The 115343-nt window shown below is 41.1% G+C and carries 116 protein-coding genes and 1 riboswitch (2 of these 117 only partly in view); of the genes, 101 read left to right on the forward strand and 15 right to left on the reverse strand.

Translation table 11 applies throughout. The features are described from left to right. From WMO43_RS00790 to WMO43_RS00815, 6 genes are all read right to left on the reverse strand, one after another. On the reverse strand, positions 1-393 hold the start of the coding sequence (locus tag WMO43_RS00790) for a hypothetical protein (RefSeq protein ID WP_008397014.1). 408 nt of this gene lie to the left of the window's left edge; 393 of the gene's 801 nt are visible here — the first part of the coding sequence; the start codon lies at positions 391-393; the stop codon falls past the left edge of the window. After that, positions 380-1210, reverse strand: a complete 831-nt coding sequence (locus WMO43_RS00795; protein ID WP_008397012.1) for an ABC transporter permease subunit — start codon at positions 1208-1210, stop codon at positions 380-382. Before WMO43_RS00795 ends, WMO43_RS00790 begins: the two co-directional genes overlap by 14 nt. Before the next feature lie 54 nt (positions 1211-1264). Continuing rightward, positions 1265-1684: a hypothetical protein gene (locus tag WMO43_RS00800; RefSeq protein ID WP_349152462.1), complete on the reverse strand. Its 420-nt coding sequence runs from the start codon at positions 1682-1684 to the stop codon at positions 1265-1267. A gap of 18 nt (positions 1685-1702) precedes the next feature. After that, a complete protein-coding gene (locus WMO43_RS00805; protein WP_015568874.1) occupies positions 1703-1849 on the reverse strand; it encodes a cyclic lactone autoinducer peptide in 147 nt (48 codons plus the stop codon). Between the two features lie 228 nt (positions 1850-2077). Then, a complete protein-coding gene (locus WMO43_RS00810) occupies positions 2078-2749 on the reverse strand; it encodes a hypothetical protein (protein WP_008397007.1) in 672 nt (223 codons plus the stop codon). 15 nt (positions 2750-2764) lie between these two features. Further along, positions 2765-3229 carry a matrixin family metalloprotease gene (locus WMO43_RS00815; RefSeq protein ID WP_055280565.1) on the reverse strand — a complete coding sequence of 155 codons (465 nt, stop codon included), beginning with the start codon at positions 3227-3229 and terminating at the stop codon, positions 2765-2767. Positions 3230-3663: 434 nt separating this feature from the next. On the opposite strand from WMO43_RS00815, the gene WMO43_RS00820 reads away from it, so the two are divergent. The 4 genes from WMO43_RS00820 (at position 3664) to WMO43_RS00835 (ending at position 7935) form a co-directional block, all read left to right on the forward strand. After that, positions 3664-5109 (forward strand): ISLre2 family transposase, encoded by a 1446-nt coding sequence (locus WMO43_RS00820; protein WP_118547655.1) that lies wholly within the window; start codon positions 3664-3666, stop codon positions 5107-5109. 179 nt (positions 5110-5288) lie between these two features. Beyond that, a complete protein-coding gene (locus WMO43_RS00825; RefSeq protein WP_148446358.1) occupies positions 5289-6641 on the forward strand; it encodes an ATP-binding protein in 1353 nt (450 codons plus the stop codon). Then, on the forward strand, positions 6638-7372 hold the full coding sequence (locus tag WMO43_RS00830; protein WP_015559482.1) for a LytR/AlgR family response regulator transcription factor: 735 nt from the start codon (positions 6638-6640) through the stop codon (positions 7370-7372). Before WMO43_RS00825 ends, WMO43_RS00830 begins: the two co-directional genes overlap by 4 nt. Continuing rightward, a complete protein-coding gene (locus tag WMO43_RS00835; protein WP_008397001.1) occupies positions 7369-7935 on the forward strand; it encodes an accessory gene regulator B family protein in 567 nt (188 codons plus the stop codon). The genes WMO43_RS00830 and WMO43_RS00835 overlap by 4 nt, the downstream gene beginning before the upstream one ends. A 74-nt stretch (positions 7936-8009) precedes the next feature. Here the strand turns inward: WMO43_RS00835 and WMO43_RS00840 are convergent, their stop codons facing one another. Next, positions 8010-9575: a MobA/MobL family protein gene (locus tag WMO43_RS00840; RefSeq protein ID WP_015559481.1), complete on the reverse strand. Its 1566-nt coding sequence runs from the start codon at positions 9573-9575 to the stop codon at positions 8010-8012. Between the two features lie 1054 nt (positions 9576-10629). Next, positions 10630-10863: a helix-turn-helix domain-containing protein gene (locus tag WMO43_RS00845; protein WP_008396997.1), complete on the reverse strand. Its 234-nt coding sequence runs from the start codon at positions 10861-10863 to the stop codon at positions 10630-10632. A 237-nt stretch (positions 10864-11100) separates the two neighbouring features. Between WMO43_RS00845 and WMO43_RS00850 the strand changes: the two genes are divergently transcribed. The 6 genes from WMO43_RS00850 to WMO43_RS14180 all read left to right on the forward strand — a co-directional run bounded on the left by WMO43_RS00850 (position 11101) and on the right by WMO43_RS14180 (position 16356). After that, a complete protein-coding gene (locus tag WMO43_RS00850) occupies positions 11101-11724 on the forward strand; it encodes a helix-turn-helix domain-containing protein (protein WP_008396996.1) in 624 nt (207 codons plus the stop codon). An 83-nt stretch (positions 11725-11807) separates the two neighbouring features. Continuing rightward, entirely contained in the window at positions 11808-13106 is a 1299-nt protein-coding gene (locus tag WMO43_RS00855) for a tyrosine-type recombinase/integrase (protein ID WP_008396995.1), read from the forward strand. A gap of 335 nt (positions 13107-13441) precedes the next feature. Further along, positions 13442-14698: an ATP-binding protein gene (locus WMO43_RS00860; protein ID WP_353529391.1), complete on the forward strand. Its 1257-nt coding sequence runs from the start codon at positions 13442-13444 to the stop codon at positions 14696-14698. A gap of 390 nt (positions 14699-15088) precedes the next feature. Then, complete coding sequence (locus tag WMO43_RS00865; RefSeq protein ID WP_353529392.1) at positions 15089-15457, forward strand: nuclear transport factor 2 family protein; 369 nt, start codon at positions 15089-15091, stop codon at positions 15455-15457. A gap of 46 nt (positions 15458-15503) precedes the next feature. Next, positions 15504-16148 (forward strand): Type 1 glutamine amidotransferase-like domain-containing protein, encoded by a 645-nt coding sequence (locus WMO43_RS00870; RefSeq protein ID WP_353529393.1) that lies wholly within the window; start codon positions 15504-15506, stop codon positions 16146-16148. 55 nt (positions 16149-16203) lie between these two features. Beyond that, positions 16204-16356 carry a hypothetical protein gene (locus WMO43_RS14180; RefSeq protein ID WP_434784155.1) on the forward strand — a complete coding sequence of 51 codons (153 nt, stop codon included), beginning with the start codon at positions 16204-16206 and terminating at the stop codon, positions 16354-16356. A gap of 549 nt (positions 16357-16905) precedes the next feature. Here WMO43_RS14180 and rpsT read toward each other — a convergent pair. Further along, a complete protein-coding gene (gene rpsT, locus WMO43_RS00880; RefSeq protein WP_434784156.1) occupies positions 16906-17169 on the reverse strand; it encodes a 30S ribosomal protein S20 in 264 nt (87 codons plus the stop codon). Positions 17170-17342: 173 nt separating this feature from the next. On the opposite strand from rpsT, the gene gpr reads away from it, so the two are divergent. From gpr to lepA, 4 genes are all read left to right on the forward strand, one after another. Beyond that, positions 17343-18218 (forward strand): GPR endopeptidase, encoded by an 876-nt coding sequence (gene gpr / locus WMO43_RS00885; protein ID WP_353529395.1) that lies wholly within the window; start codon positions 17343-17345, stop codon positions 18216-18218. A gap of 36 nt (positions 18219-18254) precedes the next feature. Further along, positions 18255-19436, forward strand: a complete 1182-nt coding sequence (gene spoIIP, locus WMO43_RS00890; protein ID WP_353529396.1) for a stage II sporulation protein P — start codon at positions 18255-18257, stop codon at positions 19434-19436. A 138-nt stretch (positions 19437-19574) separates the two neighbouring features. After that, the gene (locus tag WMO43_RS00895) at positions 19575-19736 is read left to right on the forward strand and encodes a hypothetical protein (protein WP_177963524.1); all 162 of its coding nucleotides are present in this window, start codon (positions 19575-19577) and stop codon (positions 19734-19736) included. Positions 19737-19745: 9 nt separating this feature from the next. Next, complete coding sequence (lepA, locus tag WMO43_RS00900) at positions 19746-21563, forward strand: translation elongation factor 4 (protein WP_177963525.1); 1818 nt, start codon at positions 19746-19748, stop codon at positions 21561-21563. A 111-nt stretch (positions 21564-21674) separates the two neighbouring features. Here lepA and WMO43_RS00905 read toward each other — a convergent pair whose 3' ends face one another. Then, on the reverse strand, positions 21675-22748 hold the full coding sequence (locus WMO43_RS00905; RefSeq protein WP_177963526.1) for a PTS sugar transporter subunit IIC: 1074 nt from the start codon (positions 22746-22748) through the stop codon (positions 21675-21677). Positions 22749-22927: 179 nt separating this feature from the next. Between WMO43_RS00905 and hemW the strand changes: the two genes are divergently transcribed. Beyond that, the gene (gene hemW / locus WMO43_RS00910) at positions 22928-24079 is read left to right on the forward strand and encodes a radical SAM family heme chaperone HemW (protein ID WP_353529399.1); all 1152 of its coding nucleotides are present in this window, start codon (positions 22928-22930) and stop codon (positions 24077-24079) included. Positions 24080-24159: 80 nt separating this feature from the next. Here hemW and WMO43_RS00915 read toward each other — a convergent pair whose 3' ends face one another. Continuing rightward, positions 24160-25467 (reverse strand): MATE family efflux transporter, encoded by a 1308-nt coding sequence (locus WMO43_RS00915; RefSeq protein ID WP_353529400.1) that lies wholly within the window; start codon positions 25465-25467, stop codon positions 24160-24162. Between the two features lie 256 nt (positions 25468-25723). Here WMO43_RS00915 and WMO43_RS00920 point away from each other — a divergent pair, with 256 nt between their 5' ends. The 13 genes from WMO43_RS00920 to srtB all read left to right on the forward strand — a co-directional run bounded on the left by WMO43_RS00920 (position 25724) and on the right by srtB (position 43761). Beyond that, positions 25724-26476 carry a M48 family metallopeptidase gene (locus tag WMO43_RS00920; RefSeq protein ID WP_353529402.1) on the forward strand — a complete coding sequence of 251 codons (753 nt, stop codon included), beginning with the start codon at positions 25724-25726 and terminating at the stop codon, positions 26474-26476. 82 nt (positions 26477-26558) lie between these two features. Then, the gene (locus tag WMO43_RS00925; RefSeq protein WP_178051205.1) at positions 26559-26762 is read left to right on the forward strand and encodes a cold-shock protein; all 204 of its coding nucleotides are present in this window, start codon (positions 26559-26561) and stop codon (positions 26760-26762) included. A 132-nt stretch (positions 26763-26894) separates the two neighbouring features. Next, positions 26895-29813, forward strand: coding sequence for an insulinase family protein (locus WMO43_RS00930; protein ID WP_353529404.1), 2919 nt, complete (start codon positions 26895-26897; stop codon positions 29811-29813). 33 nt (positions 29814-29846) lie between these two features. Continuing rightward, the gene (gene era / locus WMO43_RS00935) at positions 29847-30758 is read left to right on the forward strand and encodes a GTPase Era (RefSeq protein ID WP_353529405.1); all 912 of its coding nucleotides are present in this window, start codon (positions 29847-29849) and stop codon (positions 30756-30758) included. 96 nt (positions 30759-30854) lie between these two features. Then, positions 30855-31037: a hypothetical protein gene (locus WMO43_RS00940; protein WP_353529406.1), complete on the forward strand. Its 183-nt coding sequence runs from the start codon at positions 30855-30857 to the stop codon at positions 31035-31037. Next, positions 30973-31716, forward strand: a complete 744-nt coding sequence (recO, locus tag WMO43_RS00945; RefSeq protein ID WP_353529408.1) for a DNA repair protein RecO — start codon at positions 30973-30975, stop codon at positions 31714-31716. The genes WMO43_RS00940 and recO overlap by 65 nt, the downstream gene beginning before the upstream one ends. Positions 31717-31780: 64 nt before the next feature. Further along, the gene (locus WMO43_RS00950; RefSeq protein ID WP_353529409.1) at positions 31781-32383 is read left to right on the forward strand and encodes a hypothetical protein; all 603 of its coding nucleotides are present in this window, start codon (positions 31781-31783) and stop codon (positions 32381-32383) included. A 20-nt stretch (positions 32384-32403) separates the two neighbouring features. Next, positions 32404-33801 (forward strand): glycine--tRNA ligase, encoded by a 1398-nt coding sequence (locus WMO43_RS00955; RefSeq protein ID WP_353529410.1) that lies wholly within the window; start codon positions 32404-32406, stop codon positions 33799-33801. 279 nt (positions 33802-34080) lie between these two features. Further along, positions 34081-36903 (forward strand): leucine-rich repeat protein, encoded by a 2823-nt coding sequence (locus tag WMO43_RS00960; protein ID WP_353529411.1) that lies wholly within the window; start codon positions 34081-34083, stop codon positions 36901-36903. 136 nt (positions 36904-37039) lie between these two features. Next, positions 37040-39763 (forward strand): leucine-rich repeat protein, encoded by a 2724-nt coding sequence (locus WMO43_RS00965; RefSeq protein ID WP_353529413.1) that lies wholly within the window; start codon positions 37040-37042, stop codon positions 39761-39763. A 248-nt stretch (positions 39764-40011) separates the two neighbouring features. Then, positions 40012-42645 carry a pyruvate, phosphate dikinase gene (gene ppdK, locus WMO43_RS00970; RefSeq protein WP_353529415.1) on the forward strand — a complete coding sequence of 878 codons (2634 nt, stop codon included), beginning with the start codon at positions 40012-40014 and terminating at the stop codon, positions 42643-42645. A 154-nt stretch (positions 42646-42799) separates the two neighbouring features. Next, positions 42800-42964 (forward strand): hypothetical protein, encoded by a 165-nt coding sequence (locus WMO43_RS00975; RefSeq protein WP_353529416.1) that lies wholly within the window; start codon positions 42800-42802, stop codon positions 42962-42964. Further along, a complete protein-coding gene (gene srtB / locus WMO43_RS00980; protein ID WP_353529417.1) occupies positions 42961-43761 on the forward strand; it encodes a class B sortase in 801 nt (266 codons plus the stop codon). Before WMO43_RS00975 ends, srtB begins: the two co-directional genes overlap by 4 nt. Before the next feature lie 118 nt (positions 43762-43879). Here srtB and WMO43_RS00985 read toward each other — a convergent pair whose 3' ends face one another. Next, positions 43880-45199, reverse strand: coding sequence for an oligosaccharide flippase family protein (locus tag WMO43_RS00985; protein WP_353529419.1), 1320 nt, complete (start codon positions 45197-45199; stop codon positions 43880-43882). A gap of 115 nt (positions 45200-45314) precedes the next feature. Here WMO43_RS00985 and nifS point away from each other — a divergent pair, with 115 nt between their 5' ends. From nifS to mnmA, 3 genes are read left to right on the forward strand one after another with little or no spacing between them, the layout of a single operon-like run. Beyond that, a complete protein-coding gene (gene nifS, locus WMO43_RS00990) occupies positions 45315-46496 on the forward strand; it encodes a cysteine desulfurase NifS (RefSeq protein ID WP_291541495.1) in 1182 nt (393 codons plus the stop codon). A 14-nt stretch (positions 46497-46510) separates the two neighbouring features. Next, positions 46511-46948, forward strand: coding sequence for a Fe-S cluster assembly scaffold protein NifU (nifU, locus tag WMO43_RS00995; RefSeq protein ID WP_353529420.1), 438 nt, complete (start codon positions 46511-46513; stop codon positions 46946-46948). A 13-nt stretch (positions 46949-46961) separates the two neighbouring features. Continuing rightward, positions 46962-48047, forward strand: a complete 1086-nt coding sequence (gene mnmA / locus WMO43_RS01000; protein WP_353529421.1) for a tRNA 2-thiouridine(34) synthase MnmA — start codon at positions 46962-46964, stop codon at positions 48045-48047. On the opposite strand, the gene WMO43_RS01005 is transcribed toward mnmA, so the two are convergent. Further along, the gene (locus WMO43_RS01005; RefSeq protein WP_353529422.1) at positions 48048-49328 is read right to left on the reverse strand and encodes a nucleotidyltransferase; all 1281 of its coding nucleotides are present in this window, start codon (positions 49326-49328) and stop codon (positions 48048-48050) included. Positions 49329-49504: 176 nt separating this feature from the next. Between WMO43_RS01005 and WMO43_RS01010 the strand changes: the two genes are divergently transcribed. The 50 genes from WMO43_RS01010 to thiI all read left to right on the forward strand — a co-directional run bounded on the left by WMO43_RS01010 (position 49505) and on the right by thiI (position 95053). After that, positions 49505-50698: an acetate kinase gene (locus WMO43_RS01010; protein WP_353529423.1), complete on the forward strand. Its 1194-nt coding sequence runs from the start codon at positions 49505-49507 to the stop codon at positions 50696-50698. Positions 50699-50786: 88 nt separating this feature from the next. Then, a complete protein-coding gene (locus WMO43_RS01015; RefSeq protein WP_177963275.1) occupies positions 50787-51314 on the forward strand; it encodes a YceD family protein in 528 nt (175 codons plus the stop codon). Positions 51315-51318: 4 nt separating this feature from the next. Continuing rightward, positions 51319-51498, forward strand: coding sequence for a 50S ribosomal protein L32 (gene rpmF, locus WMO43_RS01020; RefSeq protein WP_177963276.1), 180 nt, complete (start codon positions 51319-51321; stop codon positions 51496-51498). Positions 51499-51563: 65 nt separating this feature from the next. Next, positions 51564-52199: a YesL family protein gene (locus tag WMO43_RS01025; RefSeq protein ID WP_353529424.1), complete on the forward strand. Its 636-nt coding sequence runs from the start codon at positions 51564-51566 to the stop codon at positions 52197-52199. Positions 52200-52294: 95 nt separating this feature from the next. After that, entirely contained in the window at positions 52295-53317 is a 1023-nt protein-coding gene (gene plsX / locus WMO43_RS01030) for a phosphate acyltransferase PlsX (RefSeq protein WP_177963278.1), read from the forward strand. Positions 53318-53330: 13 nt separating this feature from the next. Further along, positions 53331-53561 carry an acyl carrier protein gene (acpP, locus tag WMO43_RS01035; protein WP_177963279.1) on the forward strand — a complete coding sequence of 77 codons (231 nt, stop codon included), beginning with the start codon at positions 53331-53333 and terminating at the stop codon, positions 53559-53561. Positions 53562-53662: 101 nt separating this feature from the next. Continuing rightward, positions 53663-54343, forward strand: a complete 681-nt coding sequence (gene rnc / locus WMO43_RS01040) for a ribonuclease III (protein WP_434784158.1) — start codon at positions 53663-53665, stop codon at positions 54341-54343. Positions 54344-54359: 16 nt separating this feature from the next. Beyond that, a complete protein-coding gene (gene smc, locus WMO43_RS01045) occupies positions 54360-57917 on the forward strand; it encodes a chromosome segregation protein SMC (protein ID WP_353529426.1) in 3558 nt (1185 codons plus the stop codon). Positions 57918-58194: 277 nt separating this feature from the next. Continuing rightward, the gene (gene ftsY, locus WMO43_RS01050) at positions 58195-59097 is read left to right on the forward strand and encodes a signal recognition particle-docking protein FtsY (RefSeq protein ID WP_353529583.1); all 903 of its coding nucleotides are present in this window, start codon (positions 58195-58197) and stop codon (positions 59095-59097) included. 3 nt (positions 59098-59100) lie between these two features. Continuing rightward, positions 59101-60312, forward strand: a complete 1212-nt coding sequence (gene ilvA / locus WMO43_RS01055; protein ID WP_353529428.1) for a threonine ammonia-lyase — start codon at positions 59101-59103, stop codon at positions 60310-60312. A gap of 196 nt (positions 60313-60508) precedes the next feature. Then, positions 60509-62179, forward strand: coding sequence for a protein kinase domain-containing protein (locus tag WMO43_RS01060; RefSeq protein ID WP_353529430.1), 1671 nt, complete (start codon positions 60509-60511; stop codon positions 62177-62179). A gap of 22 nt (positions 62180-62201) precedes the next feature. Beyond that, positions 62202-64073, forward strand: coding sequence for a leucine-rich repeat domain-containing protein (locus tag WMO43_RS01065; RefSeq protein WP_353529431.1), 1872 nt, complete (start codon positions 62202-62204; stop codon positions 64071-64073). A gap of 16 nt (positions 64074-64089) precedes the next feature. Further along, positions 64090-65718 (forward strand): Ig-like domain-containing protein, encoded by a 1629-nt coding sequence (locus tag WMO43_RS01070; protein WP_353529432.1) that lies wholly within the window; start codon positions 64090-64092, stop codon positions 65716-65718. Between the two features lie 22 nt (positions 65719-65740). Further along, positions 65741-70375 carry a type VII secretion protein EssC gene (essC, locus tag WMO43_RS01075; protein WP_353529434.1) on the forward strand — a complete coding sequence of 1545 codons (4635 nt, stop codon included), beginning with the start codon at positions 65741-65743 and terminating at the stop codon, positions 70373-70375. A gap of 1 nt (position 70376) precedes the next feature. Then, on the forward strand, positions 70377-70622 hold the full coding sequence (locus WMO43_RS01080; protein ID WP_177963287.1) for a hypothetical protein: 246 nt from the start codon (positions 70377-70379) through the stop codon (positions 70620-70622). A gap of 10 nt (positions 70623-70632) precedes the next feature. Further along, positions 70633-70938 (forward strand): WXG100 family type VII secretion target, encoded by a 306-nt coding sequence (locus WMO43_RS01085; protein WP_353529435.1) that lies wholly within the window; start codon positions 70633-70635, stop codon positions 70936-70938. A gap of 4 nt (positions 70939-70942) precedes the next feature. Next, complete coding sequence (locus WMO43_RS01090) at positions 70943-71257, forward strand: hypothetical protein (RefSeq protein ID WP_177963289.1); 315 nt, start codon at positions 70943-70945, stop codon at positions 71255-71257. A 25-nt stretch (positions 71258-71282) separates the two neighbouring features. Next, positions 71283-72233: a hypothetical protein gene (locus WMO43_RS01095; RefSeq protein WP_353529437.1), complete on the forward strand. Its 951-nt coding sequence runs from the start codon at positions 71283-71285 to the stop codon at positions 72231-72233. Continuing rightward, positions 72221-72835, forward strand: coding sequence for a hypothetical protein (locus tag WMO43_RS01100; protein ID WP_177963292.1), 615 nt, complete (start codon positions 72221-72223; stop codon positions 72833-72835). Before WMO43_RS01095 ends, WMO43_RS01100 begins: the two co-directional genes overlap by 13 nt. 57 nt (positions 72836-72892) lie before the next feature. Then, positions 72893-73174: a hypothetical protein gene (locus WMO43_RS01105; protein ID WP_177963293.1), complete on the forward strand. Its 282-nt coding sequence runs from the start codon at positions 72893-72895 to the stop codon at positions 73172-73174. A gap of 138 nt (positions 73175-73312) precedes the next feature. After that, entirely contained in the window at positions 73313-73612 is a 300-nt protein-coding gene (locus WMO43_RS01110; protein WP_353529439.1) for a WXG100 family type VII secretion target, read from the forward strand. 15 nt (positions 73613-73627) lie between these two features. Then, the gene (locus WMO43_RS01115) at positions 73628-73942 is read left to right on the forward strand and encodes a WXG100 family type VII secretion target (RefSeq protein WP_177963717.1); all 315 of its coding nucleotides are present in this window, start codon (positions 73628-73630) and stop codon (positions 73940-73942) included. 69 nt (positions 73943-74011) lie between these two features. Further along, the gene (locus WMO43_RS01120) at positions 74012-74314 is read left to right on the forward strand and encodes a DUF4176 domain-containing protein (RefSeq protein ID WP_177963718.1); all 303 of its coding nucleotides are present in this window, start codon (positions 74012-74014) and stop codon (positions 74312-74314) included. A 66-nt stretch (positions 74315-74380) separates the two neighbouring features. Continuing rightward, positions 74381-75001: a hypothetical protein gene (locus WMO43_RS01125; protein ID WP_353529441.1), complete on the forward strand. Its 621-nt coding sequence runs from the start codon at positions 74381-74383 to the stop codon at positions 74999-75001. A gap of 95 nt (positions 75002-75096) precedes the next feature. Next, complete coding sequence (locus WMO43_RS01130; RefSeq protein ID WP_353529443.1) at positions 75097-75234, forward strand: hypothetical protein; 138 nt, start codon at positions 75097-75099, stop codon at positions 75232-75234. A gap of 10 nt (positions 75235-75244) precedes the next feature. Then, on the forward strand, positions 75245-75805 hold the full coding sequence (locus WMO43_RS01135; protein WP_177963720.1) for a hypothetical protein: 561 nt from the start codon (positions 75245-75247) through the stop codon (positions 75803-75805). Then, positions 75802-76887: a hypothetical protein gene (locus WMO43_RS01140; RefSeq protein ID WP_177963721.1), complete on the forward strand. Its 1086-nt coding sequence runs from the start codon at positions 75802-75804 to the stop codon at positions 76885-76887. Before WMO43_RS01135 ends, WMO43_RS01140 begins: the two co-directional genes overlap by 4 nt. A gap of 11 nt (positions 76888-76898) precedes the next feature. Then, the gene (locus tag WMO43_RS01145; protein WP_177963722.1) at positions 76899-77198 is read left to right on the forward strand and encodes a hypothetical protein; all 300 of its coding nucleotides are present in this window, start codon (positions 76899-76901) and stop codon (positions 77196-77198) included. Further along, the gene (locus tag WMO43_RS01150) at positions 77164-77541 is read left to right on the forward strand and encodes a hypothetical protein (protein ID WP_353529445.1); all 378 of its coding nucleotides are present in this window, start codon (positions 77164-77166) and stop codon (positions 77539-77541) included. Before WMO43_RS01145 ends, WMO43_RS01150 begins: the two co-directional genes overlap by 35 nt. A gap of 45 nt (positions 77542-77586) precedes the next feature. Then, positions 77587-78504, forward strand: a complete 918-nt coding sequence (locus tag WMO43_RS01155) for a hypothetical protein (RefSeq protein WP_177963724.1) — start codon at positions 77587-77589, stop codon at positions 78502-78504. A 16-nt stretch (positions 78505-78520) separates the two neighbouring features. Next, entirely contained in the window at positions 78521-79150 is a 630-nt protein-coding gene (locus WMO43_RS01160) for a hypothetical protein (RefSeq protein ID WP_177963725.1), read from the forward strand. A gap of 5 nt (positions 79151-79155) precedes the next feature. Further along, entirely contained in the window at positions 79156-79797 is a 642-nt protein-coding gene (locus WMO43_RS01165; RefSeq protein ID WP_353529446.1) for a hypothetical protein, read from the forward strand. An 81-nt stretch (positions 79798-79878) separates the two neighbouring features. Next, positions 79879-80511, forward strand: coding sequence for a hypothetical protein (locus WMO43_RS01170; RefSeq protein ID WP_353529448.1), 633 nt, complete (start codon positions 79879-79881; stop codon positions 80509-80511). A 50-nt stretch (positions 80512-80561) separates the two neighbouring features. Next, on the forward strand, positions 80562-80834 hold the full coding sequence (locus WMO43_RS01175; protein WP_177963728.1) for a DUF4176 domain-containing protein: 273 nt from the start codon (positions 80562-80564) through the stop codon (positions 80832-80834). A 39-nt stretch (positions 80835-80873) separates the two neighbouring features. Continuing rightward, positions 80874-81473, forward strand: coding sequence for a hypothetical protein (locus tag WMO43_RS01180; RefSeq protein ID WP_177963729.1), 600 nt, complete (start codon positions 80874-80876; stop codon positions 81471-81473). A 69-nt stretch (positions 81474-81542) separates the two neighbouring features. Further along, positions 81543-81899, forward strand: coding sequence for a YlxM family DNA-binding protein (gene ylxM, locus WMO43_RS01185; RefSeq protein WP_177963730.1), 357 nt, complete (start codon positions 81543-81545; stop codon positions 81897-81899). 1 nt (position 81900) lies between these two features. Beyond that, positions 81901-83250, forward strand: coding sequence for a signal recognition particle protein (ffh, locus tag WMO43_RS01190; RefSeq protein ID WP_177963731.1), 1350 nt, complete (start codon positions 81901-81903; stop codon positions 83248-83250). Positions 83251-83288: 38 nt separating this feature from the next. After that, positions 83289-83534 carry a 30S ribosomal protein S16 gene (rpsP, locus tag WMO43_RS01195; protein ID WP_177963732.1) on the forward strand — a complete coding sequence of 82 codons (246 nt, stop codon included), beginning with the start codon at positions 83289-83291 and terminating at the stop codon, positions 83532-83534. A gap of 17 nt (positions 83535-83551) precedes the next feature. After that, the gene (locus WMO43_RS01200; protein WP_177963733.1) at positions 83552-83782 is read left to right on the forward strand and encodes a KH domain-containing protein; all 231 of its coding nucleotides are present in this window, start codon (positions 83552-83554) and stop codon (positions 83780-83782) included. 79 nt (positions 83783-83861) lie between these two features. Beyond that, the gene (gene rimM, locus WMO43_RS01205; protein WP_177963734.1) at positions 83862-84404 is read left to right on the forward strand and encodes a ribosome maturation factor RimM; all 543 of its coding nucleotides are present in this window, start codon (positions 83862-83864) and stop codon (positions 84402-84404) included. Positions 84405-84415: 11 nt separating this feature from the next. Further along, positions 84416-85138: a tRNA (guanosine(37)-N1)-methyltransferase TrmD gene (gene trmD, locus WMO43_RS01210; protein ID WP_177963735.1), complete on the forward strand. Its 723-nt coding sequence runs from the start codon at positions 84416-84418 to the stop codon at positions 85136-85138. A gap of 156 nt (positions 85139-85294) precedes the next feature. After that, positions 85295-86332 carry a heat-inducible transcriptional repressor HrcA gene (hrcA, locus tag WMO43_RS01215; protein WP_177963736.1) on the forward strand — a complete coding sequence of 346 codons (1038 nt, stop codon included), beginning with the start codon at positions 85295-85297 and terminating at the stop codon, positions 86330-86332. A 21-nt stretch (positions 86333-86353) separates the two neighbouring features. After that, positions 86354-86980, forward strand: coding sequence for a nucleotide exchange factor GrpE (gene grpE / locus WMO43_RS01220; protein ID WP_177963737.1), 627 nt, complete (start codon positions 86354-86356; stop codon positions 86978-86980). 42 nt (positions 86981-87022) lie between these two features. Then, positions 87023-88903 carry a molecular chaperone DnaK gene (gene dnaK / locus WMO43_RS01225; RefSeq protein WP_177963738.1) on the forward strand — a complete coding sequence of 627 codons (1881 nt, stop codon included), beginning with the start codon at positions 87023-87025 and terminating at the stop codon, positions 88901-88903. 104 nt (positions 88904-89007) lie between these two features. Further along, positions 89008-90198, forward strand: a complete 1191-nt coding sequence (gene dnaJ, locus WMO43_RS01230; protein WP_353529450.1) for a molecular chaperone DnaJ — start codon at positions 89008-89010, stop codon at positions 90196-90198. Between the two features lie 186 nt (positions 90199-90384). Continuing rightward, positions 90385-90834: a hypothetical protein gene (locus WMO43_RS01235; RefSeq protein WP_177963740.1), complete on the forward strand. Its 450-nt coding sequence runs from the start codon at positions 90385-90387 to the stop codon at positions 90832-90834. Positions 90835-90946: 112 nt separating this feature from the next. After that, positions 90947-91900: a 50S ribosomal protein L11 methyltransferase gene (prmA, locus tag WMO43_RS01240; RefSeq protein ID WP_353529451.1), complete on the forward strand. Its 954-nt coding sequence runs from the start codon at positions 90947-90949 to the stop codon at positions 91898-91900. Positions 91901-91937: 37 nt separating this feature from the next. Continuing rightward, positions 91938-92684, forward strand: a complete 747-nt coding sequence (locus tag WMO43_RS01245) for a 16S rRNA (uracil(1498)-N(3))-methyltransferase (RefSeq protein WP_353529452.1) — start codon at positions 91938-91940, stop codon at positions 92682-92684. A 1-nt stretch (position 92685) separates the two neighbouring features. After that, on the forward strand, positions 92686-93843 hold the full coding sequence (locus WMO43_RS01250; protein WP_353529453.1) for a cysteine desulfurase family protein: 1158 nt from the start codon (positions 92686-92688) through the stop codon (positions 93841-93843). A 31-nt stretch (positions 93844-93874) separates the two neighbouring features. Further along, positions 93875-95053 carry a tRNA uracil 4-sulfurtransferase ThiI gene (gene thiI / locus WMO43_RS01255; RefSeq protein WP_353529454.1) on the forward strand — a complete coding sequence of 393 codons (1179 nt, stop codon included), beginning with the start codon at positions 93875-93877 and terminating at the stop codon, positions 95051-95053. Between the two features lie 48 nt (positions 95054-95101). Here thiI and WMO43_RS01260 read toward each other — a convergent pair whose 3' ends face one another. After that, positions 95102-95335 carry an HPr family phosphocarrier protein gene (locus WMO43_RS01260; RefSeq protein ID WP_177963745.1) on the reverse strand — a complete coding sequence of 78 codons (234 nt, stop codon included), beginning with the start codon at positions 95333-95335 and terminating at the stop codon, positions 95102-95104. Between the two features lie 98 nt (positions 95336-95433). On the opposite strand from WMO43_RS01260, the gene mtaB reads away from it, so the two are divergent. From mtaB to WMO43_RS01305, 9 genes are all read left to right on the forward strand, one after another. After that, positions 95434-96744 carry a tRNA (N(6)-L-threonylcarbamoyladenosine(37)-C(2))-methylthiotransferase MtaB gene (mtaB, locus tag WMO43_RS01265; RefSeq protein ID WP_353529456.1) on the forward strand — a complete coding sequence of 437 codons (1311 nt, stop codon included), beginning with the start codon at positions 95434-95436 and terminating at the stop codon, positions 96742-96744. Between the two features lie 72 nt (positions 96745-96816). Beyond that, positions 96817-97080 (forward strand): IreB family regulatory phosphoprotein, encoded by a 264-nt coding sequence (locus tag WMO43_RS01270; protein ID WP_177963747.1) that lies wholly within the window; start codon positions 96817-96819, stop codon positions 97078-97080. 12 nt (positions 97081-97092) lie between these two features. After that, positions 97093-97515, forward strand: coding sequence for a Holliday junction resolvase RuvX (gene ruvX, locus WMO43_RS01275; RefSeq protein WP_177963748.1), 423 nt, complete (start codon positions 97093-97095; stop codon positions 97513-97515). 49 nt (positions 97516-97564) lie between these two features. Then, entirely contained in the window at positions 97565-97831 is a 267-nt protein-coding gene (locus WMO43_RS01280; RefSeq protein ID WP_177963749.1) for a DUF1292 domain-containing protein, read from the forward strand. A 157-nt stretch (positions 97832-97988) separates the two neighbouring features. Continuing rightward, entirely contained in the window at positions 97989-99653 is a 1665-nt protein-coding gene (locus WMO43_RS01285; RefSeq protein ID WP_434784159.1) for a ribonuclease J, read from the forward strand. A 1-nt stretch (position 99654) separates the two neighbouring features. Further along, positions 99655-100014 carry a YlbF/YmcA family competence regulator gene (locus WMO43_RS01290; RefSeq protein ID WP_177963751.1) on the forward strand — a complete coding sequence of 120 codons (360 nt, stop codon included), beginning with the start codon at positions 99655-99657 and terminating at the stop codon, positions 100012-100014. Between the two features lie 6 nt (positions 100015-100020). Beyond that, on the forward strand, positions 100021-100674 hold the full coding sequence (locus WMO43_RS01295; RefSeq protein WP_353529458.1) for an O-methyltransferase: 654 nt from the start codon (positions 100021-100023) through the stop codon (positions 100672-100674). Beyond that, positions 100671-101900 carry a peptidase U32 family protein gene (locus WMO43_RS01300; protein ID WP_353529459.1) on the forward strand — a complete coding sequence of 410 codons (1230 nt, stop codon included), beginning with the start codon at positions 100671-100673 and terminating at the stop codon, positions 101898-101900. The genes WMO43_RS01295 and WMO43_RS01300 overlap by 4 nt, the downstream gene beginning before the upstream one ends. Before the next feature lie 5 nt (positions 101901-101905). Further along, on the forward strand, positions 101906-102958 hold the full coding sequence (locus tag WMO43_RS01305) for a lactonase family protein (RefSeq protein ID WP_353529460.1): 1053 nt from the start codon (positions 101906-101908) through the stop codon (positions 102956-102958). Positions 102959-103846: 888 nt separating this feature from the next. On the opposite strand, the gene typA is transcribed toward WMO43_RS01305, so the two are convergent. Further along, complete coding sequence (typA, locus tag WMO43_RS01310) at positions 103847-105679, reverse strand: translational GTPase TypA (RefSeq protein ID WP_177962280.1); 1833 nt, start codon at positions 105677-105679, stop codon at positions 103847-103849. A gap of 200 nt (positions 105680-105879) precedes the next feature. On the opposite strand from typA, the gene WMO43_RS01315 reads away from it, so the two are divergent. The 11 genes from WMO43_RS01315 to WMO43_RS01365 form a co-directional block, all read left to right on the forward strand. Continuing rightward, a complete protein-coding gene (locus WMO43_RS01315) occupies positions 105880-106506 on the forward strand; it encodes a single-stranded DNA-binding protein (RefSeq protein WP_177962279.1) in 627 nt (208 codons plus the stop codon). A gap of 88 nt (positions 106507-106594) precedes the next feature. Further along, entirely contained in the window at positions 106595-107080 is a 486-nt protein-coding gene (locus tag WMO43_RS01320) for a cob(I)yrinic acid a,c-diamide adenosyltransferase (RefSeq protein WP_353529462.1), read from the forward strand. A 62-nt stretch (positions 107081-107142) separates the two neighbouring features. Further along, positions 107143-107321, forward strand: a riboswitch (Lysine riboswitch). 125 nt (positions 107322-107446) lie between these two features. Continuing rightward, the gene (dapA, locus tag WMO43_RS01325) at positions 107447-108334 is read left to right on the forward strand and encodes a 4-hydroxy-tetrahydrodipicolinate synthase (protein WP_353529463.1); all 888 of its coding nucleotides are present in this window, start codon (positions 107447-107449) and stop codon (positions 108332-108334) included. A 46-nt stretch (positions 108335-108380) separates the two neighbouring features. Then, entirely contained in the window at positions 108381-109148 is a 768-nt protein-coding gene (gene dapB / locus WMO43_RS01330) for a 4-hydroxy-tetrahydrodipicolinate reductase (protein ID WP_177962276.1), read from the forward strand. Positions 109149-109165: 17 nt separating this feature from the next. Then, entirely contained in the window at positions 109166-111121 is a 1956-nt protein-coding gene (locus WMO43_RS01335; RefSeq protein ID WP_353529465.1) for a fructose-1,6-bisphosphatase, read from the forward strand. A 123-nt stretch (positions 111122-111244) separates the two neighbouring features. After that, positions 111245-111598: a 50S ribosomal protein L19 gene (rplS, locus tag WMO43_RS01340; protein ID WP_177962274.1), complete on the forward strand. Its 354-nt coding sequence runs from the start codon at positions 111245-111247 to the stop codon at positions 111596-111598. 304 nt (positions 111599-111902) lie between these two features. Further along, positions 111903-112493, forward strand: coding sequence for a signal peptidase I (gene lepB / locus WMO43_RS01345; RefSeq protein WP_353529468.1), 591 nt, complete (start codon positions 111903-111905; stop codon positions 112491-112493). Between the two features lie 10 nt (positions 112494-112503). Beyond that, positions 112504-113355, forward strand: coding sequence for a ribosome biogenesis GTPase YlqF (gene ylqF, locus WMO43_RS01350; RefSeq protein ID WP_353529471.1), 852 nt, complete (start codon positions 112504-112506; stop codon positions 113353-113355). Positions 113356-113401: 46 nt separating this feature from the next. Next, complete coding sequence (lepB, locus tag WMO43_RS01355; protein ID WP_353529473.1) at positions 113402-113986, forward strand: signal peptidase I; 585 nt, start codon at positions 113402-113404, stop codon at positions 113984-113986. A 66-nt stretch (positions 113987-114052) separates the two neighbouring features. After that, positions 114053-114757: a ribonuclease HII gene (gene rnhB / locus WMO43_RS01360; protein ID WP_434784160.1), complete on the forward strand. Its 705-nt coding sequence runs from the start codon at positions 114053-114055 to the stop codon at positions 114755-114757. 11 nt (positions 114758-114768) lie between these two features. After that, on the forward strand, positions 114769-115343 hold the 5' end (the start) of the coding sequence (locus WMO43_RS01365; RefSeq protein ID WP_353529475.1) for a flagellar hook-length control protein FliK. 1186 nt of this gene lie beyond the right edge of the window; only the first 575 of its 1761 coding nucleotides appear in the window; the start codon lies at positions 114769-114771; the stop codon falls past the right edge of the window.

Consider the following 115343-nt stretch of genomic DNA (forward strand, 5'->3'; position numbering starts at 1 on the left):
AAGAAAAAACAAATAATCGGAAACAACTACAATACAGTCACGTAATATCATTTTTATTAATATATCCTTATAAATTATGTGTTTTTTCCCATAACGAGGAAGTAGAATTACCATGTTATCATTTGCATCATTAAATAAGTCCATTGTAAGATAACAAATCTCAAGGATAAACAAAATCGCAAAAAATGATAAAGATATAAGGTCAAACGAATGATCTATTAGTATTCCCCCAAAATATATTTGTGAACGTACTCCTTCTGTTATTGTAACCAGACTATTATGAAACCCCAAGTACACATTAGCATAAAAATATCTAATTACAAATGTTATAAGTGATACTAGTAAGCATTTTCCAACATTAACATTCAAAATTTTTTTCTTATATAACTTCATAATTTTTTATTTTTCTCTGTATAATGCCAATACTTAATCCAAAAATAAGCAATATCAGAACAATTTCTCCTATTATATTTCCATGAACATTAGGCATAATATAACCTTGTATAGAGAATTCATTTAGCCCAAAGACAGAAACAATCAAATTAAAAACAATATAGAATATAAACAAAGCACCAGGTATCTTTGCGAAATATAGAACTTTCATTTTGTTATAATATGAAAGAGCATAAGCTAAGATAGCTAATCCCGAGCCAAAAATTCCGTAATTAAAAATGTATATTAGATTATATAAAGTTGGATGTTGCAATCTCACCATATCAAGAAAATTGTCAGCGTTATATGATACCAAACCTATAGCGTAATCAGGTTCTCCCCAAGCACTGTCATATCCATGTATTGGATATGTCAAGTGGCATAATAATAAATTTATGAGCATTGGTATTGTTATTGTCAAAAAGGTTACAATCAGAATGCCAAATAATTTTCCTGCTAAATATTTCTTTTTCCCGATTCTTTGAATAAGTAGGATTGAACTATTGCTTTTTTCTTCTCTTATTAAGGAAAGTGATGCAATAATTGTTGCATAAACAGGCAATAACAGATACATTATATATGGAATATATGCCGCTTCAGTGCCCTGTAATACGAAATTTTCATTTGCTGAACGAATAAATTGATAACTTTTTCCTATATCATTTTTTACACATAAAATATACGAAGCAATATTTAAAATCATTAGAGCAATAAAAACAACTTTATATTCTGCACGATCAATACAATGTTTGATTTCTATAAGAACCATTTTTTTCATAATCTTTACCAAAAGGGCATAAACCCACGAAGAGGTTTATGCCCATCCCTTCTGTTATCTAAAATCTACATTTCCACTTACAAATGCAGTTGATAATTGAGATTGATAATTTTCCATTCCCATACCGACCTGTGTGTTAGTAGAATTATAACCGCTCTTGGTAAAGATTAAATTACAAGATCCTGTTCCAACACCCTGCTTATACTTATTAGATATTTTACTCTTGCTGTTATTGACAGCCCAGAAATTTGCGTAAGAGGTATTGGTAATTGCTGTTACCTCATTTGTGATGTAATCATCGGATGTTGTTTTTGCATGCATAGAGGTAAAGTTATTAGTCTTATTCAGTTTAAGTGCATAAGCGGTGTAAGATGCCGCCTGAGAACATGCTGCTGAAGAAAGAAATACACATCCTGCACAAAACAAACCAATACCTACTTTTGCAATCTTCTGTTTTAAACTTTTTAACATCATAGTCAATTCCTCCCAATCTTATTTTTTTAACTGCGTTGGTACTTTTGGTTCATACAACAAACCACGGCACAATGAATTTGCATTACTTCGAGCAATAGCAGTCACTGCCTGAAGTACGAGACGGGCACTTTTCTGGGGTGCCTTGTTTACTTGCTTATTGTCCATCGTTTTCACCCCCCCCTCCTTAATTGTCTGACAATTACAGACAACTTTATTTGTTTACCATGGTATGTGCTTAATATAATAGAGTATTTAATTTTTTCAATCCCTCTATGCACGAATGGTAGCCCAACATGCACGAACTGTTCTACATATAGGTATAAAACCGAAAAGATGGCAGATAGGTTAAGCACCTACCTGCCATCTTTAATCTATATATTTCAGAAATAATGATTAATTATTGTCAGTCTCATATATAGATTTATAACGCTCTCGATCAACTGGAATAATCTCATTATCATTAGCATCTTTATATGTAATAAACTCATCGTATTCTGTAACTGATTTTTCCTCTGAGACAGAATTAATAGAATACATATTCGAATCGTTACACATTACATTTGAATTTGGACCAGAAATTAGTAACGAACCATCCTCTTGTGCATATGCCAAAAAGATATAAATGGAATTTTCGGAAGGCAGTGAATCATTCTCAAACAGATAAATAGCATCTTGTTTTTCTGAAATTCCGCCTTGTTTAACAATAGGAATAGGTTTATCTGTAATAAGTTCACCTTTTATATTTTCGAGAACCTGAATAGTATAATTAGTGTAAGGCGAACCGACCTCCTTAGGATTTCCTTTTTCATCTTCAGTCGTTATAACATTTCGATACTCGGTTCCATCGCAACTGACAACCTTTGCTACAAATACGTAATCACAGATACCAACAGCTTCGCGAATGTTATCAGTATCATATACAAAAGATGCGTGCATCTGGTGGATTGGCAAGTTAGATACATTTGTATTCAGTTGACTTGCATTATTTTTGGATGCACATCCTGTAAAAAACATTCCTACGATAAGAACAATAGACAAAATACCATAGATACTTGATTTTTTCATAGCGTTCTCCCTCCCCTAATAATTATTATATGCGGCATCATATGAATCTTTATCATTTTGAGATAATGCCTGCGTACTAGTATGTCCCGTAATTGCTGCATCCATAACATCTGTTGAAGTACTGTGATCCAACCCTAATGCATGTCCCAATTCATGTGTCGCTACATTCTGTTTTTTACTATTACTATAACCGCTCATATAATAGGTATTGAGTTCAATTTTACCACTAGAATATGTCATGCCTGCCCATCCATTCGAAGCATTGACATCGCTTACGTATACATCTTCTACAACAAAAGCACTGTCTTTTCTGATTACTCCAGATTTATATGCATTCCATGTGGCAGCCCCAGTGTTAATATAACTCATGTAAGTGCTGTTTCCGTCATAGTCTAGATGTTTGCCAGAATCAACAAGATCCCATGTTTGTACATAAGCTTGTGCAAATGCCGTAATAGGAAATAGCATTGCTATAGCCATTAAAGTTATAATGCTATACAATAAATGATTTTTAAAACAGATTTTTTAAAATGCATACTCCTTCACTCCTTTTCAATCATGTAACAACGGTTATCTTCAATTATTCTTAAAGGTTATCTTTATGAAAATTGAAACGCAACACATACTAGTACACATTATATATCCTGTTAATATTCCTAAAGTACGACATCTTATCATCTCCACTCCATATTATAGATTCTCAGAATACTTAAGATGTAGTAGTATACCTTGAATATAACAAAATCTTTATACTTTTCAATACCTCTATGCATGAATGGTAGCTCACTATGCACAAACGGTAGCATATAGAGTAAAGTTTTTGTCAGTTGAATAAAAGAAAAAAAGAGAGTACCAACATCTCTGTTATAATGGATTTGACGAGAATCTAAAATACAGACGATGGAGGCACTCTCATGAAAAACATTATAGCATATTCAATGGAAAAGCTGTACAAAGATTTGGAAGAAGCAGATGAACTTTTTCTCTCATCCGGGATGAAGGACATGGAATTGTACGAGAAGCAGCTTGCGGAGGCTGCAAGAAAGGCTGCAGCAGAGCACATGGCAGCCCTTTACAGCGACATGGATCGTATGCTGTGTGAGGATATTTCCAGAGCTGAAAAATATACCATCCAGAGGCATGATGAACGCCAGCTGCTGACTACAGTGGGACCGGTTTGCTTTACCCACACGCTGTTCCGAAGCTGTAAGGATGGAACCTGCCATTATCTTCTGGATGAATGGATGGAACTGGATGCCCATGAAAGACTGAGCAGCCGTGCGGAAGCTGAGGTGCTGGCCGAAGCGGTAAAGACCAGCTATGCCAGTGCTGCCAGGGTACTGGGAGAAGATTCGTTGATCAGCAAGACTGCCGTCATGGATAAGGTACACGGAATCCAGACAGAACTGCCCTTCCCGAAGCCGGAGAAGAAAAAGTGTGTGGAATACCTTTATGTTGAGGCAGACGAGGATCACATTCACAAGCAGGAGAAAAACGGAACAGAGAAGAAGGGCAGCATGATCGGGAAGCTGTTGTATCTGTATGAAGGACAGGAAAAGAAAGACGGGCGGAAGGAACTGAAGAATGTCTTCTACCTGGGAGGTCTTTGCAGCGGAGGAGAAGCAAACAGACATCTGTTTGAACGGATGCAGGAATACATCGACACGAACTACGAGAGCCGGTATCTGAATGCGGTGTATATCAGTGGAGATGGAGGAGCATGGATCAAAGCAGGGGCGGAATATATTGAAAAGGGAGTTCCGGTACTGGATAAGTTCCACATGATGAAATATATCAACAAGGCGGCCAACCAGATGCTGGATGAGGCAGGGGAAGCCAAAGGACGGCTGTGGAAGGCCCTGTATAAGGGCAAGAAGAAAAAGTTTGTAAAGACTATAAAAGCTATCCGGAAATGTGCGCCGAACGAAAAAGCAGTGAATGACTGTGAGGAATACCTGCTGAACAACTGGGATAGCGCAGTGAGAAGAATGCAGGATAAGAATGTCTATGGATGCAGTGCAGAAGGTCATGTGAGTCATATGTATTCCGACCGGATGAGTTCCCGTCCGATGGGTTGGAGCGAAGCCGGAGCGGATGCGATGTGTCAGCTGAGATGCTATGTGAAGGATTACGGAGAAGAAAAGATCCTGGAACTGGTAAAGTACCGGCGGAGCCATAAGCAGGAAGAAGCAACGGGAACCGAGGAGATATCAGTGCGTCCAAACAGGGGATACATGAGGAGTCTGTTACTCCACAGTCATGACAATGACAGGGTATACATCGAAAAGCTGCAGGCAACCATCCCGAGTATAGACATCCGGAAAAAGCTTGCAATCCGGGAGCGTCTGGGAGGTATTTGACAAAACACTGTGGGAGAAGTAGACTATGAGAAAACGATCTGGGCAAGTTCATAGCAGGGAATCTTCTGCGACTCTCCAACTGACAGTAAGTTTACTCTATCAACGGTAGCATATTATGTTGTGTACCTACTTTATTGATGATAAAATATGACGGAGAATGATTAAAGGAAGTGGTAGCTATGCTATATATTGACTCAATATGGGAATATATTGTTAATTTCTTAGAACTGGCATTGTTTATAATATTTATCCATAAAAAATTGCGTATTCGAGCAAATTATAAACATCAAGCAGTTTTGATGTTTCTTTTCGTATCATTTCAGTTTGCTGTGTTATGCACGCTGAATAAAATGGGAATATCATCCTACAGCACTTTGATGTCATCTTGTGTTTTGGACATTGGATATGCAGTATTGTTCTATCGTGATAGTATAATTCGCCGTATCTTTTGGGGCTTTTCGTATTCCATCATTTGCTTAGTTGCAGAACAGATTTCGTTCTTTATTCCCGTTACTCTTTTTAAAGGAGCGTCTCTGGAGCTATTATTAGGTGGAACATTACGGAAGCCATATACCATGTTATATTTGGCAATGATAGCTGTTTTTGTCTTGTTATTTCATTCTATTGGAAACAAAGACATATCTCTTTCACCGTTCCAAAAAGTTGCATATATTTTCATCGCAATTTCTGGACTTGCAATCGGGCACTACATATTAAGGCTGACTTTGGAATCTGTTGATAAATTTGGTGATTCATCCTTTTCAGCTAGGCTATCATTGGTTGACTTGTTTTTTATTATTTTATTTTTAGTATTGATGCTATACATATACCAGCTAGGTTATTCAAAAGAAGAAAACATACGATTACTGGAAGAACAAAAGATTTATGAGCTGGAAAGGACTGAGTTCAATAGCTTATCTGAGACAACTGAACGATTACGAAAAATGAAACATGATATGCAGATTTATGTGGATGCAATCAACGTATTAGCAAAAGACAAGAAATGGGATGAACTTATAGCATATACAGAGCAATACCATAACACTCTTGCAACTACGCAAAGTGCCATAGCAACGGGAAATATTGCTATTGACTGCATACTTACCGCAAAACTTGATTATGCTGAAAAACACGGAATTAAGACAGAATATTCTATTATGGCTCCTGAAAATTTTCCGCTTGATTCTGTTGAGCTTTCATCCATACTTGGAAATATATGGAATAATTCCATTGAAGCAGGAGAAAGACTTATAATCTCTGATCCAACCGAGCATCCATACATTTATTTTTATATTAAACCTTACCAGAATATGATACTGATTCACATTGAAAATAATTATGATGGTGTGATAAAAGGTAGCATTGATGGAGACATTTTGAGTGTTAAACAAGGAAAAGAACATGGACTTGGGATAAGACGAGTAAAAGAGCTTGTAGAAAAGGCAGATGGCGTATTGCAGATTACATCTGATAACAAAATTTTTTCCGTACATATTATGATACCGGATAAGGAGAATAACAAACTACTATGAAAATGAAAATAACCATACTTGAAGATTCTGTGATCGAATCAGAACGGCTGAAAAATGGAATAAGAAAATACGGGCAGCAATATGATTGGGATATTGAAATTGACGAATACGAATCGGGCGAAGAATATTTTTCAAAAAATTCTGAAGGCACAACTATACAGGCTTCAGCATTTTTCCTTGACATACAAATGGGGCAAATGAATGGAATTGAGGTTGCTAAACGCCTTCGTGAATCTGGTTATCAAGGTATTATTGTATTTTTAACAGCTTTTAGAGAATATGTATTCCGAGGATATGAAGTCAGAGCTTTAAACTACTTGCTAAAACCCGTCAAGGAAAATACTCTTTTTCTGTGTTTGGATGAAATCGCGAAGGAGTTATCTAATAATACCTACATATACCGAAACAAGCAGGAAATTGTAAGTATTCCCTATGCAGATATATTGACATTTTCGAGCAGATTACATTATGTGGATATATTGACCGTAGACGGCAAATGCTATGAACAAATGTCTACCCTAAATAAGATTATTGTCCATTTGCCAAGTGAATTTATCCGAACCCATCGTTCTTATATTGTAAATATGGCACATATCTATCGTATTACATCAGGAACGATTGAATTGTCAAATCATCTAACTACACAAATCGCACGTTCTTATTCCAAAGACGTGATAAGTGCTTTTGCCAAATATACAACAAGATTTGATACAAGCGGGGATTTTGAATGATTACGAAGTGGGCTACATCTATTGCTAATAAGTTAGCAGAACTATCCGGGGAGGATGTTTCTGCGGATCAATTAGAAATATACATATATGGCTTAGAATGTTTTTTGAATACTTTTATAACCATAGTGTTATTGTTCGTATGGGGAGTTTTATCACATACACTCGGCTATACCCTAATTTGGGTAATTACCTTTTCATTGTTACGACATTATACCGGAGGTGCCCATGCTCCAACGCAGTTAACATGTATCTTAGGCAGCTTTTTTCTCGGTTGTCTTGATAAGTGGGCTATAATCTATTTAAAGCCAACTGTACTAGGATATTTGATACTTGTCCTTATGTGTATATTATTTGCACCTATAAGTAACCATAAAATATGTTTAACCACCAAACAAAAATGGATACATAAACTTATTTCTGTGATAATTGTTAGCATTGGATTTCTGCTGTTTTATAAAATTGGAAACACGAAGATGAATACCACATTGTTTTATTCCTTTTTCTGCGTAATCATTCTTATGATAGTCGAAACAATTAAAAATCTAATGAGACACTTTAAATAGCAGGATGACTTTTCATAAATATTCAAAAAAGATAAAGAATTTGATGGTCTTTATCTTTTTTGAATTTAATTAGATTATCTAGCTCCTCTGTCTGATGGCGAACGATAGTTAAAATCTCTGTCCTGTTCCCGTTTCTGAACTTCTGCCTGTTTTTCTGCCAGCTTTCGATGGATTGAGTTTTCTCCATACTTGGAGTTCCATTCCTTGTTTGCTTTGACATAGGATTCATACTCGGACTTGCCTTGTTTATAGACTTGCAGGAACGCATCTACCGTTGGATATTTGTAATCCTGCACGATATGGGATAATCCCTGCTTCATAATCTTAATCGTTTCTGCGTATTTGTTAGACTGTGCCTGCAATTCCTTTCGTTTCTTTCCTTGGAATAATCCTGTACAGTTCTTCAAATCCTCGTCAATAAGGTCTTTTTTCACTTCCTGCGTATGAATGGCTCTGTTTTGTCGTTTAAGTTTCTCCATAATCTCTTCAAGTCGCATCTCATAATCGTGTGCCAGCTCAGACATTCTTGGTCTTGGCGGAATAACGGTCTTTTCTGCGGTAGTAGTAGCAGGTGCTTTGAATGGTTGGGTCACAGCAGGAATTGTCTGATTGTCTGTCTGTGTAACGGATGGAGCTGGTTGTTTCTCTTGTTTTTCATTTCTTCGCTCCATAAGGTCGGAGATTCTGGCTTTCTGTTGTTCCTGTTTCTGTATCAGCAACTTTATGAGTTCTTTTAACAGCTCGATTGCCCGAAAGATAATCATAAACAAAAGCTCCGGATGATTGCCATACTTGTGAATGGATTCCTTAATCGGAGTTGAAATCTGTTCCTGCTTTACCTTTAAGATTTCCTTTCGCTCCATCCCCGATACCAAAGCGTGATCCACAGTACGATTCCAGTCCTGTATGACCTTATTATTGAGTGTAATCTTATCTGCCTTTGGATTGTTCTTACCGATTTTCTTAGTGGCAAGATAGACATCCCCACGCTTGAATGCAGACAGCTTTTCTTTCTCATCTTTGACAAGTCCGTTGATGACATCGGTATAAAATACCTTGACCTCATCTAAGAAATGTTCCTGCTTAAAGCGAGCGTCCTTGATGGTAAACATCTGTCTTTCGTAGACCTCACCTTTCTTGATCACCTTACACCTTTTACGGATAGTTCCATTCTCGTCTAGGATTTCTTTCTTGGTACGAACATGATTACCTTTCTCATCATAGAACATATTTCTGGTGGCAATCTTTTCTATCGGTTCGTCAAGATAATTTCGTTCTGCAAAGATAAGATGGATATGATAATTCGTCTTTCGTTTGTTATGATGGAGTGCTGCAATACAATCAACACCATACCGACTTTTGAATTTATCCGTCATATATTTTAATAGTCCGTCTGGCGGATAATCCACAAAGGATTCCGGCAGGGCAATGATAAATTCTCTTGCTTCGATACATTTTCCCTCTGTACCGCTTTTCTTAAATTCTGCCTGATTGCACTTGGCAAGTTCTGTCCAAAATTTTCGGTCTGTGGTTTCATATACCGCATAGAGATTTTCCTGTTTTTTGTCACTGGAGATATAATAGATTCTTCCACGAACATTATGGAGCTTTGACATCTGCACAAATGAATTTCTTGGCATAGCGATTTCCTCCTTTCCCAGTTTTGATTTTGGAAAAGAGGACAGATAAGATAGATGAGATGTGAGTAGTAAACTTTCCCTGTGAGCGAGTGCATAGGCACTCGTCTTGCGAACACATCCGCCTTGTGGCGGCTAAGCCTCGCAGAGCGAAATACACAGAGTACAAAACGAAGTTTTGTGCGATGGGTGTATTTCGCTCTCAAACGCCGAGGGCTTGCTTATGAAGTTCACTTTTAGCTGTAACTGTTCCCTCAGCACCTAATTTTGTGCCTTTAATGGCACACTTTTTATGTGCCGTATCCGGCACTCCCTTTTCTTAACAGAAATGCTAGAAGATTGCTATGAAAATCAGCGAAACAATAGACGAATCCGTTAGCACTTTTGCCTTAACAATAGCATTGTTCTATTATTCAGACTTTTTAGCAAAAACCGTAGAAACAGTAGAAGTCTGCTATTAAAATCGAAAAAACAATAGCACGATTCGTTAGCATTTTTGCCCTGACAATAGCATTGTGTTACTTCGCTTACTTTTAAACTGTGTCTGGCAAGGAAGTGGTAGTAAAAGTTCCTATTAAATTTCATTTTTAATAGTGCATTGTTTTATTACATTTTGATTTTAATAGAGCTTTTTACTATTAACTCTTTGAAAATGTACCCCATAGATTGGACACTCAAAATCATAGTAGCGTACACTTTTTGTCATAGGTCGGACAGCTTTTTTCATAGCTACACTTGGTATGACTTCTCACAGCACTTTTTGTAAGTTGGGTGGACTTGTCCTACCAGTCGGCTTCACTTGGGTGGATGGTTGCACCCACTTCATTTTCTGGCTTGGGTGGACTATTCATAACACCTTTTGCATCTTGGGTGGACTTGTCCTACCAACAAGCTATAACTGGGTGGACGATTGCACCCATTCACATCCATCTTGTCCTCATTTTCCAAAAGTTCTGGTTGTATCTGAGGACTTGTCCGTGATATAATCTATTTGCGTGTAGGTATATCATGGCTTTTAGTCAGATACATACCAGAGGGATGGTCTTAGGACTGTCCCTTATTCATTTTTCATTGTTCCCTTGACCGCTTTTACTGCGTGTCTGTCTCGTAAATCCTTCCCCTCATTGAGAATCAGAAACTCGTCTAATCGTTCCCTGCGGATTAAGATTTTTCTTCCCACTCTAAGGATAGGCAGCTTTTCCCATTCCACAAGATTTCTAAGAGTGTTTCTTCCGATACCTGTATAGTCGGCAGCTTCTTCAATGGAGAGAGCAAACTTTAATTCTGTCATTCGATCACCTCATTCCTGCGTAGGATTACAAGTCTTGTATATCAGAGGATGTTCCTTTTTGAAGAAAGGATTAGCCTTTTTTAAAACTTGCGTTACGCAATTCTGATTAAAGTATATATCTTTTATAACGCTATGTCAAGCCTTACGAAATTCTATCATCTTTTATAGAATTGCGTATTGCAATATATCGTGTTATGTGGTATAGTAATGACATACCGAAAAAGGAGGTTCGCAAGTATGTTAAAAGATAAAGAATTGCGAAAGACAATCGGTAGCAGAGCAAAAAGCCGTAGACAGGAGTTAGGATTGAACCAGCCTTATGTCGCTGAAAAAATGGGCGTGACAGCCTCAACCATTCAGAGATACGAAGCAGGAACGATTGATAACACCAAGAAAATGACCTTAGAAGGTCTGGCAGATGCACTTCATGTATCTGTGGAATGGCTGAAAGGTGAGACGGACGAATACGAAACAGACATTACGGATAAAAGAGAATTACAGATTCGTGATGTGATGACTTCCATTCTGAATAAGCTCCCTTATGATATGGAACAGTCCGAAAGTGATTTTTCCAAAGACCTGCTACTACTGATGTTACGGGAATACGAGCTGTTCGTGGATTCGTTCCAGTTCGCTTGTAAGAATTTCAAAGGAAATACAGATAACAAAATGCTCGCCCAGACAATGGGGTTTGAATCCAATAAGGAATACAATGAGATTATGTTCCTTAGAGAAATCACCCACACCGTCAACGCATTGAACGATATGGGCGATATTGTAAGACTGTATTCTAAGAATCCTGAGACAGCGAAAAATCGACTAGCCAATCTTTTATCAGAAAAAGATCCCGATTCGGTATAGATAGGCAGACGGAGCTATGATATACTTACACGCAAGAAGCATTTCACCAGTTCCGATTGCCGATATCGAAAGGAGAAACGATTATGGCAAAAGGTTCTGTAAGGAAGAAAGGCAAGAAATGGTACTACCGCTTTTATGTGGAGGATGCAAGTGGTAACTTGGTTCAGAAAGAATTTGCAGGTACGGAGAGCAAATCAGAGACAGAGAAAATGTTACGCAAGGCTATGGAGGATTATGACGCAAAGAAATTTCTAGCCAAAGCGGACAACCTCACACTCGGACAGATGCTAGATGTATGGGCAGAGGAAGATTTGAAAACGGGTTCACTTAGCAACGGTACAGTCGGTAACTATTTACAGGCAGTAAACAGGATTAAACAACACCCAATCGGAAACAGAAAACTAAAGACAGTCACTTCGGAGCATTTGCAGAAGTTTATGGATTTACTTGCATTTGGCGGTGAGGAAGGAAATTTTAAGTCAAAGGGTTACACCATCGACTATATCCGTTCTTTCCACGCAGTCCTGCAACAGTCCTTCCGATTTGCAGTCTTTCCAAAGCAGTACATCACATTCAATCCAATGCAGTATGTGGTAATGCGTAGGAAAGCCGAGGAAGATGTGGATTTGTTTTCTGATAATGATGAGGATGCAGAGGTTATCAACCCGATTACACCAGAGCAGTATCAAACGCTTATGGAGTATCTGGAAGAAAGAAACAAGCCTGCTGTCCTGCCGGTACAGATAGCGTACTACACAGGTCTTAGACTTGGAGAGGTATGCGGACTGTCTTGGAGTGACATTAACTTTGAGGAACAGTATCTGACAGTACGAAGAAGTGTCCGTTACAACGGAGCAAGGCACAAGACCGAGATTGGTCCGACAAAGCGAAAGAAAGTCCGTATCGTGGATTTCTGTGATACGCTCGCTGACATCTTAAAGAAAGCGAAAAAGGAACAGAGAAAGCAGGTATTCAGTTACGGAGAACTCTATCAGAGGAACTACTACAGGGAAGTTAAGGAAAAGAATCGTATCTACTATGAGCTTTATCATTTGGATGGCACAGAGGACATTCCGCTTGATTACAACGAGATTGACCTTGTATGTATCAGACCGGACGGAGCATACGAAGCCCCTGCAACGGTTGAGACAGCTTTAAGGACAGCAAGGAAACGATTGTCGGAGCTTGATGATAATTTCCACTTCCACACCCTGCGACACACTTATACCACAAACCTGCTCTCAAATGGAGCAGCACCAAAGGATGTACAGGAATTACTTGGACACTCGGATGTAAGTACCACTATGAATGTCTATGCACACGCTAACCGAGAAGGTAAGCGAAACTCAGCCCGACTACTTGATAAGGTGGTTGGAGAATAAAATCGAATAAGAAAAACTTTCCCTTGTAGATACCTCATAAGGGCAAAAACAAGGGAAAAGGATACATATAGAGTGGCAAGGCATACCGCCAAGTCGCATAAAATAAGGAAAGTTGAGATTTTAGTTATACAAATCCCAATTTGTAGAGCTGATAATATATGAAAAGTGTAACGGGGTGCAAAAAACATACCGGAAAAAAATTATTAAGGCATCAATTCTTTACGAATTTTGTTGTAATGCAACTTTTTTCGGAATATATACATTGCATAATATAACAAATTCGTAGTATACTAATTCCGAAAAAAGTTGCAAAACATTTTTTTCGGAGGTGTATCATGGAAATTGTAAGAGATAGATATTTAAATAAACTACTGGAACGAAAAGAAAATGGTCTTGTAAAAGTAGTAACCGGAATCAGAAGATGCGGAAAATCATATTTATTGTTTCATTTGTATAGAAATAAGCTACTATCTATGGGTGTTGCAAAAGACCATATTATTGCTTTAGCGCTGGATGATATTGCAAATATTGAATATAGAGATGCTATTAAACTGTACAATTATGTAAAAGACAATATTAAAGATGATGAAATGCACTATGTCTTTTTGGATGAAATCCAGATGATGAACAGTAACTTCACGGATCTTATCAATGGGCTTCTTCATATTGAAAATCTGGACATATATGTAACCGGAAGTAATTCGAAGTTTCTTTCTAGTGATATTCTGACAGAATTTAGAGGACGCGGAGATGAAATTCGTGTATATCCATTATCTTTTGCAGAATTTTGTACTGCCTATGATAATAAGAACGAGGCTTGGAAGGATTATTATACTTATGGGGGACTGCCATTGATTCTTTCTCGAAAGACTGATGAACTAAAAGCAGAATATTTGATTTCACTCTTTAATAATATCTATCTAAAAGATATTAAAGAACGTAACAGCATAAAGACAGATGATGAATTAGATATACTGGTAGATATCGTTGCTTCAGCAACAGGTTCATTGACAAATCCGACTAAGATTTCTAACTCTTTTAAAAGCATGAGTCAAAAATCGTTATCAGATAAGACCATCAAATTATATTTAGATCATCTATCTGATGCTTTTCTCATTGAGAAATCAGTACGATTCGATGTGAAAGGGAAAAAATATATTAATACTCCTGCAAAGTACTATTTTGAGGATGTTGGCTTAAGAAATGCCCGCTTAAATTTCAGACAACAAGAAGAGAATCATATTATGGAAAATATCATCTATATAGAGCTTAGAAGCCGTGGTTATCGTGTTGATGTAGGTGTTGTAGAAGTTTATGAGACATCAAATTCAGGAAAAAGAGAAAAAAAGTTTCTGGAAATAGATTTTATTGCTAATAAAGGGGATAAGAAATACTATATCCAATCTGCATTTGAAATGACATCTCCTGAAAAAATAGTACAGGAAAAAAAGTCATTGACCAAATTAAATGACTTTTTCAAAAAAATTATAGTCGTGAAAGATGATATCAAACCGAATACTGATGAACAAGGTATCATAACAGTCGGAATCTTTGATTTCTTGCTGAATGACAATATACTGGAGCAAATCTAAATATTTCAATTTTAAGGAATTTCCTGTATAATTCAAGTATAAGGCATTCCAAGAAAGAAGGTTGAGAAAAAACTTTAGTTGTAGGTATTGATGTAGGCAGTGAAACCCATTATGCAAGGACTTTTGACTAGAGAGGTTCGGAGATTTGATGCGAGGACAGTGTAGTACAGAGAAGAGAATTGTAGAGTCATTTACAGTTCCTACTCTTAATGCAGCAGGAGCTTTTAGTCTTGTATTGCCAAAGAGATATAGATTAGATAAACTGTGACAAATTCGGTATTTTCAATGGTTTGCGGAGAATTTGATAACAAAATATAACAGTTATTAAATCTCTTAAAACAGGTGAAATCTCAATCGGAAATTTGGAGTAGTAATGAGAGGGAATGAAAAATGAATGTAAAGGAATTTTGGAAAGTCATTCTTGCGCAAGATGAGAACGCAATTAGAAAATATTTTCATAAAGATGCTTATATAAACTGGCATTGTACAAATGAACATTTTAATGTTGATGAGTTTATTATTGCCAATTGTGAGTATCCGGGAGACTGGGATGGCGTTGTCGAAAGAATAGAACGAATGAATGATTTAACCATTACAGTCACATCTGTTTATCCCAAAGATAGGAGTACTTTTTTTCATGTGACATCATTTATTAAGACAGCAAATAACAAGATTATTTCAATGGATGAATATTGGGCTGATGATGGAGATGCTCCGCAATGGAGAAAAGATAAACACATTGGAAGTTCAATTTACTAAATTCCGGCTTGTAGAGTTGGAAAAATCGGAAGTTTGGGAGGAGAATATGAGCACATATGTTTTAACAAGTATGTTTCCTGATGGGATACACGGAAAGAATCGTGAGCTGTTTCAAACCCTGGTGACCCAACGGAAAAGTTTTGCGTTTGTCGCATCCGAATTTGAAAAGGATCATGGTACGACAGATTGCTATTTTCATCTTTTTCTGAATATGCTTGAAGAAAGCGGAATTCATTTTGAAAATTCGTATGTTGTTGACGGACGCATGGATGCAGCTGAAGCAAGGAAGGCAGTCTCTAAGGCGGATGTGGTCTGGCTGGCAGGAGGTGATACGCCTGTACAGTATGCCTATTTAGTGAAATATGGTCTGGATGATGCTATTCGGAAGCACCCGGGTCTTATCATTGGAATGAGTGCAGGCTCCATCAATTTGGGGAAGACAGCCATATGCACATTAACGTGCCGCCACAATGAATTAGAAATCTATAACGCATTAGGGTGTGTAGACATTTCGGTCGAGCCGCATTTTGACCACCAAAATGTAACTGATGAACTGATGCAATTGTCGAAAGAGTACACCATATATGGTCTGTGTGATGACAGCGTGATCGTTTGTTCCGATGAAAAAAAGGAATTTTATGGAGAAGTATATAAGCTGAGCAACGGAACAATGGAACAGCTGGAAACTTGACAACTTGGGATTTGCAGAGTTGTAGAAATTCTATTTATAAACGGAGAGAATTGTTATGATTGAAATTAGAAAAGTTAGAAATGGCGATGAAAGAAGTTTGGCTTTTGTTCAAGCGGAAAGCTGGAAGGCAGCATTCAAAAATATATTGTCACAGGAAACTATAAAGGCGAGCATCCTCCACAGGGTTGTCTATTGCAAGAGCATTTAGCACACACTCTGAATCAGGTGTGGTCGTTAGCCCTTCCTCTGCCTTTACATCTATGAATCTGTAGCTACATGACCTTGGTGGAAATAAGAGTACTATCGCATGGAGTTGTTGTAACTTTATAGACCATTGTACCAATGGTTAAAATACAGGATTTTTTGTGCAAAATATATAAGAAAGTATAGAGAGACTATTAAGGATGATGAATCAGACTTGATTGGGGATGAGAAAATGTTATTTGTATATTATCCCAAATGTTCAACCTGCCAGAAGGCTAAAAAGTGGCTGGATGAGCATAATATAAATTAGTTGTAAATGGCGGTACTGTGCTGGTTGGCTTTAAGGAAGCAGAGTGGTCTGAAAAACTGAGGATAACTGTAAGATGATATGTGAATATTTACGCTAAAACGGATTATTAAACACAAATTTACTGAGGTTCATTGGAATATCTAAGAAGTAGTTCTGCGACACAACCTGTTTCAGACAATAAAAAAATCACCAGCATGACGGTACTGGTGGTTTCTTTATCATAAATATCTATTTTCTACCGGATTAAGCCATCTTGTTAACAGCGAGTGTTAAACGGGAAACTTTTCTAGCAGCGGTGTTTTTATGATATACACCTTTTGTAGCAGCTCTGTTGATCTGACCGATAGCAGCTTTTAAAGCCTCTTCAGCAGCAGCTTTATCTTTTGCTGCGATAGCTGCCTCTACTTTCTTAATAGATGTCTTAACAGCAGATTTGATAGATTTGTTTCTAGCAGTTCTTTTCTCAGTTACTAAGATTCTTTTCTTTGCTGATTTAATGTTAGCCAATCTGTACACCTCCAATGATTCTGAATTGTTTTACATGATTGTTACATCAAAGCGGACACGGAGCGCTAATGTAAACATACTATTACATTTTAGGTCATCCCCTATTATCTGTCAATACATAAAATCCGCTTTTTTGCAAAAAATAGAAGAAAATCAACAGGAGTGATAAGAAAATGTTTCAGGTAAGAACCGATTTAGCGTTAGAAACAAAAGAAAAGTTTGAAGAGGACAACGTCGAACTGAAGGGTGTGCGAATCCATGAAGAAGAGCGTGGAGAGAATATTAAGATTACAGAAGTGATCATAGAAACGGAAAACGGAGCAAAGAGTATGGGAAAACCAAGAGGCTCCTATATCACGATAGAAGCGCAGGAAATGACAGACGGCGATGACGGATATCACAGGGAAATATCTGAAGAATTAGCAAAAGTGCTGCGGGGAATGATCCCTGTGAACAGGGAGGAATTGTCTGTCCTAGTGGTAGGACTTGGAAACCGTGAGATAACGCCGGACGCACTCGGACCGCGGGTGGCGGATAACATGATGATCACAAGGCATGTGATCCGTGAATTTGGAAAATATGCGTTGGGTGCAGAGCATAGCAATCTGATCAGCAGTATCGTACCGGGGGTCATGGCACAGACCGGAATGGAGAGCTTAGAGATCATCCGGGGAGTCATCCGGGAGACAGAGCCGGATTGTATCGTAGCTGTGGACGCATTAGCGGCAAGAAGTGTGAAACGGCTGAACCGGACCATTCAGATCACCAATACCGGAATCAATCCGGGCTCAGGCGTGGGAAACCACAGACATGGGCTGAACCGTGAGAGTGTCGGGATTCCGGTGATCGCGATCGGAGTTCCGACCGTGGTAGATGCGGCTACCATTGTCAACGATGCCATCAGCGGTTACTACGAAGAAGTGGACTGCACCCTGAACTCCTTTTTTGTAACGCCAAAAGATATTGATGAATCCATTAAAAGACTGAGTTTTACCATATCAGAAGGACTGAATCTGGCATTTGAAAAAACAGCCTGTACAAATTCTTAGAATAAAGCAGCCTGTCCATGCATATAATATATTGTTATGGACAGAGTAAATAAAAAGAAATGTAAAAATAAAATAAAGGGACTGTTAGTATGCGTCCTGATAATTGGAATTATTGCGGTGGGTGTCAGAAGCAGCAGGGCACAGGGAAAAGACACCTTGGGAACGCTGATGATATCACAGTTTGAAAAAGAGCTGTACAATGGCATTTTAAAAACATATACACCGGCAATGACATATGATCAGACAAAAGACAGCAGGGAGTATTTCAAGCGGGTACTCCCTCTTTATAGTTATATGAAAAATAACGAAGTCTATGATACGGCATCGGAGAGCGAACTGACCTATGAAATGATACGCGCAAAAGAAGCGGCAGACGAAAATCATGTGGATGAAAAAACAGGAGAATTAGTCAGTCAGAACAAAGACGAAGAGAGCGAGAAAAAGAGTCAGAAGCCGGTGGTGAATTTTTCTAAGGCAAAATTGGCAGATTTTGATTATCTAAGACAGAATTTTTATACGGTAGACCGGACGACTACCATTACCGGAGACCAGCTCAATGCAGAAAAAATGCTGTCGAAGGATATGCATCTGGCAAAAAACGTGGATGGACCGCAGATCCTGATCTATCATACACATTCACAGGAAGGGTATGCGGATTCCGTACCGGGGAATTTAGATACCACGGTTGTCGGGGTCGGAGAATATCTGACACAGATCTTACGCGAAAAATATGGAATGAATGTACTGCATCATACCGGAACTTATGATGTCAATGACAGAGATCATGCCTATTCCAATGCTGAGCCGGCAATTGAGCAGATTCTTAGGGAAAATCCAAGTATTGAAGTAGTGATCGACTTACACCGTGACGGAGTGGCAGAGGGAACAAGACTTGTGACGGAAGTAGACGGCACGCGGATGGCATCCATCATGTTTTTTAACGGACTCAGCCGCACAACGGCACTTGGAGATATTTCCTATTTAAAAAATCCCTACATACAGGATAATCTGGCATTTTCCTTCCAGATGCAGTTAAAAGCGGCAGAGTATTATCCGGGACTTGCAAGACCGATTTATTTAAAAGGTTATCGTTATAATATGCATTTTAAGCCGAAAAGCCTGTTGATCGAGGTTGGAGCGCAGACAAATACCTTACAGGAGGCAAAAAATGCCATGGTCCCGCTTGCGGATGTGCTGCACCGGGTCATACAGGAGTGAGAAAAAGTGGAGAAAAGCAAGGCTGCCACGCCGACCGGGTTCTGCGGCGGCCTTGCTTTTTTTCTTGACGAATAACCGAAAAAATAATACCATATAAAGTGGGTTTTAATGCAAGCCGATATACAGGAGGAGATAAAAATGAGCAAGATAATATCCGCAATGGTATGCGTATTTATACCAATGATCGTCAGCACAATATTACAGCAGGTGTTCCATTTTTCTGATTACCTGATGATAGCAATTTATTTTATTATGTTTGCGATTCTGTTTTTCTTTGTAAAGAAAAAGGGATGGTTTTAAGGAGGAGTCATGTCACATATTGACCAGAGTAAAATTCGTAATTTTTGTATCATAGCACATATTGACCATGGAAAATCCACCTTAGCAGACCGCATTATTGAAAAAACGGGACTTCTGACCAGTCGTGAGATGCAGTCACAGGTGCTCGATAACATGGATCTGGAGAGAGAACGAGGTATTACGATCAAGGCGCAGGCTGTCCGTATCGTCTATACTGCAAAAGATGGTGAAGAGTATATTTTTAATCTGATAGATACACCGGGACATGTCGATTTCAACTATGAGGTCAGCAGAAGCCTTGCAGCATGCGATGGTGCGATCTTAGTGGTAGATGCAGCACAGGGAATTGAGGCACAGACACTTGCGAACGTGTATCTTGCCCTTGACCATGACCTGGATGTTATGCCGGTCATCAATAAGATCGATCTTCCGAGTGCAGACCCGGATCGTGTCGTGGAAGAGATCGAAGATGTCATCGGAATCGAGGCACAGGATGCGCCAAGGATTTCTGCAAAAACGGGATTGAATGTAGAAGATGTCTTAGAGCAGATCGTAGAAAAAATTCCGGCACCGCAGGGAGATCCGGACGCACCGTTACAGGCGTTGATCTTTGACTCGCTGTATGATTCCTATAAAGGAGTTATTGTATTTTGCCGTATCAAAGAGGGAAGTGTCCGTGTTGGGACAACCATTCAGATGATGGCGACAGGAGCAAAAGCAGATGTCGTAGAGGTCGGTTATTTTGGTGCAGGACAGTTCATTCCATGCGACGAACTTTCAGCAGGCATGGTAGGCTATATCACGGCGAGTCTGAAAAATGTACAGGATACCCGTGTGGGAGATACGGTCACCGATGCAAACCGCCCATGCAAAGAGCCGCTTCCGGGATATAAAAAAGTCAATCCGATGGTATACTGTGGCCTTTATCCGGCAGACGGAGCAAAATATCCGGATTTAAGAGATGCTTTAGAAAAATTGCAGTTAAATGACGCGGCACTTCAGTTTGAGGCAGAGACATCCATCGCCCTTGGTTTTGGATTCCGCTGCGGATTCTTAGGACTGCTCCACTTAGAGATCGTGCAGGAGCGTTTAGAAAGAGAATATAATTTAGACTTAGTCACAACGGCACCGGGTGTTATTTATAAGGTGCATAAGACCAATGGGGAAGTGATGGAGCTGACCAATCCGTCGAACTTACCGGACCCGGCACAGATTGAATATATGGAAGAGCCGATCGTCAGTGCCGAAATTATGGTCACAAGTGAATATATCGGAGCGATCATGGATCTGTGTCAGGAGCGTCGTGGAACGTATATCAGCATGGAATATATGGAAGAGACACGGGCACTCTTAAAATATGATCTGCCGCTCAATGAGATTATCTATGACTTCTTTGATGCTTTAAAATCACGTTCGAGAGGATATGCATCGTTTGACTATGAGATGAAAGGATATGTCCGTTCCAATCTGGTAAAACTCGACATTCTGATCAACCGTGAAGAAGTCGATGCCCTGTCCTTTATCGTATTTGAAGGAAGTGCATATGAGCGTGGACGAAAGATGTGTGAGAAATTGAAAGAAGAGATACCGAGACACCTGTTTGAGATACCGATACAGGCAGCAGTCGGCAGTAAGATCATCGCACGCGAAACCGTAAAAGCCATGCGAAAAGATGTACTTGCAAAATGTTACGGTGGTGATATCACACGAAAGAGAAAGCTGTTAGAAAAACAGAAAGAAGGAAAGAAACGAATGCGCCAGGTCGGAAACGTAGAGATTCCGCAGGAAGCATTTATGAGTGTCCTGAAATTGGATGATGGAAAATAAAGAAAAATAAAAACCGGACTGTCAGGGTTATGTATAAGGAACACCTTGGCAGTCCGACTTTTTTGTAAACAAATTACTATGTAACAGTAGTAACATCCAAAAAGCTGTAGCTTAGTCCGCTAATTTTAAATCATCTTCTTTGATCCATCCGATCTTTCGTAAAATCTCACAGAACACAACACTCAGTATTGCAGGGAGAACAAAACAGATCAATACCAGACCAAGCCAGTCAAAACCTGTGATAGCAGTCTTTGTTCCGGCAGCAATATCATTCAGCCATCCGGTGTATACACCGATCTGACCAACAAATCCACAGGTTCCCATACCGGAAGATACCGGAGTACCGTTCATCTGCATTTTAAAAATACAGGTTGCGATCGGGCCGGTAATGGCAGAAGCAAGTGTTGGTGGAATCCAGATGCGTGGATTTTTTACAATATTACCCATCTGCAGCATGCTTGTACCAATTCCCTGTGCGATCAGACCGCCCCATTTATTTTCCTTAAAGCTCATAACTGCAAATCCAACCATCTGCGCACAGCATCCGGCAACAGCAGCACCTCCGGCAAGTCCGGTCAGGCTGAGTGCAGCACAGATCGCAGCACTGCTGATCGGAAGTGTCAGGGCAATACCTACAATGACAGATACCAGAATACCCATGAAGAATGGCTGTAATTCAGTTGCCCACATGATCAGGTTTCCGACAGAGCTTGCCGCTTTACCGATTGCAGGAGCCCACCAGATAGAGAGCAGGGAACCAACTAAAATGGTAACAAGCGGGGTAACGAGAATATCAATCTTCGTTTCTTTAGAAACCATTTTACCACATTCGGCCGCAAAAATTGTCACGACCAAAACAGCAAGCGGACCACCGGCACCGCCCAAAGTATTTGCAGCATTTCCGACAGCCAGCAGTGAAAACAGGACCAGTGGAGGTGCCTGTAAAGCATAACCGATAGACACTGCCATCGCAGGTCCACAGATTCCTTTGGCATAGTCACCGATCGTGACAAGCAGCTCAAAACCGATCTGCTGACCTAATGTGGAAAGGATCGTGCCCATCAGAAGGGAGGCAAAGAGTCCCTGTGCCATGGCACCAAGGGCATCAATACCGTATCGTTTTGCGGAAAATACAACATTTTTCCGTGCTAAAAACTGTTTAAATGAACCGGGTTCTTTTGACATAATAATAACAACTCCTCTAAATTGATTTACTTTAATTTACAACTGACAAGACAGTTGACTATGCAATCATAACATATAAGGAGGATGCTTGTAAACCATAAAAGGAAGAAAAAAGGAATCGCTACAGAAAGCCAAGATTAGAACTGTACAGCAAACGGGATTCGCGTTATAATAAAAACATGAAGAATTTAGAATTATATATACATATCCCTTTTTGTATAAAAAAATGCGACTATTGCGACTTTTTATCAGGGGAAGCAAGTGCATTTGAGAAAAAGGAATATATCAGGGCATTATTAAATGAAATTAAATATCAGGCATATGACTGCGAGGATTATGAGGTATCGACGATCTATTTTGGAGGAGGAACACCATCCACGTTAAAAGCACAGGTAATCGATTCTATTTTACAGGAAATCTATAAATATTTGCATGTAAAAAAAGATGCGGAAATTACGATTGAGTGCAATCCGGGAACGGTCGAGAGAGAAAAGCTGGCACTTTACCGGTTGAGTGGGATCAATCGTTTGAGTTTTGGATTGCAGTCTGCAAATAATCAGGAATTAAAAATGTTAGGCAGGATCCACAGCTATGAAGATTTCTTAGAGAGCTATGATGCGGCAAGAAAAGCAGGATTTGAAAATATCAACGTAGATGTGATGTCAGCACTTCCTGCGCAGACCGTTATTTCCTATGAGATTACCTTAAAAAATGTGCTTCGCTTAAAACCGGAACACATTTCTGCCTACAGTCTGATGATAGAAAAAGATACGCCGTTTTATGAGCGTTATTCTGAGGATGAATATATCCGTGCTGCCGGTGGAAAACCGAAATATCTTCCAAGTGAGGAAGAGGAACGCAGGATGTACAAGCTGACAAAGGAACTGTTAGCAGAGCATGGTTATAACCGATATGAAATCTCAAATTACGCAAGAGAGGGTTACGAATGTAAACATAATGTAGGTTATTGGCGAAGAGAGAACTATATCGGAATGGGAATTGGAGCAAGCTCCCTGTTTGAAAATACCAGATTCCATAATACAGATATCATGTTTGAATATCGTAAATGCAATTTTGAGCGTGAAGATGAAGAAGTCTTAACGAAAAAAGCACAGATGGAAGAGTTCATGTTTTTAGGACTCCGCATGACGAATGGAATTTCAAGGGCAGATTTTAAAGAAGCTTTTGGAATGGAGATTGAAGGTGCCTACGGACCGGCACTTGCAAAGCTGACATCTGAAGGTTATTTAGAGAAACGTGAGGGCAGGATTTTCTTCACGGAAGCAGGCATTGATGTCAGCAACACACTTTTGACGGAGTTCTTGCTGTAATTTTATAATCTTATAGGTTTATAGCTTTGTAGTTTTATCATTTTACGGTTTTATGATTTCGTGGTTTCCCAGCCAGTCGTCTATGATCTGTTATGCCGGAAAAATAAAATTCCGCCAAGAATACTGACCAACAACTCAGTTACAGGAAAGGCGAGCCATACACCGGTCATGCCAAACAGGTAAGACAGCAAAAATGCCATCGGGATAATGACAAAAAATCCGCGTAAAAGCGAGATGACATGTGCCGGGCGGGCAAATTCCGTGGAGGTAAAATACACCGACAGAATAATATTGAATCCCGCAAAAACACATGCGGTAAAGTAAATGACAAGTCCTTTTACAGCAGTTTGCTGTAGAAGGACATTTTTTTCGCTGTTAAAAATGGCAGTAATCTGCCCGGCACCGAAGAAAATACCAAGGTACACCAAAACAGAGATAGCCAGCATTGTGATCAGAGCATAACGCAAAATAGAATGTACCGCGGTGCGGTCACCCTTTCCATAGCTGCTGCTGAGGATCGGCTGGATACCCTGTGCGATTCCGGTGTAGACAGAGATCACAACCAGAGAAATATTTGCAATGATACCATAAGCGGCCACACCTGTATTTCCCTGCAGATTTAAAATGATCATATTAAAAATAATGATCACAATGCCGGACGAAAGCTCTGTGATCAGAGACGGCAGACCATCGGAGCAGATGTGGCGTATCAATCCGGGAGAAATGCGGCATTTTTCTAAATGAAAATGATTTTTCTTCTGAAAAAAGAAAGTTGACAGTATTAGGATACTGATCAGCGGAGCAAATCCTGTTGCGAGGACAGCACCGAAAATCCCCATTTTACATGGGAAAATAAAAATATAGTCTAACAGGATGTTAGAAAAACTGCCCATCAGCATAGCCAGCATGGAAAGCTGTGGAGCACCGTCATTGCGGACAAAACATAAAAGCAGATTGTTGAGCATGAAAGCCGGAGCAAAAAACAGGATCACCCGCAGATAAGTCTGTGTCATTTCAAAGACCGTTTCATTTGCACCAAGCAGATGTGTAAGTGGGGCAGAGAAAAACAGACCGGCACAGAAGAAGAAAAGTGCAGGCAGTAAAAAAGCAACAGCTGCATTGGTAAATACCTGATTCATATCCTTTTGCCGGTTCTGGCTTTTTAAAATAGAATAGCGTGTGCCTCCGCCCATGCCGATCATCAGACCGCTTCCGTGAATAAAGCTGTACACCGGAATGGCGAGATTTAAGGCGGTAAGTCCGTCTGCACCCAGTCCTTTAGAGATAAAAAAGGTGTCAGCTAAAATATAGCAGGACAGTCCGATCATGCCAAGGACATTGAGAGAGGCATATTTTATAAAATCATTGAGAATCGTATGTTGTTTCATCTGTGTTTTCCTTTCCTGAAAAAATCAAAAAAAACGCCTTACGCTCATTCCTTCTAAGGCCTAACGGAATGAGGTAAAGCGAGCTTACCCGGCGGCAATTTGTATTTAGATTGTATATTCGTAACATATATAGCATATCCGTTTTGAAAAGTCAAGGTGGAGATACATATTAGTTTGGAAAGACATCCATCACTGACATTCCAAAGATAAAATGGTATAATAAATACGAATACCAGGAAACAAAAACAAGAAAACCATGGACAAATATAGAACAAAAAACATGACAACCCCAAAAGAATATCACAACATACAATTAAAAAACATCACCCTGACCTACCTCTTAGAGCGTAAGCCGGTAAAGAACATCAACCTTCGCATCAAGTCCGACGGCTCCGTCTGCGTGTCGGCAAACAACAGAGTCCCGGTGTGGAGAATCGAGGAGTTTATTATAGAAAAACAGGACTACATAGAGCGGGCGATCCGGGAGTATTCGAAGAAGAATACGCAGGAGTTAGCATCAAAACAATATGTGGACGGAGAAACCTTCGGCTTTCTGGGAAAAAGCCTGTGCTTAAAAGTCAAAGAGGCAGAGACCGAGCGGGTAGAGACGGACGGAACCTATTTGTGCCTATATTTAAAACAAACAGAAAATTTTACAAAAAAGGAGCGGCTGGTACAACAGTGGTTCAAAGAACAGACCGTGCAGGTGTTTTCTGAGATCATAGAAAGCGTTTATCCGCAATTTGAAAAATACGGAGTACCGTATCCGAAGATCACCATTCGCAGCATGACATCCCGCTGGGGTTCGTGCCAGCCCGTAAAGGCAAGGATCACCTTAAATGCATGGCTCATTGCTACGCCGAAGGGGTGTATTGAATATGTAGTGGTACATGAATTTGCACATTTTATCCATCCGAATCATTCAAAGCAATTCTGGGCATTTGTAGAGAGCATGATGCCGGATTACCGGGAGCGAAAAACCATGCTCCGGGGCTATGGAACTCGTTGACGAACATGGAAAATTGTGCTAGTATAAAAAAGTAAATAAGCCCTTGGGGAAGGGATGAACAGTGTGTTAGGAGGAAGGTTTTATGCAGCAGGGAACAGTAAAATGGTTTAATGCCAAAAAAGGTTACGGATTTATTTCTGATGAAGAAGGAAAAGATGTATTTGTACATTTTTCTGCTTTGAACATGGATGGTTTCAAAGAGCTGAAAGACGGAGAGCGTGTAGAGTTTGAAGTAGTAGAAGGCGAGAAGGGACCACAGGCAGCAAATGTTGTTCGTCTTGGTTAATTCATAAATAGAGTAGAATTGGGAATAATAACCAAAAGAGGGTGTCAGGCACCCTCTTTTTAAATGATATATTTTTATAAAAAATAGATAGAGCAAACAAGTGAATTTTTGCAGAGAGGAGCAGACACGGCATTGAGAGACTTAAACACATTAGAGGCATACGAATTATTAGAAAAGAAAGAATTACAGGATTTGAATTCTGTCGGATATAGATTGCGTCATAAAAAGACCGGAGCAAAGATAGCACTGATCCGGAATGACGACGAGAATAAAGTATTTTATATCGGATTCCGTACACCGCCAAAGGACAGTACCGGAGTGGCACACATCGTAGAACATACCGTATTATGCGGATCGGATAAATTTCCGGTCAAAGATCCGTTTGTAGAATTGGCAAAGGGTTCCCTGAATACCTTTTTAAACGCCATGACCTATCCGGATAAGACCGTCTATCCGGTGGCAAGCTGCAATGATAAAGATTTTGCAAACCTGATGGATGTCTATTTAGATGCGGTATTCCATCCGAATATCTATAAATATGAAGAGATTTTTAAACAGGAAGGCTGGCACTACGAATTAGAGAGCGAGGATGCACCGATCACTTATAACGGAGTAGTTTATAATGAGATGAAGGGAGCATTTTCTTCACCGGAAAGCGTGTTAGAGCGAAGCATCTTGAATTCCCTGTTTCCGGATAACACCTATGGAAATGAATCCGGCGGAGACCCGGTAGATATTCCTAACCTGACTTATCAGGATTATTTAGATTTTCACAGCAAGTATTATCATCCGAGCAATTCCTATATCTACCTCTATGGAGATATGGATTTTGCAGAAAAATTAGAGTGGATCGACAAAGAGTATTTATCCGCATATGACGCGATCACCTTAGATTCCGCGGTCAAAGAGCAGGCAGCATTTGAGAAGCCAAAAGAAATCAGCTTCCCATATCCGATCGCAAGCAGTGAATCTTTAACAGACAACACCTATCTGTCTTACAATACCGTAGTGGGCAATGTGTTAGATAAAGAACTCTATTTAGCGTTTGAAGTCTTAGAATATGCATTGTTAAATGCACCTGGAGCACCGTTAAAAAAAGCGCTGATCAATGCAGGCATCGGAAAAGACATCATGGGTTCCTATGACAACGGGATCTATCAGCCGATCTTTTCGATCATTGCAAAGAATGCGAATGAGGAGCAGAAAGAAGAATTTTTATCTGTGATCCGAAACGTGTTAGAGGATTGTGTTAAGAACGGGATCAGCAAAAAATCACTGTTAGCAGGGATCAACAGCATGGAATTCAAATTCCGTGAGGCAGATTTTGGAGCTTATCCGAAAGGACTCATGTACGGTTTGCAGTGCCTCGACAGCTGGCTCTATGATGAAAAAGAACCGTTTATGCATATAGAAGCGATCGAGACCTATGCATTTTTAAAAGAGCAGACCCAAGGAAGATATTTCGAGGAACTGGTACAGAAATATCTTTTAGACAATACCCATGTGTCGGTAGTCATCACGAAACCGCAGAAGGGACTGAATGCCGAGAATGAAAAAGCATTAGAAGAAAAATTAGCGGCATATAAGGCAACACTCAGTAAAGAAGAGATTGACAGCCTCATAGCAGATACCAGACATTTAAAAGAGTATCAGGAAGAGCCGTCACCAAAAGAAGACTTAGAAAAAATCCCGCTTTTAAAACGGGAAGACCTGAAAAAAGAGATCGTAAAGCTGACCAACGAAGAATGTGAGGTAGCAGGCGTACCGGCACTTTATCACGATGTGTTTACCAGCGGCATCCACTATGTAGACTTTATGTTTGACATCAAACATATCCGTCAGGAAGATCTGCCATATGTCGGACTGTTAAAAGCCGTGCTTGGCTATGTCGACACAGAGCATTACGGCTATGCAGATCTGTCCAATGAGATCGATCTGCAGACCGGTGGGATCAGCAATAACATCTTAGGAACGGCAGATGTGGAAAACATCGAAGAATACAGTCTGAAATTTGAAGTACGCACAAAATTCTTAGAAGATAAGACCGGAGCAGCGCTTCGTCTGGTAAAAGAAATCCTTTGCAGTTCTGATTTGGACGATGAAAAACGTCTGTACGAGATCATCGCCCAGAGCAAATCCAGATTGCAGATGGCGATTGGCGGAATGGGACATTATATGGCAGGAATGCGGGCAATGTCCTACTTCTCAAAGACAGCAAAGATCTCAGATCTGACCGGGGGTATTGAACTCTATAAGATGGTCGCTGATTTAGAAGAGCATTTTGAGGAAAAGAAAGAGGAATTAAAAGCAACTTTAAAACGTTTAGTCAAAGAAATATTTGTAAGGGAAAGACTGATGTTAAATATCACCTGTGCAGGCGGAACCACATTCTTAGAAAAAGAACTGCAGGAGTTGTTAGAGTCCCTGCCAAGTGATAAGACCCCTGTAAAACCACAGGAGATCCTCTGTGAGAAAAAGAACGAAGGCTTTTTAGATGCTTCTAAAGTACAGTATGTTTCCCGTGCGGGCAACTTTGTAAAAAAAGGGTATTCCTATACAGGAACACTAAGAATATTAAAAGTCATTATGGGCTATGATTACCTGTGGATCAATATCCGCGTCAAAGGTGGAGCCTATGGCTGCATGAGCGGATTTGGAAAGAACGGAGACACCTACTTTGCTTCCTACCGTGACCCGAAACTTCGTGCAACAAATGAAATCTATGAAAAGATTCCGGAGTATTTAAAGGAATTTGATGCAGACGAAAGAGATATGACAAAATATATCATCGGAACCATCAGCGAGATGGATACACCGCTGACCCCGATCTTGAAAGGACGGCGTTCCCTGATCAGCTATTTAGGACATATCACGGATGAAGAACTGCAAAAAGAAAGAGATGCAGTATTGAGCGGCACGGCAGAGGACATCCGCGCGTTAGCGCCTTTAGTGCAGGCAGTCTTAGAAGAGCAGGATCTCTGCGTGATCGGAAATGAAGAAGCATTAAGAGCAGAAAAAGAGATGTTTATGGAACTGAAAGATCTGTACTAGGAATGTACGAAAAGAAAAATCAAAGGAGACGGAATGAACAATAATTTTAAATCGGGATTTGTAACGATCATCGGACGGCCAAATGTAGGAAAATCAACACTGATGAACCATCTGATCGGACAGAAGATCGCCATCACATCCAATAAACCGCAGACCACCAGAAACCGGATCCAGACCGTGTATACCGATATGGACAAAGGACAGATCGTATTTGTAGATACACCCGGAATCCATAAAGCAAAAAACAAGTTGGGAGAATACATGGTCAATGTAGCGGAGAAGACCTTAAACGAAGTAGATGTGGTACTCTGGTTAGTAGAACCGAGTAATTTTATCGGGGCAGGCGAGCAGCACATCATCGAAAAACTGCAGCGGGTGAACACGCCGGTCATACTGATCATCAACAAAGTAGATACGGTAGATGAAAAAGAAAAAATATTAGAATACATTGACACCTATCGAAAAGTCTATGACTTTGCGGAGATCGTACCGCTGTCTGCACTTCGCGGTCAGAACACGGAAATATTGACAGACCTCATATTTAAATATCTGCCATATGGCCCGCAGTTCTATGATGAAGATACCATCACCGACCAGCCGGAGCGTCAGATCGTAGCAGAGGTCATCCGTGAAAAAGCGTTGCATGCCCTAAACGAAGAGATTCCGCATGGAATTGCAGTATCCGTGGATAAAATGAAAGTACGGAAAGGCAAAAAGATCATCGATATCGATGCAACCATCGTCTGTGAAAAAGATTCCCATAAAGGGATCATCATCGGAAAACAGGGAAGTATGTTAAAGAAGATAGGAAGTAATGCAAGATATGAGATTGAGCGTCTTTTAGATGCAAAAGTCAATCTGCAGCTTTGGGTCAAAGTCAAAAAAGACTGGCGTGACAGTGATTTTTTAATTAAGAATTTTGGCTACCGCAAAGACGAAATGTAAGAAAAATGTCAACTGGTAATTATTTGCTGGTATAGGAAAGCTCACCATGGAAATTCTAATAACATAGATAACAGCATCCGACAAGGAGGAATTTTCATGGGAGAGGAAACCTGGAAACAATTCATGAGTACAGGAAGAGTCACGGACTATCTGGCATATAAAATGATTGAGCATATGGCAGACAGTGAACAGAAGGCAAGAGGTGTGGCAAAGCATGGGGCAGAATCTGGTGTTGACAGGAATGGTGCTGTCAGTGATACCCATAGGGGATTACGATAAGAGAATTACATTGCTCAGCAAAGAAAGAGGAAAGATCACAGCATTTGCAAGAGGAGCGAGAAGACCGAATTCCCAGCTCCTCGCTGCGACAAATCCGTTTGCGTTTGGCCGGTTTGAATTATATGAAGGAAGAAGTACATATAATCTGGTAAAAGCAGAGATCACCAACTACTTCCGGGAACTGACCATGGATTTAGAAGCCGCCTATTACGGGTTCTATTTTTTGGAGTTTGCGGATTATTATGCGGTGGAAAATGAAAATGCGACAGAGATGTTAAAGCTGCTCTATCAGTCCCTCCGGGCATTAGAGAGTGATGCCTATTTAAACCGGCTGGTACGCTGCATTTATGAACTGAAGATCCTTACGATCAATGGAGAATATCCGAATGTCTTTTCCTGTAGAAAGTGTAAAAAAGAAGAAGATTTAGGATGGTTCAGTGCAAAATATGCCGGAACCCTGTGCAGTGAGTGTAAAAATGATGAGAACATCATACGTTTAGATGAGTCCGCATTGTATACCATGCAGTACATCATCACAAGCAGCATTGAAAAGCTCTATACCTTTCAGGTATCGGAAGATGTGCTGCATACCTTAGAGCGGATATTGAAGTCCTATCTTGCCCTGTATGTAGACCGGAAATTCAAATCGTTAAAAGTCTTAGAGGAGATTCGCCGCTAGAAGTTGAAATTTTGCGGATAAAAGGGTATAATGTGAGAGATTTGCATGAGTTAGGAGGTTACATATGAAAAAACAGATAGTTGTCTGCCTTGCAGCAGCAGCGGTAATGATGCTTGTGACCGGCTGTGGGACAAAGGAAGACCGCACAACACTTCATATTAAAGACGGCGGGAAAGTCGTAGAAAATATCACGGAAGATTTCAATCAGGATAACTATGATGAGAAAGAGTTAAAGACATTCATAGAGCAGCAGATTGAAGATTATAAAAAAGAAAGCGGGAACAGCGTCAAGTCCGGCGGGTTTGCGGTAGAAGAAGGAAAAGCATATCTGACCGTCAAATTTGACGATACCAAGACCTATTCGGATTTTAATGACGAGACCTTATATCAGGGAAGCGTTGTAGAAGCCATAGCGGACGGTTATACATTCCCGGAGCATTTTTATCCGGTCAAGGATGGAAAATTAAAAAAGAAAGCAACCGATAAGAATATCGATGGTGATGACAGCTATAAAGTAGTCATTACGAGTGAGAGCATAGATGTTGCGGTAAGTGGAAAAGTAGCATATGTGTCAGGAAACAACGTCAAGATTAAAGACGAAAAGACCGTTTCGATCCGGAAAGAAAATGCAGATGATACGTCACTGACGTATATTGTGTACAAATAAAGAAGGCGAGGAAAAAAGCAATGGAAAAGACCATGGACAAAATTGTTGCATTGGCAAAGGCAAGAGGATTCGTATATCCGGGTTCTGAGATTTATGGAGGACTGGCAAATACATGGGATTACGGAAATCTTGGTGTAGAATTAAAAAATAACGTAAAAAAAGCATGGTGGCAGAAATTTGTAATGGAGAATCCATATAACGTCGGCGTAGACTGTGCGATCTTGATGAACCCGCAGACATGGGTGGCATCCGGACATCTTGGCGGTTTCTCCGATCCGTTAATGGATTGTAAAGAGTGTCATGAGAGATTCCGTGCAGATAAGATCATTGAAGATTTTGCAGAAGAGAATGGAATTACCTTAGAAGATTCCGTAGACGGCTGGTCACAGGAGCAGATGAAGAACTTCATCGAAGAGCACAATGTACCATGTCCGACCTGTGGAAAACATAACTTCACGGACATCCGTCAGTTCAACCTGATGTTCAAGACTTTCCAGGGTGTCACAGAAGATGCAAAGAATACCGTATATTTAAGACCTGAGACGGCACAGGGAATCTTTGTCAACTTCAAAAACGTACAGAGAACCTCCAGAAAGAAGATCCCGTTTGGTATCTGCCAGATCGGAAAATCCTTCCGTAACGAGATCACGCCGGGTAACTTTACCTTCCGTACCAGAGAATTTGAGCAGATGGAGTTAGAGTTCTTCTGCGAGCCTGGAACAGACTTAGAGTGGTTTGATTACTGGAGAAGTTTCTGCCGTGACTGGCTGTTAAGCCTTGGAATGAAAGAAGATGAGTTAAGACTCAGAGACCATGATCCGGCAGAGCTGGCATTCTACAGTAAAGCAACCACAGACTTCGAGTTCTTATTCCCATTCGGCTGGGGAGAACTTTGGGGAATCGCAGACAGAACCGATTATGACCTGACACAGCATCAGAACACATCCGGTCAGGATATGAGTTATTTTGATGATGAAAAGAAAGAAAAATACATTCCATATGTCATCGAGCCTTCACTGGGTGCAGACCGTGTGGTATTAGCATTCTTATGTGCAGCTTATGATGAGGAAAATATCGGAACAGAAGAAAAACCGGATATGAGAACCGTACTTCATTTCCATCCGGCACTTGCACCGGTAAAGATCGGTGTACTTCCGTTATCTAAGAAATTAAATGAGGGTGCAGAAAAAGTCTTCACACAGTTATCTAAGAAATACAACTGTGAATTTGATGACCGTGGAAATATCGGAAAGCGTTACAGAAGACAGGATGAGATCGGTACACCATTCTGTATCACTTATGATTTCGACTCCGAAGAGGATGGAGCAGTTACCGTCCGTGACCGTGACACCATGGAGCAGGAGCGCATCAAGATTACCGATTTAGAGGCATATTTTGCAGACAGATTCACATTCTAAGGATTTTGCAGAAGACAGAGTGATCCGGACAGGAACATAAAAACAGAGCATCAGAGGATGAACTTCTAATCAAGGGAGTTCATCCTCTTTTTGATTGAAAAAATATCCGGAAATCCCTTCCGGAAGCGGTTTGCAGCAAATAGTCCAGCATAAAGGTTTGGCAAAAAGTTTGGAAAAATCAGGACAAAAACCTAGACTTTAGTTTGCTATACAAAATGCGGAGCCTATGTTAGAATTTTAATGAAAAGTCAAGTGTTGAAAATATGTAGGAGGGAAAATATGAAGAAAAGACGATTCACAGAAAAAAAGAGTATATCTTCCGTGTTCAGTCTCTTTCTGGCATTTGCATTGATGGTGACAAGTGTCTTAGGAAGCAGTCTTGGAACACTCGAAGTACAGGCAGCAGAAGGGACATTATCCGGTAGTGGAACATATAATGACCCGTATATTATTGAAGATGCAGCAGATTTAAAGGCATTTGCAGCATTGTTAGATGGAAAATCAGAAAATATTGGTCTTTGTGCAAAAGTAGCAGATGGTGTTACCAGCATTGATGTTTCAGACGCAACGTGGCAGCCTATGCCGGCAAATGTCAAAGATACGGAAGGCAAAGATCTCGGATATATCGGTGTATTTGATGGCAATGGTGCAACGATCAACTTAAATGTGGACAAGTCAGAACAAAATGCCGGCTTATTCAGCATCATAGGTGTCGGCGGAGAAGTCAAAAATGTAACCACAGAGGGCAATGTAATAGGAAGGAGCCATGTCGGTGGTATATGTGGAACGAATAAAGGAACAATTAGTGATTGCAATAACAAAGCAAATGTAAAATCAAGAAATAGTATGGCAGGAGGAATTGCAGGCTATTGTGAAAGCAGCGGAAAAATTCAATTTTCCGGCGCTATGACAAATTCCGGTAAAATTAACTCAAATGGTTCTATAGGAGGAATTGTGGGAGAATGCAAGGGTTCTATTGAGGGAGCCGGAGAACTGCAGAATACAGGAGTTATTGACGGTGGAATGTATTATCAATCTACTGGAGGAATCGCAGGAAAATTAGGAGACGCTGCTGCATTGAAAGTTACAGGAGAGGTACGGAATACGGCAGAAGTCAGCGGAGCTACTTATACCGGAGGAATTGTAGGCTGTCTGGCACCAAGCAGTGGTGACCCGATACAGATACAGGCAGGAAGCATTCTGAATACGGGAAATGTCACTGGCAGCTATGCCGGCAATTCGATCGGAGGAGTGATAGGATATATTCCAGGCAAGGCTGAAATATCAGCAATGACAGGAGATATCAGAAATACCGGAGCAGTCAAAGGGCCAAATACTATCGGAGGTGTGTTCGGATATTGTACCAGCACTACGGTCACAGCAGCCGGAGACATTGTCAATACCGGGGAAGTGGCAGGCAATCCCTCGGGTAATGAAATTGGAGGGATTGTAGGAAAATTGAATGAGTCACAGCTTATTGCAGTAGGAGGAGAGATCCGCAATGAGTCGAGTGTTACAGGAGCAACTCAGGTAGGAGGAGTCGCAGGCAGGTGTGATCGGAATCGGACAGATAGTCCGATCCGGGCATATGGAGACATTGTAAATCAGGGAAAAATCTCAACTACGAATGCTGGCAATGTAGGCGGTATCGTTGGAAGCTATAACTGTAAGGAAGGCATCGTGTCGGATACCGGTGTGATAAAGAACGAAGGTGCGGTTGAGGGAATAGATACTTATGTTGGAGGAATCGTGGGATCTTACAATATCGCAGCATCTACAGGAGCTGTCCAAAAATGTATCAATACAGGAGATGTTACAGCCTCAAAAGGTAAACAGGTAGGTGGATTATTCGGATATGTAAGCATAACAAGCAGCACGGAAGAATATAGGAATATTGAAAATTCTTATAGTACCGGACAGGTGAACATAACAGATGCAACAGATGCAACAGACAGTCGGAATGGAACTTTAGTAGGCGGTTTTAACGGAAATAAAATAAAGAATTGCTATGATACGGTAACAGATGCATTACCGATGTTAGGCACGACAGCTTATTGCCAGGGTGCAGAGAACTGTTACCGTATGTCAGAAGATGCAAGCGTCACAGAGCCAGAGGGAGTCGCAGTTAAGACAAAGGCAGAATTTGCTTCCGGAGAAGTGGCATATTTATTAGACGGAACCGGAGAGAAGCGTGCGGAAGCACCGGTATGGGGACAGAATATCGGAACAGATGAGAGTCCGGTATTAGGCGGAGCAGCCGTTTATAAAGACGGCGATGTTTATGCAAATGCGGAACATACCTATGATGTGACATATACATGGTCAGCGGATAAGAAGAGCTGTACGGCAAAACAGAACTGCCGTTTCTGTGGTATAGAGGGAGCGAAAGAGACGGTAGCAGCAGCTTACAGTATCAAAAAACAGGCAACAGAACAGGCAGAGGGAATCGGACTCTATACGGCAGTATTTAAAAACGGTCTGTTTACAACACAGACAGCAGAAGTAAAGATTGCAAAGCTGCCACCAAAACCAAGTCAGCCGACGAACCCAAGCAACCCGTCGAACCCGACGAACCCAAGCGATCCGTCAAAGCCAACAAATCCGTCCAACCCGTCGAACCCGACAAAACCGACCGATAACAAAAAGAAACCGGCAGCTAAGGGAACGACCTTAAAAGACAACAATGGTGCAACCTATAAAGTAACCGGTGCGAAAGTAAAAAATCCGACGGTAACTTATGTAAAACCGAAAAAGAATGTGAAGAAAGTAAGCATTCCGGCAACGATCACGGTAAAAGGTGTGAAATATCAGGTAACGGCAGTATCCAAAGATGCATTTAAGAATAACAAAAAAGTGACACAGGTCACGATCGATAAGAATGTCAATAACATCGGAAAAAATGCATTCTACGGCTGCAAGAACTTAAAGAAAGTGATCATTAAGACCACAAAGCTGACGAAAAAGACCGTTGGAAAGAACGCGTTTAAGGGAATACATAAAAAGGCAACGATCAAAGTGCCGAAAAAGAAATTGAATGCTTATAAGAAGCTTCTGAAAAATGCAGGAATGAATAAGAGTGTAAAAGTAGTGAAGATCAAATAAAAAAAGTATCGGATAAGAGGGTGGCTCTGTCAGGGGCACTCTCTTACTCTATAGAAAATACCGTGTTTCCTATAGAGTAAAAAGACCTTCGGGCGAAGATTTGTATCAACATACAGGAAGGAGAGAAGCAGAAAAAATGAAAAGAATGAAGCTGATAAAGAACAGGGGGATCGCTTCTGTGACTGCGTTTTCTTTAGCACTTGCCTTAACAGTGACAAGTGTTTTAGGAAGCAGCCTTGGGACATTGACAGTCCGTGCAGCAGGCGGGACATTATCCGGTTCCGGAACAGTAGAAGATCCTTATATCATTGAGGATGCAGACGATCTGTGGACATTTGCGAATATGTTAAGGGGAAGTACAAGCCATCTTTCTGACTGTGCAAAAATAGCGGATGGAGTGACCATGATCGATGTATCTGACGAGATGTGGCAGGGCATACCGTCCAATATGACAATGCCGGACGGCTACAGGGGAACCTTTGATGGAAACGGTGCAACTATTAAATTGACAATGGCAATAAGTGGTGGTTACCAGGTCGGATTTTTCAACACACTGGATGCAGGCGGAGTGATCAAAAATGTTACCATAGACGGAACCGTATCGGGAAACTATGATGTCGGTGGTGTATGTGGACGCAACGGGGGAACCATCATAGACTGCAATAACAAAGCAGATGTATCCGGCAAAAATGACCGTGTAGGGGGAATTGCGGGCAGTTGTATGGATGGCGGTAAACTGATCGCCTTTAAAACCATGAGTAATTCCGGCAAGATCGAGGCAGGAAGCAGGGTCGGAGGAATCGTAGGATACTGTAGTAAGGCTTCCATAGAAGGCGACGGAGAACTGCTGAACACAGGAATGGTCCATAGTAGAGATGTATATGCAGGAGGAATCATCGGAAAGGCAGAGACTAAGACCTCCGTGAAGATTGCCGGAGCCGCAAAAAATACGGCAGATATCAATGGACCCGGATATGCCGGAGGAATTATCGGACAGATGACGAGCAGCGATTTATTACAGATACAGGCAGGAAGTATTCTGAATGCAGGAAGTATCTATTGCAGTGGTGAGCATGCCGGAGGAATTGTAGGAGCGTACGACGGCAATATAGAAATTACAGCTGCGACAGGAGATATCCAAAATACCGGATATGTGCAGGGAACGAAATGTATCGGAGGCTTTGTGGGGGCTACCTACATGGGCACGATCACTGCAGCCGGAAATATGATCAATACCGGAGAGGTAAACGCTAATGATATTTATATTGGAGGAATCATTGGAAGACTGCAGGATACACAGGTTGTTTCAGTCAAAGGAGAGATCCGTAACGAAGGGAATGTTGGAGGCAACAGTGCGATGGGAGGCATTGTAGGTTATGCTACAGATGAAGATGCAAAAATACCGGTTATGGCATATGGAGATATTGTAAATCAGGGTAAGCTACAGGGAACCATAAGCAGTGGTTCAGCCAGTGTCGGAGGTATTTTAGGAAGCTTTGATTGTCAGGAAGGCATTTTCTCTGAGACAGGAGTGATTAAAAATGAAGGCGATATTACTGCAAACGGTACAATGGTAGGAGGAATCGGAGGATATTATGCTGTTCAGGCATCCACAAAGCCGGTTCAGAAGTGTATCAATACAGGCTCGGTTACAGGTACCAATAATGTTGGTGGATTATTTGGAACGGCAAACTTAAAAAGCAGTACGGAAGAATATAAAAATATTGAAAATTCCTACAGTACAGGAAGTGTAACAGCCAGTGGTGAATCACAATCCAAGGTGGGAGCATTAGTAGGATATTATGCAGGAAATAAAATAAAAAATTCCTATCACACGAGTCCTTACCCAATTACAGGAACAGCAGATGAAGCGAACGGTGTAGAGAATTGCTATGATATAGAAGAATACCGGGGTGTGGCGGAAACAGAGGAAGTGATATCTAAGACAAAGGCAGAATTTGCTTCCGGAGAAGTGGCATATTTATTAGATGGAACCGGAGAGAACCGTGCGGAAGCACCGGTATGGGGACAGAATATCGGAACAGATGAGAGTCCGGTATTAGGTGGAGCGACCGTTTATAAAGATGGCGATATCTATGCAAATGCAGAACATACCTATGGTGATGCCACATACAAATGGTCAGACGATAAGAAGAGCTGTGCGGCAAAAGCAACCTGTCAGAATTGTAACTCAGAACAGACAGAAACAGCACAGGCAGCCTATAGCGTGAAAAGACAGGCAACAGAAAAAGAAGAGGGAGTCGGACTCTATACGGCAGTATTTAAAAATGGTCTGTTTACAACACAGACGGCAGAAGTAAAGATTGCAAAGCTGACACCAAAACCAAGTCAGCCGACGAACCCAAGCAACCCGTCGAACCCGACAAAACCGACCAATAACAAAAAGAAGCCGGCAGCTAAGGGAACGACCCTAAAAGACAGCAAGGGTGCAACCTATAAAGTAACCGGTGCAAAAGTAAAAAATCCGACGGTAACCTATGTAAAACCGAAAAAGAATGTAAAGAAAGTCAGCATTCCGGCAACAATCACGGTAAAAGGAATTAAATATCAGGTAACGGCAGTATCCAAAGATGCATTTAAGAACAACAAGAAAGTGACACAGGTCACGATTGATAAGAACGTTAAGAACATCGGAAAGAATGCATTCTACGGCTGCAAGAACTTAAAGAAAATTACGATCAAGACGACGAAATTAACGAAAAAGACCGTTGGAAAGAATGCGTTCAAGGGAATTCATAAAAAAGCAGCGATCAAAGTGCCGAAAAAGAAATTGAATGCTTATAAGAAGCTTCTGAAAAATGCAGGGATCAGCAAGAGCGTAAAAGTAGTTAAAATGTAAGAAAAATAGGTAAAAAACAAAAAAAGAACAGAAACAGTAACAGGCGTGAAAAAGCAGAAGGGAATCTTTGGATTCCTTTTTCTGCTTTTTTTGGACAAATTTATGAAAATCTGTTGCGAAAAATGAAATTTGTGTTAAAATCAATTATGTGCGACCCTTGATGGTCGTATTACATAGTGTATTTGTGATCACCACAATACGGGGCATCACATAACAATATATAAATTTTTTTAGGAGGAATTATTCAAATGGCAAAATGGGTTTACAAATTTGAAGAAGGTAACGCTTCTATGAGAAACCTGCTTGGTGGTAAAGGCTGTAACTTAGCCGAGATGACAGGCTTAGGAATGCCGATCCCTCAGGGATTTACAGTAACCACAGAGGCATGTACCGAGTATTACAACTGCGGAAAGACAATTTCCAAAGAGATTGAGGATCAGATCTTCGAGGCTCTTGCATGGTTAGAGGGCGTAAATGGTAAAAAATTCGGAGACACAGAAGATCCGTTATTAGTATCTGTTCGTTCCGGTGCTCGTGCTTCTATGCCAGGTATGATGGATACTATCTTAAACTTAGGTTTAAATGATGTAGCAGTAGAAGGTTTTGCAAAGAAGACAGGAAATCCTAGATTCGCATATGACTCTTACAGAAGATTCATCCAGATGTATTCTGACGTAGTTATGGAAGTTCCAAAATCTTACTTCGAGAAGATCATCGATGAGATGAAAGAAGCAAAAGGTGTAACTTACGATACAGAGTTAACAGCAGATGACTTAAAAGAGTTAGCTGAGAAATTCAAAGGTGTATATAAAGAGGCAATGAACGGCGAAGAGTTCCCACAGGAACCAAAAGACCAGTTAATGGGTGCTGTAAAAGCAGTATTCCGTTCATGGGACAACCCTCGTGCCATTGTATATCGTCGTATGAATGATATCCCTGGAGACTGGGGAACAGCCGTAAACGTACAGACTATGGTATTCGGTAACAAAGGTGACACATCAGGAACAGGTGTTGCATTTACCCGTAACCCATCTACAGGTGAGAAAGGTATCTTCGGTGAGTACCTGATCAACGCTCAGGGTGAGGACGTAGTTGCAGGTGTTCGTACACCACAGCCGATCACTCAGTTAGAGAAAGACTTACCAGAGTGCTACAAACAGTTCATGGATTTAGCTATGAAATTAGAGAACCATTTCCACGACATGCAGGATATGGAGTTCACAATTGAGGAAGGTAAATTATACTTCTTACAGACTCGTAACGGTAAGAGAACAGCTCCTGCAGCTATCAAGATCGCTTGTGATTTAGTAGACGAAGGACAGATCACACCGGAAGAAGCTGTTTGCCGTATCGAAGCAAAATCATTAGATCAGTTATTACACCCAACTTTCGATGCAGATGCATTAAAAGCAGGTGAAGTAATCGGTTCTGCACTTCCGGCATCTCCTGGAGCAGCTGCTGGTAAAGTTATCTTCACAGCAGAAGAAGCAAAAGAAGCAGGAATCGGTGGAAAAGGCGAGAGAGTTATCCTTGTTCGTCTTGAGACATCCCCAGAGGATATCGAAGGTATGCATGCTGCACAGGGTATCTTAACAGTTCGTGGTGGTATGACATCTCACGCAGCCGTAGTTGCTCGTGGTATGGGAACATGCTGTGTATCCGGATGTGGTGAGATCGAAATCGATGAAGAGAAGAAAGAGTTCAAACTCGGTGGATATACATTCCATGAAGGAGATTACATTTCCTTAGACGGAACAACAGGTAAGATTTACAAAGGCGACATCAAGACAAACGAAGCTTCTGTAAGCGGTGACTTCGGACGTGTTATGGGATGGGCTGATGAGTTCAGAACATTAAAAGTTCGTACAAACGCTGATACACCGGCAGACGCTAAGAAAGCTCGTGAGCTTGGTGCAGAAGGTATCGGTCTTTGCCGTACAGAGCATATGTTCTTCGAGGAAGACAGAATTGCTGCTTTCCGTGAGATGATCTGCTCCGATACAGTAGAAGAAAGAGAAGCAGCACTGGATAAGATTCTTCCTTATCAGCAGTCTGACTTTGAAGCATTATATGAAGCATTAGAGGGATGCCCGGTAACCATCCGTTTCTTAGATCCGCCACTTCATGAGTTCGTACCTACTGAAGAAGCAGATATCAAGAAATTAGCAGATGCTCAGGGCAAATCTGTAGAGACGATCAAAGCAATCATCGAAGGACTCAAAGAGTTCAACCCAATGATGGGACACAGAGGATGCCGTCTTGCAGTTACTTATCCTGAAATTGCAAAAATGCAGACAAAAGCTGTTATCCGTGCAGCTATCAATGTAAAGAAAGCACATCCGGATTGGAACATGGTTCCTGAAATCATGATTCCACTTGTATGTGAAGTAAAAGAGTTAAAGAACGTAAAAGCAGTAGTAGTAGAGACAGCTGATGCAGAGATCGCTGCTGCAGGTTCTGACTTAAAATACTCCGTTGGTACTATGATTGAGATCCCAAGAGCTGCATTAACAGCAGATGAGATCGCAACAGAGGCTGAGTTCTTCTGCTTTGGTACAAACGACTTAACACAGATGACATTCGGTTTCTCTCGTGATGATTCCGGTAAGTTCTTAGATGCTTACTATCAGGCTAAGATCTTCGAGTCTGACCCATTCGCAAGATTAGACCAGAACGGTGTTGGCAAATTAATGGATATGGCTGTAAAACTTGGAAAACAGACACGTCCGGACATGCACTTAGGAATCTGTGGAGAGCACGGTGGAGATCCATCTTCCGTAGAGTTCTGCCACAAGTTAGGATTAGACTATGTATCCTGCTCACCATTCCGTGTGCCGATCGCAAGATTAGCAGCAGCTCAGGCAGCTATCAACAACAAATAATTCGGATTTTTAAATCTGTAATTGTAATAAAAAAAGAGGCTATCGCTTCAGCGAACAATGTTCGCGAGGCGGTGGTCTTTTTTGATGAAAATATCATTGACATAATTTGCACTGCATTATAAGGTAATAATAGTAAAAACAAATAGGAGAACACATGCAAACAGAAAGATTAAACATCGCCCAAATGACAATCAAAGAAACAGGAGCGCTCATAACAAAGACCAAAGCCACAGCCCCGGAGCTGAGCGAGGCATATGCTGAGATGTTAGCGGGAGGAAAAACTCCATATAAAGTTTACATAAAACAGAGGCTAAGATGAAAGAAAGACAAAAAGAACCATTACAACAAAAGAATCCGCGCAAGTGGGGAATGATCCTGCTGATGGCAGTGCTCATCATCGTTATGCTGGTATCCCTGTGGAACATTTTAGGATACCTGTTAGAAGGTAGGAAAAGCGAAAAATTTGCACAGGATCTGCAGGAATCGGCGATCATTATAGAAAAAGACAATACGGATTCGAAAGATACAAAAAAGGAAAAAGAAGAGAAGGAAGAACCGATACCGGATGCAATTGATTTTGACACCCTGCATGCGATCAGTAAAGATGCAGTGGCATGGCTGTATGCACCGGGTAGTGGGATCAACTATGTAGTAGCACAGGCAGAGGACAACGATTACTATCTCCATCGGTTGTTGAATGGTACAGAAGCAAAAGCCGGTACCTTATTTATGGATTATCAGAATCATTCCGATTTTTCCGACTGGAATACGATGATCTATGGACATCACATGAAAAACGGTACAATGTTTGCCTCCTTGGTAAAATATCAGGATCAGGAATATTATGAAAAGCATCCTGTCATGTATCTCTACACACCGGGGCAGCGTATGAAATTAGAAATCCTTGCAGGATATACAACGGATATAGAGGACAGTGTGTATACCATCCCAACGACGAAGGAAGGCAGGGATGAGTTAGTAAAGCATGTCCTTCAAAAATCCAACTTTACATCAAAAGCATCGGTAACGGGGGAGGACAAATTGGTAACTCTATCTACCTGTACCTATGAGTATGAAGATGCAAGATTTGTTGTTATAGGAAAAATCGCAGAATAATCAGATTGACAAATCAGAGTTTCTAACGTATATTATATCCTAGTAAGTAACTAGGATATAATATACGTTTTTCTGTTGTAAGGAAAATAACAGAAAATAGTCGTATCACGACTATTTTCTACTTCAGATATTCCCGTAAAGAGAACGTCAGACATACCGACAGGATGATCTGGCTTGCCAACAGCCCCCACAGATAACCTTTGATACCAAAAGCAGGGATGGCAAACAGTGCAAACAGAAGGCGGATGCAGATACTTACTAGATTATAACAAAAAGTTTGTACGGTCCTGCCAAGTCCGTTTAAAATGGCGGCAAGCGTAGAAGTCAGGTAGAGGAAGGGGCAGATAAAACCAAGCTGCATAATAAAGTTGCCGCTCATCTCATTTTGAAACAGCCACATTCCTAAAAAATTACCACCGAAGAAAAAGAAAGCCGTACAGGCAAAACCAAACAGCATACAATAAGTAATAGATTTTGAAACCGCTTTTTTGATCCGGTCGCGTTCTCCGTGTGCAGAGGCTTCCGAGACAGCAGGAAGCAGCATGACAGCTAACGAATTTGTGATCGAGGTTGGAAACAAAATCAGTGGGAGAGCCATTCCGGTCAGGACACCGAACATGCTTAAAGCCGCAGAGGTGCTAAGTCCCGCCTCTTTGAGTTTTAAGGGGATTAAAATAGCCTCAATACTGGTAAAAAGATTTAAGACAACACGGTTTCCGGTCAAAGGTACGGATAAGCGTCCGATCTTTGGCAGGGCATTTTTAAAATCACAGAGCCGTAGCTTGGAAAAGTGCACGGCAGCGGCAGAAAAGAGAGCAGAGGAAATCTCCCCACAGACAATTCCCCATACCGCAATGGCAGGCGTCACGGGAATCTGTTCCTGCATCTGGATGCGGTAGATGACATAGACACTGGCAACGCGCACGATCTGTTCGATAAGCTGTGACACAGACGGGATCATCGCTTTTTTTAAGCCGTAATAATAACCGCTGATACAGGAATGGATAGCACCAAACGGCAGAGAATAGGCGAGGATCCGAAGCAGCGGTGCAGTACGATATTCGTGGATCACATGATAAGCTAAAAAGTCAGCCTGTGTATATAAATAGAAAGCACACAAAAAGGACAGACTAAGAGATAGCAGTAAACCGGCTGCCAGATAGCAGCGTCTGCGGCTCTCGTTTTTATCATCGGAGACTTCGGCAACGAATTTAGAAATAGCGGTCTGTATACCGGCAGTAGTAAAAGAACTGCACAGGGCAAGAAGCGGAAAGATAAGCTGATAAATTCCGATTCCTTCCGCACCAATCGTATGAGATAAGAATATTCTATAGAAGAAGCCTATGATTCTGCTCAAAACGCCGGAGGCAGTTAATAAAAATGTGCCAAGAACCAGAGGATTTTTCATATAGTGCCTGATATAACGGGAAAGATTCATTTTGACCTCCCGAAAGAACATTTATCTTAATATATGCAAGATGTCCTATTGACAGAACCGGAAAACGTATTATAATATACATATAAAACATATAGGAATAGTAGGAGATAAAAATATGATTTATTTGGATAATGCAGCAACAACAAAAACGCATGAAGACGTTGTCAAAGAAATGCTTCCTTATTTCACAGAGAATTATGGAAATGCATCAAGTGTATATGATTTAGGTTCTAAAAGCAAACTTGCCATTACAAAGTCCAGAGAGACGATCGCAGCAGCATTAAATGCAAAGCCGGAGGAAATTTATTTTACAGCCGGTGGTTCTGAAAGTGATAACTGGGCATTAAAGGCGACAGCAGAGGCATACAAAAACAAAGGAAAACATATTATTACGAGTAAGATTGAGCATCATGCCATCCTGCATACCTGTGAATATTTAGAGAGAGAAGGATATGAGATCACTTATTTAGATGTAGATGAGAGAGGTCTCGTTGATGTAGAGGAGTTAAAACAGGCAATCCGTCCGGATACGATCCTGATTTCCGTTATGTTTGCAAACAATGAGATCGGAACGATCGAGCCGATCGAGGAGATTGGAAGCATCGCAAAAGAATATGGGATTTTGTTCCACACAGATGCCGTACAGGCATTTGGCCAGATACCGATCAATGTGGAAAAAATGCACATTGACATGCTGAGTGCAAGCGGACATAAATTAAACGGACCAAAAGGCATTGGATTTTTATATATCAGAAAAGGTGTAAAGATCGGTTCCTTTATCCATGGTGGAGCACAGGAGCGGAAACGCCGTGCAGGAACAGAAAACGTTCCGGGAATCGTAGGACTTGGAAAAGCCGTTGAGATTGCAGTTGCCACAATGGAAGAGCGGACGAAAAAAGAGAGCGAGCTTCGTGATTATCTGATCGAACGGGTATTAAAAGAAGTACCGTATTCGAGATTAAACGGACCGCGTAAAGACCGTTTGCCGAATAATGTCAGCTTCTGCTTCCAATTCATAGAGGGCGAGTCATTGTTAATTATGTTAGATATGAAGGGGATCTGTGCATCTTCCGGATCAGCCTGTACATCAGGTTCCTTAGACCCTTCCCATGTATTGTTGGCAATCGGTCTGCCGCATGAGATCGCACATGGTTCCCTGCGACTGACCCTTGGTGCAGATACCACAAAAGAAGATATGGATACAACCATAGAAGCAATCAAAGAAATTGTACAGAAACTGCGTGATATGTCACCGCTCTATGAGGACTTCAAGAAAAAAAGTGCAGTTTCAGAATAAGGAGGATTTATTTTATGTACAGCGAAAAGGTAATGGATCATTTTCAGCATCCAAGAAACGTAGGAGAGATAGAGAACGCAAGTGGAGTTGGAACCGTAGGAAATGCAAAATGCGGGGACATCATGAGAATTTTTTTAGATATTGATGATGACGAAGTCATCCGTGACTGTAAGTTCAAAACCTTTGGCTGCGGTGCGGCGGTAGCAACCAGCAGCATGGCAACAGAGCTTGTAAAAGGTAAGACCGTACAGGAAGCGTTAGAAGTTACAAACAAAGCAGTGATGGAAGCACTTGACGGATTGCCACCGGTCAAGGTACACTGTTCTTTGTTAGCAGAGGAGGCGATCCATGCCGCACTCTGGGATTACGCAGAAAAGAATAATATAGTAATACAGGGCTTAGAGCAGCCAAAATCCGATATTTCCGAGGGCGAAGTGGAGGAGGACTACTAAGCCGGAGGAAATTATGGAGAAAAAAAAGGTAGTAGTGGGAATGTCGGGCGGTGTAGATTCATCCGTAGCGGCATATCTCTTAAAAGAACAGGGCTATGATGTCATCGGAGTTACGATGCAGATCTGGCAGGACGAGAGTACACAGATACAGGAAGAAAATGGCGGATGCTGTGGACTGAGTGCTGTGGATGATGCAAGAAGAGTAGCAGGAGAACTTGGAATTCCTTATTATGTCATGAATTTTAAGCGGGAATTCAAAGAACAGGTCATGGATTATTTTATCGGCGAATATCGTTTAGGAAGAACACCGAATCCGTGTATTGCCTGCAACCGTCATGTAAAATGGGAAGCACTGCTAAAAAGGAGTCTCGATATCGGAGCAGATTACATTGCCACCGGACATTATGCCAGAATCGAGCAGCTTGCAAATGGCAGATATGCCATCAAGAATTCCGTAACAGCAAAAAAAGACCAGACCTATGCACTGTATAATCTGACGCAGGAACAGTTGTCACATACCCTGATGCCGGTGGGAGATTATACGAAAGACGAGATACGAAGCATTGCTGAAAAGATCAATCTGCGTGTGGCAAACAAACCGGACAGTCAGGACATCTGTTTTGTACCGGATGGCGATTATGCCGGATTTATTGAACGCGAGATTGGAGACAGTGTTGCAAAAGAAGGAAACTTTGTCTTAGAAGACGGAACGGTTTTGGGAAAACATAAGGGAATTACCCACTATACCATTGGACAGAGAAAGGGCTTAAATCTTTCTATGGGAAAACCGGTTTTTGTAACGGAAATCCGTCCTGAAACGAATGAAGTGGTCATTGGAGATAATGAAGATCTTTTTGTGCGGGAAGTCTATGCAGACCGGATCAACTTTATGTCGGTACCGGATTTAAAGGAAAAACAGCATTTTAAGGCAAAAATCCGCTATGCACATCAGGGAGCACCGGCACTGATCGAGCAGATTGACGATGATCTGATCCGATGCACGTTTGAAGAACCGCAAAGAGCCATGACTCCGGGACAGGCTTTAGTATTTTATGATGGAGAATATGTTGCGGGCGGTGGTACGATCATCAAAAGATGATCATACCCGCAGAAATTTTCGTTTATATTCGTTTGGAATCGCAAAACCGCTCTTTTGTACGGCAGCCATACGATAGAGTTCAGAAGCAAGCACATCTTTTTTCAAAAGAGCTTGGGCTGCTTCATCTAACTGCTGTTTTTTGTCCAAAGGAGAGGTGAGAAGCGGAATCGTGGAATGTTGTTTCAGTTCCTTTAAAAGAGGAGCAGCATCCTCGCGAAAACCAAGTATTTTTCCATATGGTACATAATCAAGATTACGGTAAAAGCCGTAATCTTTTTCTTTTATATCTAAAAGAATGTGAGTAAGAAGCCTGCTCAGACGGGTGTAGGTTACTTCTTTGGTCTTTAGATCATCCAGAAAATCCACAACGGATGAAAAATGTTCCCGCTGTCGCAGAATCCGGTTAGAAAGCTCCAAAGAGCCGTCTGCATAGTCGGTAAATGAGTCGTGAGTAACCAGACAATAGCCTAGCATAGCGGCAAAATCCTCTTCAAACATCAGCGGATGTGCGTTCAATGCTTCGCATAAGGTCAAAAAGGCACTTTTTGGCATCCACGCATCTAAGGCAGAAAGGTCACTGTAAAGGTCGGCCAGTCCGTTCAGATAAGAACGGATTCCGGTCGCAGACGCAAAAGAAGTATCTAAGTTATTGGCGTGATAACCGCTTCCGATACGGGCAATGGGAACCGGGCGGATCTGACTGTTCCGGCGAAAAAGAGCTTTGCAGTATTCCAGTCCTAAGATATTATTCGGCGAAGCTAAGATCGTTTCTGCTAATTCGGGTGTAACCGAAGCTAAGACAGAAGGGTCACCGGATAAAGGGGCAGACAGGGAAGTCTGTACGGCAAAGGCTCTTGCGGCAGGATAACTCATTCCTTTTTTTAAGGCATCATTCAAAGCAGAGCGATATGCGGAAGTTTCTTCGGCTAAAAAACGTGCTAAGGACAGCAGGGCAGCCTGATCCGGCGTTTCACAGCCAAAGCAGACAGCGGAAGTTACCCCGATGCGGTCTAAAAGGGCAATGCCTGCCCCGGCAAAATATTCCGCACTTGCCGTAGACCAGAGGACCGGAAGTTCTAATACCAGATCCGCTCCGTTTTCTAATGCCATTTTGGCTCTGGTATATTTGTCGATCAAAGCGGGGGCACCCCGCTGTACAAAATCCCCGCTCATGACCACGATAAGATAGTCGGCATTTGTATCATTTCTTGCTTTTTCTAACTGATAAAGATGTCCGTTGTGGAACGGATTGTATTCTGCAATAATACCTGTAACATTCATTTTTTCGTACACTCCCTGTTTATTGATGGCTTTGGATGAGAATGGCTCAATTATAGCATGCCCGTTTTTTATCAGCAAGACTCCGGCAGGGGGACTTGTATAAAAAAGAGAAAACGATTATAATAAATATACTTTACTGTTTAAAATCAGGAAAAAAGAAGAAGTGAGGAAAAGAAATGAATATATTGGTCATCAACTGCGGAAGCAGTTCTTTAAAATTTCAGCTGATCGATTCTGCAAGTGAGGAAGTGCTTGCAAAAGGTCTGTGCGAGAGAATCGGAATTGATGGAAGACTGGTTTATCAGTCCGAAGGAAATGAAAAAGAGATTACAAAAGAGCATATGCCAACACATACAGAAGCTGTCAAACTGGTGTTAGAGGCACTGGTAAATCCAAAGACAGGCGCCATTTCATCTTTAGATGAGATCGGAGCTGTCGGTCATCGTATCGTTCATGGTGGAGAGGCATTCACAGAATCTACATTGATCACGGATGAAGTGATCGCAGCAGTAGAGCGTGTCAGTGAATTAGCACCTTTACACAATCCGGCAAATCTGATCGGTATTGAAGCCTGTCAGAAGCTGATGCCGGGTGTTCCGATGGCAGCAGTATTTGATACGGCATTTCATCAGACGATGCCTGCTGAGGCGTATATGTATGGTATTCCTTATAAGTACTACTCACAGTTCAAAGTTCGTAAATACGGTTTCCACGGAACCAGCCACAGCTATGTATCCAAGCATGCTGCAGATATGTTAGGACAGCCATACGAATCCTTAAAGACGATCGTCTGTCATTTAGGAAACGGTGCATCTGTCTGTGCAGTAAAAAATGGAAAATCTGTAGATACTTCCATGGGTCTGACACCGTTAGAGGGACTTGTTATGGGAACGAGAAGTGGTGACATCGATCCATCCGTCATTGAGTATATTGCAGAAAAAGAGAATTTTGAGATGGAACACATCATGGATGTTTTAAATAAAAAATCCGGTGTTTATGGTATCTCCGGTGTATCCAGTGATTTCCGTGACATTGAGGCAGCAGCAGAAGCAGGCGATGAAAGAGCAGCACTCGCACAGGATGTATTCTGCTACCGCGTGGTAAAATATATCGGTGCCTATGCAGCCGCTATGAACGGAGTGGATGCAATCTGCTTTACCGCAGGCTTAGGAGAGAATTCCGGTGAGACCCGTAAGAAGATCTGCGATTATTTAGGATACCTTGGCGTAGAGTTAGATGAAGAAGCAAATAAGAGACGTGGAGAGGATTTAGTGATCTCTACAGAAAGCTCTAAAGTCAAGGTTCTGATGGTGCCGACAAACGAAGAACTTGCCATTGCAAGAGAGACAGCGGCACTGGTTCAGAAATAGCTCAAAAATATAGCTGAAATAAGGCAAAATCTGTTGACAAATATCCGGTGGATATGTATAATTGTTTAGGTGTGAATAGGAGAAGAAGATGAAAGTTGATTTGACAGATATCAAAGCTTTGGAAAACAGGGAAGTAGAAAAAAGAGTTCCCGTGGACCTCGTCACATTCGACTCGAAGCTGGGTAAATTTCCTATTACAAAAAAGGAAGATGTGGCACTCCATATCAGGAACGAAGAGAATAAGCGGCTGTTTGTTCAGGGTACGACAGAGCTGACCATTGAGATTCCTTGTGACCGTTGTCTGGAGGAAGTTCCGACAACATTCCATATAGACATCAATAAGGAGATCCCATTAGAGGAGACTCCGGATGTGGATGAGGAAAAGCTGGAAGCGAAGGACTACATGCTTGGATTTCATCTTGATTTAGATAGAATCATTTATGATGAAGTTTTGGTTAACTGGCCCATGAAAGTATTATGTAAAGAGGATTGTGCAGGCATTTGTAAGAAGTGCGGCAAGAATCTGAATCATGGTACCTGTGACTGTGAAAAGACAGAACCAGATCCAAGAATGGCAGTTATCCAAGATGTATTTAAGAATTTTAAGGAGGTGTAACCAAATGTCAATTTGTCCAAAGAACAAATCCTCTAAGGGTAGAAGAGATAAAAGAAGAGCAAACTGGAAAATGACTGCTCCGACTTTAGTAAAATGCAGTAAATGCGGAGAGTTAATGATGCCTCACAGAGTTTGCAAAAGCTGTGGCTCATATAACAAGAGAGAAATCGTTGCACAGGATTAATCTGTCATGGTTGAGGAGTGTTTGAAAGAACACTCCTTTTTTCTATTTTTTCAGGAGGGAAAGCTGTGAACACAGAACATGATAATACGCTGCTTTCTATATTAGGAAAAATCACAGACAGTCTGTTGCTCTGTCTGCTGTATCTGCTCAGTTGTCTGCCAATCATTACGATCGGAGCGGCAACGACAGCACTTTATTATACCACGCACAAAGTACTCCGCTGTGACAGGAGTTATCTTTGGAAAGAATATAAGCGGGCATGGAAAGAGAATTTTAAACAGGCAACCATCTGCTGGCTTATCTTTGCCGGGATCGGTGCTTTGCTTGGATTTGACATCTATGTGATGTATGGAATCTTTCGTGCCGGAAGTCCATACGGAAGTGCCTATGTATTTTTTGCGGTACTGCTGATGGCGGAAATTTTGTGGATGGTATATACCTTTGCATACATTGCAAGATTTCAGAATAGTACAAAGGAAGTGTTAAGAAACAGTGCGATCATGACGGTCATCCACATTCCAAAGAGCCTTGCACTTTTAGCCGTGTTAGGAGTAGGTGCCTTTTTGGTATGGCTGATACCGCCGCTGTTTTTGATCATTCCGGTGTTGTGTGCATGGTTTGCAGAGGTAATCTTAGAGAGTGTCTTTGTGAATTATATCAAGGAAGAGGACAGGGAAGACGGGAAAGAAGATTTTTCGTAAAAGGCAATTTTTAGAAACAACCGTTTTTTGTGGTTGATTTATAGAAACAGATATAGTATATTTTCTTATAGACATGCGAATAAGGAGGTATTCCTATGCAGGAAGAGGTACGGGTTGTACTGGATGCAATGGGAGGAGACCATGCACCGGAAGAGATGATCAAGGGTGCAGTGGAAGCAGTAAACGAAAAAAATAACATCCATGTTCTTTTGGTCGGACAGGAAGATGTCATATCCGAGGAACTGGAAAAATATACCTATCCTAAGGAAAGAATGGAGATTGTCCATGCATCCGAAGTGATAGAGACCGCAGAGCCGCCAGTCATGGCGATCCGCAAGAAAAAGGATTCCTCCATTGTGGTAGGAATGAATATGGTAAAGAACGGTGAGGCAGATGCTTTTGTGTCAGCAGGAAGTTCAGGAGCCATTCTTGTAGGTGGACAGGTTATCGTAGGCAGGATTAAAGGAATTGAAAGACCACCGTTGGCACCGCTGATCCCAACGGAACAGGGAGTATCCCTTTTAGTCGATTGTGGTGCGAATGTGGATGCGAGACCGAGCCATTTAGTACAGTTTGCAAAGATGGGTTCTATTTATATGGAACATGTCATGGGCATCAAAAAGCCGAGAGTTGCGATCGTCAACATCGGAGCAGAGGAAGAAAAAGGAAATGCACTGGTAAAAGAGACATTTCCACTGTTAAAAGAATGTGAAGATATTAACTTTGTTGGAAGCATTGAGGCGAGAGAGATTCCGCACGGATATGCAGATGTCATTGTGTGTGAAGCATTTACCGGAAATGTGATCTTAAAACTCTATGAAGGCGTGGCATCGACATTAATGAGTGCCGTAAAGCAGGGCATGATGTCATCGTTAAAGAGCAAGATCGGAGCATTGATGGTAAAGCCGGCGTTGAAGAGCACGCTGAAACAGTTTGATACCGCACAGTACGGTGGAGCACCGCTGTTAGGCTTAAACGGTCTGGTCGTTAAGACACATGGAAGCTCTAAGGCGGCAGAGATTAAAAATACCATTTTGCAGTGTGCCGTATTCCAGGAACAGGACATCAATCAGAAAATAAAAACTTATATTGTACAAAAACAGGAAGAACAGGAATAAGGAGGAAATCGATATGGAATTTGAAAAAATTAAAGCGATTATCGCAGAAGTATTAAACGTTGATGAAAATGAGATTACAATGGAAACAACATTTACCGATGACTTAGGAGCAGATTCCTTAGATGTATTCCAGATCATCATGGGATTAGAGGAAGAATTTGATATTGAGATCGCCAACGAAGATGCAGAAAAAATTGTGACAGTCGGTGATGCCGTAGAGCAGATTAAGAATGCTTTAGCATAACAGAACAAGGAAATGAGTAGTGAGAAGCCCTTTCTTTTTCAGAGGGCTTTTCGTTATATATGGAAAGAGGAGAAAGAATTTTGTACCAGAATCAGAAAAAAATGGAAGAGTTTCAACAGGTGATCGGATATCAGTTTCAGAATAAGAATCTGCTGCGTCAGGCATTGACACACAGTTCTTATGCAAATGAGAAGCATATGCACAGACTTTCCGATAATGAGAGACTGGAGTTTTTAGGTGATGCAGTCCTTGAGATCATCTCCAGTGAGTATTTATTTAACACATATCAGGACAAGCCGGAAGGAGATCTGACAAAATTGCGTGCAAGCATTGTCTGTGAACCGACACTGGCACTCTGCACCAAGGAAATGGATCTTGGAAAGTATCTCTATTTGGGAAAAGGAGAGGATATGACAGGCGGAAGAAGTCGTAAATCCATTCTTTCCGATGCGCTCGAGGCTGTGATAGGTGCCATTTATTTAGATGGTGGTTTTGCTAGTGCAAAAGAGTTTATTTTACGTTTTATCTTAACGGATATCGAGCACAAACAGCTCTTTTATGATAGCAAAACTATCCTGCAGGAGATTGTACAGGCATCCCATAAGGAAGAACTGGGATATCGTCTGGTAAAAGAGGAAGGACCGGACCACAACAAACACTTTGTGGCAGAGGCATATGTCGGCGACCGGGTCATCGGACAGGGCGAAGGCAGGACCAAAAAGGGAGCAGAGCAGGAAGCCGCGTACCGCGGAATACTGAAACTGCGTGAAGAACAATCGTAAGCAGTGAGGGAACAGGATGTATTTAAAAAGTATCGAAGTACACGGTTTTAAGGCTTTTGCGAATAAAATCGTATTTGATTTTCACAACGGGATCACAGGGATCGTAGGACCAAACGGAAGCGGAAAAAGTAATGTTGCAGATGCAGTGCGCTGGGTACTTGGGGAACAGAGTGCAAAGCAGCTTCGTGGTGCGAGTATGCAAGATGTCATTTTTGCGGGAACGGAGAATCGGAAACCGTTGAGTTATGCTTATGTTGCAATTACATTGGATAATTCAGATCATAAGCTGCCGGTGGACTATGAGGAAGTGACCATTGCAAGAAGAGTCTATCGTTCCGGTGAGAGCGAATACCTGATGAACGGAAGTCCGTGCCGGTTAAAAGATGTCAATGAACTCTTTTATGATACGGGAATCGGAAAAGAGGGTTATTCCATTATCGGTCAGGGACAGATTGACCGTATTTTAAGTGGAAAACCGGAGGAACGACGGGAGCTTTTTGATGAAGCGGCAGGTATTGTAAAATACAAACGCAGAAAAGTGACGGCTCAGAAAAAATTAGAGCATGAGAGAGAAAATCTTGTGCGTGTCAATGACATTCTTTCAGAGTTAGAGCGTCAGTTAGCACCGTTAGAGCGTCAGTCCGAAAAAGCACATTTATATTTAAAAAAGAAAGAGGAACTGAAAGAATACGATGTCAATATGTTCCTCTTAGAAGTAGAGCGGATCGAACAGCTTTTAGATGAGGCAGGAAAGAACTTTGAAATTGCAAGTGAGCATCTTACGGAAACCAAAGAACAGCATGAGAAGATGAAAAGTGAGTATGCGGCAATGGAAGAGGCAATGACGCAGATGGATGAAAAGATCAGCAATCTGAAGGATTCCATTGCAGGCACAGATGTGACCAAAGGAAAATTAGAAGGTCAGATCAATGTCTTAAAAGAACAGATCCATACGGCACAGCTTACCAAAGAGCATTTAGGGGAACGGATCGCTTCCATTGAGGCACAGCAGGAAGAACGCAGGCAACAGGGGAGCACTTATGATGCACAGCGTCAGGAATATGAGACGCAGCTTGCAGCGATTGAAAAGACCAGGGAACAGGCACAGGAAAAATTACAGTCGATTCAGGCAGAGATTACTCGTTGTAAGGAAGGCATTGAAGAGGGGAAAAATGAGATCATTGAGCTGTTAAACCGGAAAGCATCCGTAAAGGCAGGACAGCAGCGTTACGATACGATGCTAGAACAGATCCAGATCCGAAAATCCCAGTTGAATCAAAGACTTTTACAGCGTAAGACCGAGGAAAGCGGTTTAGTGGAAGCCCTGCAAAAGAGCGAACAGGAACTTGCCGATATAGAGGCTAAGATCATAAAAGGCAAAGAAAACGAAGCGAAGATGCAGGCGCAGAAGGAAGAGTGGCGGCAAAAGACACAGGAGAATGTTAAGAAGTTAGAACAGGCGAACATTCATTATAACAAAATGCAGTCACGTTTAGAGTCGCTGAAAAATATCGCAGAACGCTATGAGGGTTATGGCAACAGCATCCGTCGTATCATGGAAAAAAAGGAGACGGAGTCCGGCATCCATGGGGTGGTAGCAGACCTGATCCAGGTGAAAAAGCAGTATGAAACGGCGATCGAGACAGCCCTAAGCAGTAATGTGCAAAACATTGTCACGGAAGATGAAGAGACCGCAAAGCAGATGATCCGGTATTTAAAGGAAAACCGCTATGGCCGTGCGACGTTTTTACCGTTGACCAGTGTGGGAAAAAAAGAACCGCGCAGAAATCATGAGGCAGAGCAGGAAAAAGGTGTTATCGGCTATGCCGACCATTTGGTATCAAATGATAAGAAATATGACGGGATCATGGCTTATCTGTTAGGAAGAGTGCTTGTCATTGATACGATCGACCATGCAGTTGTGATCGCAAAAAAATACCACTATTCCCTTCATATGGTAACTTTAGAAGGGGAATATTTAAGTCCGGGCGGCTCGATGAGCGGTGGTGCGTTTAAAAACAGCAGTAATCTGCTTGGAAGAAAAAGAGAAATAGAAGAACTCGAAAAAAATATTGCCACGCAGAAAAAAGAAATTGAAGAATTAAAACAGCGCAATCTGGATATCCGTACCGCAAAAGATTTACTGACCGAGGATTTAGAACAACTTCGTGGAGACCTGCAAAAAGCATTGATCTTAAAGAATACGGCACAGATGAATGTCAGTCGTGCCAAGGAACAAAAGGAAGAGAGTGAGAGCGTATTTTCCGGATTGCAGGCAGAGAGTGTCCAGATCGAGCAGCAGATAGCAGAGATCCATGAAAAGAAGGAACAGATCGCACAGCAGATCGAGCAGGCAGCCACTCGTGAAAAAGAGATCGAGCAGGCAAATGCGGCCTTCCGGGAAATCTTAGATGAGCAGATCTATGTAGAAGAGGGTGCGGCAAAAAATGTTTCGGAGATACAGTTAGAAGAAGCGAATATCCGACAGAAAACAGAGTTTGCGATCGAGAATTTAGAACGTATCCAAAGAGAGGCGGAGCGGTTTGCCGAAGAGATCGAAAAAGTAAAAGCAGATGCAGAACTTTCCGAAGAGGATGCGAAGAAAAAACAGGCAGACATTGAAGAGATTGAAAAGACGATCTTAGCTTCTGATGATACCTATGCATCATTAGTGAAGGAATTAAAGGAATCCCAGCAGCAAAAGGAAGAGATGAACACGGAGTACAAGGGCTTCTTTGAAAAACGCGAGGAAGTCAGCCGTCAGATGAATGAGTTAGACAAAGAAATCTTCCGTTTGAACCAGCAGAGGGAAAAATTAGAAGAGGCGTTAGAATCCCAACAGAATTATATGTGGGAAGAATACGAACTGACCTTTAACAATGCCAAGGCGCTGCGAAATGAGGAATACGACAATCTGACCGAGATGAAGAAATCCATCACACAGATCAAAGAGGATATCCGAAAATTAGGGGATGTCAATGTCAATGCTATTGAGGAATATAAAGAGATATCCGAGCGTTACGGATTTTTAAAAGGACAGCATGATGATCTGATCGAAGCAGAGCAGACTTTATTAGGGATCATTGAGGATTTAGATACCGGCATGAAACGGCAGTTTGCAGAGAAGTTTGCAGATATCCAAAGAGAGTTTGACAAGGCATTTAAAGAACTCTTTGGTGGTGGAAAGGGAACACTTGAATTAGTGGAGGAAGAAGAACTTTTAGAGAGTGGCATCCGTATCATTGCACAGCCGCCGGGCAAAAAACTGCAGAATATGATGCAGCTTTCCGGAGGAGAGAAATCCTTAACGGCAATTGCACTGTTATTCGCAATTCAGAACCTGAAACCATCCCCATTTTGTCTCTTAGACGAGATTGAGGCGGCATTGGATGATAATAACGTGGCACGTTTTGCAAAGTATTTACATAAACTGACGAAAAACACACAGTTTATCATCATTACGCATCGACGGGGAACGATGGCAGCAGCAGACAGACTCTATGGTATTACCATGCAGGAAAAGGGAGTCTCCACGCTGGTATCCGTCAATCTGATAGAAAAAGAACTTGATTAAAGGAGGAAAGAGTATGAAGTGGGGCTTTAAAATGTCAAAGGAAAAAGAAGAGCAGACACCGGAAGCAGTCGCAGAAGAAGTGACGGAAGAGGCAGAATCTATCGAAGAAGAAGCGAAAGAAAGCTTTGAAGCAGAGCCTATGGAAGATACATCCGAAGAAAGCTCTGAAACAGAGCCTACAGAAGATACATCCGAACAAAATTCTGAAACAGAGTCCAGCGAAAATGAATCCGAGGAAAATTCCGAAACAGAAAAGAAACAGGGATTTTTCAGCCGTCTGGTGGCTGGACTTACAAAGACCAGAGACAGCTTTGTGTCAGGAATTGATTCCATTTTCAGTGGCTTTTCTTCCATAGATGATGATTTTTATGAAGAAATCGAAGAAATCCTGATCATGGGAGATATCGGTGTACGCGCGACACAGGAGATTCTGGAGAATTTGCAGCAAAAGGTAAAGGAAAATCATATTAAGCAGCCGGAAGAATGTAAGGAGTTACTGATCCAGAGCATTAAGGAGCAGATGGAGGTCGGAGAGACTGCATACCGCTTTGAACATGAGAAATCCGTCGTACTGGTAGTCGGAGTCAATGGTGTCGGAAAGACAACTTCTGTCGGAAAACTGGCAGGCAAGCTCAAGGCACAGGGAAGAAAAGTGGTGCTTGCAGCAGCCGATACATTCCGTGCAGCAGCAGGAGCACAGTTAGAAGAATGGGCGCACCGTGCAGGCGTTGATATGATCGGCGGCCAGGAGGGAGCAGATCCGGCAGCGGTCGTATATGATGCAGTAGCGGCAGCCAAAGCGAGAAAGGCAGATGTCCTTCTTTGTGATACCGCAGGACGACTTCACAATAAGAAGAACCTGATGGAAGAATTAAAGAAAATCAACCGTATTATTGATAAAGAATACCCGGATGCATTCCGTGAAACTTTAGTGGTCCTGGATGGAACTACTGGTCAGAATGCACTGGCACAGGCAAAGCAGTTTATGGAAGTTGCGGATATTACCGGAATCATTTTAACGAAGATGGATGGAACCGCAAAAGGTGGAATTGCCGTAGCGATCCAGTCAGAACTTGGTATACCGGTGAAGTATATCGGAGTTGGTGAGACGATTGATGATTTACAAAAATTTGATTCAGAGCAGTTTGTGGATGCATTATTTTCCACAAGAGAGGAGTAAGACATGCTGACATTGGAGAAATTTGAAGAGGCAAGTGAGAAAGTCAAAGAGGTTACCTTAGAGACAAAATTAATCTACAGTGATTTTTTAAGTGAACAGACAGGAAACAAGGTCTATCTGAAACCGGAGAATATGCAGTTTACCGGGGCATATAAGGTCAGAGGAGCATATTATAAGATCAGTACCCTGTCCGATGAGGAGAGGGAAAAAGGACTGATCACGGCATCGGCAGGAAACCATGCGCAGGGAGTTGCCTATGCAGCAAAATGCTACGGGGTCAAAGCTACGATCGTCATGCCGACTACCACACCGCTGATCAAAGTAAACCGTACTAAGAGCTATGGAGCGGAAGTGGTATTATATGGAGATGTTTATGACGAAGCCTGTGCAAAGGCATATGAATTGGCGGAAGAAAAAGGATATACCTTTATCCATCCGTTTGATGATTTAGCAGTCGCTACCGGTCAGGGCAGCATTGCCATGGAGATTTTTAAGGAACTTCCGTTAGTAGAATATATCTTAGTTCCGATCGGCGGAGGCGGACTGGCTACCGGCGTTTCCACACTTGCAAAACTTTTGAATCCTAAGATCAAGGTTATCGGCGTAGAGCCGGCAGGTGCAAGCTGTATGCAGGCATCCTTAAAAGCAGGAAAAGTAACTACACTTCCGAATGTGAATACCATTGCGGATGGTACAGCCGTAAAGACACCGGGAGAAAAGATTTTCCCATATATCCAGAAAAATTTAGATGATATCATTACCGTAGATGATGATGAACTAGTGGTTGCATTTTTAGATATGGTGGAAAATCACAAGATGGTAATTGAAAATTCCGGTCTGCTGACCGTAGCAGCCTTAAAGCATCTGAATGTGAAAGAAAAACGAGTGGTTTCGATCCTGAGTGGCGGTAACATGGATGTGATCACCATGTCCTCCGTGGTTCAGCAGGGACTGATCTTCCGTGATCGTATCTTTACGGTATCGGTGCTGTTGCCGGATAAACCGGGCGAACTGTCAAGGGTGGCAGATACCATTGCAAAAGAGCAGGGCAATGTTATTAAATTAGAGCATAACCAGTTTGTTTCTATTAATAGAAGTGCAGCCGTAGAGCTTCGGATCACGTTAGAGGCATTTGGAACAGAACATAAGAAACAGATCATGAAGGCATTAGAAAAGAACGGATATAAGCCAAAGCTGGTAAGGACAAATCTTTAAATAAATATGAAGTGAGAATAGGAAGCAGCAGAAATGGGATCAAAAAGGCGTTACATAAAGTAGCGTCTTTTTATACATATAGGCAATAGTGTACAGAAATTAGACAAAAAATCACTAAAATAATTGAAATATAGGAAAAGTGGGAGTATATTAAATAAGTATCAGGTACAAACGAAAGACAAGAGGAAGTTATGAAATGTTATATGAAATAGGAGATAAAGTTTTGGATGAGTGGGTCATCACCAGAACGATCGGAGAGGGAAGTTATGGAAAAGTAGTGGAGATCGAACGAAATGAGTTCGGTTTGTCTATGAAATCAGCTCTAAAGATTATATCTATCCCCGGAAATAACAGCGAATTAAGAGCCGTTATGGGAGAGGGAATCGATAACAAAAGTATCACATCTTATTTCTATGGATTCGTAGAAGAAATTATCAAAGAGATTGCAATTATGTCCGAACTCAAAGGGCATACCAATATTGTTACCTATGAAGATCATCGTGTCATACCACATGAGGATCATATCGGATGGGATATTCTTATCAGGATGGAATTACTGACATCTCTTTTAGATTATTCGGAGGAACATGAAATTACAGAACAGACGGTGATCAAATTAGGAACCGATATTTTGACGGCATTAGAAGTGTGTCAGAAGTATCATGTTGTGCATCGTGATATTAAACCGGAAAATATTTTTGTTTCAGCAACCGGAGATTTTAAACTGGGAGATTTCGGAATCGCAAGAACCATTGAAAAGACAACGTTTGGAATGTCAAAAAAAGGGACTTATCCTTATATGGCACCGGAGATTTATCAGGGCAAAGAAAGCGATATCTTAGTAGATATGTATTCTTTAGGACTGGTCATGTATCGGATGCTAAATGACAACCGTTTACCGTTTTTCCCGGAATATCCGAAAAAGGTAACTTATGTAGACAGAGAAAATGCGTTGTATCGCCGGATACAGGGAGAGACATTTCCGAAACCCCGTCATGGAGGCAAAGAACTTGGAAATATTGTGATGAAGTCCTGTCAGTATCAAAAAGAAGACAGATATGGCAGTATTCTTCAAATGAAAGAAGCATTAGAGTGTTTAAATGGCAATACCAGTAAGAATCTGAATCGAATATATGGAATGACAGATGCTAAAAAAAGACAGGTCCGACAACGGGAGGAAGGTACCGTAGGTCTTTTTGAGCAGAATTTTGAAAAAAGAAAGCAACAGGAAGAGAGGAGGGATATTACAGAACCGGTCACCCAAAAAGAACAGGTGCAGACTCCAAAGAAAAAGAATCGGGCGTTGCTATATGCTCTGATCGCTGTCTTAGCAGTAGGATTTTTAGGTGTGATGGCAGCAGTATTTATCAAAATAAAGAGTATTGTTCCAGTGAACAATACAGAAAAAGAACAGATACAGACAGAGGAAAGCAACGATAAAAAGGCAGATTCTAAGAAACAACAGAAAAAGAAAGAGAAAAAGACAGAGAATACGAAAGAGGATACAACAGAACAGAAACAGGAAGAGGATACGGAAGATAGCAAACAGGAGAATGTGGATGATAGCAGTGCTGAAATAGAACAGGAAGTGCCAAAAACAAAGGCACAGGATAAAACATCAGGTACATCGACGGCACAGGAGCCGGAGACATCGCAGACACCGTCACAGGAAGTTCCACAGACATCAGAACCGTCACAGACACCGGAAACACCACAGGCAGTGGAGACACCGCAGGCATCCGAGCCACAGCAAGCGACGGAAGCACCGCAGACATCACAGGAACCTGAACAGAAAGAGAATAACATGTTGATCGATGGGGCAGATAGTGAGAAAAAACCGGAAATCAATATTGATGGAGCTGAGTGATGATAAAAACAGGGAGGAAGCAATGAAAAAGATACAGAGGAGTATAATTTTTGTAATAGGAATTTTACTATGGGTTATGCAGGGACAGTCCGTATTTGCAGCAGGCAGTACAGAACTGTTGAGCGGCACAATTGCAAATACAACGATCAGTTATCGGCTGACAGAGGATGGAACACTGACAATTTACAGCGATAATATTGAAGAAATGCCGAATTATACCGTAAACAGTACGGTGCCATGGGCAGCACAGAAAGATAAGATTAAAAAAGTACAGATCAACTCTTATTTGAAAAATATTGGAGATTATGCATTTTACGGATGTGATTCTTTAGAGAGTGTTGTGATACAGGATTCAAAACTGACAGAAATCGGAATTGCGGCATTTAAGAATTGTAAAAATTTAAAGACGATCAATATTCCGGAAACAGTAAAGGCAATCGGTACCATGGGCTTTGCAAACTGTAACAGTCTGCAAAGTACAAAGAAGAGTCCGGTAGTTATCCCAAAGGGCAATACAGAGATCATGGACTTTGCATTTGCAGGATGCAAATCCATGCAGTATATCAAGATTCCGGCGAGCGTGGAGATGATCGGGAATTGTGCTTTTTTTGAATGTGATTTTTTATCTGAGATAGAGATTGAAGAGGGACAGTTACAAGAGATTGGAGATTATGCGTTTACAGATTGTGAGATGGAGAGTATTGTAATTCCATCAAAGACAGGAAAGATCGGAGAATATGCATTTTCTGATTGTAAGCGGCTTGAAAAAATATGGTTCCTATATGCGAACGGAACAGATACACAGGAAATTGCAGGGAATATGCTGCAGGGAAGTTCACATGTCAATGCCCTATATTTGTATAGCGGAAAGAGTTATGAAAGCTGGGCAAAAAACAATGGTTTTTCTGACAAACTTATCTATATCCACAATATGTCCAGTGATAACAGCAATTACAAGGTATATTTAGGTGGAGTTCCATATGGACAGTACAGTGCCGTATACAATGGACAGCAGATTAAGCCGGCAGTGAAATTATATTATAGTGGAAAAGAGGTCAGTGCAGAAGATTATTCTGTTACTTACAGTAATAATGTTAATGCCGGAGATCAGGCAACAGTACAAATTGTTGGGAAAAATGCCTACTATGGAAAAATGAGTCTGAAATTTACCATAAAGCAATATCCTTTAACGTCAAATTGCGAAATAAGCGATGTACAGAATCAGTCCTACACCGGATATGCGATCACACCGAAGATCAGTGTTATGTGTGGAAACTATACATTAAAAGAAAATACGGATTATACCGTGGACTATAGCAATAATAAAGAAGCAGGAGATCAGACGGCTGTCATTACGGTAAAAGGAAAAGGCAACTATACAGGAGTATTACAAAAGAAATTTTCGATTGTAAAAAAATCCATAGCGGGTGCTAAGATCCAGATTCATGATAAAAGCATCTATAAAAAAGGGAAAAGAATCAAGCCAAGAGTGACGGTTACTTACCAGAATCAAACCTTACTGGCAGGCAGGGATTATAAACTGAGTTATTCTAACAATAAAAAAGTATCGAAAAAGGCAGTCGTAAAAATCCAGGGAATCGGGATGTACAGTGGAACGCTGCAAAAGAAATTTACAATCTATCCACCAAAAGCAAATCTGGTTGTAACGAAAAAGAGTATAAAGGTAAAGAATTGGGAGAAAGATAAAGGATTTACAATTCTATACAAATATAAAGTGGATAAGGGAAAGTACTGTAAAAAACCAGTCAATGGAAACGGACTGGCAAAGGCTTTAAAAAAACATAAAGGACATAAGATCACCATCAAGGCAGCATTAAAGTGCAATGGAATCACGGGAGCTTATTCCCAGGGGAAAAAGTTGAAATTGAAATAAAGGGGGAGAGTGAAGCATGAAGAAAAGAGCAGTCATCTGGAGCAGTTTTATGGTAATTATGCTGTTTGGTGTCTTTACGATGTTTGTAAAGGCACAGACAACAACAACCTATTATCTGAATAACAGGAACGAATTATTTCAGGGGGCACCGGCAAACAGTAACTGTAGTGAAATAGCAGCCTGTATCAAGACAACGACAGGGATTACAGGCAGTAATATCAGTTATAATGCAAGCAAAGATCAGGTAACGGTCAATGGCCTGAATGCAAAAGAATTAAGAATCTATGCATCGAAATTTTATCTTGCCGGAAGTGAAAGTAAGGCAGATAAATTAGTATTGAATATGAGAACCGATGTGGATGGAGCAGGTGGAGTAGCATTTTTAGTACCGGCCAATGGCTTAAAGTGTAAATACAGTTGGAAGTTAGCTTCGAATATGGAATATAAGAATAACAGATTAATGAAAAATGCATTGCAGATTTCAGCAAGTTCCGCAACAATCTATGCAGCAGGTACCGGAAATACGACACAGTTAAAAGCGCAGACAATTGGAAATTCCACACAGGTTGTATGGAAGAGCAGCAATACAAATATTGCAACTGTCAGCAACACAGGGCTTGTAACAGGAAAGTCGAAAGGACAGGTTCAGATTACGGCAACAGCGAATGGAACGACCTGTATCTGTAATGTAAATGTGATCGCACCAAGGGTAACGGTTTCTATGTCTAATGCATCGATTTATGCAGCGGGAAGCAGGAGCTCGTTTACGTTGACGGCAACTGTGAATGGAACAAATAAGGATGCGGTAACCTGGTCGAGCAGTAATACGGGAGTAGCGAGAGTCACAAACGGTGTTGTGCAGGGAACCGGGGCAGGAAATGCAACGATCACAGCAAGTTTTGCCGGAAGTAAGGCAACCTGTAGTGTAAACGTTATGAGACAGACCATTTCGATGTCAGGCGGAAATCCGATTTATGCCAAAGGAACCGGAAGCAGTACACAACTGACGGCAACCGTCAATGGAACCGTTGGAAATGATGCAGTGGCATGGACTTCCGGTAATACGAATATTGCAAAAGTCAGTGGTGGAAAAGTTACAGGTGTTGGAGCCGGAACGGTAACGATTACGGCAACGTCAAATGGTGTCAGCACATCTAAGAGTATCCAGGTAAAGGAGCCGACGATCAAACTGGATCGGGAAACTGCAAATATTTATCCTCCTGCAACAAAAACCGTTACATTTACGGTCACTGTGAATGGAGTGCAGGGAAACAGTGGTGTAACCTGGAGATCCGGAAATACAAAGGTAGCAACCGTAAGTAATGGAAAGGTCACTGCAGTAGGTAAGGGAACGGCAACGATCACAGCTAAGGCAAATGGAAAATTAGCAAAGGCAAAAGTTACGGTAAAAGACCCATATGCAAATGTGAGTCCAACGTCCGGTACGATAAAGGTAGGAAAAACTTTACAGCTTACAACGAATTATGCACCGGCATCAACCGGCACACCAAGTTACTCAAGCAGTAATAAAAAGGTAGCAACCGTAGATTCCAAAGGTGTAGTAAAAGGAGTAAAAGCAGGAACGGCAACGATCACAGTCAAGGTCAATGGTGTTACTGCAAAAGCTGAAATTACTGTAAAGTAAGTGAAAGTGGGAGAAAAAGAGGATGTTTGAACTGGCAATATACTCTTGGAAAAGATGTAAGAGGCTTGTCTTAAATAAAGAGAACAAAGGCAAAGAGCAGATCTGCCTTAGCAGGACAGAATATAAAATCCATGAAGATGTTATTTTGGAGTTAAAACAGGAGGGACCAGAGGCAATGTTATCTATTGCATCTGGTCAGAACCTGGTGTCAGACGGAGAACTGGTATTTGAATATGCTTTAGGAGAAGAAAATGTTTTTTCCGTGTTTACCGGATATGGTCAGGAACTGGTCATTTTAGTGAATAAAAGAGAAAGTGTTATTGCACCATTACAGAAGTATTATTCTTCTATGGTGGGAAAACTCCGTACAGGTGTTGCGGCAGATAATGATTTTGTGATAGATCATCCATTGGTATCGGGACATCACATGGAGATAAGCTGTGAAGAGGGGGTATGGTATCTCAATGACAGTAGTTCGAATGGAACTTATGTAAATGGTGAGAGAGTGGAGAAACGATGTCGGCTGAGTGGAGGAGAGATCATAGATCTTTTTGCGGCACGGATCGTATTTGGGATTACTTTTTGTGCAGTAATAAAACAAAAAGAGCAGTCTCTTGAGACAAGTCCAAAGCTCATTCCTTTTTCAGGAGAGGGCAATGACTGGGGTCATGCTGTTGCAGAAAACAGATTTTTTCACCGTTCCCCGCGAAAGCTAAAAGCTCCGCAGATGAGTGTGGTTGCCATTGAACATCCTCCTGTCAGACAGGTAGTAGAAAAGAAACCGCTTTTTATGGTGATCGGACCATCATTTACGATGATGATACCGATGGTTTTAGGGAGTATGTTAGCTGTGTACAGTTATAAATCCTCAGGCAGCAGTACCGGAATCATGATGTATACAGGAATCATTACAGCATGTTCTTCTGCTTTGATAGGAGTGATCTGGGCGTTGATCAATATGCGATATACAAATAAAAGCATATTGGAAAATGAGAAAAGACGCACAGAAAGTTATTTAGGATACATAGAAAAACAGAGGAATAGAATCTATGCATTAAAAGAAGAATTACGACAGAGCATGATACAGATGTATCCTGACACAAAGCAATGCCTACAGTATAGTGTTCAGGCAAAAGAATTATGGACAAGAAACCGGGAACATGAGGATTTTTTAACAGAACGAATTGGTCTTGGAGCAGGGGATATTTCAAACTATATCGAGATACCAAAGGAGCGTTTTGAGGTAGTAGAGGATGAATTAAACCAAAAACCATATCAGTTAAAAAAAGAAGAGGCAATACTTCCGGGGATTCCTAAAACGATCGATCTTTCTAAGGAAGGAATCGTAGGAATTGTAGGAACTAAGGAAGCAACTTTGAATATTGCAAGGATTCTGATCACACAGATAGCTTCCAATAACTGTTATACAGATGTACGGCTGGCATTTGTATATGATGAAAATAAGACGGACGAATGGAAACGCTATGGAATGCTGCCACATGTCTGGTCTGCCAGCTATCGGGTCAGATATATGGCATCTGATCCCATAGAGGCAGAAGAAGTTTTTCTATTATTAGAAGAACAGTTAAAGGAACGTGAGGTTCAGGCGTGGGAGCAGAAAGAGAAGTTTGAGATACCGGTAATCCTGTTTGTTTCAGATGTTTCGCTGTTAGAGGGAGCATCCATTCAAAGATATATATCGTCAGATGCATCCAGGTATCACTTTACGATAGTAATCCTAGCAGACAGTTATGAAAAACTACCAAACCAATGCTCTTATGTGATAGAGGACACAGAGACATTTCAGGGAGTGCATCTATTAAAAACAGATACTTATGATCCGGTGCAGTTTGATGAAGCTAAAGAAAGTGAAACAGAAGAATTTGTAAAAGAGTTAGCGGTGATCCGTGTCAATGAGGAAGAAGAAATGGGTGAATTGCCGGAATGTCTGACATTTTTTGAAATGTATGGGATACATACACTCGAAGAATTAAAAGCAGCAGAACGATGGAAAACGCATCGGACGGAGCAAAGCCTGAAAGCAGTCATTGGACAAAAGGCAGGTTGTAAAGACTGTATCTTAGATGTGCATGAGAAGTATCATGGACCACACGGACTGATCGCAGGAACTACCGGTTCCGGAAAATCGGAGACGCTTCAGACCTATATTCTGTCTCTTGCCGTCAATTACAGCCCGGATGATGTTGGATTTTTTATCATCGACTATAAGGGCGGTGGCATGGCAAATCTGTTTGAAGGTTTACCACATATGATTGGGGCAATTTCTAATCTGTCCGGAAATGAAATCCATCGTGCAATGGTTTCTATTAAAAGTGAAAACCGCAGGAGACAGACGGTGTTTAATCTTGCCGGAGTCAATAATATTAACAGTTACACGAAGTTAGTACGTTCAGGAGAAGCGGAATTACCGGTTCCGCATTTATTTATTGTAGTGGATGAATTTGCAGAATTAAAAAGAGAACAGCCGGAGTTCATGAAGGAACTGATCAGTGTGGCACAGGTAGGAAGAAGTCTTGGAGTGCATTTGATCTTAGCAACGCAGAAACCGGCAGGAACGGTAGATGAAAATATCTGGTCTAATTCTAAATTCAAATTGTGTTTAAGAGTACAGGATAAGCAGGATAGTAAAGAAATGCTTCATAAAGAAGACGCAGCGTTCATAACGCAGACCGGGCGTGGTTATCTTCAGGTCGGAAATGATGAACTCTATGAACTTTTCCAGTCAGGCTGGAGCGGAGCTGAGTATATCAAAGACAGTCAGGTCAGACAGGATTCAGAAGCTGCTATTTTAACGATGACAGGAGGGATTCTGTTAAAGAAACCAAAACAGAAGAAAGAAAAAGAAACGGCACAGGTCATCACACAGTTAGATGCTGTCCGGGACGTATTAGCTAAGATTGCAAAAGCAGAGGGATATGATAGGGATTACAGTTTGTGGATACCTCCGATCAAAAATCCACTGTTTTTAGATGAAATAGGAGAGGCTAGGAAAGAACAGGATAAGGATTTCAGACTGAATGTGATCGTTGGAATGTATGATGATCCACAGAACCAGAAACAACAGCCGGTCATTGTGGATTTTGCAGCACAGGGACATTTAGCAGTATTTGGTACGATATCCAGTGGAAAAAGTACATTTATGCAGACCTTAGCAGGTGCATTGATCAGAAAGTATACGGCAAAAGAACTGAATCTTTACATGATAGATTTTAGTAACAAGGCATTAAAATGTTTTGAAAATGCACCACAGACAGGTGGAGTAGTCTGTGAAGATGAACCGGATCGTTTAAAGAAATTATTTTATATGTTGAATAAAAAGATAGCAGAGCGGAAAAAGCAGTTAGAAGGGATCAGCTATTCGGCTTATATCCGGTCAAAAGGTAAAAATATGCCGGCAATTCTGGTGTTATTAGATAACTACAATGGTTTTCGTGAGAAAACGGATGACTGTTATGAGGCCGATATGATAAAACTTGCACACGATGGCATGGCATATGGAATTTTTCTTGCTATTACGGCAAATAACATGGGTAGCAATGGACTGCCTAACCGATTGGCAGACAGTATTCCAACAACATTGGCATTGGTGATGAATGACCGTTATCAGTATTCGGAAGTGCTTCGCACCGGACGCATTGATATTACACCGGAGGAGCAGTTAAAAGGAAGAGGACTGGTAAAAGTGGAAGATTCCATTCTGGAATTTCAGACAGCATTAGTCGAAAATGAAACCGATGAGATGGAACGAATGTTAAAGATTAGAGCAACTTGTGAACGGTTGAAAGCAGCATGGAACGCACCGCTTGCCGTACCGATTCCGATGATTCCTAAAAATCCGGTCTGGAGTGAGTTTGAGGATTTAGAGGAAGTGCGGGCTATGTCAGATACAACAGACCTGCTTCCATTTGCTTATGATGAAAAAAGTGCTGAAATCTATGGTGTGGATCTGCGAAGAACATTCTGCTATCTTGTTTCCGGCAAAGCAAGAACCGGTAAAAAGAATATGTTGAAAATATTAGGCAGTTCAGCCGGAATGTTACATGCCCGCAGAGTGATCATTGAGCATACGGGAAATGAATTCATGCAGTATGCAAAGAGTATAGGTGCAGAATATCTGCATACACAGCAGGAACAGGCGCAGTTCTTTAGAGATCTGCTTCCAACATTTGCAGAGAGAAACCGTGTCAAAAACCGCATGAAGGAAGAAGGAGAAGAAGAAAGTACGATTTATCAGCAGATGAAAAAGTATGAGACTATTTTTGTCTTTATTGCTGATCTGCATGAGTTCATGGAATCTGTTTACCAACCGGAACAGGATGTTATAAAAATCGGACCATTTGTAGAAAACGTTATGGAAAAAGGAAGTCTGCATAATATTTATTTTATTGCAGCAGTGGATACAAAAGATATTTCTTCCATGCGGGGAAGCCGTGCGTATGAAGCAATGACTTCGTATCATACAGGAATACAACTTGGAGGAAATGCAATGGAAGCTGCATATTTTGATTTTTCACATCTGACCTATACGGAACAGAATAAAGGGTATAAAGCCGGTATAGGAATGATACCGCGTGATAACGATGAGAGTGGTGTGGAAAAAGTGATCATTCCACAATACAGAAAGAGAGATGTATGAAATGTTAAAGCTCAGAGTGCAGATTCCGGACATAGGAAAAGAATATGATGTGCAGTGTAATGAAAAAGCATATGTAGAAGATATGCTACAGGATATATTGGATTTGATCTGCAGAAAGGAAAGCCTGCAGGTGGAAAAAGAAGAAAAACTGGCAGTTTATAGTATACAAAAGGGGAGCTTTTTAAAGAAAAGTAGGACCTTAGAAGAACACAGGGTGCAAAGCGGAGAGAACATTATGATTTTATAGGAGGGTGAGAATGGCAAAGATAAAGGTTGATACAACTGCGTTAGAGAAAAAATTAGGAACAATGAATGACAAAATTAATGCTATAAAAGAAAGCATCGATGATATTGATAAAGAGATGCAGAAAGTAGAAAAATACTGGAAGGGGGATGCCAGTAAACTGTTTTTATTAAACTATGCAAAGACAGATATTTCTTTAGGTTCGATGATGGATATCCTGACGGAAAGTAAAAACGAAATGCAGGAAATCTGTAAAAAATATAATAACTGTGAACAAAGTGTCGGAGATATGATTAAAGGGATGAATATGGAGGGATGAAAGAATGAGTAAAAAAATCAAAGCAGATATGGGAAAGTTAGAAGAAATCCAAACGATTCTAGAGACCAATGCAAAAAAGATTACTCATAATATTACACGGATAGGGGAACTGCATAAGGAAATAGATGTCTGCTGGGAAAGTCAAATGTGGGATTCCTGCTATAAGACATATTGTGATCTGAAAAAAGAGTTAGAAGAAAATGCAAAAGAATATGAGGAATATCCGAAAAAATTGAAAGCATGTATAGAAGGATATCAGGAAACAGAAGAAGCTATCGAGTCATTGAGTCAGGAATTGCCGGCAAATGTTTTAAAGTAACAGAGAAAAAGCGGGGACAATACAAATGGCGGAATTATATGTAGATACAGAAGGATTATTTGAGGCTGTTGGAGAGTTTGATCAGGAAATCAAAATGTGTGATCAATGTATACAGGCATTAGAAGAATGTGAGCGGGCAATACAGCGGCTGGCAGATTCAGAGCAGTATCAGGAAGATATACATAAGCTGCAAAGAAAGATAGAAGTTCTGAGAAAATGTCGGGAAAATTTCAGGCAGGCACAGACAACGTTAAATGACATACGAAGATGCTATGAGCAGGTGGAGCAACAGCCATATGAACCTGATCTGGAAAAACTGTTCTTAGCAAGTCTTGGTTCATTTGGATCATTGGGAAGTAATACGGCAGGAATTGTACAGATGTTCCAAAATGGAGTCGATAAAAAGACCCTGATCGGGATGACGAAGAGGCTGATAAAAAATTTTGGAAATCTTGCAGATGAGGCATATAAAGAGAATCCGGATTGGAAAAGGGTTTTTCGTGGAAAATATGAGATTGCAACGAAAGGAGAAGAAACCTGGATTAAAAAATATGGAAAAGGTTACAAATTTTCTTCGGAAAAAAATGTAGGAGAAAATATAAAAGTTGGAACAAACTGGGCAGGAGTAGCTTTTTCCGGGATTTTGAATGCCATTGATAACTATGAAGAATTTGGAACAACAAAATCCAAACGCTTTTGGGAAGAGACGTTGTTGGAAACAGCATTTGAAGTTATGGAAGATATAACGGTAAGAGCAGTGGTGTCAGCTGCACTAACAGCAATATGCGGAGGAGCAACGGTAGTAGCCATATCAGCAGTGACGGTAGGAGTTATATGGGCAATAGATGTAGTTGAGGGTTATCGTTGGGAAAGAAAGTCTGGGGAACCTAAACGGGCAGCAGAAGCGGTAACAGATAGAATTTTAGATGACATAGAGTCTAAGAAAAAAAAGGAGAATAAACGATGGAAAATTTGAAAGCAATCATCGTATTCCTGCTGTTTTGGTCAATAGCAATATGGTGTGTAAGAGTGGTTAAACGAAAACACAAGAAACAAATCATGAAATTTAGCGAAGAGTTGCCGGAGATGGAATTGGTTACAGATGAAGAGGAGAGAAAATACATCTATCAATCAATAAATGGTTCTGGAAAATTTTTGACGATTCTTATAGTGTTTGTATTTTTATTTAATTTATGGATAATGGCAGATGAAATGAAAATCATATGGAAACAATGGATGAATGGGTTGGAATTAGATTTTTGGACATTTTCAGGTTTTGGCATAATGGATTGGATTATTGCGGAATATCTTAGCACTAAAATAGAGCGAAAACGCATATGTGAAAGTGGAGTGGTAAAAAAGAAAATTGTTCATATAAAGTCATATGAAAAGTTTGATTATGGATGGCCAGAGGGTGTGATTGATGGAAAAGAGAGAGAATTAAGAATTGATCTTAGTCCGGATGCGGAAAAGCCATTTAAACGAGATGGAGATATGGCAATGCTGGTATGGTTAGAAAATGGGGAGAATAGCTTATTGCCTCGAATGAAGCCGAAAGATGAAAGCAATAAAAAGTAATCAGAGAAAAATAAAGAAGAAATTGTATAAAACAGTTATGCAGCAGGGAGGAAGAAAATGTTAGCACAGGATAAATATCAGGCAGTTACAAATGAGATAGAAGAAATACAAGAAGTAAGAAAAAAAGTTGATGATATGCGTGTGAAGTTTGAGAAGATCAAAGAGAAAATAGAAAATAATTGGAGTGGGGAAAATAAGGATTCATATATAAGAAAAATAAATATTATTCATGAAAGCCTGCAACCGATCCCAAAAGAGTTAGATGACCTTGTAAAAAGTTTGAAAAGCACAGCAGAATCAGAATATAAAAAGGATCTTGCAAAAGAGGAAAAACAATAACCTATCGTGTTGGAGTATATACGATACTATTCGTTGAGCTATTCATGCATCCGATACATAATTTTTTTGTATGATGTCGGAGTTTGAATATAGATAATTCTTGTAAAAGAAAATATACAGGAGAGGAGGAGTTATAGAATGGCAGCTTTTTCAGTAACAACAGCTGAAATGACAAAAAAGATTTCTGATTTAAGAGCAAAGAATCAGTCATTAAAGCAGCAGGTTTCAAAGATGAAAGAGAGTAAGGATGAGCTGAATACTACATGGGATGGAAATGCCAAAAAGAATTTTAGCTCAGCAGTAGAAAGTGATGCTGTACAGATGAATAATTTCAGTTCATTAATTGAACAGTATTGCGCTGCACTCGAAACCATTATTAGCAGATATGAAACCACAGAAGCAAATAATGCGAGCACTGTAGCAAAACGTACATATTAAAGGGGAGGGAAGAGAATGGATATCAACCTGAAAGTATCACCGGCAGAATTGGAAGCAAAAGCAACTGATTTTAAAGGCGTTATGTCACAGATAAAAACATTAACAGATGACATGATGGCAGACGTTACCGGATTATCAAGTACATGGACAGGAGATGCATCTGCTGCATATATTAGTAAATTCAAAAAATTGCAGACAGATATGGATACCATGGGACGCATGATCAATGAACATGTAACAAATTTAACGAACATGGCAAAAGATTATACGTCAACAGAAAGTTCTAATGCATCTGCAACAGATGTATTATCAGGAAATGTAATTTCCTAACAAATAGCAGTCTCTATTGTGGTCAAATGCAATAGAGACTGTACTTATGGAGAAAAGCAGGAGGAAAAAATGAAGAATTTATTACCATTAGGAAGTGTTGTACGACTAAATAAAGGGGAGTTAAAAATTATGATCATTAGCAGACTGCCTTTGTATAACAATGAGGGAACTATAGGATATTTTGATTATGCGGCATGTGTCTATCCAACAGGACAGGCAGATCAGCAGGTACATTTTTTTAATGAAGAAGATATTGCAGAAGTATTTTTCGAGGGCTATAGAGATGAATTAGAAGAAAAATTTTGTGAAAAGTATCAGGAAATGGTCGATAAGATACCGTATCCACGATTACATATTGTATACGACGAATAGTGGGTATGGTAATAGTATATCTGCTGAGAAAGAATGAGTGTTAAAATTATTAGGGGGAAGAGAGATATGCCAGAATTGAGTGTAGATACAAAAGAATTATTTGAAGCAGCAGAAGAAATGAAAAAATTGCTTTATCAGTGTGATAGTGTGACACAAGAACTTGATCAGGTAATATCCTGCTTTCATTATCAGATAAATTCTGATGGATATGACAGGGAAGTTAATGGGCTCATTACACAGTCAACAAATTTGAAAAGCACTAGAGAAAATTTAGCATCAGCAGCTAATACATTACAACAGATTGCAGAGTGCTATGAGAAAGTTGCATCATATACAAATATTGTGGATATGTATGTATCAGATTTTAAAGATAATTATATAGAAAATTTTTTCCCAGAGGTACGCGATGCAATACTTGGTAATTTAGGGAAAGGTATGAAAGAACTTGCAAGAATTATTAATATCAGTACAGTTACCGTACAAAGTGAAGGAGAGAATGCTTTTTTAATCCTAGATCCTAAAACTCTCTCAAAAACAGAGGTGTTATCAAAATATGGAGCAGCGGTTTCAAAAACGCTTGGAGTTTTAATACCAGTTGTTGGAACTGTGATGGATTTTATTTCATTAAAAAAGCAGGAGAAAGTACAGAAGATGCATTCATTAAAGCAAATGTACATACTGTTATAGGTATAGCAGGTGGAAAGGTAGGGACAGTAATTGGAACGTGTGTAGCATCTAAATTTGCACACTCAGAGACAACAGGGATAGTAGCAGGCACTGTAATGGGCATTCCAATCGGATTAATAATTACTACTTGGGGAGATATGAAGTTTGATAAATGGTATGAGGAACAGAAAGAACAGTGGGAAGAGAAGAAAGAAAGAGAACAAGAAATAAATCCATATGTAATATTAGAGTAAAGGAGTTGTCATGGAAGTAAAAATGCCTTATGTAAAACGAATGGGTCTTGGTGGCATAATGCTAGAAGTAATCATGGTAGGTTGTTTTTGGTTGCTTTTGGCTGATTTTAAGATAGGGATGGTAATGGGAACAATCGTTACTGCAAGCGTTATAATGATGTCAGTGATTGATCAGGTTATATATCATAAATATAAAATACCGATAACAAAAGAAATAGTAGAAAGAGAGCATCAGATTATTCTGTATGGTTCGGCAAGCAGGGTGGAAGTACATAATGTATGGAATATATTCAAAAAATTAGATTGGAATAGTAAAGGAGGAGTACTTTTCTTGCTGAATGAAGGAGTATATTTTCGCGAATGGAGAGAAAACAATCCATATGAAATTATGATTCCTTATAAGGATATAAAAAAGATAAGAAGGTACGTTTTTGCGTTAATGGATATAAAGATATATTACGGAGATGAAAAATGTGAAAAATTTACTGTATATCGCTCTAAAATCTGGACGAAAAAAATCCGTGAGTTCATGAAAGAAGCACAAAAAGATGAGGAGGTGTCAAAACGATGAAAGTATCTATGTCACACCTAAAGGATGGCTTGATCTGGTCAATGGTTATATTTTTTATCAGTGCACCGATCTGTCTTTGGGTAACAGGCGATATAAAAATTGCAGTTTTTGCAGGGGGAGCATATATACTGCTCATCATGATCCCGGCAACGATTGGAAATTTGGATTTTGATAAAAATATGGTGCCGGTAATCGAAAATTTAGTAAAAAAAGAACATAGGATCATTTTGTATGGTGGCGGAAGAGTCTTAAAAGCCAATCGGATATGGGAGAACCTGGCACTTGGGAAAAATGGATATATTCCGGGAGTATGGTTTGTACTTGAGAGACAGTTGTATTTTCGTGAGATGAAATTGGACAACCCCTATGAACAAAGATTTAGTTATAGGGAGATCGAAAGTGTTCAAAAATATAGTCCATTCAGCAAATATCTGATGATTCAGTTAAAAAACGGGCAATCAAGTCTGATAGAAGTGAGTCAGCGTGAACTCTGGATATCAAAAATAAATGAATGTATAAAAAGAAGTGGAAGAGAGGAAACATGTACCAGGATAACGACATCTTATGGAAAAGATTTTATGATGCATTTTTTGAGTGCATTTGCAATAGGAGTGATTATATTTGGAGCGATTTTTAGAAATAGGACATCTATGATTGTTGCCGGAGTGATCGCTGTAATTTTTGCGACAAGCTGGGCAGTTGCACAGGTCATACATGAAACATATCGGATACCTTTAATAAAAGGAGCAATCGAAGAAAAATATACCTTGTATGGAGGGGCAAGTCTGATTGGAAGAAAAAACCTGTGGAATGTTATTTCAGATAGAAAAAAGGACAAGCGAGGGGGAGGATTGTTTCTGCAAAAGCAAGGGATACAATTCTGTAACCTGACGGAAGACAGAATGGAAAAGTTTTTTAATTATGAGATTCCTTATGAGGATATAGCATCAGTCAGAACCTATATTCCAATGACAAGATTGGTGCAGATACAGTTAAAGAGTGGCGAGATAAAAATTTTTGCCGTTAACAAAAGAAAAATATGGGTCTATGAAATCGAACAGAAAAAGAAAAAAGGATGGTAGGGTAAATAGCTATGGAAAAACTAAAAGTATTATTAATGGCAGCATTATTCTGGACATTTATTATCTGGTTTGCACGGACCATGAAACGGAAGGCTGTTGAGGAACACAGAAAGTTTGAGGGAAAAATGCCGGAAATGGAACCGGTCACAGAGGAAGAGAGACGTTATATATGTAAAATGCTAGTGGATTATACACCAGCTAAAAATGTAGTTTTGGTGGATTATGATTTTTTTGAATTTGCTTTTTGTGATCATATGGGCTGGGAAAACAATCAATATGGTAATCTACGGAGACGCAATTTCGGTGTTTAGTGAGATAGGTATATTGTCGTTGTTTATGGGAATCACATGTTTTTGTAATTATGTGCGGGCTTATCTTATTAAAGCGAAACAGCAATATGAAAAAGGGGAACTGAAAAAGAAGATTGTCCAGGTAAAGAGATGTGGTTCTTCAAGCCAAAATGGTTCCTATGGAGTGATAGAAGAAAGAAATACGGGAAATACCGTTAATATTACTTTCCGTGGTGATGAAAGAAAAGTATATCGGTATGACAGAATGGCAATGTTAGTTGAACGTGAGGATATGCAGTTTTTCTTGATCCCTACAATGGAGGCAGAGAGAGACAGTGATCAGGAAGAGAATAGTGATAGGTAGTATTTTAAATATAACATAGATAGCAAAATAAGATGGGGAGGAAAGATGTCAGAATTTAGCGTAGATGCAAAAGGGTTATTTGAGGTAGTGGGAATGTTTGAGGAAATCTGCAGGGATTGTGATCAAACCGGGCAGATTTTAAGCGAAAGTGTACGGAGAATATATAATATCGTAGGTAACAGCTCACCGTATGAGCAACCTTTAAAAAAGCTGGAACAGGAGATAGAAAAATTAGCGAGATGTCAGAGAAATTTGCGCAGTGCCCAAAGAGTGTTAGGCGATATAAGTAATCGGTATGATGCGTTAAGTCAGACTTTTGAACCGGACTTTAAAAGTCTGCTTTTTGGCAATCTGGAATCATTTGGAGCAGTAGGAGGAGGTTTTACAGATATTTTGGATCTTATCATAAGTGGAGGAGATTTAAAATCCATAATAGGACTTGCAGATACTCTGTGCCAGACAATGGGGGGATTTTTAGAACAGAGAGCGAAGGATGTACCGGACTATTTAGAGGTTATTAGAGGAGAGGTTAAGGCAGAAAAAAAGAAAATATCAGAACTATTAAAGAAAAACGTAAAAGAATATCAATTTTCAAGGGCTGAGGATGTGAGTGAGAAAATTAAAGCTGGAACGAAATGGGGAGGGGTGGCATTTGTAGGAATTTTAAATGCCGTTGATAATTATGAAGAATTTGGAACGATACATAGTAAACGATTTTGGGAAGAGACCTTATTGGAAACAACATTAGATGTTGTAGGAGGAACGCTGGTATCGGCAATTGTAGGTGGCTTATTGGCAGCAGCAGGGATTAGTGTGGCGGGAATCGCCATAGCAGCAGTGACAGTGGGAGTAATGTGGGCTGCTGATGTTGTGTGTGGCTATGTACAAGAGGCAAAAGGAAAAGAATCTAAACGTGTAACAGAGACAATTTCAGATGTAGTTTTAGATGCAGCGAAACAGTAAAAAGAGGTAGATAAATATGGAAAAACTAAAAGTGATATTAATTGCAGTATTGATCTGGGCAGCCATTATCTGGTTTGCACGGACTATGAAGCAGAAAAGCGATGAACGATTAAAAAAAATTGAGGAAAGAATGCCGGAAATGGAACCGGTTACAGAGAAAGAGCGAGAATATATATGTGAAAATATGATAGATTTTACAACGGGCAGAAACGTATTTTTATGGGTACTGATTTTATTTAATCTGTGGATGACTATTGTTTGTGCATGGAAAACAGTAACTACAGGAATCAGTGGAGAAGTAGACTCGTTTTCTAGTAATATATGCTATTTATCTATTTTTGGAGGGGCTACTTATGGTGGTAATCTTTTGCGCAGGACATGGCTTAGAGAAAGAAAGCAATATGAAACCGGTGTATTAAAAAAGAAAATTGTCAAAATGGAGAAATATCACTATGTAGATAGCTCAAAAATCGGAACAATAGAAGGAAGGACGGCTGGAGATTTTCTGGATGTTTCTATTGCAAGAAATCTAAAGAAAATACAAGCAGATAATAACATGGCAATGTTAATTGAAAATGAAGGCAGAGATTTTTACCTGATTCCAAGGATGGAAGCAGAGAAAAAATATAATCAGGAAGAAAAATAGAAGCTATGGAAAAACTAAAAGTAGTATTAATGGCAGGGTTGTTCTGGACATTTATTATCTGGTTTGCACGAACCATGAAGCGGAAAAGTAAGGAACAATACAAGAAACAGGAGGAAAGAATGCCGGAAATGGAATCGGTTACAGAGGAAGAAAGGTGTTACATATGTGAGAAGTTAGTAGATTATACGGAGGCTAAAAATGTATTTTGGTGGATAATGATTTTTTTGAACCTGTTTTTTGTGATCATATGGGCTGGGAAGACAATCAATATGGGAATAAACGGAGAAGCATTCTCACTCTTTAGTAATATATGTATGCTATCGTTTTTTATCGGAATTACATATCTTTGCCATTCCATGCGCACCTATCTTATTGAAGAGAAACGGCTCTATGAAAAAGGAGAACTGAAAAAAAAGATTGTACAGGTAAAGAAATGTGGTTCTTCCAGTCAGGGTGGTTCCTATGGAGTAATAGAAGAAAGAAATACGGTAAATACCATCAATATTACTTTTCGTGGTGATGAAAGAAAAGTATACCGATATGATAGAATGGCAATGTTAGTTGAACGTGAGGATATGGAGTTTTTTTTGATTCCTACAATGGAAGCGGAGAGAGACAGCAATCAGGAAAAGAATAGTGAGAGTTAGTATTTTAGACATAGCATAGATAACAAAATTTATTGTAGATGCATTTTTTGATTTTATGAAACAATAAAGAGGTAGATAAAAATGGAAAAATTAAAAGAATTATTAATCATAGCACTAATTTGGGCAGTCATTATCTGGTTCGCACGGGTCATGAAGCGAAAAAGTAATGAACAATCAAAAAAATTCCAGGAAAATATTCCGGAAATGGAATTGATTGACGAGGAAGAAAGAAGTTATATATGTGAGAATATAGTGAGTTTTACAACAGGGAGAAATGTATTTTTATGGTTCATCATTTTGCTTAACTTGTGGGTGACAATTGGTTATGGTTGGAAAGCAATCAATATGGCAATATTTGGAACCGCAGATGCATTTTCAAGTAATCTGTGTTATACATCTATTTTTGGAGGGATTGCTTATTCTGCGAATCTTTTGCGTAAGGCATGGTTTAGAGAAAGAGAAAGAAATGAAATGGGGGTTTTGAAAAAGAGAATCGTTGAAGTGAAGGAATATGAACATCCTGGAGCTAACAATTGGAATGGAATTATAAAAGGAAGAAAACCCGGTATTAGCGTAAATATCTCAATTCCAAATGGTGCGTATATCATGCAGGAAGATAATAACATGGCAATGTTAATTGAAAATGAGGATGGGAATTTTTACCTGATTCCAAGGATAGAAGCAGAACGGGAAAGCAGTAAACAGGAACAATAAAAGCAAGATATCTATCCATAAATACAGTAGAAAAAAGGAGGAAAACAAAAATGAAAGTACAGGAGTTATTTCCAATAGGAAGTGTGGTCAAATTGAGAAATGGTATCAGACCACTTATGATTTTCGGTATCAAACAGACGAATTTAGAGACCAACGAAGAATATGATTACATAGGTGTTCTGTATCCGGAAGGAAATATGGGGGACAAGACGCAATTTCTATTTAATCATGAAGATATTGAGGAAGTAATCTCAAAAGGTTATACAGACGAAACATGGGAAGATTTTATAAAAAGAATGAGAGAATTTTATAAAGAAATCTAAGAAACAGAAGAAGTTGTGAAAAGCGAAGGAGATAAGAGTATGAGACAGATTTGGGAGAAAGAGACAAAGTTAACAAAAGAAGAGGTGCATGAGCGGTTAGAAAAATATTTTACAGATAATAAATATATTAATGCAACAGACGAAATGGGTGTCCTCTTGTGTAATGCTTCTATGAAAAACAGATATTTTCAGATATTTTATAAAGAAGGAATCATAAGAATAGAAGGCTGGGTAAAGAAAGGAAAGAACGAACAGACAACATCCGATAAGAAAAAAGATATTTTAGGCACAGATATGCAGGCTTTTTCCAGAATGTTTTCTGATGATGGAGGAGCAGAACGAAGCTTTGAAGAAGAAAACGGCAATCATGCAGGATATGAAATGCAATTATATCTGGGCTTGCCAAAAGAGCAGCCAAGGCTGGCATGGGTAGGATTGATTCTGGCAATTATTGCAGATTTTTTGGGAAATGCAAGAGCGTGGTTTGTACTGAGTGTCGTTCTGGCAGTTGTAGCATTGTATTGTTCCGTAAAGGGCTCACGCTCCTCTAAACAGTCTGTAGCAGTACTGGGAATGGTTGTGTCCATGGTGTTTTTGTTGCGTGTAGTCAAAATTATAATAATGATTTTAATGTTTTAGACAAACTGTCAAGAAAAAACACTTGACACCATGTGTGCAGTTGTGTTAATCTATCCAAGGTGATAAATGATGGAAGAAAAGGTAACGCAGACATATCTCTATGATTTTTACGGTGAACTGCTCAACGAACACCAGAGAAGAATCTATGAGTACTTTGTATTTGATGATCTGTCCCTTGGAGAGATTGCAGCGGAAGAGGGGATCAGCAGACAGGGCGTTCACGATATGGTAAAGCGGTGTACGAAGACTTTAGCGGGCTATGAGGAAAAGCTGCATTTAATTGAAAAATTTCAGTCGGCGAAACAGAAAGTGGAGACCATCCATCATCTGACACAGACATTCGAAGAGAATGGAAATAAAGAAGAGCATCAGAGAGTTATTATGGAAATTGAACAGATTTCCAATCAGATATTAGAGGAGCTATAACATGGCATTTGACAGTTTATCAGAAAAACTGCAAAACGTATTTAAGGGACTGCGAAGCAAGGGCCGCCTGAGTGAAGAAGATGTCAAGGCAGCGTTAAAGGAAGTAAAATTAGCACTGTTAGAGGCAGATGTCAACTTCAAGGTGGTTAAGAACTTTGTAAAGACCGTACAGGAACAGGCGGTAGGCAGTGATGTCTTAAACGGATTGAATCCGGGACAGACAGTCATCAAGATAGTAAATGATGAGATGGTCCGTCTGATGGGGTCTGAGACAACAGAGATCGCACTTCGTCCGGGTAGTGAGACAACCGTGATCATGATGACCGGTCTGCAGGGAGCAGGTAAGACGACAACGACTGCAAAGTTAGCAGGAAAGTTCAAACAAAAGGGTAAAAAACCATTGTTAGTAGCTTGTGATGTCTATCGTCCGGCAGCGATTGAACAGTTGAAGATCAACGGAGAAAAGCAGGGCGTAGAAGTCTTTGCCATGGGCGATAAGAACAGTCCGGTGGATATTGCAAAGGCAGCGATCGAACATGCGGCGAAAAACGGCAATACCGTTGTGATCTTAGATACAGCCGGAAGACTTCATGTAGATGAAGATATGATGCAGGAACTTGCAGCGATCAAAGAAAACGTTGACGTGGCACAGACAATCTTAGTCGTAGATGCCATGACAGGACAGGATGCAGTCAATGTTGCAGGAACCTTTGATGAAAAAATAGGAATTGACGGCGTCATTTTAACAAAATTAGACGGCGATACGAGAGGTGGAGCGGCACTTTCCATTCGGGCAGTGACCGGAAAACCGATATTGTATGCAGGAATGGGTGAAAAACTTTCTGATCTAGAGCAGTTTCATCCTGACCGCATGGCGAGCAGAATCCTTGGAATGGGAGATGTGCTGACACTGATCGAGAAGGCACAGGAAGAGATAGACGAGGACAAAGCCCGTGAAATGGAGAAAAAGCTCAAAAAAGCAGAATTTGGTTTTGACGATTATTTAGAATCCATGAATCAGATGAAAAAAATGGGTGGACTTTCCAGTATCCTTAGCATGATGCCGGGTATTGGCGGAAGCCAGATCGCAGAGATCGAAAATGCGATGGATGAGAAAAAGATGGCAAGAATTGAAGGGATCATTTATTCCATGACTCCGCAGGAGCGTGCGAATCCTTCTATATTAAATCCGAGTAGAAAACGCAGAGTTGCGAATGGAGCCGGAGTAGATATCAGCGAAGTAAACCGATTAGTCAAACAGTTTGAACAGTCCAGAAAACTGATGAAACAGATGCCCGGAATGATGGGCGCTAAAGGTGGTAAAAGAGGAAGATTTAAATTTCCTTTTTAACAATATAGAAATCAATAACCTATGAGGAGGTGAAACAGATGGCAGTAAAAATCAGATTAAGAAGAATGGGACAGAAAAAAGCACCTTTCTATAGAATCGTTGTTGCAGATTCCAGATCTCCAAGAGATGGAAGATTCATCGAAGAAATCGGAACTTACGATCCGACAAAGGATCCAAGCGAGTACCACGTTAACGAAGAGTTAGCAAAGAAATGGTTAGCAAATGGTGCAAAACCAACCGATACAGTAGGCAGAATCTTTAAAGAAGCCGGAATCGAGAAATAATTGGTGAGGTGGATGTGATGAAAGAATTAGTAGAAGTAATTGCGAAATCACTCGTTGATTATCCGGATGAAGTCCAGGTCACCGAGACAGAGAATGACAAAGCAGTTGTTCTCGAATTAAAGGTTGCCCAGTCAGATATGGGCAAAGTCATTGGCAAACAGGGACGTATTGCAAAAGCGATCCGTACTGTAGTCAAAGCGGCTGCATCCAAAGAAGATAGAAAAGTTATCGTAGAGATTATGCAGTAGCAGTCAGGAGTCTTAAAATTCCCGGAGAATGGGAAGTTTAGGACTCTTTTATTCTATAAACGAAAAGGAATGGAGAATTATGACAGAATTATATCAGGTGGGTGCCATTACCCAGACACATGGAATCCGTGGAGAGGTCAAAGTATTTCCGATGACTGACGATGTGTCGCGCTTTAAGAATATGAAAGAACTGATTTTAGATACCGGAAAAGAACAGATCGTGTTAGAAGTGACAAGTGCAAGACCGCAAAAAAATCTGGTCATTCTAAAATTTAAAGGAATAGATAACATCAATGATGTGGAAAAATATAAAGGCTGTGGATTGTTTGTAACCAAAGAGAACCGTGTAAAATGCAAAAAAGACGAATATTTTATTGCGGATCTGATTGGTCTGCGTGCCATAGACGAAGAAGGAGAAGCCTTTGGAACCATCAGTGATGTGATACAGACCGGGGCAAACGATGTTTATGTTATAACGACAAAGCAGGGAGAAGAAGTGATGATCCCTGCGATCAAAGACTGTATATTAGAGGTGTCCGTGGAAGAACAGGATGGACAGGCAGGCTATGTCAGAATACATCTGCTGCCGGGACTATTAGATCTGAACAACAATCGTAAATAATAGGAGAAGACATGAGATTTCATATATTAACCCTGTTTCCTGACATGGTGGAGCAGGGACTTCATACCAGTATTATTGGAAGAGCAGTTGAAAAAGGACTGCTGGCCATTGAAGCGGTCAATATCCGTGATTATACCGTAGACAAGCATAAAAAAGTGGACGATTATCCCTATGGGGGCGGGGCAGGCATGGTGATGCAGGCACAGCCGATCTATGATGCTTATTTATCCATCGTAGAAAAAATCGGATATCGTCCAAGGACCATCTATTTAACTCCGCAGGGACCGCTTTTTACACAGCAGGCAGCAAAAGAGTTTGCATTAGAGGAAGATGTGATCCTGCTCTGCGGACATTATGAGGGAGTAGACGAGCGTGTCCTAGAGGAGATCGTAACCGATTACATTTCCATAGGAGATTATGTACTGACCGGAGGAGAACTTCCGGCAATGGTTTTAGTTGATGCCATCTCCCGTATGGTTCCGGGAGTGTTAAAAAACCAGGAATCCGGTGAAACCGAATCCTTAGAAGGAAATCTGTTAGAATACCCGCAGTATTCCAGACCGGAGGTGTGGCAGGAGAAAGCCGTTCCGCCGATCCTGTTATCTGGAAATCATCAAAAGGTAGATGAGTGGCGAAGAGAACAGTCCATCTTACGCACCAAAGAGAGAAGACCGGATCTGTTTGAGCGGGCAGAATTAAGTGAGAAAGAACGAAAAGTATACGGAGAGGAATAGTTCAGATCCGTTCCCGGAAATATAAAATAGAAGAAAAACACAAAAAAATCACAAATATTAGTTGACAAAGAAAAACAACGGTGCTATCTTAAGTACATAGATATTAGCACTCCACTTAAATGAGTGCTAACAAACCTCAGAAGGTCAGGTGAGATCATGGAGATGCTCGATGAGAGAAAGACAAAAATCTTAAAAGCCATCATCCGTAATTATTTAGAGACAGGAGAACCGGTTGGTTCAAGAACCATTTCAAAAGATTCGGATTTGAATTTGAGTTCAGCAACCATTCGTAATGAGATGGCGGACTTAGAAGAGATGGGCTATATATTGCAGCCGCATACCTCGGCAGGCAGGATTCCTTCTGACAAAGGTTATCGTTTTTATGTCGATCACCTGATTGAGGAAAAAGATAACGAAGTCACACAGATGAAGGAGTTCATGATAGAACATACCGAGAAAGTGGAGCAGGTATTAAAACAGGTAGCAAAGGTACTTGCAACAAATACCAATTATGCAGCGATGATCAGTGCTCCAAGCTATCAGAAGAGCCGGGTAAAATTCATCCAGTTATCACAGGTAGATGATGAACAGATTCTTGCCGTTATCGTAAGAGAGGGCAACATCGTAAAGAACAAGATCATTTCCGTGGGTGAGCCGCTTGGAAATGAAAGACTTCTGAAGCTGAACATCCTGTTGAATTCCAACTTAAACGGTCTTTCCATAGACCAGATCAATTTAGGAATGATTTCTTTATTAAAAGAACAGGCAGGGATAGACAGTGGAATCGTCAGTGATGTCTTAGATGCAGTAGCAGAGGCGATCGGTGAGGATGAAGATTTACAGATTTATACCAGCGGAGCAACAAACATTTTTAAATATCCGGAACTGAGTGATTCGAAGAGTGCCAGTGAGCTGATCGAGGCATTTGAAGAAAAACAGGAATTAGCAAGCCTTGTATCTGAAACCTTAAACTCAGAAGAGAATACGGGAATTCAGGTTTATATAGGAAATGAAACCCCGATCCAGACCATGAAAGATTGCAGTGTAGTCACCGCAACTTATGAATTAGGAGAGGGAATACAGGGAACCATTGGAATTATCGGTCCAAAGCGAATGGATTATGAGAATGTAATGGATAACCTGAAAAATTTGAAAGTGCAGTTGGATGATATCTTTCGAAAACCGAAAGATTAGCATAGAGAAAGGTGGAACATCATGGCAGAGAATAAGACAGAGGAAGAAATCTTAGAAACAGATACTGTCAACGAAGAAGCCTCTTCAGCAGAAGAGGAAACCAAAGAAGCCGGCAATGAAGCTTCCGCAGGCGAAACAGAAGCCAAAGAAGCAGAGGAAAAGGCAGATAAGAAAGCAGAAAAGAAAGAGAAAAAGGCAAAGAAGAAAAAAGATAAGAAAGACGAACAGATTGAAGAACTTCAGGATCGGGTCAGACGCCAGATGGCAGAGTTTGATAACTTCCGTAAGAGAACGGAAAAAGAAAAAGCCCAGATGTTTGAAGTCGGAGCTAAGAGTATTATCGAAAAGATACTTCCGGTCATAGACAATTTTGAAAGAGGACTCGCAAGTATCCCGGAGGAAGAAGCAGGAAGTGCTTTTGCCGATGGAATGAACATGATATATAAGCAGCTCATGAATGAGTTAGAGCAGGCTGGTGTAGCACCAATTGAAGCAGTTGGCGAAGAATTTGATCCGGAATACCACAATGCAGTGATGCAGGTGGAAAATGACGAATTAGAATCAGGAACCGTTGCACAGGAATTACAAAAAGGCTACACATACCGTGACAGTGTGGTAAGACACAGCATGGTAGCAGTCGTACAGTAAGCAGCAAAGAAAGAATTCATATATATTTAGGAGGAATGACTTATGAGTAAGATTATCGGTATTGATTTAGGAACAACAAACAGTTGTGTAGCAGTTATGGAAGGTGGTAAACCGGTTGTTATCGCAAATACAGAAGGTGCAAGAACCACACCATCCGTTGTAGCATTTACAAAGACAGGAGAAAGACTTGTCGGAGAACCTGCAAAACGTCAGGCAGTTACCAATGCAGAAAAAACAATCTCTTCTATTAAAAGAGAGATGGGTACAGATTACAAAAAAGAGATCGATGGCAAAAAATACAGCCCACAGGAAATCTCAGCAATGATCTTACAGAAATTAAAAGCAGATGCAGAAGGATACTTAGGAGAAAAAGTATCAGAAGCAGTTATTACCGTGCCTGCATATTTCAACGATGCACAGCGTCAGGCAACCAAGGATGCCGGCAAGATCGCAGGCTTAGAAGTAAAACGTATCATCAACGAGCCTACAGCAGCAGCATTAGCTTATGGACTTGACAATGAAAAAGAGCAGAAGATCATGGTTTACGACTTAGGTGGTGGTACATTCGATGTTTCCATTATCGAGATCGGTGACGGTGTTATCGAAGTATTATCTACATCCGGTAACAACAGACTTGGTGGAGATGATTTCGACCAGAAGATTACAGACTGGATGTTAGACGAGTTTAAGAAAGCAGAAGGCGTAGACTTATCTACTGATAAGATGGCACTTCAGAGATTAAAAGAAGCAGCAGAGAAAGCAAAGAAAGAGTTATCCTCTGCAACAACAACAAACATCAACCTTCCGTTCATTACAGCAACAGCAGAAGGACCAAAACATTTTGATATGAACTTAAGCCGTGCAAAATTCGATGAGTTGACACACGACTTAGTAGAAAAGACAGCAGAACCTGTTCAGAACGCATTAAGAGATGCAGGACTGACAGCAGCAGATTTAGGTCAGGTACTCTTAGTTGGTGGTTCTACAAGAATCCCGGCAGTACAGGATAAAGTAAAACAGTTAACAGGTAAAGAGCCAAGCAAATCCTTAAACCCGGATGAGTGTGTTGCACTTGGTGCATCTATCCAGGGCGGTAAATTAGCAGGAGATGCCGGCGCAGGTGAGATCCTCTTACTGGATGTTACTCCACTGTCCTTATCCATTGAGACAATGGGCGGTATCGCAACCAAGTTAATTGAGAGAAATACAACGATCCCTACAAAGAAGAGCCAGACCTTCACAACAGCAGCAGATAATCAGACAGCCGTTGATATCAACGTAGTACAGGGTGAGAGACAGTTCGCAAGAGATAACAAATCCTTAGGACAGTTCCGTTTAGATGGAATCCCACCGGCACGTCGTGGTGTACCGCAGATCGAAGTAACTTTCGATATTGATGCAAACGGTATCGTAAATGTATCTGCAAAAGATTTAGGAACAGGAAAAGAGCAGCATATCACAATCACAGCAGGTTCTAATATGTCTGATGATGATATCGAAAAGGCAGTCAAAGAGGCAGCTGAATTCGAGGCACAGGATAAGAAGAGAAAAGAGGCAATTGATACCAGAAATGATGCAGATGCTTTCGTATTCCAGACAGAAAAAGCATTAGAGGAAGTAGGTTCATCCCTTGATGCAGCAGATAAGTCAGCAGTAGAAGCAGACTTAAATGCATTAAAAGCAATGGTAGAAGCACATCAGAATGCAGAAGATATGACAGATGATCAGGTTGCAGAGATGAAAGCAGCAAAAGAGAAACTGACAGAGAGTGCACAGAAAGTATTTGCTAAGATGTATGAGCAGGCTCAGCAGGCACAGGGTGCAGGTCCGGACATGGGAGCGGCAGGTCCTGATATGGGCAGTGCAAATGCAGGAAGCAATGCAGATGATGATGTAGTAGACGCAGATTATAAAGAGGTATAAAAGCAGGCAAAAATACTGTAGCAGACAGTGAGGCAGGCTTTAGAGGAAAAGGGTTGGCGGCATCTGCCGTCAGCCCTTATACACGATAAAAGAAGGAACAGATTATGGCAGAACAGAAAAGAGATTATTATGAAGTCCTCGGCGTCGAAAAAAATGCCGATGATGCAGCAATCAAAAAAGCATATCGTGCATTGGCAAAAAAATATCATCCTGACATGAATCCGGGGGATCAAGAGGCTGAAAAGAAGTTTAAAGAGGCGTCCGAGGCATATGCAGTACTTAGTGATCCTGAAAAGAGAAAACAGTATGACCAGTTTGGTCATGCTGCCTTCGAAGGTGGTGCAGGCGGAGCCGGTGGATTTGATTTCTCAGGCATGGATTTTGGCGATATATTTGGTGATATATTTGGTGACTTCTTCGGAGGAGGGACTTCCAGGAGAGGACCGGACAATGGACCAAGACGAGGAGCCAATTTACGCGCAAGAGTGCGTATTACATTTGAGGAAGCAGTTTTCGGCTGTGAGAAACAGATCGAGATCACATTAAAAGATGACTGTACCACCTGTGGCGGTTCCGGTGCGAAACCGGGAACAAGCAAAGACACCTGTCCAAAATGTGGTGGAAAAGGAAAAGTTATGTACACCCAGCAGTCACTCTTTGGTATGGTACAGAATGTACAGACCTGTCCGGAATGTGGTGGAACAGGACAGATCATCAAAGAAAAATGTAAAGACTGTCATGGAACAGGCTATATTGCAAAGAGAAAGAAGATCAGTGTTATGATCCCGGCAGGAATTGACAATGGTCAGAGCGTGCGCATCCGTGATAAAGGCGAGCCGGGCATCAATGGCGGTCCAAGAGGCGACCTGTTAGTAGAAGTTATGATCAGCGGTCATCCGATCTTCCAGAGACAGGATACCAACCTTTATTCTACAGCACCAATCTCTTTTGCACAGGCAGCACTTGGTGGAGAAGTCCGTATCAGTACCATAGATGGGGATGTCTTATACGATGTGAAACCGGGAACACAGACAGACACAAGAATCCGGTTAAAAGGAAAAGGTGTGCCGTCACTTCGAAATAAGAATGTCCGTGGTGACCACTATGTTACCTTAGTGGTACAGGTGCCGACAGGCTTAAGCAGTGAGGCAAAAGAGGCATTGCGTAAATTTGATGAGGTCAGTGGCAATTCCTTAAACAGCCAGAATGGGGCAGCCGGAAATAAAGAAAAACCGGAAAAATCAAAGAAAAAAGGATTTATGGGAAAAATCAAAGAAACCTTAGATGATATTTAAAGATATTTAAGATCACATAAAAAATTCCATACAAAACATGCAGTCAGTGCCAAGGGCAGGATTCCTAGGAGTCACACCTTGGCACTTGCTATTTTATTTTAGATAGTATAAAATTAGGTGGAATAGCAAAAATGCACAAAGTATGCAAAGTGGCGGGTCAGGCGAAGATACAAAGGAGCGGATAGCATGGGAAAAGCTCAGAATAGCAATGCCGAGCATTTTCAGCAATGGTGCTTTCAGGAAACCGCAAAGTTAGAACGGAAGAGGAAAGAACTAGAGCGGGAAGAAAAACTGTTAGAACAGGAAAAAAGTCTTTTGAATATGAAGTTAGATATTCTGAAAGAAGAATACCGTAAGTTAGCGGATGAAAAAGAACAGTTCAAGCGCGAAAAGCAGTATCATGCATGGGAAGAGCAGAAGCGTGAACAGAAAAAAGAGCGGAAGGCCTATGAGAGCGAAAGCACGCTGACCATGAAACCGGAGCTGTTTTTTCGGGGCGTTGGAAATGAGCTGATGTTGAAAAAGCGTTATAAGGATCTGATCAAAATATATCACCCGGACAATGTGGCGGGCGATACCAGAACCGTTCAGGAGATCAATAAAGAATATGAGAAAATGAAACAATTGTTTTTATAAAGATTAGGGTGTCAAAAGGCGGTTTCAAGTTGCCAGCCACTAAGTTGTGAGCCACCGTTTGACACCCTAATCTTATAAATAGAATTATATAGATAGAAGAGGATATGCACAGATGAAGTGGAATAAGTTTACAATTAAAACAACAACAGAAGCAGAAGATTATCTGAGTGCCATGTTAGATGAGATCGGTGTGGAAGGGATCGAAATTGAAGATAACGTCCCACTTTCAAAGGAAGACCAGTCGGCAATGTTTATTGATTTTTTGCCGGAACTGCCACAGGATGACGGTACCAGTAAAGTGAGTTTTTATATAGATGCCGAGAATGATTATGAAGAGATTTTAGAGCAGGTCAAAGCAGGGATCGAAGAATGGCGTCAGTTTGTCGACATTGGAGAGGGCAGCATCATACAGAGTGAGACCGAGGACATTGACTGGCAGAACAACTGGAAAGAATTTTTTAAAGCCTTTACCATTGATGATATTTTGATCAAACCGACCTGGGAGGAATTAAAAGAAGAGGATAAAGGAAGAATCTTGATCGAGATCGATCCGGGAGTCTCTTTTGGAACCGGAAAACATGAGACAACACAGCTTTGTATCCGTCAGCTCCGTAAATATATGAAGGATTCGGCAAAAGTCTTAGATGTTGGCTGTGGAAGCGGGATTCTTTCCATTGTTGCATTAAAACTCGGAGCAGGAGAGGTAGTAGGAACCGACATTGATAAAGACTGTATCATGTCTGCGAACGAGAATTTAAAGGTCAATCATTTAGAAAATGCAAAAACAGAGTTCTATGTGGGAAATCTGATCGATGATACGCAGTTGCAGCAGACCGTTGGAAACGAGTGTTACGATATCGTAGTGGCAAATATTTTAGCAGATGTCATTATCCCGATGGCACCTGTCATTCCGGCACGTCTGAAAAAAGGTGGTATTTTTATCACATCGGGTATTATTGACTTTAAAGAGCAGGAAGTAAAAGAGGCTTTGGAAAAAGCAGGATTTGAGATATTAGAGACGAACTATCAGGGCGAGTGGGTCAACATTACAGCAAAAAAATGTTAAGGTGTCTGCGATAAACAGTAGCAGAAGGAGAGAGGACATGCATCAGTTTTTTGTAGACAGAGAACAGATCGGAACAGAATATATAACGATTACCGGAGAGGATGTAAAGCATATCAAAAATGTGCTCCGCATGAAAGAGGGCGAAGAAGTCCGTATCAGTGACGGTGCCGGTGGAGACTTCTTTTGTACGATAGAAAAAGTAACTTCCGAAGAAGTACTTGCAAAGATCCTCCCAAAAGAAGCCGGGAATACGGAACTTCCAAACCGTATTTTTCTATTTCAGGCGGTGCCGAAAGGGGAACGCATGGAGTATGTGATCCAAAAGGCAGTGGAACTTGGAGTCTATGAGATCATTCCGGTAGAGATGAAGTACTGCGTGGTACGTTTAGACGATAAGAAAAAGGAGAAAAAAAGAGAGCGCTGGCAGGCAATTGCAAAGAGTGCCGCAAAACAGGCAAAGCGGAGCAGGATCCCGGAGATCCATCCGGTTATGAGCTATGATAAGGCAGTAGAGTATGCAAAGAACTGTCAGCTTTGTCTTGTGCCATATGAGAATGAGCGTGGCATGAAAGGTACAAGGGAAGTACTGAAAAAAATAGAGCCGGGAATGGATATCAGTGTGATGATCGGGCCGGAAGGCGGTTTTTCCGAGGAAGAGATTGAGATGGTCAGGGAAGAGATGGAAGTGTTGTCCTTAGGAAAGCGGATCCTTCGCACCGATACAGCCGCAATTACCGTGATGAGCATGCTGATGCTGGAAATAGAAATGAAAGAAGAAGAGTAGAATGGAAGCATATTTAGATAATTCTGCAACGACAAGATGTTCGGAAAGTGTCCGCGACATCATGTTACAGGTTATGATGGAAGATTACGGAAATCCGTCCTCCTTACATCTGATGGGAAAAAAAGCAGAGGATTATATCAAAGAAGCAAGAGAGAAAATAGCAAAGACACTGAAAGTAACGGAAAAAGAGATCGTTTTTACTTCCGGAGGTACGGAATCGAATAATTTAGCGATCATCGGAAGTGCCATGGCAAACCAACGTGCCGGAAAACATATTATCACAACGGCAATTGAACATGCATCGGTTGCAGCGGTGGTCGGTTTTTTAGAAGAACAGGGATTTGAGGTAACCATTCTTCCGGTGGATGAGAATGGACAGATCTCCTTAGAAGAATTAGAGGCTGCAATACGGGAAGATACCATTTTAGTGTCGATGATGCAGATCAACAACGAGATGGGAGCAATTGAGCCGATTGCCGAGGCAGGGGCATTGATCAAGAAAAAGAATCCGAACACCCTGTTTCATGTGGATGCGATCCAGTCCTACGGAAAATTGCGGATCTATCCGAAAAAAATGAGTGTGGACATGCTTTCTGTCAGTGGACATAAACTGCACGGACCAAAGGGAAGCGGATTTTTATATATCAAAGATAAGACAAAAGTAAAACCGATCCTGTTTGGTGGCGGCCAGCAAAAAGGGATGCGCTCCGGCACAGAGAATGTTCCGGCAATTGCAGGACTTGGTGTTGCATGTGAGGAGATCTACCGGAATTATGATGCGAATTATGCACACCTTAGGGAAGTCAAGGAAGCATTTTTAAAAGGGATCGCCACCATAGAGGGAACACATATCAATGGCTGTGTGGGAGAGGATTCGGCACCGCACATTGTCAGTGTCAGCTTTGAGGAGATCGATAAGAGTGAGGCACTTTTACATGCCTTAGAAGACCGTGGCATTTATGTATCCGCGGGGTCTGCCTGCTCATCTAACAAACCGGCAGTCAGTGCGACCTTAAAAGCCATCGGTGTGCCAAAGGCAATGTTGACAGCGACACTGCGTTTCAGTTTTTCCGTGCATACAACGATCGAAGAGGTAGAGTACGCCTTGGATGCATTGCGGGAACTGCTTCCGTTTTTACGGAAATATCGCAGCCATTAGAAAAAATCACAGACAATAGAGAGGAAATACAATGTATCAATCATTTTTAATCAAATATGCAGAAATTGCGATCAAAGGAAAGAACCGACATTTATTTGAAGATGCACTGGTGTCTCAGATATGCCATGCACTGCGCGAGGTAGACGGTGAGTTCAACGTCCGCAAAGAGCAGGGCAGGATCTATGTAGAGGCAGAGTCAGAATTTGACTATGAGGAAACGGTAGAAGCCTTACAGCATGTGTTTGGAATCGTGGGGATCTGCCCGGTGATCATGGCACAGGATGAAGGATTTGACGCCTTAGCCCAAATGGTTGTTGCGCATGTGAAAGAGGTCTATGGTGATAAGAGTCTGACCTTTAAAGTAGATGCGAGACGAGCCAGAAAGAATTATCCGATGACTTCCATGGAGATCAATGCAGAGTTAGGCGGCAGGATTTTAGACGCGTGTCCGAATATGAGTGTGGATGTCCATGACCCGGATGTAATGGTCCATGTGGAGATCCGAAATCAGATCAATATTTATTCGAGTGAGATACCGGGACCGGGAGGAATGCCGGTTGGTACAAACGGCAAGGCAATGTTGCTGCTTTCCGGAGGAATTGACAGTCCGGTTGCCGGATACATGATCGCAAAGCGTGGTGTCAGCATTGATGCAACATATTTTCATGCACCGCCATATACCAGTGAACGTGCAAAACAAAAAGTAGTAGACCTCGCAAAATTAGTTGCAAAATATTCCGGTCCGATCAATCTGCACATTGTCAATTTTACGGATATCCAGCTTGCAATCTATGAAAAATGTCCACATGATGAGCTGACCATTATCATGCGCCGTTACATGATGAAAATCGCAGAACATTTTGCAAAAGAGAATAAATGTTTAGGACTGATCACCGGAGAGAGTATCGGTCAGGTGGCAAGCCAGACCATGCAGTCATTAGCGGCAACCAACGAAGTATGTACGCTGCCGGTTTATCGTCCGCTGATCGGTTTTGATAAACAGGAGATCATTGAGATTTCTGAAAAAATTGACACCTATGAGACATCAATCCTTCCGTTTGAGGACTGCTGTACGATATTCGTAGCTAAGCATCCGGTAACAAAACCGAATCTGAATGTTATCAAACACTCAGAGCAGAAACTGAATGATGTCATTGATGAGCTGATGAAAACAGCAATTGAGACAACAGAGGTCATCAGAGTAGAATAAAAAAATCCCGCCTGTTTTTCAGGCGGGATAAAAACCATAATTTAAAAATTAGTCTACAATGTAAGGCTTTAAGATGTCCATGATCTCATCTAAATGATCTTCGGCATGGATGACTAATTCGATCGGTTTAGATAAATCCAGTGAAAAGATACCCATGATGGATTTTGCATCAATAACGTATCTGCCGGAAACCAGATCAAAGTCGAACTCAAACTGTGTGATAGCGTTTACAAATGATTTTACCTTATCAATGGAGTTTAAAGAAATTTGTACTGTTTTCATATAAGTAGACCTCCCATAGTTACTATAGATGTTTGTTTAAGTGTAATCTTTTTAATTAGAAAAGTCAACCAGAGTAAAGGAAAAATAAAGGAAAAAGTATGAGAAGAGCAGCACTGCATAATTTGGGCTGTAAAGTCAATGCTTACGAGACAGAGGCAATGCAGCAGATACTTGAAAAAGCAGGATATGAAATTGTTCCGTTTCAGGAGCAGGCAGATGTGTATGTCATCAACACCTGTTCCGTGACCAATATGGCGGACCGTAAATCCAGACAGATGATACATCGTGCAAGGAAGCAGAATCCGGATGCCGTCATCGTTGCCGCCGGTTGTTATGTGCAGACGGCAGGCGAGCGGCAGGAAGAGGATGAAACCATAGACATTGTCATAGGTAATAACAAAAAACATGAACTTGCCGAAAGACTTGAAGAATTTTTTGAAAAACACGAAAAGGCAAGAGCCATGATCGATATCAACTGTCCAAAAGAGGGCTATGAGGAGCTTTCTTTAAGCAGAACGGCAGAGCATACCAGAGCGTTTATTAAAGTACAGGATGGCTGTAACCAGTTTTGTACTTATTGTATTATTCCGTATGCCAGAGGAAGGGTAAGAAGCCGAAAACCTGCGGATGTGTTAGGCGAGATCCAAAGACTGGCAGAAAACGGCTATCAGGAAGTAGTGCTGACCGGCATCCATCTAAGCTCCTACGGCATAGACATTGAGGACGATCTGCTGCATTTAATAGAACAGGTGCATGAGATCGAAGGGATCCAGAGGATCCGTTTAGGTTCTTTAGAACCAAAGATCGTAACAGAGGAGTTCGCAAAGCGGTTATCGGAATTAGAAAAAATCTGTCCGCATTTTCATCTGTCGTTACAAAGCGGATGTGATGCAACGTTAGAGCGGATGAACCGTAAATATACAACCGAAGAATACGCAAAAAGCTGTGGATATCTGCGTAAATATTTCAGAGAGCCGGCAATTACAACGGATGTGATCGTAGGATTTCCGGGAGAAACAGAAGAGGAATTTGCAGTAACAAAGCAGTATTTAGAAAAAATACATTTTTATGAAATGCATATTTTTAAATATTCCAAACGTCAAGGCACCAAGGCAGCAAAAATGAGCGATCAGATCGATGAACAGATTAAGACGAAGCGGAGCAATGAACTGCTTGCCTTAGAGAAGAAAATGTCTAAGGAATTCCGGGATGCCCATATCGGAAAAGAAGATGAGGCATTATTAGAGGAACCGGTACAGATTGACGGTGTGGACTATTATGTCGGATTTACAAAAGAGTATGTCAAAGTAGCAGTCCGCTCAGAAAAAGACCTTTCAAACTGCATGGTTCGCGGCAGGATCGAAGGGGCATTGAATGAAAATGTATATCTTATGACAGCTTATAGTTGAATTTTAATCCCGGATATATTAAAATGGGAATATCAGTTGTGCGAACGAAAGAGCAAATAAGGACGTGAAAAAATGCAGGATTTAAAGAATACCCAGTACTTCAAAGTAGAAAAGGAACCACAGATGAAGGTGAGCGATGTCATCGATGTTGTTTATCATGCATTATCTGAGAAAGGATATAATCCTGTGAATCAGATCGTGGGTTATATTATGTCAGGAGATCCTACCTACATCACCAGCCATCGGAATGCAAGAAGCCTGATCATGAAGGTGGAACGTGATGAGTTAGTGGAGGAGATCCTGCGTGCATATATCAAAAATAATTCGTGGAAGTAGGGCAGATATTTTATGAGAATCATCGGTTTGGATTTTGGCTCTAAGACAGTAGGTGTTGCAGTCAGTGATGAATTGGGGCTGACAGCACAGGGAGTCGAGATCATCAGAAGAGAGTCACCTAAAAAGCTGCGTCGTACTTTAGCAAGGATTGAGGAACTTGTTGTGCATTACCAGGCAGAACGGATTGTGCTTGGATATCCAAAGAATATGAATAATACAGAGGGTGAACGCTGTGAAAAGACGCTGGAGTTCAAAGAAATGTTAGAACGCCGGACGTCTCTTCCTGTCACGCTATGGGATGAGAGGCTGACAACCGTATCGGCAGACCGTGCCATGATAGAAGGAAATATTCGTCGTGAAGATCGTAAGCAGTATGTAGATAAATTAGCAGCAGTCTTTATTTTACAGGGATATCTGGATTCGCTGAAATTGTAAGAACACCAAAAGGGTGGAATAAGAAAAAAAGAATAGGAAAAAATAAAGAATGGATAAGGTAGAATTTTTTGATGAAGAGTCAAAGGAATACATAGAACTCTATGTATTAGAACAGACGCGTCTGAACGGAGCAGATTATCTGTTAGTAACCGTGGATGAAGAAGGAGATTCCGACGCGTTGATCTTAAAAGATACATCAGCACAGGGAGAAGAGGATGCCGTATATACGGTTGTAGAACAGGAGCAGGAGCTGAATGCCGTTGCAAAGATCTTTGCAGAACTGTTAGGAGAAGAAGCTGACATTGAGATGTCATAAATAAAAGAGAATAAACAGCAATGACGATGGAGACTTTTGCTGATCTGGAGTATTAGTATTGCTAAAAAAAGGCAGAATACTGCGAAAAAGGGAAGTGCCATGGTGATTGCGTGATCATGAAAAGAAACGGAAAAATAAATTGTACGGAGGAATTATGTTGAAAAAGAAACAAAACTCAAAATTGAAGATCATTCCACTTGGAGGATTAGAACAGATTGGAATGAATATTACTGCCTTTGAATATGAAGACAGTATTATTGTTGTGGACTGCGGATTGTCTTTCCCGGAGGATGATATGTTAGGAATTGACTTAGTCATTCCGGATGTAACTTATCTGAAAGAGAATTTAGACAGGGTCAAAGGATTTTTTATCACACACGGTCACGAGGATCATATCGGTGCGATCCCATATGTTCTGCGTGATGTCAATGTTCCAATCTATGCTACAAAGCTGACGATGGGAATCATTGAGCATAAATTAAGAGAGCATAATATGCTCACAAAAGTAAAAAGAAAAGTTGTAAAATACGGACAACATATCAATTTAGGATGCTTCCGTGTAGAATTTATCAAGACAAATCACAGTATCCAGGATGCGGCAGCGCTTGCAATCTATTCACCGGCAGGAATTGTTGTGCATACAGGAGATTTTAAAGTAGATTACACACCGGTCTTTGGGGATGCCATTGACTTACAGCGTTTTGGAGAAATCGGAAAAAAAGGTGTACTGGCATTAATGTGTGACAGTACGAATGCAGAACGTCCGGGATTTACGATGTCCGAAAAGAGCGTCGGTGCAACCTTTGATGAGATTTTTTCGGAGCATAAGAATACGCGTATCATCATTGCAACTTTTGCGTCGAATGTAGACCGTGTACAGCAGATCATCAACTCTGCAGAAAAATTTGGAAGAAAAGTAGGCGTCGAGGGACGAAGCATGGTCAATATCATTTCCACAGCTTCAGAACTCGGCTATTTGAAGATACCGGACAATACCTTAGTGGAGACAGACCAGTTAAAGAATTATCCGGATGAAAAAACGGTATTGATCACAACCGGAAGTCAGGGAGAGTCCATGGCGGCTTTATCCCGTATGGCAAACGGCACACATAAGAAAATTACGATCAAGCCGAAGGACACCATTATTTTCAGTTCCAATCCGATCCCGGGAAATGAAAAAGCAGTTTCCCATGTGATCAACGAGCTCTTCCAGAAGGGGGCAGATGTTATTTTCCAGGATGTCCATGTATCCGGTCATGCCTGTCAGGAAGAGATCAAGCTGATCTATTCTTTAGTAAAACCGAAGTACTCCATACCGGTACATGGTGAGTACAAACATCTGATGGCGCAGGCAAAGGTAGTAGAAGACCTTGGCATGGATAAAGATAATATTTTCATCCTTTCTTCCGGAGATGTGTTAGAATTAGATGAAGAGGGCGCAGAAGTGACCGGAAGAGTCCAGACAGGAGATGTCATGGTAGACGGACTGGGTGTTGGAGACGTTGGAAATATCGTTCTGCGTGACCGCCAGCATTTAGCGGAAGATGGAATCATTATCGTCGTGATGACATTAGAAAACGGTTCCGGAAGAGTGCTTGCAGGACCGGACATTGTTTCGAGAGGTTTTGTCTATGTCCGCGGCTCAGAGAGTCTGATGGATGAGGCAAAAGCAGTTTTAGATGAGACCATGGATTACTGCATGGATAAAAATATTACCGACTGGGGAAAGATCAAATCCGAGATCAAGGATTCCTTAGGAGATTTTGTCTGGAAAGAGACAAAACGCCGTCCGATGATCATGCCAATTATTATGGAAGTGTAAGATGAATACAGTAGACGAGAGCCTGAATCATTTAATAGAGGCAGTAAGAAACAGCAAAGAATTTCAGGATTATCAGATCGTGAAAGCAAAGGTCGAAAAATATCCTGAAAAAAAGAGAAGTCTTGACAAGTATCGTACCAGGATGTATAAGATACAGAACAATCATGGCGAGACCGATTTATACCATCATATTGATGAGATCGAGAGGGAATCAGAAAGATTCCGACAGGATGCGCTGATCGATGAATTTTTAACGGCAGAGCTCGCGCTTTGCCGCATGGTGCAGCGGATCAACTGGACACTGATAGAAGAACTGCACTTTGATATGGAAATCGATATGGAATTAGTCAAAGAGGAGTAGTATCAGATGATCGTAGATGAGAGACTCGTAACTTATATCAATTCTTTAGATACGGGAAACACACCAATTTTAGACGAGATAGAGAGGGAGGCACTTGCCTCCTTTGTTCCGATTATCCGAAAGGAGATGCAGAGCTTTTTAAAGGTTCTGTTGTCCATAAAGTGTCCTAAGCGGATTTTAGAGGTTGGAACAGCGGTTGGATTTTCAGCGATCCTGATGGCAGAGTATGATCCTGTCGAATGTGAGATCATAACGATTGAAAATTATGAGAAGCGGATTCCGATTGCAAGGGAGAATTTTATCCGTGCAGAAAAAGAAGAGCAGATTACCCTGTTAGAAGGGGATGCAAAAGACGTATTAGAAACGCTCACAGAACCGTTTGATCTTATTTTTATGGATGCGGCAAAGGGACAGTATCTGAATTTCCTGCCACGGGTATTAGAACTGTTGCAACCGGAGGGAATTTTGATCTCCGATAATGTGCTGCAGGACGGCGACATTATCGAATCACGGTTTGCAGTGACAAGAAGAAACCGAACGATACATAAGAGAATGAGGGAGTATCTCTATACATTAACGCATAGTGAAGAACTGACTACGGCAGTCCTGCCGGTCGGTGATGGAATTACAATCAGTACAAAGAAGGGAAGAAAAGCATGAGACATCCGGAATTATTAGTGCCGGCAAGCAGCTTAGAAGTATTGAAGATTGCTGTGATATTTGGAGCAGATGCTGTTTATATCGGTGGAGAGGCATTTGGACTTCGGGCAAAGGCAAAGAATTTTACAAATGAAGAGATCAAAGAGGGCATTGCATTTGCACATGAGCATGGTGTCAAAGTCTATATTACGGCAAATATTTTAGCACATAATCAGGATTTAGAAGGTGTGAAAAAATATTTTACGGAATTAAAAGAGATCAAACCGGATGCACTGATCATTTCCGATCCGGGAGTATTTATGATCGCAAAGGAAATCTGTCCTGAGATAGAGATCCATATTTCCACACAGGCGAATAATACCAATTACGGAACCTATCAGTTCTGGTATGCACAGGGAGCAAAGCGAGTAGTGTCTGCAAGGGAGCTTTCCCTAGCGGAAATTAAAGAAATCCGTGACAATATACCAAAAGATCTAGAAATAGAAACATTTATCCATGGAGCAATGTGTATTTCCTATTCGGGCAGATGCCTGCTCAGCAATTATTTTACCGGAAGGGATGCAAATCAGGGCGCCTGCACCCATCCATGCCGTTGGAAATATGCCGTTGTAGAGGAAAAACGTCCGGGAGAGTATCTGCCGGTCTATGAAAATGAGCGTGGAACTTATATTTTCAATTCTAAAGACCTTTGTATGATCGAGCATATTCCGGAACTGATCGATGCAGGAATTGACAGTTTTAAGATTGAGGGCAGAATGAAAACGGCACTCTATGTTGCAACGGTTGCCAGAACCTATCGCAAGGCAATTGATGATTATTTAGAGTCGCCGGAACTTTATAAAAAGAATATGGACTGGTATAAGGAGCAGATTTCAAACTGTACTTACCGCCAGTTTACCACCGGATTTTTCTTTGGAAAACCGGATGAAACAACGCAGATTTATGACAGCAATACTTATGTCAAAGAATATACCTATCTTGGTATTGTTGGAAGTGTGGATGAACATGGCAGATATCGTATTGAGCAGCGCAATAAGTTCTCTGTCGGTGAAGAGATAGAAGTGATGAAACCGAATGGAGAGAACCGGAGCGTTACCGTGCGGGCGATCGTGGACGAAGAAGGCAATGCAATGGAGTCTGCACCGCATCCGCAGCAGGTACTGTTTATTGATTTAGGAGAGCCGTTAGAGCGTTATGATATTCTTAGAAGAAAAGAGGAGGAATAGCCGTAATGGAAGGAAAATATGTTGCTTATGTAGGAACTTATACACATGAAAACAGTGTGGGAATCCATATTTATGATGTGGACGAGCTTCGGGGAACTTTAACAGAGCGAAAAGTTGTTCCGATCAATAATCCTTCGGATCTGATCGTTTCCCATAGTGGAAAATACCTCTATTCTATCGCAGATGAAGGAGTGGAAGCCTTTGCCATCCAGCCGGACGGAGATTTGATTCCGATTAACAAAAAGTGGATTGGCGGAATGCGTGGCTGTTATGTAGAACTCGATGACGAAGACCGTTATCTGTTTGTAGGCGGTTACCATGACGGAAGAGTCAGTATGATGCGTTTAAGCGAGGACGGTGGAGTTGCCGAGATCGCGGATGGCATTTTTCATAAGGGACTTGGACGTGGAGTTGCCGAAAGAGCCTCCAGACCTCATGTACATTGCGTAAAAGTAACACCGGATCAGAAATTTCTCTGTGCGGTAGACAGCGGACTTGACCATGTAAAGATTTACCGCATCAACTACGAAAGAGGACGCATCAAATTAGCGGATATTTTACGATGTGAACTGGATTCCGGTCCGCGTATGATTCGTTTTAGTGTAGATGGACGTTTTGCCTATGTACTCTGCGAGTTGAAGAACACCGTAGATGTATATAAATATTATGTGGAGGATGACCAGCCGGTATTTGAGCGGGTGCAGAGCATTTCCACAGACTATGAGGACGAGGGGATTGCCTGCAATGCATCCGGAATTGAACATTCCGCCGATGGAAAATACCTCTTTGTCTCCAATGTGGGCATTAACGATGTGATTATCTATAAAATTGATAAAAATACCGGAATGCTGACCTTAGATATGGAGACCCGGATCAGTGGCGATTATCCGAAGGCGCTTGCCGTATTCCCGGATGGACATCACTTTGTCAGCCTGAACCATGACTCTAATGAGATCCGTACCTTTAAGATCAATTATGAGAAAAAATACTGCCTGATGGATGCAAGACCGGTACAGGTGGAGACACCAAACTGTATCTATATCCATAAGTTGAAGTAGTGGGATGAGAATCTTCTTGTCATTTTCCTGCCTCCGGTTTATAATATCTGCATGACAGAGTCAGAAAATTAAAACAGTGGCGTGGACTGGAGGGAAGGTATATGACAATAGAAGAGATGCTTCGAATAAAAGAGAAAAAGTGGAAAGCAGAAGGAAAAGCTGACACCATGGAAGAGTTCCTTGCAAAAATGTAGGGGTTATTTGCTATAGGCAATTAGAACTAATCAGTCGAATTATGAAACCATGATAAGATGAAATGGTAATAATAATTCAAAAATTCAAAGTGCTATATGATTAGCAATCTAACGAAAGTATTCAAAAATTCAAAAATTTTCAAATCTTAAAAAATTTAAAACAATCCAATAATAATAACAATAGAAAAGCAGGATAGGAATCTGTCTAAAAATCATGCATAGCAGCTATTTACTTCTCCGCGAGCTGTATATTTTCAACCGAAGGGCTTTTTGCTCTATAGGAAACACAATGTCCATGCTTGAACGTAACATGGTATTTCTATAGAGATTAGGGTGTCAAAAGGCGGTTTCAAGTTTTTTGATTGGCAACTGGCACAAAGCCAAGTCTGTTTTGTTCCATTGTATGAAAATAAGAAAATCTAAGTCTGCCTGAGTCAGATTGCGATGGAGTGATGTGTACGTCTTAAACGCCCCGTCCATGGGGCTTAAGACTTTTGCTGCCGTCCATGGCAGCAAAACACTATACATGAACAGCCAGACTAAGATTTACTAATTTTCTTCCAAAGTCACAAAAGCAGTCCCGGTTTTGTGCAAGTTGCCAGCCACTAAGTTGTGAGCTGTCTTTTAACACCCTAATCCTATAGAACAAAAAAGAGTGTTGCACCATTCTAGGTACAGCACTCTGGATGATCTTTTATTTATTTCTCATATTTGCACGTTTTCTCATTGTAGGGTCTAAGATCCTCTTTCGGATTCTGAGACTTTCCGGTGTTACCTCTAAGAGTTCATCGGTGTCAATGAAATCAAGTGCCTGCTCTAAACTTAAAATCTTTGGCGGTGTCAGTGTCAATGCCTCATCAGCAGAAGAGGAACGGGTATTAGTCAGATGTTTTTTCTTGCAGACATTTAACTCAATGTCCTCCGCTTTTGCACACTGACCGATTACCATACCGGAGTATACCTTTTCTCCAGGCCCGATGAAGAGAGTACCACGCTCCTGTGCGGAGAAGAGACCGTAAGTTACGGATTCACCGGATTCAAAGGCAATCAGAGATCCCTGTTTGCGGTACTGGATGTCGCCCTTGTATGGAGCATAGTCGTTAAAGATCGTATTAATGATACCATTTCCTTTGGTATCGGTTAAGAATTCGCCACGATAACCGATCAGACCTCTGGATGGGATATTGAACTCTAAACGGGTATATCCACCGCTGATAGGTCCCATGTTTAAAAGATCACCTTTTCTCTGACTTAACTTGTCAATGACTGCTCCGGTAAATTCATCCGGTACATCGACATAGGCAAGCTCCATCGGCTCTAACTTCTTGCCTTTTTCATCGGTATGATAGAGTACCTCAGCCTTGCTGACTGCGAACTCATAACCCTCACGCCGCATATTTTCAATTAAGACAGATAAATGTAATTCACCACGTCCTGATACTTTGTAGCTGTCGGCGTTCTCTGTTTCCTCGACACGCAAAGAAACGTCCGTATTCAGCTCACGGAAAAGACGGTCACGGATATGGCGGGAGGTTACGAATTTACCTTCCTGTCCGGCAAGCGGACTGTCATTTACGATAAAGTTCATGGAGATGGTCGGCTCGGAAATTTTCTGGAAAGGAATCGCTACAGGATTTTCCGGGGCGCAGATCGTATCTCCAATGTGGATATCAGCGATACCTGAAATGGCGACGATCGAACCGATACCGGCTTCTTTGACATCAACCTTGTTCAGACCGTCAAATTCATAGAGTTTGCTGATGCGGACTTTTTGCAGTTTGTCCGGTTCATGGTGATTGACAACAACGGCATCCTGATTGATCTTTAAGCATCCGTTATCTACTTTACCAACACCGATACGTCCAACATATTCATTGTAATCGATCGTACTGATCAAAACCTGTGTATTCGCATCCGGGTCACCTTCCGGTGCAGGAATGTAATCTAAGATGGTCTCAAAAAGAGGTGTCATATCCTTCTTTTCATCGTTCAGATCTTTTAATGCATATCCATCTCTTGCAGAAGCATAGATGAATGGGCAGTCAAGCTGTTCATCGGAAGCATCTAAATCCATAAAGAGTTCTAGCACTTCGTCGATGACTTCATCCGGTCTTGCCTCCGGACGGTCAATCTTATTGATACATACGATTACCGGGAGATCTAAGGCAAGTGCTTTCATCAGAACGAATTTGGTCTGTGGCATAGCTCCCTCAAAAGCATCTACAACGAGAACAACGCCATTTACCATTTTTAAGACACGTTCTACTTCACCGCCAAAATCCGCATGTCCCGGAGTGTCGATGATATTGATCTTTACATCTTTATAGAATACGGCTGTATTTTTAGAAAGGATAGTGATACCGCGTTCTCTTTCTATATCATTGGAATCCATCACACGTTCCTGCACTTCCTGGTTGGCACGGAATACACCACTTTGCTTTAAAAGCTCGTCTACTAACGTTGTTTTGCCGTGGTCAACATGGGCAATGATCGCAATGTTACGGATGTCCTCTCTTTTTGTTTTCATATTTTAATCCTTCTTTCTCTTGTTCACATATAAGTCTAACCAATTTATTTTATCACAAAAAAAAGATATGGCAATACTTTTTGAAAAAATACAGGAGTAAGAATCAGGAAAGTTATCGACAAAACATGTGGAGTTTTTTGTGGTGGGACAACTAAGATAGAGGGGCAAAAGATGTTCAAGAGAATGAAGGGAGAAGAAACATGGCAGATAAATTATTTGAAAATAACCAGGTAACGATGATAGGAGAGATTGTCTCAGAATTTGAATTCAGCCACGAGGTATATGGTGAGGGATTCTATTTAGTAGATATATCCGTCAGCCGCCTGAGTGATTCCGTAGATTACATACCATTGATGGTGTCGGAAAGACTGGTGGATGTGACACAGAGTTATATCGGAGAGACCATTTCGGTAAGCGGTCAGTTCCGCTCCTATAATAGACATGAGGAAAAGAAGAACCGCCTGATACTTTCCGTATTTGTACGCGAATTAGAGTTCGTGGATGAGATCGAGGATGATATCAAGAGCAATCAGATTTACCTCGACGGTTACATATGTAAAGAGCCGATCTACAGAAAAACACCACTTGGCAGAGAAATTGCGGATCTTTTGGTTGCAGTCAACCGTTCCTATGGGAAATCAGACTATATCCCATGTATCTGCTGGGGAAGAAATGCGAGATATGCCTCCTCATTTGAGGTGGGAAGCCATGTCGAAGTATATGGAAGAATCCAGAGCAGGGAATATATTAAAAAAATCGGTGAAGAGCAGACAGAGAAGCGTGTTGCCTATGAAGTATCTGTCAATAAAATAGAGTTTTTAGAATAAAATTTGCTTTTTTTGTCCGAATATGGTATTTTAATCAAATCCAGGGGGAGAAGATTGAAAGCCATATCGTATGGCAGAGGAGGAAAAAATGGAACGTGGAGTGATACAGATTTACTATGGTGAGGGCAGAGGAAAATCGACTGCCGCACTTGGAAATGCACTGCGTAAGGCAGATGCAGGAAAAAATGTCATTATTGTCCAGTTCTTGAAGGCAAAAAAAGAAGAACCGGGAGAACTGTTGCAGCGTTTAGAGCCGGAGATCAAGTTTTTCCGTTTTGAGAAACTAGCGGAATGTTTTGCAGATCTAAGTGAAGATGAGAAAAAAGAAGAATCTGCAAATATGAAAAATGGATTAAATTTTGCCAGAAAAGTGCTTGCAACCAGTGAGTGTGATCTGCTCGTACTTGATGAGATCTTAGGAGTCGTGGATGCAGGCGTGATATCGGTAGAAGAGCTGTGTGCGATCATCCGGGCAAAAACGGAGGAAACCGATGTGATCTTAACCGGACGGAGACTGCCGGAGAAATTGCGGGAAATTGCGGATGAAGTCTACAATATTATAGCGGAAAAATAATTGACAAGGTTCGTCCGTAGTGATATAGTTAGCACAGATATGAGTAGTAGAATATAATAGAATAAAAAGGTAGAGGTTGCGTGATTCATAAGTAGCATATCGGATGCGGCAGAGGCAGAAGAAGAGGTGTGAAAGGGGAGAACGCCGAAAGGATATGGTGATCTGCAGTCGTATCTTTGGGCATAGGATGAAGAATTCTATGACTCTCATCGGTATATCAGATGGAGGCGCTATCCGAAAAGACACAGTGATTTGGATTCTGTGAACGAAAATTTAAGCCGGCTTTTCTGAGTCGGCTTTTTCTGGCTATAGGAAAAGTTTTCCGTAGCTTTATCTACCTGAAATCAGAAAATGGAGGAAATAGATATGGCAATATTTAAAGGTGCAGGAGTGGCAATCGTAACCCCGATGAAAGAAAATCAGGAAGTGAACTATGAAAAGTTAGAAGAACTGATCGAATTTCAGATTGAGAATGGAACCGATTGTATTGTAATCGCAGGTACAACCGGAGAGAGTTCTACACTTTCCATGGAGGAACATAAAAAAGTCATTGAGGCGGCCATTGCATTTACAAAGGGCAGAATCCCGGTCGTAGCAGGTACGGGTTCTAATTGTACCGCAACAGCAGTCCAGCTTTCACAGGAAGCAGAGGATGCAGGTGCAGACGGACTTTTGATCGTAACACCATATTATAACAAGGCAACACAGGGTGGTCTGATCCAGCATTATACAACGATCGCAAGATCCGTAAAGACACCGATCATCATGTACAATGTGCCAAGCAGAACCGGATGTAACATTTTGCCGGAGACAGCAGCAACACTGTTTAAAAACGAAGCAAATATCGTGGGATTAAAAGAAGCAACCGGAAGTCTTGCACAGGCATCTAAGACGATGGATCTGACAGATGGAAAATTAGACCTTTATTCCGGCGAAGACGGACTGGTCGTCCCACTGATGTCCATTGGAGCCATCGGAGTGATCTCCGTATGGTCTAATGTTGCACCAAAGGATGTGCATGATATGTGCATGAGCTATCTGAATGGGGATACGAAAAAAGCATTAGAGATACAGATGAAGGGTCTGCCGTTAGTGGATGCACTTTTCTCAGAGGTCAATCCGATCCCGGTGAAAAAAGCATTGAACCTGATGGGAATGGAAGTCGGACCGCTTCGTCTTCCGCTGACCGAAATGGAAGAAAAAAATGCAAAAGTATTAGAAGAAGTAATGCGTACTTACGGACTGTTAAAGTAAGCAGTACAGTTTGTGATCAGAGAGAAGAGAACGAGAGGATAAAGAAATGACAAGAGCGATCATGCATGGCTGTAATGGAAAAATGGGTCAGGTGATTACCGGACTTTGTAAAGAGGATCCTGATATTGAGATCGTGGCAGGAATCGATGTATCAAACCACATTAAAAATGAATATCCGGTATATCAGAGCCTTTGGGACTGCAAGGAGGAAGCAGATGTGATCATTGATTTTGCTTCTGCACAGGCAGCAGATGTCCTGATTGATTACAGTGTACAAAAAGAGATACCGGTCGTCATCTGTACGACCGGATTGAGTGAAGAACAGATAGAACGGATTGAAGCAGCAGCCCAAAAGACGGCAGTGCTGCGTTCTGCAAACATGTCCATGGGAATCAATATTTTGATGGATCTGTTAAAAAAAGCAGCAAAGGTGTTAGCACCGGCAGGCTTTGATATGGAGATCGTGGAAAAACACCATAATCAGAAAGTGGATGCACCGAGCGGAACGGCATTGGCATTAGCAGATGCAATGAACAATGCGTTAGAAGAGAACTACGAATATAAGTATGACCGCTCACAAGAACGGAAAAAGAGAGAGAAATACGAAATCGGTATCCAGGCTGTCCGTGGTGGAAATATTGTAGGTGAGCATGAAGTGATTTTTGCGGGAACGGATGAAGTGATCGAATTCAAACACACAGCATATTCCAAAGCGATTTTTGGAAAAGGAGCCATTGAAGCGGCTAAGTTTTTAGCAGGAAAACCGGCAGGCTTTTATGATATGAGTGATGTGATTCAGTCAGCAGACCGCTAAGGGACAAAGGAGAGCGTATGGAAGAAAGAGACCTCAAATATTTAAAGACAATGGCAAGACAGTATCCGACCATTGCATCGGCAGCGACAGAGATTATCAACTTACAGGCAATCTTAAGTCTGCCAAAAGGAACGGAACATTTTATGACAGATATTCATGGAGAATATGAGCAGTTCCAGCATATCTTAAAAAACGGTTCGGGAGCCATTAAGAGGAAAATACAGGATGAGTTCGGCAATGCATTCAGCGAAGCAGAGAAGAAGTCGATCGCGACATTGATCTATTATCCGGAATTGAAATTAGAGCAGGTGCAGCAGAGCGAGGAAGATCTTGAGGACTGGTACAGCGTGATGCTTTATCGTTTGATCTGTGTCTGCAAGAATGCATCTTCAAAATATACACGTTCAAAAGTGCGTAAGGCACTTCCAAAGGATTTTGCATATGTGATCGAGGAACTTTTAAACGGAAGACCGGATGTGTCTGATCAGGAGGCATACTATAATGAGATCATCCATTCCGTGATCCGTACAGGACGTGCACCGGAGCTGATCATAGCACTTTGTAATCTGATCCGCCGTCTGGTCGTAGACCATCTTCATGTGGTAGGAGATATTTTTGACCGAGGTCCGTATCCGCATATGATCATGGATTCGCTGATGGAGCATCATTCCGTCGATATCCAGTGGGGAAATCACGATGTGCTCTGGATGGGAGCTGCAGCAGGAAATACGGCATGTATCGCAAATGTCCTTCGGATTTCAGCAAAATATGGAAATCTGAATATTTTAGAGGACGGCTATGGTATCAATTTAGTGCCGTTAGCACGCCTTGCGATGACCCAGTATGCGGATGACCCATGCAAATGTTTCAGTCTGGATTTCCGTGAAGAAGAGTATGATGTCCGGGATGCCATGTTAGATGAAAAGATGCACAAAGCCATCAGCATCATCCAGTTCAAATTAGAGGGACAGTTGATAGAAAAGCATCCGGAATTCCATATGGAGGACAGAAGGCTGCTGCATCAGATGGACTTAGAAAAAGGAACCGTTGTGATTGAAGGCGTTACATATCCATTGAAGGACAAATGTTTTCCGACGATCGACCCGAAGAATCCTTATCAGCTTACCGCGGAGGAAAATGATGTGGTTGAGCGCTTAAAGACCGCATTTGTGAACTGCGAGCGTTTACAGAAACATGTGCGTTTCCTGCTTACGAAAGGAAGTCTTTATAAAGTATACAATGGCAATCTGCTGTATCATGGCTGTGTGCCACTGAACGAGGATGGAACCTTTACGGAAGTAGATATTTATGGAGAAAAGTATTCGGGTAAAGAGTTGTATGACGTATTAGAGCATTATGTCCGCAAGGGATATTATTCACTGGATAAAGAAGAAAAGAAAAAGGGACTTGATATCTTCTGGTTTATCTGGGAAAATAAGAATTCACCGGTATTTGGAAAGCAGAAGATGACCACCTTTGAACGTTACTTTGTAGCGGATAAAAAGACACATGTGGAGCCAAAGAATCCGTATTACCGGCTGTTAGAAAAAGAAGAGATCGTCAATCGCATTTTAGCGGAGTTCGGACTGCACGGCGAAGAATGTCATATCATCAACGGCCATATTCCGGTGGAATCAAAGAAAGGAGAATCTCCGATCAAATGTAATGGAAAACTTCTGATCATTGACGGTGGATTTTCTAAGGCATATCAGGGAAAGACCGGTATTGCAGGTTATACCCTGATCTACAATTCCTATGGACTTGTCATTGCGGCACATGAGCCGTTTGAATCCGTAGAAAAGGCAGTGCAGGAGGGAAGAGATGTTCATTCCCACAGACTGTTAGTAGAACATGTGGTAAAACGTAAAACCGTGGCAGATACGGATGTAGGACGTTCCATTCAGGAGAATATCCGCGAGTTGGAAAAACTTCTTCAGGCGTATCGTGAGGGTGCGATCGTAGAGAATGCATAAAATCAGGAAAAACGCTTGCAAAATATACGGTTTTATGGTATTATATGCGAGTTGTGAGAAAAAAGAGATGGTCCTCTGTTACAAAGTGTATTACGAACATCCGGATAATTAGGAGGAAACAACATGAACGCAAGTGAAATCATTAAGAGCATTGAAGCAGAGCAGTTAAAAGCAGAAGTACCTGAATTTGCTGTAGGTGATACAGTAAAAGTACATGCGAAGATCAAAGAGGGAAACCGTGAAAGAATCCAGGTCTTTGAAGGAATCGTATTAAAGAGACAGGGCGGAAGCAACCGTGAGACTTTTACAGTTCGTAAATTCTCAAACGGCGTTGGAGTAGAGAAGACATGGCCTTTACATTCTCCAAACGTGGAAAAGATCGAAGTAGTAAGAAGAGGTAAAGTAAGAAGAGCTAAATTATACTACTTAAGAGACCGCGTAGGTAAGAGAGCTAAGGTAAAAGAATTAGTAAAATAAGTCGATGGGAAGGGACAAGTACTTCGGTATTGTCCCTTTTTGTTTATGTGTTGGGGTGGTGAACCTTATGGATCAGATATTCCGGGTTTCCTTGTGCAGACCATTCCGATGAGCCTCTTAAATCAGAAATCGTATTCGCTATAGGGCTCTACGATTTCTAGAGTCTCATCTCCATTGCACAAAAAGAAACTTTCCATATCTGATCCATAAGGCTATTACACATTCTCAAAGGATACAAAAAGAAGGTTAAACCTTAGTTGGGTGCGAAAGATTACGAAAAGAGAGGATACAGGGAGGAACTACGATGAATCTGCGTTTCAGGCGAAGTGGATTGGATTTTTCAAGACGAAGAAGAAAAGTAAATAAGACGTTAGCAAAAGAAGTCGGCACCTGGATTGGTGAGATTGCGATTGCAGTATTGTTTGCACTTGTATTAGTCTATTTTGTCGGATACCGGACAGATGTGGTAGGATCGTCCATGCTTGGCACTCTGGCGGAGGGAGATGAAGTATTGGTTAACCGCTTTGTATACAAACTGACCCAGCCAAAGACGAATGATATCGTGGTGTTTTTTCCAAATGGAAATGAAAAATCACATCTTTATATCAAACGTGTGATCGGAGTTCCGGGAGACACGGTGCAGATCAAAAACGGTACGGTTTATGTCAATGGAAAAGTATTTGATGAAAAAATAGAGGCAGCTTCGATCGAGCATGCCGAATTAGCAGAAGATGAGATAGAGGTTGGCGAGGACGAGTTCTTTGTGTTAGGAGATAATCGTAACAATAGTGAGGACAGCCGGTATGCCAATATCGGAAATGTAAAAAAGGAGTACATTATGGGGAAGGCATGGTTTATCGTTTCCCCGCTGAAAGATTTTGGATTTGTAAAGTAGAGGTGAGAATATGCAGTTTCAGTGGTATCCGGGACATATGACAAAGGCAAAACGCCAGATGCAGGAAGATATAAAGCTCATTGACCTGGTCATCGAACTGGTAGATGCCAGAATCCCGATGAGCAGTAGGAATCCGGACATTGATGAGCTTGGAAAAAATAAAGCAAGACTGATCCTTTTGAATAAATCGGATTTAGCAGACAAAGATGCAAGTGAAGCATGGATGGAATTTTTTAAGGAAAAAGGCTATTTTGCCGTTAAAGTGGATGCAAGAAATAAAGGCTGTATGAAAGCCATTTCTGCTGTCATTGCAGAGGCCTGTAAGGAAAAGACGGAGCGGGACAGAAAACGTGGGATCAAGAACCGTCCGGTCCGTGCGATGGTAGTTGGAATCCCGAATGTCGGAAAATCCACATTTATCAATACCTTTGCAGGAAGAGCCTGCGCAAAGACCGGAAATAAGCCGGGAGTTACAAAAGGAAAACAGTGGATCCGTCTGAATAAGAGTGTGGAACTGTTAGATACACCGGGAATCCTCTGGCCGAAATTTGAAGACCAGCAGGTGGGACTGCGGCTGGCATTGATCGGTGCGATCAAAGATGAGATCTTAAATATTGATGAGTTAGCATTGGAGCTGATCGCTATTTTAACAGAGCATTATCCGGGAGTGCTGCATGCACGTTATGAGGTGGAGGAAGACCAGACACCGGCAAATATCATAGAACAGATTGCCGTAAAGAGAAATTGTATCCAGAAGGGCAATGCACTGGATTATACCAAAGCAGCGAATCTGTTGTTAGAAGAATTCAGGAGTGGAAAATTGGGGAAAATTACCCTTGAATTTCCTGTTACAGTAGCATAGAATAGAAATAGATTTGCAATAGCAGACACAGGAAAGGTTATAGGATATGTCAGAGGAAAATATGCCGGAAGAGAATACACCGGAAGGAACAGGAAAAAGAATAGGAAAAGAGATTTTGAGTTTTGTCCTTTATTTTGTCATTGTAATCGCAGCAATGCTTTTGATCATACATTATGTGGGACAGCGGACAGAGGTCAGCGGTTCTTCTATGGAGAATACTTTAAGTGATGGGGATAATCTGATCGTGGATAAGATATCATACCGTTTTCAGGACCCGGAAAGATATGATATTATCATTTTCCCATATAAATATGAGGAGGATACCTATTATATCAAAAGGATCATCGGACTGCCGGGCGAACATGTGCGGATTGATGATTCCGGAAATATCTATATCAATGAAAAAGTATTGAAGGAATCCTATGGAAGAGAAGTGATACAGGATCCAGGGATTGCAAGAGATGAGATCACACTTGGCGAGGGTGAGTATTTTGTGCTTGGAGATAACCGGAACAACAGCTCGGACAGCAGAGATCCAAGTGTTGGTATTATCCAAAAGAAGGACATCATTGGAAGAGCATGGCTTCAGATTTATCCGTTTGATGAATTTGGATTTATCAGGCACCAGTAGGAGGCAGTTTTGAAACAGAAGACAATCGGTGAGATTAAAGCAGAATTAAAGGCAGCAGAGGAATCCATGCTGCCTGTTTTTATTGAAAACTATAAGGAAGATACCAGAAACGGTGTGCAGGCAGCCGTTGCCCAGGCGAAAAAACGAATCGAAAAATTAGAGGCAGAGAGGGCGCGCATCGAGGTCTTAAAAAAATACGAATACGAGTATGCAGAATATACTTATATCTGTGGGATTGATGAAGCGGGAAGAGGACCGTTAGCAGGTCCGGTGGCAGCAGGAGCCGTGATCCTGCCAAAGGACTGTGATATTTTGTATATCAATGATTCTAAAAAATTGTCTGCCGCAAAACGTGAGGCACTCTATGATGAGATCATGGAAAAAGCAGTGGCAGTCGGTGTCGGTCTGGTCGGACCACAGCGGATCGATGAGATCAATATTTTACAGGCGACCTATGAAGCCATGCGGGAGGCTATAAGGAATTTAGGCGTAGTACCCGATATATTATTAAACGATGCAGTAACGATACCGGAGGTTTCCATACCACAGGTGCCGATCATCAAAGGAGATGCGAAGAGTATTTCAATTGGAGCGGCAAGCATTATTGCAAAAGTGACGAGGGACCGGCTGATGGCAGAATATGATGAATTGATGCCGGAATATGGTTTTGCCTCCAACAAAGGCTATGGTTCGGCAGAACATATTGCGGCAATTAAAAAGTATGGAGCATCCCCGATCCACCGTATGACATTTATAAAGAATTTTATCTAGGGGGCATCTGTATGCAGATATCGGATTTACTTGGAAAATACGGACAAAATACCGTGCCGGTTACGGCACAGGAGCAGGCGGTAAAGACAGGAACACAGCAGTTGGCAGGTACGCTGTCTTCCTTACAGACAGGAAACGTATTTGAAGGAACCGTGACGGATATTTCTGACGGACAGGTACTTTTAACGCTTGCAAACGGAGAGAAGATTTCTGCCAGATTAGAGGGACAGATACAGCTCAGGCTTAATCAGGCAATGTTTTTTGAAGTAAAATCCAATACCCAGACACAGATAGCCATCAAACCGTATTTAAACGGAGACAGCAGTAATCCAACCCTGTTAAAGGCCTTAATGCAGGCAGGAATGGGAGTTACAACAGATAATCTTGAGATGGTACGCACCATGATGGAGGAACAGCTTCCGATCGATAAGAACAGTTTAAATCAGATGATGAGACAGCTTGCGATGTTTCCAAAGGCAGCGCCATCTGTGATCGCACAGATGAATAAGTTAGGGATTCCTGTAACGGAGGCCAATGTGCAGCAGTTTTCTAATTATAAGGCAGATACCGCGGCAATTATGAAAGA

Origin of the sequence: Maccoyibacter intestinihominis, assembly GCF_040096355.1 — a bacterium.
In the GTDB taxonomy this organism is placed as follows: domain Bacteria; phylum Bacillota; class Clostridia; order Lachnospirales; family Lachnospiraceae; genus Maccoyibacter; species Maccoyibacter intestinihominis.

Excerpts from the sequence above, each read along its gene's own strand:
- WMO43_RS00795 (WP_008397012.1), bottom strand. The coding sequence starts at position 1,210 with ATGAAAAAAATGGTTCTTATAGAAATCAAACATTGTATTGATCGTGCA.
- WMO43_RS00800 (WP_349152462.1), bottom strand. The coding sequence starts at position 1,684 with ATGATGTTAAAAAGTTTAAAACAGAAGATTGCAAAAGTAGGTATTGGT.
- WMO43_RS00805 (WP_015568874.1), bottom strand. The coding sequence starts at position 1,849 with ATGGACAATAAGCAAGTAAACAAGGCACCCCAGAAAAGTGCCCGTCTC.
- WMO43_RS00810 (WP_008397007.1), bottom strand. The coding sequence starts at position 2,749 with ATGAAAAAATCAAGTATCTATGGTATTTTGTCTATTGTTCTTATCGTA.
- WMO43_RS00815 (WP_055280565.1), bottom strand. The coding sequence starts at position 3,229 with ATGGCTATAGCAATGCTATTTCCTATTACGGCATTTGCACAAGCTTAT.
- WMO43_RS00820 (WP_118547655.1), top strand. The coding sequence starts at position 3,664 with ATGAAAAACATTATAGCATATTCAATGGAAAAGCTGTACAAAGATTTG.
- WMO43_RS00825 (WP_148446358.1), top strand. The coding sequence starts at position 5,289 with ATGCTATATATTGACTCAATATGGGAATATATTGTTAATTTCTTAGAA.
- WMO43_RS00830 (WP_015559482.1), top strand. The coding sequence starts at position 6,638 with ATGAAAATGAAAATAACCATACTTGAAGATTCTGTGATCGAATCAGAA.
- WMO43_RS00835 (WP_008397001.1), top strand. The coding sequence starts at position 7,369 with ATGATTACGAAGTGGGCTACATCTATTGCTAATAAGTTAGCAGAACTA.
- WMO43_RS00840 (WP_015559481.1), bottom strand. The coding sequence starts at position 9,575 with ATGCCAAGAAATTCATTTGTGCAGATGTCAAAGCTCCATAATGTTCGT.
- WMO43_RS00845 (WP_008396997.1), bottom strand. The coding sequence starts at position 10,863 with ATGACAGAATTAAAGTTTGCTCTCTCCATTGAAGAAGCTGCCGACTAT.
- WMO43_RS00850 (WP_008396996.1), top strand. The coding sequence starts at position 11,101 with ATGTTAAAAGATAAAGAATTGCGAAAGACAATCGGTAGCAGAGCAAAA.
- WMO43_RS00855 (WP_008396995.1), top strand. The coding sequence starts at position 11,808 with ATGGCAAAAGGTTCTGTAAGGAAGAAAGGCAAGAAATGGTACTACCGC.
- WMO43_RS00860 (WP_353529391.1), top strand. The coding sequence starts at position 13,442 with ATGGAAATTGTAAGAGATAGATATTTAAATAAACTACTGGAACGAAAA.
- WMO43_RS00865 (WP_353529392.1), top strand. The coding sequence starts at position 15,089 with ATGAATGTAAAGGAATTTTGGAAAGTCATTCTTGCGCAAGATGAGAAC.
- WMO43_RS00870 (WP_353529393.1), top strand. The coding sequence starts at position 15,504 with ATGAGCACATATGTTTTAACAAGTATGTTTCCTGATGGGATACACGGA.
- WMO43_RS14180 (WP_434784155.1), top strand. The coding sequence starts at position 16,204 with ATGATTGAAATTAGAAAAGTTAGAAATGGCGATGAAAGAAGTTTGGCT.
- gpr (WP_353529395.1), top strand. The coding sequence starts at position 17,343 with ATGTTTCAGGTAAGAACCGATTTAGCGTTAGAAACAAAAGAAAAGTTT.
- spoIIP (WP_353529396.1), top strand. The coding sequence starts at position 18,255 with ATGGACAGAGTAAATAAAAAGAAATGTAAAAATAAAATAAAGGGACTG.
- WMO43_RS00895 (WP_177963524.1), top strand. The coding sequence starts at position 19,575 with ATGAGCAAGATAATATCCGCAATGGTATGCGTATTTATACCAATGATC.
- lepA (WP_177963525.1), top strand. The coding sequence starts at position 19,746 with ATGTCACATATTGACCAGAGTAAAATTCGTAATTTTTGTATCATAGCA.
- WMO43_RS00905 (WP_177963526.1), bottom strand. The coding sequence starts at position 22,748 with ATGTCAAAAGAACCCGGTTCATTTAAACAGTTTTTAGCACGGAAAAAT.
- hemW (WP_353529399.1), top strand. The coding sequence starts at position 22,928 with ATGAAGAATTTAGAATTATATATACATATCCCTTTTTGTATAAAAAAA.
- WMO43_RS00915 (WP_353529400.1), bottom strand. The coding sequence starts at position 25,467 with ATGAAACAACATACGATTCTCAATGATTTTATAAAATATGCCTCTCTC.
- WMO43_RS00920 (WP_353529402.1), top strand. The coding sequence starts at position 25,724 with ATGGACAAATATAGAACAAAAAACATGACAACCCCAAAAGAATATCAC.
- WMO43_RS00925 (WP_178051205.1), top strand. The coding sequence starts at position 26,559 with ATGCAGCAGGGAACAGTAAAATGGTTTAATGCCAAAAAAGGTTACGGA.
- era (WP_353529405.1), top strand. The coding sequence starts at position 29,847 with ATGAACAATAATTTTAAATCGGGATTTGTAACGATCATCGGACGGCCA.
- WMO43_RS00940 (WP_353529406.1), top strand. The coding sequence starts at position 30,855 with ATGGGAGAGGAAACCTGGAAACAATTCATGAGTACAGGAAGAGTCACG.
- recO (WP_353529408.1), top strand. The coding sequence starts at position 30,973 with ATGGGGCAGAATCTGGTGTTGACAGGAATGGTGCTGTCAGTGATACCC.
- WMO43_RS00950 (WP_353529409.1), top strand. The coding sequence starts at position 31,781 with ATGAAAAAACAGATAGTTGTCTGCCTTGCAGCAGCAGCGGTAATGATG.
- WMO43_RS00955 (WP_353529410.1), top strand. The coding sequence starts at position 32,404 with ATGGAAAAGACCATGGACAAAATTGTTGCATTGGCAAAGGCAAGAGGA.
- WMO43_RS00960 (WP_353529411.1), top strand. The coding sequence starts at position 34,081 with ATGAAGAAAAGACGATTCACAGAAAAAAAGAGTATATCTTCCGTGTTC.
- WMO43_RS00965 (WP_353529413.1), top strand. The coding sequence starts at position 37,040 with ATGAAAAGAATGAAGCTGATAAAGAACAGGGGGATCGCTTCTGTGACT.
- ppdK (WP_353529415.1), top strand. The coding sequence starts at position 40,012 with ATGGCAAAATGGGTTTACAAATTTGAAGAAGGTAACGCTTCTATGAGA.
- WMO43_RS00975 (WP_353529416.1), top strand. The coding sequence starts at position 42,800 with ATGCAAACAGAAAGATTAAACATCGCCCAAATGACAATCAAAGAAACA.
- srtB (WP_353529417.1), top strand. The coding sequence starts at position 42,961 with ATGAAAGAAAGACAAAAAGAACCATTACAACAAAAGAATCCGCGCAAG.
- WMO43_RS00985 (WP_353529419.1), bottom strand. The coding sequence starts at position 45,199 with ATGAATCTTTCCCGTTATATCAGGCACTATATGAAAAATCCTCTGGTT.
- nifS (WP_291541495.1), top strand. The coding sequence starts at position 45,315 with ATGATTTATTTGGATAATGCAGCAACAACAAAAACGCATGAAGACGTT.
- nifU (WP_353529420.1), top strand. The coding sequence starts at position 46,511 with ATGTACAGCGAAAAGGTAATGGATCATTTTCAGCATCCAAGAAACGTA.
- mnmA (WP_353529421.1), top strand. The coding sequence starts at position 46,962 with ATGGAGAAAAAAAAGGTAGTAGTGGGAATGTCGGGCGGTGTAGATTCA.
- WMO43_RS01005 (WP_353529422.1), bottom strand. The coding sequence starts at position 49,328 with ATGAATGTTACAGGTATTATTGCAGAATACAATCCGTTCCACAACGGA.
- WMO43_RS01010 (WP_353529423.1), top strand. The coding sequence starts at position 49,505 with ATGAATATATTGGTCATCAACTGCGGAAGCAGTTCTTTAAAATTTCAG.
- WMO43_RS01015 (WP_177963275.1), top strand. The coding sequence starts at position 50,787 with ATGAAAGTTGATTTGACAGATATCAAAGCTTTGGAAAACAGGGAAGTA.
- rpmF (WP_177963276.1), top strand. The coding sequence starts at position 51,319 with ATGTCAATTTGTCCAAAGAACAAATCCTCTAAGGGTAGAAGAGATAAA.
- plsX (WP_177963278.1), top strand. The coding sequence starts at position 52,295 with ATGCAGGAAGAGGTACGGGTTGTACTGGATGCAATGGGAGGAGACCAT.
- acpP (WP_177963279.1), top strand. The coding sequence starts at position 53,331 with ATGGAATTTGAAAAAATTAAAGCGATTATCGCAGAAGTATTAAACGTT.
- rnc (WP_434784158.1), top strand. The coding sequence starts at position 53,663 with ATGGAAGAGTTTCAACAGGTGATCGGATATCAGTTTCAGAATAAGAAT.
- smc (WP_353529426.1), top strand. The coding sequence starts at position 54,360 with ATGTATTTAAAAAGTATCGAAGTACACGGTTTTAAGGCTTTTGCGAAT.
- ilvA (WP_353529428.1), top strand. The coding sequence starts at position 59,101 with ATGCTGACATTGGAGAAATTTGAAGAGGCAAGTGAGAAAGTCAAAGAG.
- WMO43_RS01060 (WP_353529430.1), top strand. The coding sequence starts at position 60,509 with ATGTTATATGAAATAGGAGATAAAGTTTTGGATGAGTGGGTCATCACC.
- WMO43_RS01065 (WP_353529431.1), top strand. The coding sequence starts at position 62,202 with ATGAAAAAGATACAGAGGAGTATAATTTTTGTAATAGGAATTTTACTA.
- WMO43_RS01070 (WP_353529432.1), top strand. The coding sequence starts at position 64,090 with ATGAAGAAAAGAGCAGTCATCTGGAGCAGTTTTATGGTAATTATGCTG.
- essC (WP_353529434.1), top strand. The coding sequence starts at position 65,741 with ATGTTTGAACTGGCAATATACTCTTGGAAAAGATGTAAGAGGCTTGTC.
- WMO43_RS01080 (WP_177963287.1), top strand. The coding sequence starts at position 70,377 with ATGTTAAAGCTCAGAGTGCAGATTCCGGACATAGGAAAAGAATATGAT.
- WMO43_RS01085 (WP_353529435.1), top strand. The coding sequence starts at position 70,633 with ATGGCAAAGATAAAGGTTGATACAACTGCGTTAGAGAAAAAATTAGGA.
- WMO43_RS01090 (WP_177963289.1), top strand. The coding sequence starts at position 70,943 with ATGAGTAAAAAAATCAAAGCAGATATGGGAAAGTTAGAAGAAATCCAA.
- WMO43_RS01095 (WP_353529437.1), top strand. The coding sequence starts at position 71,283 with ATGGCGGAATTATATGTAGATACAGAAGGATTATTTGAGGCTGTTGGA.
- WMO43_RS01100 (WP_177963292.1), top strand. The coding sequence starts at position 72,221 with ATGGAAAATTTGAAAGCAATCATCGTATTCCTGCTGTTTTGGTCAATA.
- WMO43_RS01105 (WP_177963293.1), top strand. The coding sequence starts at position 72,893 with ATGTTAGCACAGGATAAATATCAGGCAGTTACAAATGAGATAGAAGAA.
- WMO43_RS01110 (WP_353529439.1), top strand. The coding sequence starts at position 73,313 with ATGGCAGCTTTTTCAGTAACAACAGCTGAAATGACAAAAAAGATTTCT.
- WMO43_RS01115 (WP_177963717.1), top strand. The coding sequence starts at position 73,628 with ATGGATATCAACCTGAAAGTATCACCGGCAGAATTGGAAGCAAAAGCA.
- WMO43_RS01120 (WP_177963718.1), top strand. The coding sequence starts at position 74,012 with ATGAAGAATTTATTACCATTAGGAAGTGTTGTACGACTAAATAAAGGG.
- WMO43_RS01125 (WP_353529441.1), top strand. The coding sequence starts at position 74,381 with ATGCCAGAATTGAGTGTAGATACAAAAGAATTATTTGAAGCAGCAGAA.
- WMO43_RS01130 (WP_353529443.1), top strand. The coding sequence starts at position 75,097 with ATGGGCATTCCAATCGGATTAATAATTACTACTTGGGGAGATATGAAG.
- WMO43_RS01135 (WP_177963720.1), top strand. The coding sequence starts at position 75,245 with ATGGAAGTAAAAATGCCTTATGTAAAACGAATGGGTCTTGGTGGCATA.
- WMO43_RS01140 (WP_177963721.1), top strand. The coding sequence starts at position 75,802 with ATGAAAGTATCTATGTCACACCTAAAGGATGGCTTGATCTGGTCAATG.
- WMO43_RS01145 (WP_177963722.1), top strand. The coding sequence starts at position 76,899 with ATGGAAAAACTAAAAGTATTATTAATGGCAGCATTATTCTGGACATTT.
- WMO43_RS01150 (WP_353529445.1), top strand. The coding sequence starts at position 77,164 with ATGGTAATCTACGGAGACGCAATTTCGGTGTTTAGTGAGATAGGTATA.
- WMO43_RS01155 (WP_177963724.1), top strand. The coding sequence starts at position 77,587 with ATGTCAGAATTTAGCGTAGATGCAAAAGGGTTATTTGAGGTAGTGGGA.
- WMO43_RS01160 (WP_177963725.1), top strand. The coding sequence starts at position 78,521 with ATGGAAAAACTAAAAGTGATATTAATTGCAGTATTGATCTGGGCAGCC.
- WMO43_RS01165 (WP_353529446.1), top strand. The coding sequence starts at position 79,156 with ATGGAAAAACTAAAAGTAGTATTAATGGCAGGGTTGTTCTGGACATTT.
- WMO43_RS01170 (WP_353529448.1), top strand. The coding sequence starts at position 79,879 with ATGGAAAAATTAAAAGAATTATTAATCATAGCACTAATTTGGGCAGTC.
- WMO43_RS01175 (WP_177963728.1), top strand. The coding sequence starts at position 80,562 with ATGAAAGTACAGGAGTTATTTCCAATAGGAAGTGTGGTCAAATTGAGA.
- WMO43_RS01180 (WP_177963729.1), top strand. The coding sequence starts at position 80,874 with ATGAGACAGATTTGGGAGAAAGAGACAAAGTTAACAAAAGAAGAGGTG.
- ylxM (WP_177963730.1), top strand. The coding sequence starts at position 81,543 with ATGGAAGAAAAGGTAACGCAGACATATCTCTATGATTTTTACGGTGAA.
- ffh (WP_177963731.1), top strand. The coding sequence starts at position 81,901 with ATGGCATTTGACAGTTTATCAGAAAAACTGCAAAACGTATTTAAGGGA.
- rpsP (WP_177963732.1), top strand. The coding sequence starts at position 83,289 with ATGGCAGTAAAAATCAGATTAAGAAGAATGGGACAGAAAAAAGCACCT.
- WMO43_RS01200 (WP_177963733.1), top strand. The coding sequence starts at position 83,552 with ATGAAAGAATTAGTAGAAGTAATTGCGAAATCACTCGTTGATTATCCG.
- rimM (WP_177963734.1), top strand. The coding sequence starts at position 83,862 with ATGACAGAATTATATCAGGTGGGTGCCATTACCCAGACACATGGAATC.
- trmD (WP_177963735.1), top strand. The coding sequence starts at position 84,416 with ATGAGATTTCATATATTAACCCTGTTTCCTGACATGGTGGAGCAGGGA.
- hrcA (WP_177963736.1), top strand. The coding sequence starts at position 85,295 with ATGGAGATGCTCGATGAGAGAAAGACAAAAATCTTAAAAGCCATCATC.
- grpE (WP_177963737.1), top strand. The coding sequence starts at position 86,354 with ATGGCAGAGAATAAGACAGAGGAAGAAATCTTAGAAACAGATACTGTC.
- dnaK (WP_177963738.1), top strand. The coding sequence starts at position 87,023 with ATGAGTAAGATTATCGGTATTGATTTAGGAACAACAAACAGTTGTGTA.
- dnaJ (WP_353529450.1), top strand. The coding sequence starts at position 89,008 with ATGGCAGAACAGAAAAGAGATTATTATGAAGTCCTCGGCGTCGAAAAA.
- WMO43_RS01235 (WP_177963740.1), top strand. The coding sequence starts at position 90,385 with ATGGGAAAAGCTCAGAATAGCAATGCCGAGCATTTTCAGCAATGGTGC.
- prmA (WP_353529451.1), top strand. The coding sequence starts at position 90,947 with ATGAAGTGGAATAAGTTTACAATTAAAACAACAACAGAAGCAGAAGAT.
- WMO43_RS01245 (WP_353529452.1), top strand. The coding sequence starts at position 91,938 with ATGCATCAGTTTTTTGTAGACAGAGAACAGATCGGAACAGAATATATA.
- WMO43_RS01250 (WP_353529453.1), top strand. The coding sequence starts at position 92,686 with ATGGAAGCATATTTAGATAATTCTGCAACGACAAGATGTTCGGAAAGT.
- thiI (WP_353529454.1), top strand. The coding sequence starts at position 93,875 with ATGTATCAATCATTTTTAATCAAATATGCAGAAATTGCGATCAAAGGA.
- WMO43_RS01260 (WP_177963745.1), bottom strand. The coding sequence starts at position 95,335 with ATGAAAACAGTACAAATTTCTTTAAACTCCATTGATAAGGTAAAATCA.
- mtaB (WP_353529456.1), top strand. The coding sequence starts at position 95,434 with ATGAGAAGAGCAGCACTGCATAATTTGGGCTGTAAAGTCAATGCTTAC.
- WMO43_RS01270 (WP_177963747.1), top strand. The coding sequence starts at position 96,817 with ATGCAGGATTTAAAGAATACCCAGTACTTCAAAGTAGAAAAGGAACCA.
- ruvX (WP_177963748.1), top strand. The coding sequence starts at position 97,093 with ATGAGAATCATCGGTTTGGATTTTGGCTCTAAGACAGTAGGTGTTGCA.
- WMO43_RS01280 (WP_177963749.1), top strand. The coding sequence starts at position 97,565 with ATGGATAAGGTAGAATTTTTTGATGAAGAGTCAAAGGAATACATAGAA.
- WMO43_RS01290 (WP_177963751.1), top strand. The coding sequence starts at position 99,655 with ATGAATACAGTAGACGAGAGCCTGAATCATTTAATAGAGGCAGTAAGA.
- WMO43_RS01295 (WP_353529458.1), top strand. The coding sequence starts at position 100,021 with ATGATCGTAGATGAGAGACTCGTAACTTATATCAATTCTTTAGATACG.
- WMO43_RS01300 (WP_353529459.1), top strand. The coding sequence starts at position 100,671 with ATGAGACATCCGGAATTATTAGTGCCGGCAAGCAGCTTAGAAGTATTG.
- WMO43_RS01305 (WP_353529460.1), top strand. The coding sequence starts at position 101,906 with ATGGAAGGAAAATATGTTGCTTATGTAGGAACTTATACACATGAAAAC.
- typA (WP_177962280.1), bottom strand. The coding sequence starts at position 105,679 with ATGAAAACAAAAAGAGAGGACATCCGTAACATTGCGATCATTGCCCAT.
- WMO43_RS01315 (WP_177962279.1), top strand. The coding sequence starts at position 105,880 with ATGGCAGATAAATTATTTGAAAATAACCAGGTAACGATGATAGGAGAG.
- WMO43_RS01320 (WP_353529462.1), top strand. The coding sequence starts at position 106,595 with ATGGAACGTGGAGTGATACAGATTTACTATGGTGAGGGCAGAGGAAAA.
- dapA (WP_353529463.1), top strand. The coding sequence starts at position 107,447 with ATGGCAATATTTAAAGGTGCAGGAGTGGCAATCGTAACCCCGATGAAA.
- dapB (WP_177962276.1), top strand. The coding sequence starts at position 108,381 with ATGACAAGAGCGATCATGCATGGCTGTAATGGAAAAATGGGTCAGGTG.
- WMO43_RS01335 (WP_353529465.1), top strand. The coding sequence starts at position 109,166 with ATGGAAGAAAGAGACCTCAAATATTTAAAGACAATGGCAAGACAGTAT.
- rplS (WP_177962274.1), top strand. The coding sequence starts at position 111,245 with ATGAACGCAAGTGAAATCATTAAGAGCATTGAAGCAGAGCAGTTAAAA.
- lepB (WP_353529468.1), top strand. The coding sequence starts at position 111,903 with ATGAATCTGCGTTTCAGGCGAAGTGGATTGGATTTTTCAAGACGAAGA.
- ylqF (WP_353529471.1), top strand. The coding sequence starts at position 112,504 with ATGCAGTTTCAGTGGTATCCGGGACATATGACAAAGGCAAAACGCCAG.
- lepB (WP_353529473.1), top strand. The coding sequence starts at position 113,402 with ATGTCAGAGGAAAATATGCCGGAAGAGAATACACCGGAAGGAACAGGA.
- rnhB (WP_434784160.1), top strand. The coding sequence starts at position 114,053 with ATGCTGCCTGTTTTTATTGAAAACTATAAGGAAGATACCAGAAACGGT.